Below are 113,894 nucleotides of genomic sequence, written 5' to 3' on the forward strand. Positions count from 1 at the left end.
CGGCCGGGGCAAGGACGGCACGCAGCCGCCACGGGCAGGCGACCGCGGCCTGAAGGACACCGTGCTCACCTTCCCGGGCGAGATCACCCGCGTGAAGGCGACCTTCGACCTGGCCGGCCGCTATGTGTGGCACTGCCACCTGCTCGAACACGAGGACAACGACATGATGCGCCCGTTCCGGGTGGGCTGACGGGCCCGATCACCGTTCGGCACGGCATCAGGCCGTCGGCGCCCGCCTGGACGCGGGCGCCGGCGGGCGCCGAGGCGCACGTGCCACCTGACCACCGCACACACGGCCGTCCGCCACATAGCAGATAACCACCTACCAGGCATTATTCACTCATGTGACTGCCCTACCGATGGCGGACACATCGGGCCTACCGTGGAGTGACGGAAGGTAATCAGACCTGCCCGTAGCGCTGGAGGTCGTCATGCGTCGCCTGCTCACCACCGCCGCCCTGACCACGGGGCTGGTACTCCTCGCCTCGCCCGCCTACGCGTTCGCCCACAACAGGGTCGTCAACCCGTGGGCGCACACCATCCTGGACGTACTCACCCTGGCCGTCGTGCTGTCACCCATCGCGACCGTGTTCACGTGGGGCGCGCAGCACCGCGGCCGGATGCTCGCCCTGATCGCGCTCGTACAGCTGCCGGTCGCGATCATCGCGTTCGTCCCCATCCTGAACCCGGCTCTGCACGCGGCCCTGCTGGTGGCCGCGCTGGCACTGACCGGCACATCACTGTGGCTGGTCCGCCGCCACGCCGCGGCCCCCGCGGTCGAAGCGGCCACGGTCACCGAGTAGCCCGCCGGCTACTCCCCCGCGCTGCTCTCCTTCCCCCGGGCAGCGCCCCGCGGCCCGCCGGCCTTCACGGCCTGCGGGCCGCAGTCGTGTGATCCGTCCACGACCCGTCGGCGGTTCGCACGCGCAGCCCGACGACCCGGGCGGCGTCGCGTACGAATTCGACGTCAGGGCAGCCGTCCACGACCGGACCCCAGCCGTCGTCCTCGGACGACACGGTGTGCGAGCGGCAGTGCTTCTCGTCGACGTAGCCCCAGGCCATCAGCAGGTCCCGGCCTGCCAGCGTGTAGTGGCCGACGCTGGCCAGCCGCCCGTCCGGCAGGCTGCACCGGTAGAAGCGGGCGGCCAGCTCCGGTACGGCGACGCCGTCCAGCTCGGCCTCCTCGGCGGTGCGGTGCAGCCGGTACTGGTCGAGGTCGGGCAGCCGCTGAGCGGCGATCGCCTGCGTGATGGTCATGCCGTGCTCAACGACGCGGCCACGTGGACGCTGCGACCCGGGCGGTGTTTCGGCTGTTCGGAGGGGCTATGCCGGGGCGGGGACCGGCTCGGCTCGCTGCGGCAGGCTCTGGCGGGCGCGCCGACGCAGTACCGCCTTGATCAGTTCCTCCACCACGAGCAGGGTGAGTGCGAGCCCAATGCAGACCAGCCACTGGTTGAGGCTGAGCCCGGTCGTGCCGAAGATGCGCTCCAGCGGTTCGAGCAGGGTGACCGCAAGGATGGCCACCAGGGCGAAGCCGTACCGGCGCAGTTGGGCGATCCCGGGGATCGCGTCCCGGTCGAAGATCGTGCCGACCTGGTCGCGCGACAGCAGCCCGCCGACCAGGTGGAACAGCGACAACGTGGTCAGCAGCATGGTCGCCCCGAGCACCGGTCCGCCATGGGCATCGCCGATCTGGTACGCCGCCAGCGACCCGACGGTCATCACCGCGCCCTGCACGCACAGCCGCACCCAGTTGGCCTTGGACAGCACCGGGGCGCCGACCGGCCGCGGCGCGTGCCGCATCAGGCCCGACCTCGGCTGGTCGAACCCCAGCGCGATCGCGATCGGGACGTCGACGACCATGTTCAGCCACAGGATCTGCAGCGGGTTCAGCGGCTGCCCGGCGGCGATGTTCAGGATGCCCGCGCAGAGGAAGATCGCGATGTAGGCGACCAGGGTCGACATCTGGAACCGCAGGTACTTGAGCAGGTTGTCGTAGAGGCCGCGGCCGTACTCGACGGCCTTGACGATGGTGGCGAAGTTGTCGTCGGTGAGGATCATGACGGCGGCCTCCTTGGAGACCTCCGTGCCGGTGATGCCCATGGCCACGCCGATGTCGGCGGCCTTGAGGGCCGGGGCGTCGTTGACCCCGTCGCCGGTCATCGCCACGATGTTGCCGCTGGTTTTGAGCAGCCGTACCAGCCGCAGCTTGTCCTCCGGCGCGACCCGGGCGATCACCCCGATGTCGGGCAGTTGCGCGAGCAGATCGTCGTCGCTCAGATTGGCGAACTCGGTACCGGTGACGGCGCGGCCTTCGATACCCAGTTCCTTGGCGATCGCGGCGGCGGTCGTCGCGTGGTCGCCTGTGATCATCCGGACTCGGATGCCCGCGGCACGACACTCCGCGATCGCTGCCTTCGCCTCCGCGCGGGGTGGGTCGACGATGCCGACCATCGCCAGCAGCGTCAGGTCCCGGACCTGCTCGATCAGGTTCGCCGACGGGTCGAACCCGGCCGAGTCGAAGTCGCGCTGGGCGACCACCATGACCCGCTCCCCGGCGGCGGCGATGCGGTCGTTGGCGTCGGAGGCCAGCTGCCGGTTGTCGTCGGTGACCGCGACGATCGTGCCGTCGGGCTCGCGGTAGGAGGCAGCGCGGCTGATCAGCACGTCCGGGGCGCCCTTGACGTAGCAGCGGACCACCGGTCTGCCGCCGTCCCCGGTCATCCGGTGGAAGGTGGCCATGAACTTGTAATCGGAGTCGAACGGCACCTCCGCGATCCGCGGGTACGCCGCGCGGGTCTGCGCGATGTCCAGCCCGCCCTTGGCGCCCAGCACGATCAGCGCGCCCTCGGTCGGGTCGCCGATCAGGCTGTCGCCGTCGAGCACCGCGTCGGCGCACAGCACCATCGGCAGCAGGTACGGGTCCAGGTCGAAGCGCTCACCGCCGACGTGTTTGATCTCGCCGTCGGTGCGGTAGCCCTCGCCGGTGACGGCGAACCGGTTGCGGCCGGGGATCGCCAGCTCGCGGGCGGTCATCTTGTTCAGGGTCAGCGTGCCCGTCTTGTCGGAGCAGATCACCGAGGTCGAGCCGAGGGTCTCCACCGCGGGCAGCCGCTTGACGATGGCGTTGCGCTGGGCGATCTCCCGGGTGCCGATGGACAGCAGCGCCGTGACCACGGCGGGCAGGCCGGTCGGGATCGCCGCCACGGCCAGCGCCACACCGGTGATGAACAGGGTGTCGAACGACTCGCCCCGGGCCAGGCCCAGCAGGACGACCAGCACCAGGGCGATGCCCGCGATCGTCGCGATGATCTTCGAGAGGCTGTCCAACTGCTTCTGCAGCGGCGTCTTGTCGGCTTCCGTGCCGGCCAGCAGGTGCGCGATGTGGCCGATCTCGGTGCCCATGCCGGTATCGGTCACGATCATCTCGCCGCGGCCGCGGGTCACCGAGGTGTTCATGTACGCCACGCTCACCCGGTCCCCCAGCGGCACCTCGGTCCCGGGAACCGGGTCGGCGGTCTTGGCGACCGGCAGGCTCTCGCCGGTCAGCGCGGCCTCCTCGATCTCCAGCGTCGCCGCGACCGCGATCCGGCCGTCGGCGGGCACCCGGTTGCCGGCCTCCATCAGCACGATGTCACCGGGGACCAGCTGCTCCGCGTCGATCTCGACGGCCTGACCGTCCCGGCGCACCCGGGCCACGGTCTTGAGCATCTGCGCCAGTGCCCGCACGCTCTCCTCGGCCTTGGCCTCCTGGCGCAGGCCGACGACCGCGTTGAACACGGTGAGGCCGACCAGCACCAGGGTGGTGCCCCACTCGCGGGTGACGAGCTGGTTCACCACCGCGGCGGTCAGCAGCACGATCTGCATGAAGTCGCGGTACTGGCGCACGAACGCCGCCAGCGCCGACTCCTTCTTGCCGGCCGCCAGCCGGTTCGGGCCGTGCTCGGCCAGCCGTTCGGCAGCCTGCGCGGCGGTCAGCCCGCGTTCGGGCCGCACCTCGAACGCCTGGGCGACGTCGGCGGCGCTGCGGCCGTACCACGGCGTGGCGCTGCTCTTACCTACCTCCCTGTCCCCGTCCATGGTCGCTCGCTTCCTGACGACATGCCGCCCAAGCTCAGCGAGCCCGGCTAACCGGGTATGAAGGGCGTAAGCGATGTACCACTGCGGAACACTATATTTCCGGTGGCCATCACACGTGCCCGATATACATAAGACCTACCTGACCAGGACCGGCGGCTACACCCCGTAACCCCCAGTCATGCTCTGGGGATGCGCACACCGGCGGCGCGGAGCTTGCTCTCGACCAGCGCGACCAGCCGGGCCGCGACCGACCCCTGCTCCTGGCCGTGCTGGGCGATCAGCTGGTATCTGGCCGCGGCGTCGGTGCGGGCCTGCAGGGCGGTCACGGTCTTCAGGTGTGCGGGATTGGACAGGTAGTACTCGGCCATGGCGGTGGCGAGCCCGTCGATGCGCGGGTCGTCCGCCGCCCAGTCGGCGGCTTGCGCACCCTGCTTGATCAACTCGACGAACCGGGGGTCCCCGACCGCCTCCTCCACGTCGGCGAGGTAGTCGTCGAATCCGTCGGGGACCAGGGCCTTGGCCAGCACCCAGCCGTCTCGCAGGGCCGCCACCTCGTCGGCGCCGAAGCCGAGGCCGGGCATCCGTTCCAGCAACGCCACGGCACGGTCGGGCAGCAGTGCCCGGTCGCCGTCGGCGAGCCGGCGCAGCAGGTCGCGCCGCGCGATCAGCTCCTCGATCTGCTCGGTGAGGCGTCGCTCGGCATCACCCAGGGCGGTGCCGAACCGCTCGGCGTCGCCGTCGAGCAGCCCGCCGATCTCGGCCAGCGGCACGCCCGCGGCGGCCAGCGAACGGGCCCGCACCAGCCGCAACAGGTCGCCCGACCCGTACCGCCGGTAGCCGGAGCGGTCACGCTCGGGCTCCGCGACCAGGCCGAGTTTGTGATAGTGCCGCACCGTCTTCACCGTGACGCCGACGAACGCCGCCGCCTGCCCGATCGTGACGCCGTTCCTCATCAGCCAAGCCTGCCTCGTGTTCGAGCTCGGCGTGCACGCGGCCGAGCGGACGGACGGGGCCACGCCTGCCTGCGTGGCCCCGGACGTTTACCACGTCAGCCCCGTCCGGCGCCGAACACCTCGTCGACGAGCCGCTGCTGGGCGTTCATGAAGGCTGCCGCGATGGACATCCGGGAGTCGTCCACACAGGTCAGCATCGCGGTCATGGTCTTGCGGCCGTCGGGTGTGCTGTACATCAGCGCCGCGTAGCCAGCGATGCCGCCGTTGTGGGTGATGACGGTGCCGCCGTCGGAGCCCAGGTCGCGCACGAACAGCCCCAGCCCGTAGCCCATACCCGGGATGCCGGTCGGGTGCGGCGTGCACATCTCGGCCAGCAGCGCCGTCGGCAGCAGTCTGCCGCCCAGCAGCGCGGAGATGAACGTCGCCAGGTCCTGCGTGGTGGAGATCATGTCACCGCCGGTGGAGACCCAGGAGGGATTCTGCCGGGTGACGTCGACCGTCCTGGACTCGCCCGCGTCGTCATAGCGGTAGTAGACGTGGGCGTGCGGCTCGGGGATCTCCGGGGAGGTCTCCGGCACCACGGTGCCCGACAGCCCGAGCGGCCCCAGGATCAGCCGCTGCATCTGCTCGGCGAACGGACGCCCGGTGACCTTCTCGACGACCAGCCGGGCCAGCACGTAGTTGGTGTTGGAGTAGCTCCAGCCGGTGCCCGGCGCGAACCGCGCCGGCTTGGACAGTGCCAGCTCCACCAACTCCTGCGGCTGGTACGTGGTGAACCGCAGGTCCACCCACTCGTCACCCGACGGGGTGCCCGGCGCGGGGATGCCCGGCCCGTACGTCCCGTCGGCGAGCAGCTCGCCGGTGTGGCTGAACACTCCGCTGGTGTGCTGCAGCAGCATGCGCAGCGTGATCCGCTCGTCCAGCCCGAGCTCGGGCAGGTAGCCGGCCACCGGAGCGTCCAGGACGATCCTGCCTTCGGCCACCAGGCACAGCACCAGGGCCGCGGTGAAGGTCTTGGTGTTGCTGCCGATCCGCAGGTGCCCGTCGGCCGGTGGTGCGGCGGTCCGGCCCAGCTCGCTGACGCCGGCGCTGCCGACCCACTCGCCGTGCTCGTCGCGTACACGCAGCACCACGCCAAGGAAACCGGTGCCGACGATCTCCTCGATAGCCCGCTGCAGCTGCGGACGGATGCCCCTGGCCTGGCCGGAAAGGGTGGTGGACATGATGGTCGCTCCTTCAAGGCTGTCTCGTCCGGCGGCGTCCTGCCGCCGGGAGGAGCCTGCACCCTGACCTCGGGTCAACCTCACCTATGAGCCGGCTCACAGCTGCCGGCCGGGTCGCCGCGATCCCGCCGCGTGATTGCACTTAGATGACTGTCGATGTCATCCTGTACCCCTCCCCCGTCCACAGACCCCCGGAGGACGCCATGAGACGCCATTTCCGCCTCGCCGTCACGGCCGTCGCACTGCTGGCGGCCACAGCCACCGCCACCCCGGCTGCCGCCGCGCCCGGAGCCGAGACCCGGCCCCTGTCGACCCTCGCGCACACCCCCGGCACCGCCTGGACCGTCGACCCGGCCACCGGGCGGACGACCGTGACCCTCGACGACACGGTGACCGAGCAGCAGGCCACGCGGCTGCGTGACGGCCTGCGCGGCGCGGACGTCGACGTGCGCCGCGAGCCGGGCCGGCTGCGCACCCTGCTGGCCGGCGGCGACGCGATCTACGGCAGCACGGCGCGCTGCTCGCTGGGCGCGAACGCGCGCCGCGGCACCACCTACTACCTGATCACGGCCGGACACTGCACGAACAGCTCCGCCAACTGGTGGACCAACAGCGCCCGCACCATCGCGATCGGCGTGCGAACGGCGAGCAGCTTCCCGACCAACGACTACGGCCTGGTCCGCTACACGAGCACACTGAGCCACCCCAGCGCCGTCAACACCTATCCGGGCCTGCTGCAGCTTTACGGGACCGGTAGCGCGTACGTCGGCCAGGCCGTCTGCCGCAGCGGTGCGACCACCGGCGTACGCTGCGGCACGGTGACCGCCCTGAACGCCACGGTCAACTACGCCGAGGGCACCGTGACCGGCCTGATCAGGACGAACATCTGCGCCGAGCCCGGGGACAGCGGCGGGCCGCTCTACACCTCCGGCGGGATCATCCTGGGCATTCTTTCCGGCGGCACCGGCAACTGCACCACCGGCGGCACGACCTACTACCAGCCCATCGGCGAGATCCTCGCCGCGTACGGCCTGACCATTCCCTGATCCGGCACGAAGCCCCTGCCCCGGCTCGTCCGGCCGGGGCAGGTCCGCTTCGCCGCCGCGCGAAAAGGTGCCAGGATCACATCCAAAGATTGAAGTATCTCACTTGATGCGCCAAGGTGTGCGCATGAGATCTCACCTCGCGCGGATCGCCGCGGCCACCCTCGCCGCCCTCGCGATCACCGTGTCCAGCCAGCTTCTCGGCAGCTCCGCCGCCACCGCGGCCCCCGCACCCGCCGCCGTCCGCGTGCTCTACTACGACGCGAGCCAGGCCGCCGAGTTCGTCAACGTCGTGCACCAGGGCGCGGCCAACTGGAACGCCCGGGTCACCAACGTACGCCTGGAGCGCTGGACCTCGGGCCGCCCGCTCAACATCCGCGTCTACGCCGACAACAACTGGCCGCGCGCCTACGTCAACTCCCTGGGCAACGGCACCATCTACATGGGCCGCCAGGCCACCGCCGAGGGCCACAACCCGACCCGCATCGCCGCGCACGAACTGGGCCACATCCTCGGCCTGCCCGACCGGCGCACCGGCGTCTGCTCCGAGCTGATGTCCGGCAGCAGCGCCGGCACCTCCTGCACCAGCGCCTTCCCCAACGCGCAGGAGATCACCAAGGTCAACAACCTGTTCGCGAGCGGGGCGCTGGTCACCGCCGGTTGGCGCGAAGACCGCGCCTGACAGAGCATCGCCTTCGGTCGCCGTCAGCGGGGGCGACAGAGCTTCGAACGCGCTCTGCCGTCCCCGCGCGCGGTTTCGTTCAAGGAGCCGCGTGCCGGTCGCGAGCTGGCAGGAAGCGGCACAGCAGCGCCGCCACCGCTCCCGTCAGCACACCCACGACCACGCCGGTGACAAGACTCGACCCGACTGCGGCAACCCTGAGCAGGACTTCCTGCACGGCCGGAGCGACGTCGGCGAGGCTGCCGCCCAGGGACGGAGCGGCCCCGTCGAACGCGGCGTCCCACAGCACCTGGTGCCCGACCGCGAGGAACACCCCGTAGAGCGCGCCGATCACCACGACGGTCCGGAACGGGCGCGGCGGCCGCCGCCACACCACCACAGCGATCCAGCAGGCGAGCGGCCCGAACACGAGCAGCGCGTTCACCGGCGTCCCCTCCTGGATCAGCTCCAGGTCGTGCAAAACGACCCGCGGCGCAGCCAGGGCGGCCAACCCCACCAGCGCCGGCCACGGGAGCCCGAGCGGGCGCACCCCGCCGGTCATCGCACACCGCCCGTAGCAGCCGGCGGAGCGGTGCGGGCCCAGCGCAGCAGCGCGGTGAACGCGAGTACCGCGGTCACGGCCCCGCCCGCCACGCGCACCCAGTGCCCGGCGACGAACTCCGCGGCGACCTTGCGCAGCTCGTCGGCGCTGTGCGTGCCGAGCGGGTCGACGAACATGATCTCGTTGCGAGGCCAGAAGAACACGGCGGAGAACACGAACTCGCAGACGAAGAACGTCGCCGCGGCGGCCGCGATCCACCAGCGCAGCCGCGGATTCCTCCAGGTCAGCAGGAGTGCGGCGACACTGCAGACGACCACCCCGGCCCCCAGCGGCGGGAAGTAGTCGCTCGGGCCGCCCGCGATGACGAACTCGCGGGCGCGCTCCAGCGAGGCGGGCGGGTCGACGAAGATGTTCGGGTACAGCATCACCGTCTCGGCGGCGACGCCGCCGAACGACAGCATCGACGTCCAGACCAGCGCGATCAGCGCGACCCAGGTCAGCCGGGTCAGGTTCATAGGGGCTTCTCCTCCGGGGTTCACCGCGCCGGCCCCGGCGCGGCGGTCAAGGTCGCCGACGACGCTAGGCCGCGCGCCGGGCCGCGTCTGCCGCCTACGCGCGCGATCCGGGGTCGCTTCCGGCCGTACGCCGCCTCGCGCCCGGCCCACCTGACCAGCGCATCGGCTCCGGGGGCGACGCGGGCCTGATCGCTTTCCGGCGTACACCCGTGCCCGCAGGTGTCGCCTCCGGGAGACAGCGCCGGGGTCTGCGGCGATCTAGGCTCGGAACGTGCCCGGCCACCGACCGACCCGTATCGACGCGCTCCTGGCCATCGGCACGTTCGCACTGGTCGCGGCTGCCGTGGCCACCCACGGCGGCACGCCCCCGCAACTGGCCGCGGGCTGCCTGGCCGCCGCCGGGTTCGGGGCGCTGCCGCTGCTGGCCCGCCGCCACCCGGTGCCCGTGCTCGCCGCCACGGCGGCCGGGGTCGTCGTCTACTACATGCTCGACCTGGCACCGGTCGGCCTGGCCGTGCACACCGCCGCGGTGCTGTACGTCGCCACCGACGCCGGACGGGTCCGGGCCGCGTCCGTCATGGCCGCCGCGCTGCTGGCCGCGTCGATCGCGGCGCGGCTGGCCGAGGGCGACGACCCGTCGATCGTGCTCGGCGTCGACCTCGGCTCGCAGGGCGCGCTGATGGCGGCCGTGCTCGCGCTCGGCGACGCGGTGCGCAGCAGGCGGGCGCTGCGCGCCGAACTGGCCCGGCAGGCCGCGGCCGCCGCCGACGAGCGCCGTGCCGAGGCGGCCCGGCAGGTGGAGGCCGAGCGGCTGCGCATCGCCCGCGAGGTCCACGACACCCTCGGCCACGCCGTCTCCGTGGTGACCCTGCAGTCGGCGGTGGCGCAGGAGGCGCTGGCCGACGACGCGAAGGACGACGCCCTCACGGCCCTGGCCGCGATCCGCGACGCGAGCGGCAGCGCCATGTCCGAACTGCGCGCCACCCTCGGCACGCTGCGCCGGGACACCGGTCCTCGGCACCCCGACCCGGGCGTCGGCGACCTGCCTGCCCTCGTCGACGGCGTCCGCGGCGGCGGCCTGCCCGTGGAGCTGCACGTCGACGGGGACCTGCGGGCCCTGCCCGCAGTGGTCGGCACGACCGCGTACCGGGTGGTCCAGGAGGCGCTGACCAACGTGCTGCGCCACGCGCGAGCCACGAAAGCCCAGGTCAGCGTCATCGCGAGCCGTACCCTGCTGTCCGTGGACGTCCTCGACGACGGTCGCGGCCCCGACCCGCACGGCCGCCACGACGAGCACGGTTACGGCCTGCGCGGCATGTCCGAACGCGTCACGCTGCTCGGCGGCACCCTCGACGCCGGCCCGGCCGACGCGGGCGGTTTCCGGGTCCACGCCGAGCTGCCACTGCCGGAAGGCCAGCGATGAGCGAACTGCGGGTCGTGCTCGTCGACGACCAGCACCTCATCCGCACCGGGCTGCGGGCCGTGCTGGAACGCGCACCCGACATCACCGTCGTCGGCGAGGCGGGCGACGGTGCCGCGGCGGTGGACGTGGTGCGCGACCGGCATCCCGACGTGGTGCTCATGGACGTGCGGATGCCCGGCCTGGACGGGATCGAGGCCACCCGCCGCATCCTGGCCGATCCGCGCCTGTCCCGGGTCCACGTCGTCATGCTGACCACGTTCGACGACGACGAGTACCTGTTCGAGGCGATCCGGGCGGGGGCGGCCGGGTTCCTGCTCAAAGACACCACGCCCGACGCACTGCGGGACGCGGTGCGCACCGTCGCCGGCGGGGACGCGCTGCTGTCGCCCGCGGTCACCCGCCGGGTGCTGGACGCCGCCGCCCGCACCCCGGCCCAGGACGAGGCCCGGCTGGCCAAGCTCACCGAACGCGAACGCGACGTGCTCGCGCAGGTCGGCACCGGGCGCTCGAACGCCGAGATCGGCGCGGTGCTGCACCTGAGCCCCGACACCGCCCGCACCTACGTCAGCCGCCTGCTCACCAAGCTCGACGCCCGCGACCGGGCGCAGCTCGTCGTCATCGCGTACGAGACCGGCCTGGTCCGCCCCGGCGCGCGCTGAGCCGGTCAGGCCGCGCGAACGGCGTCCACGACCCGGCGCACCTCGTCGGCGTCGGTGGCCTCACGGCCGTCCCGGCGCACGGGCGCGCGCAGGTGCAGCTCCCGCGCCCCGGTCTCGGCGAGCACCTGCCGGACGTTGTGTGAGCGGATGCCGCCCGCGGCGATGACGCGCAGCCGGTCGCCGGCCCGTTCCCGCAGCGCGGCGATGCGCGCGGAGCCCTCGAGTGCGGTGGGTGCCGCGCCGGAGGTAAGGACCGCGTCGGCGCCGAGTTCGATGATCTCGTCGAGCGCCCTGAGCTGGTCGTCGACCTCGTCGAAGGCCTTGTGCACGGTCACCGGCAGCGGCCCGGCCGCTTCGATCAGGCGGCGCAGGACGGGCAGGTCGAGGCCGCCGCCGTCGGTGAGTGCCCCGACGACCACGCCGAGCGCCAGCCCGCGCGGGTTGGGCAGGGCGCGGACGGCGGCGATGTCGGCGAGCATGACCCGCTCCTCGACCTCGCTCACCCGGAAGTCGCCGCCGCGCGGCCGGACCATGACTCGCAGCCCCGCGTGGCGCAGCGTGCGCAGGGCGATCTCGACAGCGCCCAGGCTCGGGGTGGTGCCGCCCTGGCCGAGATCGGCACACAGTTCCAGCCGGTCCGCTCCGGCCGCCTCCGCCACCAGCGCGGTCGGCACGTCGCTCACGCAGATCTCCACCGTGGTCACGCGGAAGAACCTACCGCCGGTGCCGCGAGCGGGCGGAAGGGTGCCCTTGCCATTTCGACTGCTTTCAGCAGCTATGATCAAAAACCATGTTCCATCCCTTGCGTATCGCCATCGGCGGTATCCACATCGAGTCGAGCACGTTCTCCCCGCACCTGAGCACCGCTGCCGACTTCGAGGTCACCCGCGGCGACGCGCTGCTGGCGCGATACGACTGGCTCACGCAGCCGTGGGCGGCCGGCGTCGAGTGGATCCCGCTCGTGCACGCCCGAGCTCTGCCCGGCGGTGCCGTGGAGCCGGCGGCGTACGAGGCCTGGGCTGCCGAGATCGCCGAGCGGCTCGCCGCGGCGGGCCCGCTGGACGGCATGCTGCTCGACTTCCACGGGGCGATGAGCGTCGTCGGCCGCGACGACGCCGAGGGCGACCTGATCACCACCATCCGCTCGGTGCTCGGCCCGCAGCCGTACGTGTCGGCGGCGATGGACCTGCACGGCAACGTCTCCCCGGTGCTGTTCGACGGCTGCGACCTGCTCACCTGCTACCGGACCGCCCCGCACGTCGACGTGTGGGAGACCCGCGAGCGCGCCGCGCACAACCTGGTGCAGGCGCTGCGCAGCGGGCAGCGGCCGCACAAGGCACTGGTGCACGTGCCGATCCTGCTGCCCGGTGAGATGACCAGCACCCGCGAGGAGCCGGCCCGCGGGCTCTACGCGAGGATCCCGGAGATCGAGTCCCGCGACGGCGTCATCGACGCGGCGATCTGGATCGGCTACGCCTGGGCCGACCAGGCCCGCTGCCAGGGCGCGGTCGTGGTCACCGGCACCGACGCCACGGCGGCCGCCGACGCGGCCCGCGAACTCGGCGGACACTTCTGGGCCGCCCGCGACGACTTCGCGTTCGTCGCCCCGACCGGCACCATGGACGAGTGCCTCGACGTCGCGCTGGCCGCCGACCCGGCCCGGCGGCCGTTCTTCATCAGCGACTCCGGCGACAACCCGGGGGCGGGCGGCGCAAACGACGTGACCTTCGCGCTGGAGCGGATGCTGGCCCGGCCGGAGATCCGCGACGGCGCATGCCGGGCCGTGTTCGCGTCGCTGGTGGATCCGCAGGCTGTCGCGCAGGTCGCGGATCGGCCGCTGGGCTCGGCGGTGCGGGTGACGGTCGGCGGGCGCATCGACGCCCGCGAGCCGGGTCCGCTCCTGCTGGACGGGGTCCTGGAGGCGGTCGCCGACGATCCCGACGGCGGGCGGTGCGTCAGCGTGCGCGTGGGCGGGCTCAGTGTCTTCGTCACGTCGCGGCGGATGCAGTACCGGCTGCTGGAGTCGTACGCGCGGCTGGGGGTCGCGGTCGACGCCGTGGACGTGGTCGTCGTGAAGATCGGCTATCTGGAGCCCGAGTTGTTCGACGCGGCAGGTGACTGGCTGCTGGCGCTGACTCCGGGCGGCGTGGACCAGGATCTCGCCCGGCTGCCGTACCGCAACGTGGTCCGGCCGATGTTCCCCCTGGACCGCGACTTCACCGCCGACCTCACCGTCGTGACCCGCTGATCACGTAACTCGGCTCAGCGGGTATTCGCGACTGGCTGGCGGCCCCGGAACGGCCAAGATCGCCGTTTCTGGCCGGAAAGTGAGGCAGGACCTCACATCGTGACCGGAACTGGCGATCTTCACCCAGTCTGCCCACCTACGGCCCGGGGAGAGGGTGGGACGGGAAGGTGGGCGGCGGGTCAGATGCGGTAAGGGCCCATGATGGCGGGCTGATCGGCCCGTCCGGGCGCGATCTGACTTCGGGCGCCTCGAAGGCGGCACCGTGGCCAACCGCGTCACTCCCGGCGGGTTTGCGCGCCGAGAACCGCATCGACCAGGGCCGACGGTGCCGCGAGAGTTGTCAGCTGTTCTCCGGGCAAGTTGAACCGCGTGGCAACGAATTCGGGCTCCTGCCATGAGACCACCGACCCTGGGCCGCCGTCCGCACGCACGAGGATGCGCAGCGGCAGATCGATGGCCAACTCGGGCGTAGCCAGCATGAGCGGTGTACCCGATTTCGGGCTTCCCAGGATCAACACCTGCGTGGCCGGCATATCGAGTCCGGCGTCTCGCGCGGCTCCGGCATGGTCGATGACGGCGAACACGGTCGCGCCGCGCGATTCCGCCTCCCGGCGAATGGACGCGACGGTCTGTTCGACGTCGGCGGCGCTGCGGCGAGAGACCAGGCCTGATGTCATGCTGCTCTCCCCTTCGTCCAGGCCTTCCAGTCCGCAGCCCTCCGCCCTGGCTGACGGCTTGGTCAGACAGTCGGTGAAGGGAGCGTGACGGCATACCGGCATCAGCAGATGGCGTGGCTACCTGACCAAGATCCGCCAGGCTACGAGTAGCCCACCGAGATCTGACCAGATCAAAGACATGGTATCGAGCCCGTGGCACCGGCTCGGTGTCGTCGCCATCATCGCCGTGTCGAGGAAATGCCGCCCACGGCGGGCGTCATGCGTCATTCTCCCGGCCGAGCACCGGCCCCGCCCACATGAACGAATCGCTGCGAATCTTCCATACCAGACGTACGGATGAAATTGTGAGGATCACGCCCACGAGCCACGCCGCCCACAACATCGCCGCGGTGCCGGACATGGACAGGCTCGCGAGGAAAGGCAATGAGCCGAGCAATGCCAGAACGCTGATCCCGGGGAAGGAGATGGACAGCGGATTCAGTACGGGGTAGCGCCGGGGACTTAACCGGCGCGGCTGCAACCAGGTCTCCCAGCCGAGCCCGCCTTGCACCCGCCCACTGAGCTCAGTGCTGATGTACGCGGCAATGCTGTGGCAGGCGTAACTGTGAGCCACGTGGCGTCCCGCGAGCATGTAGGTCACCAGCGGAAGAACCAACAGAACGGCCGCCTTGTCAGCACCTGACAGCGCGAGGCTGAATAACGCTCCTGCCGCAGTCAACTGAATCGACAGCAGCGATTGCTGGTTGTTGTGCCGGGCGATGATCTCCTCCCGTAATGCGGTGAATTCCGCGATGGCCCCGTCTTGTCCGGAGGATTTGTCCTCGGCCATCCTGACCTCCACTGAGGCGATTGACGATGGGCGTGACGTGCCGCCGACCTCGATGGTGCATCGACTACGCAAGCCCCGAGCTACTCGACTCGGCGGCCCGCCATGGGCTCGGGGTCCGGCACCCGAACCACTCGCTTGACCTGTACCCGTAGGTACAGGTTTACGGTCGTGACGTGCGAGTCGGTGAACTGGCGCACCGCACCGGGACCACGGTCCGGGCGCTGCGCTACTACGAAGCGGCGGGGCTGGTCGTGCCCCGGCGGCTGGGCAACGGCTACCGGGAGTACGACCCGATCTCCGTGCGCCTGGTCGAGCAGATCCGGACGCTGACCGCGCTCGGCTTCAGCGTCGAGGAGACCAGGCCGTTCGTCGAGTCGCTGAGCGACGGCGACGGCGCACACCCGGCGGCCCTGGGCACGTACCGGCGGGCGATAGCCGGGCTGGAGCAGCGGATCGAGCGGCTGAGCGGCCAGCGTGACGCGCTGCTGTCGCTGGTCGACGCCGCCGGGCACGGCGTGCCGCAGCTGACCGGCCGGGCCCTCGCGGCAAGCGACGACCCGTCGGGCCTGGTCGGCGCGCCGCTGCCCGAGCTGACGTTCCGGGCCACCGACGGCACCGCGGTCGGTCCGGCCGCGTTCGGCGGTCGCCGGGTCGTGCTGTTCGTGTACACGCTGACCAGCAGGCCGGGCGTCGCGATGCCGGACGGCTGGGACAAGGTGCCCGGCGCTCGCGGCTGCACCGTGCAGGCCTGCGGGTTCCGGGACGTGCACGCCGAGCTGCTGGCCGCAGGCTGCGACCAGGTCTACGGCCTGTCGGCGCAGCCGACCGGATACCAGCGGGAACTGGCCCACCGGCTCCGGCTGCCGTACCCGCTGCTGGCCGATCCGCGGCTGAGCCTGGCCGCGGCGCTGCGGCTGCCCACCTTCGAGGCCGCCGGAGCCGGCTACTACCGGCGGCTGACGCTCATCGTGAACGACGGCGTGGTCGAGCACGTGTTCCATCCGGTGACCGAACCGGCCCTGCACGCCGAGCAGGTGCTGCGCTGGCTCGCCGACCATCCCGACCCGAGGAGTCACATGACCGCCATCGACACCGTGCACGCCAGGGAGATCCTCGACAGCCGCGGCAACCCGACCGTCGAGGTCGACGTGCTGCTCGACGACGGCTCGCTGGGCCGGGCGGCCGTCCCGTCCGGGGCGTCGACCGGCACCGCCGAGGCCGTCGAGCTGCGCGACGGCGACTCCAGCCGCTACCACGGCAAGGGCGTGCGCCGCGCCGTCGCGGCGGTGCTCGGCGAGATCGCCGACGCGGTCGCCGGGCTCGACGGCCGCGATCAGGCAGCCGTGGACCGGACGCTGATCGACCTGGACGGCACCGCCGACAAGTCCCGGCTGGGCGCGAACGCCACCCTCGGCGTCTCCCTGGCCGTCGTGAAGGCCGCAGCGGCGTCGGCCGGGCAGCCGCTGTACCGCTACCTCGGCGGGCCCGACGCGGTAGTGCTGCCGCTGCCGCTGATGAACATCGTCAACGGCGGTGCGCACGCCGACAATCCGCTGGACTTCCAGGAGTTCATGATCGCTCCGATCGGCGCGGCGACGTTCGCCGACGCGGCCCGGATGGGCTCGGAGGTGTTCCACACCCTGCGCGCCGCGCTGCGGGCCGCGGGTCACCACACCGCCGTCGGCGACGAGGGCGGCTTCGCCCCGCCGCTGCACACCGCGGTCGAGGCTCTGGCGTTCATCCGCGCCGCGATCACCGACAGCGGCTACACCCCCGGCGTCGACATCGCGATCGCGCTGGACCCGGCAGCGTCGGAGTTCTACCGCGACGGCGCCTACCACTACCGGGGCGAGGGCCGGGTGCGCACCGTCGCCGAGCACGTCGACCACCTCGCCGAGCTGGTCGAGCAGTTCCCGATCGTGTCGATCGAGGACGGTGTCGCCCAGGACGACTTCGAGGGTTGGAAGCTGCTCACCGAGCGGCTCGGCGGGCGCTGCCAGCTGGTCGGCGACGACGTCTTCTGCACCAACGTCGAACTGCTGCGCGACGGCATCAGCCGGGGCGTCGCGAACTCGGTGCTGGTGAAGGTCAACCAGGTCGGCACGCTGACGGAGATGCTGGCCACGGTCACGGCCGCCCGGCAGGCCGGGTACAGCGTGGTGATGTCGCACCGGTCCGGGGAGACCGAGGACACCACCATCGCCGACCTGGCCGTGGCGACCGGCTGCGGGCAGATCAAGACCGGTTCGCTGTCGCGCAGCGACCGCACCGCCAAGTACAACCAGCTCATCCGGATCGAGGAGGAGCTGGGCGAACGCGCCGTCTACGCCGGTGCCCGCCACCTCGCGGGCCGCCGGGCGGCCTGACCCGGCTGAAAGACGCGCACGGGGGACGCGGGTGGCCGGCGGCCACCCGCGTCGTGCGGCGTCAGAGCGTGCGGGACAACCGGTCGGCCAGTCGGCGGGTGAACCCGGCCGGGTCGTCGAGTTCGCCGCCCTCGGCGAGCACCGCCATCGCGTGCAGCAGGTCGGCGGTCTCGGCGAGCGTGTCGTCGTCACCGCGCTCGCCGTGTGCGGCGCGCAGCTTCTCCACCAGCGGGTGCTGCGGGTTCAGTTCCAGGATGCGCTTGGCTTTCGGCAGGTCCTGGCCCATCGCCCGGTAGAGCTTCTCCAACGCCGGGGACGCGTCGAACGCGTCCGACACCAGGCAGGCCGCCGAGGTGGTCAGGCGGGTGCTCAGCCGCACCTGCTTGACCTTGTCCGCGAGCCGGGTGCCCATCCAGGCCAGCAGCCCGGCGTAGTCCTCGGCGGCGGGGGCCTGGTCGGTCTCGGTCTTCAGGTCGACCTCGCCGCGGCTGGCCGAGGCGAACGTCTTGCCGTCGTAGTCGCCGACCATGTCGACCCACATCGCGTCGACCGGGTCGTGCAGCAGCAGCACCTCGATGCCGTTGGCGGTGAACGCCTCCAGGTGCGGTGAGTTCTCCAGGGTGGCACGCTGCTCGCCGACCAGGTAGAAGATCTCCGTCTGGTCGGGTTTCATCCGCTCGACGTATTCGCGCAGCGTGCTCGGCCGGGCCGGGTCGTGGGTGGAGGCGAGCTGCACCAGGTCGAGGATCGCCGCCTGGTTGTCAGGGTCGTTGACCAGGCCTTCCTTGACGGCCTGGCCGAACTCGCGCCAGAAGCCGGTGTAGCGCTCGGGGTCCTTGGCGAGCATGTCCTTGAGGGTGCCGAGGACCTTCTTGACCAGGCGGCGGCGGATCGTCTGGATCTGCCGGTCCTGCTGCAGGATCTCGCGCGACACGTTGAGCGACAGGTCGGCGGAGTCGACGACGCCCTTGACGAAGCGCAGGTATTCCGGCAGCAGCGCCTCGCAGTCGTCCATGATGAACACGCGCTTGATGTAGAGCTGCACGCCGCGCCGGGCACTGCGCGCGAACAGGTCGTGCGGGGCGTGCGCGGGCAGGAACAGCAGCGCGTCGAACTCCAGGGTGCCCTCGGCGCGCAGGTGGATCGTCTCGACCGGGTCGGTCCAGTCGTGGCTGACGTGCCGGTAGAACTCGGTGTACTCCTCCGGCTTGATGTCGGCGGCGGACCGCGACCACAGGGCCTTCATCGAGTTGAGGGTCTCGGCCGCGTCGGCCTCGGGCTCGCGCATCCGGATCGGCCAGGCGATGAAGTCGGAGTAGCGCTTGACGATCCGCCGCAGCACAGCCGGGTCGGCGTAGTCGTGCAGGTGGTCGTCCTCGTCGGCCGGCTTGAGGTGCAGGGTGACGGACGTGCCCACCGCGGCGTCGGCGACGGTGGAGATCTCGTAGGTGTCGGCGCCGGTGGACTCCCAGCGGGTGCCCTCGGCCTCGCCCGCGCGGCGGGTCACCAGCACGACCCGGTCGGCGACCATGAAACCGGAGTAGAACCCGATGCCGAACTTGCCGATGAGCTCGGCGGTGCCGTCCTGCTTGGCCTGCTGCCAGCGGCTGACGAACTCCGCCGTCCCGGACCGGGCGATCGTGCCGATCAGCTCGATGACCTGGGCGCGGGTCATGCCGATGCCGTTGTCGCGCACCGTCAGGGTGCGCTGCTCGCGGTCGGCGTCGAGTTCGATGCGCAGGTCGCTGGTGTCGGCGTCGAGCTCCTTGTCGACCAGCGACTCCAGACGCAGCTTGTCCAGGGCGTCGGAGGCGTTGGAGACCAGCTCCCGCAGGAACACGTCCTTGTTCGAGTAGATGGAGTGGATCACCAGCTGGAGCAGCTGCTGGGCCTCCGCCTGGAACTCGAACGTCTCGACCTGACCCACCGGCATCCCCCATCCGCGTTGGCACTCTCCCTGCCGGAGCGCCAACGCAGATTTAGCATCAAGGCACCGGGTCGGGCAACTCGGCGAGCCGCCGGTGCGACGCAGCCATAATCGAATCCATGACTGCGGCCTGCGTCTACGACGGGAGTTTGACGGCCGCGCCGCTGAACTCGCAGCTGGCCGGCGTTCTGGCGGGTCTGGTGTTCGCGGGGATGATCGTCTTGATCAGCGTGCAGCCCGAGCCGTCCAGGCTGTCGAGCGGAGTAGAGCCGGGGCGGCGTACCGAGGCGCTGGTCCTGCTGGTCGGCTCCTTTCTGGCGCTGCTGATGGCCGCCTTCCTGTTCGGGGTCGCGTCGGGCGACACGGGGTGTGCTCGCGGGCGGACCGTGGCCCTGGCCGCCGGCGGCCTGCTGGGTCTCGGCGTGCTGAGCATGTTCGGCGGGCTGTGCTGGCTCATCGATCAGTACGATCATGAATCGCGGCGGGCCACCCGGGTCACCTTGTTCGCGACCTACTTCGTCGGCTTCATCGTGATCTTCTACCTGTCCGCAACCGTTCGCGACTACGTCGACGATGTGGGAGCAGAACTCGCGCAGCGGCGGCCGGACTGGCTGCCGACCGTCATCAACCGCTACTACCTGCCGGTTCTCGAAGGCATCACGGTTCTGCTGCTCCTGCGGTCGTTGGTGGGCCAATACATCAGGCGGCCGCGTACGGAGACCTCGGAGCTCACGGTGCTGGTGACCGCCTACGTGTACATCGCCGGAGTGATGATCGCCGGCGTCGTCGCCGTCCAGGCGACCCAGCTCGACCCGACCAGGCCGATCACGACGGGCTACTTCACCTTCGCGACGCTGACCTCGATCGGCGTGCCGGCCCTCGCCCTCGTGACCCAGCTGCTGGCCCTTCCGACGGGGCGCTCCGTATCGGTGGCGCCGATCCGGGCCGGCGACGCCCACGACCACGGCTAGGCACGACCGCGACGGCGCACCGGACCAGCCCGATGTTCACCCGGCCGTCAGCCGGCCGGTGCTCTGGCGTACGACGAGCTCGGCCGGGAACAGCTCGCGGTGGCCGGGCGGGACGTCACCGGACAGCAGCAGCCGCACCGCGGCGGCGGCCATCTCCTCCACGGGCAGGCGCATCGTGGTCAGCGGCGGGTTCGTGCAGATCGCGGCGACGCTGTCGTCGAAGCCGATGACGCTGACGTCCTCGGGCACCCGCCGGCCGGCGGCGGTGAGCGCCTGGACCACGCCCGCGGCCATGAGGTCGCAGGCCACGAACACGGCGTCGAGGTCCGGGTGCTGCTCCAGCAGCCGCTGCGCGGCGTGGTAGCCGCCTTCGCGGGTGAAGGTGGTGTCGGCGCTGATCTCGGCCAGTCCCAGTTGCTGGGCGGCGCGCAGGTGCCCGATGCGCCGGTCGGCGGCGCAGGTGCTGATCAGCGGGCCGTGGATCGCGGCGATCCGGCGGCGGCCGAGGCGGTGCAGGTGCGTGACCGCCGTGTACGCCCCACCGATGTTGTCGGCGACCATCGCCGGGACCATGGCCGCGGTCGGCACCAGTGAGATCACCCGGCGGCACCGGCGGTGGAACCGCGCGGCGAGCGTCGGGGTGATGTCGGACAGCACCGCGCCGAGGGTGACGTTGGCGGCGAGCTCGTCCAGCGCCTCGGCGGCCGACTCGTGGGTGAGCGCGTGCACCCGCAGTTGCGCGCCGACGCCCTCCAGCAGCGGCATCATGCCGGCCAGGACTCGGCCGTAGTACGGGTTCGAGCCCAGCCAGCCACCGGGCAGGCTGCAACTGACGGCGATCACGTCGACCACCCGCGGGCGGCCGGAGGCCAGGGCACGGGCCGCCTCGTTGGGCCGGTAGCCGAGCCGGGCCACCGCCTCCTGCACCCGCACCCGCAGCGGCCCGGACGCGCCGGGCGCATTGTTGATCACACGTGACGCCGTGGCCCGGGACACGCCCGCCACCCTCGCGACGTCATCGATCGTCGGCTTCGACCTGCTCATGTGGCCACCTGCACCCTCCGCCGCGTCACTGCGGTATTGCGACGATACGGGCGAGAGCGCTCTCACGGGAAGCTTCGTTCCGCGCCATCCGTAGAATCCCGACGGTGAACGACGGCCCGCTGGCCGATGTCGACGCCATCGCGTGGCATCGGCTCCACCACGCGTACGGCCCGGCGACGGACGTGCCAGACCAGCTTCGCGCGCTGCGCAGCCGCGACGCGGTCCGGCGGTCCGGCGCGCTGTCGGAGCTGTTCGGCAACGTCTACCACCAGGGCACCAGGTGGCAGGCCAGCCACGCGGTGGTGCCTTTACTGGTCGCGCTGGTCGAGGACCCCGCGACGCCGGACCGGGCCCGCGTGGTCGAACTGCTGCGCAGGGTCGCCGTCGGCGACCGTCGTGACGACGCGCTGCCGTTCGATCCGCGGCAGGCGTTCGCGACGGCGGACACGTTCGACGGCCCTGAGCACGACGAGATCATCCAGCGGTTCCACGCCGAGGAGGAACTGTCGGACGACGAGATCCCGGTGCTGGACGCGGCGGCGGTGCGCTGGGCAGCCGACAGCTACTTCGCGGCCGCGGCCCAGCTGTCCGCGATCACCGGCTGGGTGTCGGATCCCGACGACCAGGTGGCGGCCCAGGCCGCTGCCCTGGCCGCCTGGTTCGAGCCCACCGACGCCCTGGTGTCCGCGCTGATCGCGGTGCCCGAGCACCGGACACGGCCGAGGACGAGCGCGAACCTGGCGCTGGCGCACACGCCCAGTTCGGACGTACGCGTCGACCGCAGGCTGCGCGAGCTGGCCCTGTCGGGCACCGCGACGGTCGCCGTCACCGCCGCCGTCGCCTCGGCCTACCGGGACGGGCAGGCGCTGTCGGAGCAGGCGCTGTCGATCCTGGTCGAGGCGTCCGACCGGGACCACCTCGAAGGAGTTCCGGGCTGGGACCGGGCCCCGCGCGGATTCGTGATGCTCGCGCTGCAGCGCCTCGACCTCGGGTGACCGCCTCGGCGCGACCGCCGCAGGCCTACCTGGCGGCCGCGACGTCGTCCGCGCTCCACCCCACGAACTGGGCGATGTCCTCGTCCGTCGTCTTCAGCAGGTCCACCCAGTCACGCAGCGCCTCGGCGAGGCTGTGCGGGATACCCGGGTTGTCGGGATTCACCGGATGCCGCACGACGTTGTCGATGTGGAGGAACATGCCGTCGGGGTCCAGCTGCTCGAACACCTCGTCGTCAGGGTCGTCGTCGCCACTGGCGATGACCTCGCCGGTGAGCCAGTCGGTGTACATCCAGCTGCTCTGGCCGGTCTGCCCGCCGTCGATGATCCGGTGGCCGACCGCTTCCAACTTGCCGATCTCGTCCGCGAGCCTGCTCTCCGCCTCGCGCTGCGAGACCAGATAGCGACGGACGTACTCCTGCGCCAGGTCCATGAACCCCATCCTCCGTGGAACGGCGTCGACGCTGCCCCGCCGAACACGGGCTACAGACTGCCCGGTCGCCGGCCCTTCGCCAAGGAAACACGCCGTCAGCGGTCAGCCCGCCGCCGACGACGAACTGCCGGGCCAAGGCGTCATCCGTGCGCCTGTTCGGCGTGCAGGATCACGATCCGCTGGTCCTGCCTGCAGCGACGTGCGATGGCGTCGCGCTCCGGCACCGACGCGACGTAGACGGTCAGGTCCGACAGCCGCTCGGCTGCCTCGTCGGTGATCCTGCCCGCGATCGGGCAGACCACGGCGTAGGGCCGCCCGGCGGCGATGAGGGTCACGCCCATCGCGTGCTCGACGTCGCCGGGCAGAGCCCAGGGCCGCTGTCCGGTCGCCGACTCGACTGCTCGGACGGCGACCGGCGTCAGCAGCGTCTGGCGTCGGCGTAACGCGTCCCGGTTGGCGGTGCGCCGCTCCTCTTCCGACTGCCGTCGGCGCGACTCGGTCTCCCTGCGGCGGCGCTCCCGGTCGCGTTCGCCTGCGGCCTGTTCGTCCAATGCCCGGTTCGCCGCCGCGATGGCGTCGGCTTGCCGCAGGTAATACGAGCTGGTCCAGACATGTGCGGGAGGGTGTTCGGGCTCGTGCGCGACGGGTGGCGGCGGTGCGCCGTCACCCGTCCAGGTGATCGCGTCACGGCAGACGAGCGCGACGAACTTGTCCAGCGGCAGCGTGGCCGCCTCCCAGACACCGTGCCCGGGGCAGGCCGGCGGATCGGCCAGATCACGCAAGCGCACGCACGGCTTCGCGGTGTCGCAGCGGGTGGCGGCGAAGCGGGCCACCGGCCCGGCGACGGTCAGGTCGTGCCCGTCCGCTTCGACCACGACGTTCGGCACACCGGCGGAGGCGGGCCGCATGAAGATCCACACGACCTCGACCCGATCGAGTGCGTAACGGGCCGTGCGGTCGGCGGTGTCCGCGTCGTGCTGATGAGCCAGTTGCACCTCCCAGGCGACCGCCCGGTCTCCGGTCGGCGAGGTGGCCAGCACGTCGGCCCGCCAGGCTCCGTCCGGCGCGGCGGCCTCGAGCCGCGCATGCCAGCCCGCCAGGCGAACCGCCGCGGCGACGGCGCTCTTGAGCAGGCGATGCTCGATGGTCTCGCCGTTGAGCGGACACGGTCGCCCGGCGCTGTCGTGGGCGAAGAATCGCAGGCCGAGCCGGGACACCTTCGCGTGGACCGCGCCGGAACAGGCCGGGCAGGTCAGCTCGGCGCGCGGCCTGACCCGGTACACGTCGTGCCAGGACACGCCTCGCCCGAGATCTGCCTGCGTGGCATCCAGTGACCCGCCCAGCCCGAGCGCGACTAACGGCATATCGATGATCATGCCGGTCGGCGGGGGCCGGCGCCACCTCATTCCGCCCAGCGGCAGCCCGCAGGTGAAGATCCTTCATTGTGCGGCACATTTTCCACCGATGACTCCAAATCAGCTCATAACATCGAAGGGTCGGCGACGCAGCTCCGGACAATCGACCGTGCGGCTGCCGCACGACGGAACAGGGGTGAGGGCAGTGGACCGCAGTCAGCGCACCGGGACGGCCGCCGCGCGGGTGGCGACGTCATGACCGCCGTCGACACGGCCGCCGCCGCACCGCCCGCCACCGGTGCGGTCTCGCCGTTCCCGCCGATCGCCGAGTACGCGTTCCTGTCGGACTGCCACACCGGCGCGCTCGTGGCCGCCGACGGCTCGGTCGACTGGCTGTGCGTGCCCAGCTTCGACTCCCCCAGCGTGTTCGGCGCCCTGCTGGACCGGGAGGCGGGCACGTTCCGGTTCGCGCCGTACGGCATCGCCCACCCGACCGCCCGCTACTACCGTCCCGGCACCAACGTGCTGGAGACGACGTGGCGCACCCCGTCGGGCTGGCTGCTGGTGACCGACGCCCTGATCGTCACCGGGCGCACCGGCGCCTGCGAGGTCACCCCGCACACCCGCCCACCGGCCGACTACGACGCGGCCCACCTGCTGGTCCGCACCGCTCGATGCCTCAAGGGCGAGGTCCAGCTGGAGGTGATCTGCGAACCGGTGTTCGACTACGGCCGGACCCCGGCGACCTGGTCGCTGGCCGACGGCGACTGCTCCGCGGCCGTGGCCGACGGCGCCGGACGGTCCCTGCGGATGCACTCGGACCTGGCCCTGGGCATCGAGGGCGGCCGGGTCCGCGGCCAGCACGTCCTGCGCGCGGGCGAGAGCGCGTACTGCCTGCTGTCGTGGGGCGCCCCCGGCAGCATCCCGTCCGACGCCGAGCGCGCCCACGCGATGGTCGAGGAGACCACCGACTACTGGCGCACCTGGCTGGCCGGGGCGCGGGTGCCCGACCACCGCTGGCGGGATCCGCTGCAACGCTCCGCGCTGGTCATCAAGGGCCTGACCTACATGCCCACCGGCGCGACCGTCGCCGCGCTGACCACCTCGCTGCCGGAGACCCCGGGCGGCGAGCGCAACTGGGACTACCGGTACACCTGGATGCGCGACACCACCTTCACCCTCAAGGCGCTGCACTGGCTCAACCTCAACTGGGAAGCCGACGAGTTCATGCAGTTCGTCGCCGACGTCGAACCGACCGAGGACGGCTCACTGCAGATCATGTACGGCATCGACGGCCGTCGCGATCTACCGGAGAGCACCCGGGACGACCTGTCGGGCTACGACGGCGCGCGGCCGGTACGTGTCGGCAACGGCGCCTTCGACCAACGGCAGAACGACGTGTACGGGGCGGTGCTGGCCTCGATCCTGCTGCACACCCGGCACAGCCGCCGGCTGCCCCGGCGGCTGTGGCCGATCGTGCAGTCGCAGGCCGAATGCGCCACGAAAGTGTGGCGGCAGCCGGACCAGGGCATCTGGGAGGCCCGCGGCGAGCCGCAGCACTACGTGTCGTCGAAGCTCATGTGCTGGGTCGCCCTGGACCGGGCGGCGACGCTGGCGGAGATCCGCGGCGACGGCACCCAGGCGGCCGCCTGGCGGGACACGGCCGAGCAGATCCGCGCCGACATCCTCGCCCACGGCGTCAGCGAGCGCGGGGTGCTGCGCCAGCACTACGCCACCGACTCCCTCGACGCGTCCACGCTGCTCGCCGTGCTGTTCGGGTTCCTGCCCATGGACGACGAGCGGTTGCGCAAGACCGTCGACGCGATCGCCGAGGAGCTGACCGACAACGGGTTCGTGCTGCGCTATCGCACCGACGAGACCGACGACGGCATGAGCGGCAAGGAGGGCACGTTCCTGATCTGCTCGTTCTGGCTGGTGTCGGCGCTGGCGGCGGTCGGGCGGACGCAGCATGCCCGCGATCTGATGGAGCGGCTGCTGGCGGTGGCGTCGCCGCTGGGGCTGTACGCGGAGGAGTTCGACACCGCCAACGGCCGGCATCTGGGCAACTTCCCGCAGGCGTTCTCGCACCTGGCGCTGATCGAGGCCGCCGGCCGGATCATCCTGGCCGAACTGATGCAGGAGATCTGACCGGTCAGGAGGCCGGGGCCAGGCCGGTGGAGCGGGCGAACAGGTCGAGGCGCTGGACGAGGTTGGTCTTGAGCGGCGGGCACGGCGGCTTGCCCTCGCCCCACAGTTTCGGGCAGGCGCCGCCGCACACCGGCAGCAGGCGGCAGCTGCCGCAGCCGGTGCGGTCGGCGTCGATGGTGTCGTACCAGTCGTCGAACGCTCCCGCCGGGCGCGGCGCGGCCGGGTCGAGTTCGGTGAGCGTGCCGACGTGCTGCTCGGTGAACCCGGGCACCAACGGCTGCTCGGTGCAGCTGTAGACGCGGCCGTCCGGGGCGACGACCTCGCTGTGCGCGGTGACCGCGGTGCACACCACGGGGCGGGTGGTTGCGGGCAGCAGCCCGCAGTTCAGGCCCGCCTCGACGTAGGCGGTGTACCAGTCGAGCTCGACGCGGGCCTGCTCGGCGCGGTCCAGCGCGACGTCGCTGACGTCGTTGCCCCAGGAGTGGATCGGCGCGGGGTAGAAGCTGACCCGCGAGTGGGCCAGCCCGGCCGCGGCCATGCCCGCCGCGAATTCCCTTGCCAGGCCCGCGTTGTGCACCCCGACGTTGGTGCGGATGCTGAAGGTCAGGCCGGACAGGTCGGGATCGGACAGGGCTCCGGCGACGGCGGCGACGATCCGGGTGTACGACCGCTGCCCGCTCTTGAGCGGACGGGAGGCCTCGTGCTGGTCGGGCGGCCCGTCGATGGTGACCTCGATCTGCGTTACGCGGCAGTCCAGGTGCAGCGCGCGCAGCTTGCGGGCGTCGAGCAGCGCGCCGTTGGTGACCAGTTTCGCCGAGTACGCCACACCGTGGCGCGCCGCGTCGGCGATGAACCGGGCCGACAGCGCCCGCAGCACGGCGTACCCCATCAGGGGCTCGCCGCCGAACCAGCGCACGTGGACGGCGTCGTAGCGGCCGCCGGCCATGGCCCGCTCGGCCCGCTCGACCAGCGCGTCGCGGTGCCGCCCGGGTTCTACTTCCGCGCCGCGCCGATGCTCCTGCCCGCAGTAGTCGCAGCCCATGTTGCAGTACGCGGTCGGCATCACCACGAACTGGCGCTGCCGCGCGTCGCGCACCGCGGCCCGGGACGCGGCGATGACCGCGCCGGCCTCGTCGGTCCCGGCGGGCACCAGCAGACCCAGTTGCGCGAGCCGGTCCAGCGCCGCGGCGTCCAGGCGCTCCTGCGGCGCGTCGCCGCTGAGCACGTCCACGATGGACGATTCGAGCAGCAGGGCTCGGGCGGAGGCGGTGTGGTAGACCGCGCGCACCGGCCGCCCGATGCGGTGCTGGTAGGTGCTGTCGCCGAAGGCGAGGTAGCGGCTGGGGACGAGCGTGACCATGGCGGGGCCTTCCGTCAGCGGTTCGGGACCTGTCGAGGCTGTCGTCGCGGTGCGGGGTGTGGCAGACGGCGACGGGCGGGTGCTGCGGCACCCGCCCGTCTGCGAAGTTCTGTGGCCCGGTCCGGCGTCAGCACACGCCGCAGCCGAAGTTCGGGCCCGGCACCTCCGGCAGGTCGCCGAACGCGAGCACTTCGATGATCGCTGTGCTGTGCTCCTGGGGGACGGCCTGGTCGGTGTCCGGGGAGGCGGCGGCGATGCCGGGCGAGGCGACGACCGCGAGGGCCGCGGCGGCGAGCACGGTCGAGAGGCGGTTCCTGGGCATGGTGATCCCTCCAGCTGAGGTTCCGGCTTGTATTTAAAGATTACGATGCGCTAATCTCGACATTCAAAATAATCTGAGCAACAAAACTCTGTCAAGCGTTGGTGTATAGTCGAACCGTTGGTATGAGTTGAACGGGAGGTTCTGGCCGTGACTGAGTTAGTGCCGCGGCGGGTCATCGATGATGTGGCGACGCTGAAGGCGCTCGCCGATCCGATCCGCATGGCGATATTGGAGCTGGCGATGGCCGAGCCGGCGCGCACGTGGACGGCCAAGGAGTTCGCCGGCATCGTCGGCATCTCCCCCACCAAGATCTACTACCATCTCAACCTGCTGGAGCAGCACGGTCTCGTCCAGATCAGAGACACCCGTGTGGTCAACGGCATCATCGAGAAGCAGTACGGCGCGGGCCAGCTCGACCTGCGGTTCAGCCGGCGCACCGAGAACGACGGCGAGAGCCTGCGCGCCGCCGTGGGCACCCAGTTCGACATCACCCGCGACGAGATCGACCTCGGCCTGGCCGCGTCCACCATGTCCATCGACGCCGACGCCGCCGAGACCGAACGGCTGCTGGTCAGCCGCTCGGTCGCCAGCATCGAGGAGAGCCAGATCGCGGAGTTCCGCGCCGAACTGCTCAACCTGATCCGCAAGTTCGAGAAGAGCGCCGGTTCGGGCCGCCACCCGTTCGGCATGCTGATCGCGCTGCACCCGGCCCGGAGCGAGTAACCGCTCCCCCGTAAGCCCGCCGGCATCCGGCGACCCGCACAGTGCCGTTACCCCGCCCCTGACCGGCGGGGTTTTCGGCGTCTACACCCCGGGGTCGCCCGCGGCCGGGAAGTCCCAGCGCAGCGCGGCATACCGGGCCTGGTACTGCCGCTCCCGGCGGTTCTGCGCGGTGCGGCGCACCACCACCCCCACGAGGTTCTCGGTACGCAGGATCTTGAGGTGGTAGTGCATCAACGTCACCGGAACACCGGTGCGTTCGGCCAGGTCACGCACGGAGAAGCTCTCCTGTGGATGGTCGAACAGGATGGTCAGCACGGCCAGGCGCACCGTGTCGCTGACCGCGCGCAGCTCGCTCACACCGGCGATCCTGCGCAGCCGTGGCGCGGGGTCGGACATGAGGTGTGCCTCCCGTCAAAGGTGCGGCGCGCGCTCGGATGTGCCACACTGTCTGCAAGCGATGCCCCCGGTCCTCCCTGACGGTCGGGGGCTTCATCGCGTCCGGGCTTGTTCTCCGCGGGCCCGGCGGGCCGGACCCGCGGGTCTCAGCCGTCCGGCGAGCGCCGCTGCCGCCCGATCGGCAGCAGGTAGACCGCCACGTTGTCGATGCCGTCGAGCCCGAACACCTCGTGCGCGACGTCGTCGTAGAAGCCGCCGATCATGCCCAGCGACAGCCCGGTCGCCGCGGCGACCAGCGACAGGTTCTGCGCCAGGTGCCCGGCCTCGGCCGTGCCGAACCGCAGCGCGCGCATGCCGTAGCGCGGCCGCAGCCGCCCCAGCTCGACGTAGAGGGCCAGCATCGCCGGCATCGCCGAGATGTCGATCCCCTCGTACGCCGAGGCGTGGTCGGGCTGGAACCACATCGACGTGGCCAGCAGGTCCACGTCGGACGGCGCACCGCCCATCCACCACAGCGTCCGGTCGACCGGGTCGACGTGGTAGCAGCCGGGTTCGACCCCGGCCACGTCGCGGACGACCAGGCGCAACTTGGCCACGTAACGCGCACCCGCGCTCGGATACGGCCGGTGCCCGAACCGGTAGGGCGTGCCGTCGGGCAGCGTGATCTGCTCGTGGTGCGAGATCGCGTGCGCGCTCCACAACAGCGTGCCCAGCTCCTCGGCCTGCAGCGGGCCGGTCAGCGCGCCCCGGGCGGAGCGGCGGGTGCGCAGCACGTCGGCCAGCGGCAGCCGCGGTGCCTCGTGCGAGGGCAGCGGCACCGGCGGGCGCATGGCGCGCATCCGGAACGCGGGCGGGCCCTCCACCTCGCGGGGCGTGTGGTCGCTCGCGCCGCCCAGCAGGAACTTGCTGGCCTCGTGGTAGCGCCGGTCGGGCGCCTGCGCACCGTCGTCGAAGAACGGGGCCAGCCCTTCGGGGGCCAGCGCGGTTCCGGCGACCAGCCAGCACACCGAGCGCTCCTCGTCGGGGGTGATGCCCAGGCGGTTGAACAGCATGTGCAGCTGCGACGCCCATACGCCCAGCCAGCGCCCGGGGGTCGCACCGGGCTCCAGCTCGGCCAGCCGCGCGTTGGCCTCGCGGACCACCCCGGCCCAGGCGGTGACCGGCGAACGCCGGCCGTCGGGGTCGGCGGTGATCGCCGCGGCGGTGCGGGCCCAGCGCTGGTTGAGGGTGGCCGCCTGGGTCGCCAGCACCTTCGACGTGCGCTCCTGCATGAGCGCGGTCGGCAGCATGGCGACCTCGGTGTTGAAGCGCCAGGCTCCGGCGTGGATGCGCAGCCAGCGGGCGGTGCCGAGCCGGTCCAGGCCGAGCGCCATCGCGGTGGCGATGGTGAGTTCGGTGGCCGCGGCCAGCCGCGCCCGCGGGTCGGCGGTGGCGGCGACGACGCGGGTGGCGACCTCGGTGCTGCGGCAGAACACGTCCTCGGCGATCGGCAGCGCGGCGGCGCCGCCGTAGCGGGGCGTCTCGGCGACGTAGGCGATCTCGCACACCTCGCCGTGCTCGTGCCAGCCGGCCTGCGACTGCGCGGCGGGCCCACCCAGCGCCTGGTAGTAGGTGCTGCCGTCGAGCGCCGCCGGAGTGAACGGGGCCTCGGCCAGCAGCCGGCCGAGCTCCTCGCGCAGCCACTCGCCGGTGGACTCGTCCGCCCCGCGCAGGCGCAGCCGCAGGTGCGGGCCGCCCTCCCAGTAGCGGATGTAGAACCAGTCGGCGATGCGGTGCTCGCGGCGCAAGCGGTCCAGCAGCGGCGTGACCGTGCGGCACAGGAAGTCGTCGAGGTCGCCCGAGGGCCAGTAGGCGAAGCAGTGCAGGCTGCGCCACACGCGGGCGTCGCTGTGCCGGTCAAGGGTGGCGGCGGTCATGGCATGCCTCCGTGGATACTCCGGCCTTCAAGCTGAAGAGGAAACGGACCTCCTGCGGAGCAGAGCAGAAGTCGGTTCGCCGCCAGGGCGAATCCGGCATCCGCCGGTGTCGCGGGAGTGAACAGGTGTGCTAATTTATTGCGGCCTGGCCGGCGAAAACCAAGCCGGTCGGGCCTACCGCTGGGCTGGCGGGAAGTCAGGTCTGTGGAGCCTGTGTAAGACCGATGGGCGGTACACCGCTCCTTGCTGGTAACCCAGGTCGGCAATGGGCTGTGAAGCAGAAAGTTCGATCCGCGAGGGCCGAAACCCCCTGCTTCGGCTGGGGGAGATGTCAAGGCAGCACCTCCGGCGAGTTCAGGTCGTAGGCGAAGTCGCGAAGGCGCGACCGGCCGATGAGCAGCAGGTAGAGAAAGTCTTCGGCGATGGGGGCGGCGACGGCCGCCTCCAGGTGCGCCTCGTGCACACTGCGGGCGGGCCGGCAGAACAGCCCGGCGGCGGCCGCGGCCGATCCGACGTGCTGGCCGATCGCGCCCGCCGCTAGCAGCAGCCGCCGATATGCGGCCACGCCGCCCGCGCGGACGGCCGCGGCGACGTCGGCGGTGATCACCCAGCCGACGTTCATGCTCGCGATGTCCAGCTTGTCGCGCGGGTAGCTGAACGCCTCCTGCACCGCATCCATGGTGGCGTCGGCGTCGACGAGGCACGGGGTGCCGCCGTTGAGCGTGTACAGGCCGCTGGCCAGTCCCGTGATGCGGGTGGCGACCGCGCGGTGGCACAGTCCCGCCCACGCGGCCGGGGAACCGGCCGAGTGCCGGTGTGCAGCCTCGGACAGCATCGTGAGGCTGCCTGCAGGCAGTAGGCCAGGATCAGCGCTCAGCCCTCGCGGACCCAGCCCGGAGCTGCGGCGCGCCGTCAGCCGCGAGCGTGCCGCGGCGGTGTCCGCGATTCCGCCGGGACGCAGCGTCACGGTCAGCTCGCCGTCGTCGTCCAGGTCGGGGGTCGCGGTCCAGCCGTGCGCCTGCGCGCTCTCGGCCAAAGCTGCCGCGACGTGCCCGGCTTCCAGCCAGGTCAGCACCTCGGCCAGGGCGGCGTACCCGGCGGGCAGCCGCTCGGGGTGCACGGTCAGGTCCAGCGTCACGGTCGTGCCGGAGCCGACCGGGGCGTCGGCGCGGCCGGCGAGCCGGTCGCGGACGGGGTCGAACAGCCAGCGGCGGTGGCCCTCCACGACGGACACGTCGACCAGCCAGGCGGCGCGCGGCGACGGGTAGGCGCGGTGCTCGTTGAAGGAGTTCCACGGCTCCCAGCGCCGGGGCGTCATGGCCAGCCGCAGGATCGCGGCGGGCAGCGCGTACCGCTCGGGCAGCTCGGCCAGGGCGATCCCGGCTCGGGCCGCCGGGGTGCGCCGGGGCATCGCGCCGGAGCGTACGACCTTGCCGTGCGTCTGGTCCCACACGCGGGACAGGGTGGCGTCCATGGCGGTCCTCACGGGAACGGGTGGGGGTGGCGGGCGAGGTCGTCGTAGCGCAGGGGCGCCGTGGCCCGGCCGAGCCGGAACGGCACCTCCAGCAGCCGGGGCAGGTCCCGGGTGCGGTGGTTGAGGTGGCCGAACGTCATCGGCAGGCTGCCCGGCACGATCACCTTCGCCGAGTGCAGGCCGAGCCGGTCGCGCAGGCGCGGGTCGGTCTGGTCCACGGCGACGACCTCCAGTCCGGCCCGGTCGAGCCGGGCGAGGGTGTCGGCCAGCAGCACGGTCAGGTCGCCGGCCGGCGCGGGTGCGCCCGGCCAGACCTCGCGCCAGTCGTCGCCGCCGTCGGGGTCGTCGTCGCCGAGCAGGAAGTCGTAGCGCTCCCGGGCCTCCGGCAGGGTGTTCAGGGCGACGTGGTCGTCCAGGGTGAGCACGAGCTCCGGGTCGTCGAGCATCGGCAGCAGCCGGGCCCGGTCCAGGTAGTGCGGCTTGGCGCGGACCACGTCGGGGGTGACGATGGCGTCGACGACGGCCTCGGCCGCGGCTGAGCGCATCGCCGCGCGCGGGTCGGGGTGCGCGCCCGCCGCGAACAGCGCCTGCGGCGCGCCGGAGGCCGGGTCGCGGTGCAGCACCAGGGCCAGCACCGTCGGCACGCCGAAGTCGTTGGTCGCGTCGAAGAACATCAGCCGGTAGCCGGCCTGCTCCAGGCGGTCGGTCAGGTGCGGCAGCACCGGGTCGTCGGCGGGCACCGCGACCCGGCGCAGCGGGGTGCGGGCGTACCAGGCCATCAGGAACGCGTCGCGCTCGGCGACCTCGTACAGCCCGTACAGGACCGCTTCGGTGAGGCTGTTGCCCAGCCCGCAGCCGTTGGAGCTCTCGTAGAGGAAACGCGGCCCCGCACTGGCGTGCAGGCCCCAGTAGGCGACGTGCTCGGGCACGGTGGCGAGCCGGTCGCGGGTCAGCGACCAGCCGTGCACCCAGCCGGTACGCAGCTGCGGCGTGTACGGCTTGAGCTTGAACTCGGGGTGGTCGTGGTACGCGGGGTCCTGCAGCCCGAGCCGCGCCGGGTCGATCGTGGTCGCCGGGTCGAGCTCGGCATAGGACGCCGTGATCGCGGTACGCCGCCCGTGCGGGCGCATGCCGGTGTAGCGCTCCGCGGCCTCGAACAGCCCGACGCGTTCGGCGTCGGCGAAGGTGCGGGCCCGGCCGTAGCCGGATTCGCGGATCACGCTGTCGCCCGACAACTCCGCGGTGACCAGCGGCAGCGGCATGTTCTCGGTGCGCCGCAGGTGCGCCACGGGCCCGTGCCGCCAGTCGAACAGTTCGGCGCGCAGCCCTTCGCGGGTGGTGCGCTCGTTGCCGGCGCGGAAAGCATACGGGTCCGAGGTCGGGCTGGGCGTCAGCGTGATCCGCGCGGCCTGGGCCGTGTCGTCGGGCAGCGGCGAGCACACGGCGCAGCCCTGCCGGGCCGGGCGCACCCGGTGCGTCGACACGGTGAGCCGGTCGGCGCGCAGCGCCAGCACGGTCCCCTCGTAGGCGGCCGGGTCGGCCAGCGCCCCGGCGAGCAGCGCGGCCAGCGGGGCGAGCAGGGTCGGCGGCAGCAGCCCGCCGAAGGCAAGGCCGGGCGTGCGCTGCGGCACCGTCGGCCCGAAGACGCTGAGCCGGGCCCCTTCGGCGCAACCCAGGCACACCGGGGCGGCGCGGTGCAGCAGCGGTCCGATCAGCACCAGCCCGCCGTCCAGCCGCACCGGCAGCACCGGCCGCTCCCCCGCGTACGCGGCCTGGCTGAGCTGCTCGGCCTGCGCCCGGGTCCAGTCCTGCAGCACGACGACCGCCGGCCGCTGCGCCGCGTCCGCCGTGGCGGGGCCGCTGTGCGGTGGCGCGCCGCCGGTCGCGCGGACATGGAGGTCACCGAGGACCGGCAGTCCGATGACGACAGTGCCGTCCGGGCGGCCGCCCACGGTCGCGCCGAACTGGTCGGCGTCGAGGACCGGCAGGTCGAGGCCGCGCAGGGCGGTGGCGAGGGTGCTCATGACGCCCACCGCACGACCGTGAAGCCGACCGCCGACAGTTCCCGGCGCAGCTGCGCGGCCTGCTCGGTCATGCCGTCCTCGGCGCTGCTCAGCTCGCCGAGCCGCCACACGGTGGCCCGCGCGATCGGCGCGAGCGCGCGCAGCGCCGCCTGCAACCGGTCCTCGCCCTGGTCGACCCCGGCGGGCCAGTGCCAGCCGGCCGACCACGGGGTGACGTCCTCACCGACAGGCTGTGCGGCGGGCGCGGCGCCCGACAGCGTCACGGGGCCTGCGGGCACGTCCAGGCCCGCCTCGCGCGCCTGGGCGGCGCCGACCGCCGCCAGCGCCGCGAACGCGACCGCGTCGGCGGTCCGCGCCTCGACGGCCCAGGCGACGACCTCGCCGCCGCAGGCGATCTGCGCGTGCACGGCGTCGGGCGCGAGCCGTCGTACGTGGACCCACGCGGGCTGGCCGAAGCGCAGCGTCAGCGCCTTCCACCAGCGGCGGGCCGCCGGGGAGCCGATCCACTCGTCGTCGGCGACCGGGGTCGTGTCGAGCTGCTCGACGGCGGCGTCGGCCAGTCGGCGCAGCGCCGTGCCCTGGGCGTGCCGGTCGTGCACGCCGACCGCGAAGTGCCCGGCGTCGCCGCCGGCCAGCACCGCCTCGGCCTGGCGCAGCACGGCGTCGAGGCGGGCGGCGTCGGTGCTCGCGCCCAAACCGACCACGCCACCGGCGGCGGCCAGGGCGGCCGGGACCTGCGGCAGGTTGCCGGCGACCGGTTCGGTCAGCGGGCCGAGCTCGGCGTCGACGAGCGCCTCGATGCGGCGCAGTGCCTCGTCGACGGTGTCGGCGGGCGGCACGGCGGGCGCGGCGGGCAGGAACGGATGGTACGTCAGCGACAGCGGGTCCAGCCGTGCGACCAGCACGGACGGGTGCTCCAGCCGGGCCGGGGCGGGCTGCTGGTCGTCGTCGTGCAGCTCGGCGGCCTCGATCGCGGGGTCGGCCAGCCCGGCGACCGCGCACACCAACCGGTGTGCGGCGGCGGACCCGACCAGCGCCGTCAGCGCGTGCGGCGCGCCGCTCGGGTCGGCCGCCCCGGCCAGGCGGCGGGTGACCTCGCGGGCCGACCACAGCACGGAGTCGACTTCGGACACCGGCACGACCATGCCGACCTCGCCGCGGCAGCGTGCGGCCACCGCGATCCCGGCGTCGGTGGACAGCACCAGATCGGTGACGCCGTCGGCCGCGGCCGGCAGCGCGCCGGGCAGGACGTCGACGCCGATGCCCGCCAGTGCGCGGGCCGCGGCCTCGGCGACGGGTCCGTCTCCGGTCAGCCGCACCGGGGTGGTACGCAGGCGGCGCCACGCGTCGGCCGGATCGGCCGCCACGGAGCTGAGCCAGGCGCACACGTCGGCGGGCGGGGCCGCCGGGTCGGTGCCGTCGACCCAGCCCGCGGGCAGGTCGACGAGCATGTCGTGTTCGCGCAGCTGCTCCAGCAGCACGGTCACCGCGCGGACCACCTCGGGCCGGCCGGTGGGTGCGACGACCTGGTCGGCGGGCAGGCCTTCGATCAGCCGGGCCGACAGGATCTGCCACAGCTTCCACAGGCCGCTGCCGCCCTTGACGGTGAAGCTCGACGACCAGCCGCGGACGTGCACGCCCTGCGCGGTCGGGGTGGCGTGCACGATCGGGCGCAGCCGGACCAGGGTGCGCGGGGCCTGCGGCGGCAGGTCCGACACCCGTGCGGTGCGCTGCGTGGGCACGCTGCGCGTGGCGAGCGTGGTCATGACGCCACCTCGCTCAGCACCCGCTGCGCAGACGGCTGCTCCTGACCGCTCCGCTGCGCGGCGAGGTAGCGATCCAGCCGCTCCCGCCAGGTGATACCCGTGATCCGCTCCGCGGCCTGGCTGACGAGGTACGCGGCCAGGTAGCGCTCGGCCGGCTCCACGTCGCAGACGCTGAGCAGCTGGTAGAGGATGTTGGTGGCGAAGCGGTACACCACGAACTCGCGGGCGAACGGCACCTTCTCGAAGTCGACCTTGCGCAGCTGCTCGTGGTACGCGCTGAACTCGGTGCGCTGCGTCGGGTCCCACTGACGCAGGGTGCGCTCGTCGCCGACCTGGCGGGCCCGGTCGGTGTACGCCGCGCCCGGCACCAGCGGCAGCTCGCCGCGGTCGAAGGCGGGTTCGGCGGCGGCGCGGGCGGCCACCGTCCAGTCCAGCCACGCCGACTCGACCGGCGACTGCGCGCGGCCGTCGGCGACCCTGGTGACCAGGTCGGTGACGGCGGGAGCGTGCCGGTCCCAGTGCCGGGCGTACGTCTGGCGCAGCGTGCCGTCCGGGTCGTGGAAGAGCAGGAAGTCCTCCAGGTGCGACAGGAACGACTGGTGCCCTGCACCCAGGCCGAGCGGGTAGCGCCCGGCATGCGCGGCCATCGACACCAGCAGCAGCCACACCCGGGCCCCGGCGACGTCGCCGCGCTGGCCCAGGTGCGAAAGCGACGCCGACACCGCGGGCATGCCCAGGCGCAGCAGTTCGTTGCGGCATTCGACCGCGGCGGGCCCGCCCAGCAGCGACTCCAGCGCCGTGGTCTGCGGCAGCACGATGCTGACCGTGTTGTCCGGCCAGATCGGCGTGTACGGCGGCGGGACCAGCTCGACCCGGCCGGCTATCGCGGCCCGGTGCAGCAGTTCGGCGTCGCTGGTCACGGCCTTGGAGCCGTGCGTGACCAGGTGCGTGCGCAGCCGGTCGGCGACCAGCGCGGCCGCGTCGGCCACGGCGGCGGGCTCGCCGCGCAGGCAGACCCGTACATGCGGGCCGTGCAGCCAGTGCCGTTCCAGGTGCGTCGCGACGCCGGTGGTCTCCGCCAGCGCGGGCAGCACCGCGTCGCGCAGCAGCGGCGCCTTGACCGCGTCGTAGTAGTGGCAGATGACGTCCAGGCCATCGTGCGTGGTCATCGTGTGCTTCCCTTCCGGTAGACCTCGGTGACGAGCTCGACGACCCGCCCGTCGGGGTTGCCCGAGCCGGGCACGGGCAACGCCTCCTCGACGCGGACGCCGCGGTCATGCCGCACCAGCAGTTTCGGCAGGTTGCGCAGGTGCAGCGCGTTGCCGAAGTCGACGTACTGCGGCTTGTGCTGGCCCATGTAGCGCTGGAAGTCGTCGGCGCTCTTCATCTCGCCGCCCTCCGGGCCGAGGAACACTTCGGCCGGCAGGCCGTGCCGGGCCAGCCAGGCGGCGGCGGCCTCGGCGGGCACGTCGCCCTCGGCGGCCATCGCCGCCTTGAACGCCTCGACGTCGTCGGCGGGCACCCGCCACGACCGGCGCGCCAGGACGATGTCGCGGTGGCGCAGCCGGGGCCGGACCCGCACGTCGCCGACCTTGCGGCTGGGCGCGAGGTGGTTCAGCGACGCCAGGCCGCTGGACAGGTCGAGATACAGCGGCACGAACCGGTCCGGCAGGATGAACGGCACCAGGAACCCCAGGTAGAGCACGTCGAGCGTGTCGCCGCTGGGCGTGTGGCGCAGGCGCACCTGGTCGGTGGCCGGGTCGTGGCAGATCTCCAGCTGGTCCACCGCGATCGAGCTCCAGGCCGGGTCCTCGGCGATCTCGTCGTCGACGACCAGCGGGTGCAGGTTGGCGTTGAAGCCGCTGACGGGCCGCCACTGGGCCACCCGCGCGCCGGGCCCGAACCCGCGTTGCACCTGGGCGGCGACCTTGGCCCGCGCCTGCGGCGCGATCAGGTCGAGGAACCGGCTGGTGAACCTGCCCCAGCCGCCGTAGATGTGGTTGAGCACCAGCTCGGTGTGCCCGTTCGCGGCGACCGGCTGGACGAAGAAGCTGTACGACGCCGGCCGTGCCCGCACCCAGCCGGGCAGCGCCTCGGCGGCCAGCCGTACGGCCTCGTCGCTGAGGATCCGCTCGGCCGGGTCGCCGGCGTTGTCGGCGTCGATGACCCGGGTGACCGCCGCCCTCGCCTGTCCCAGCTCGATCAGCTCCGGGGACACGAGCTGGGCGAAGCGCGGGTGATCGCTGACCGTGCCGCCCAGCGAGACCAGCCCGCCGGCCTGCCAGATCAGACCCATCTCGTGGGCGAAACCGGCCAGGTCGGTGCACCGCCCGCCCGGCCCGTACAGCTGCACGAACCGGTCCCGGCTCAGCCGCCGGAAGACCAGGTACTGGTCGAACAGCTCCACCACCGGGCCGATCCCGGCCAAGCCCTCGGCGGCGTCGCGGCCGTGTGCGGCACCCAATCGCAGCGTGCTGCGCAGGTTCACGTCCTCGCTGAGGACCGGCGACTCCAGCCACTCCGCCCCGGACGCGGCGAACGCCGCGAGCCAGGTCTCGCGCAGCGACGCCAGCGCCGGGATCCGCTCCTCCACCGGCAGTGCCGGGAACGCGGCGGTGCGCTCGTCGATGTCGCGCAGCAGCGCGGCGAGTTCGGTCTGGCCGTACCCGTCGAGCCAGGCCGCCGTGGTGGCGACCGCGTCGACGTCCTGCGGGTCGGCCGGGTGGATCGGGACCAGCAGCCCGCCGTCGATGATCTGGCCCAGGTAGCGCCGGGCGACCTCGACGGCTCGGGCGCGCTGGCCCGGCAGCCGCTCGGCCAGCGCCTCGACCAGTTCGGCCGGACCCGCCCCGGCCGGGCCCGCCGCGCGGACCAGGCTGAGCACCAGCGCGACCGGGGCGCCGTAGGCGAGGCTGACGTCCTCCTCCCGGGCGGCGACGATGCGGTCGCCGTAGCCGAGCGGGGTGTCCCGCCGGTAGTTGACCTTCCCGTCGACCACCCGGATGCTGGGCGCGAGCCGGTAGGGCACCCGGTCCCGGAGCTGGTTCAGTGCCGCCGCGGCGACCCTGACCAGCAGGGTGCGGTTGGCCCGGGCGACGGCGACCGGTTCGCCGGCCAGCTGCTCGGGCTCGCCGGGGCCGGTCCACTCGCCCCAGGCGACGTAGGTGAACCAGGACAGTGGGCTGGTCTTGGAGTTGACGCGCAGCGCGTACCGCAGCGCGTTGTGCTCGCCCTTGCGGGCCCGTGAGTCGGGATTGGCCCCGGCGGCGGCGGCGCGGTCGATGCCGCGCAGCAGGTCGGCGCCGGTGAGGGTGACCGCCCTGCGCAGCGGGTCCGCCGCGCAGGTGGCCGCCAGCGCGGCCCGCTCGGCGGCCAGCGCCGAGGGGGCCGCGGCGGTCAGCGCCGCGCGGATCGCGGTCACCTCCGCCATCGCGTCCAGCCATTCCCGCAGCAGCGGGACCCGGTCCGGCAGGTCGCCGAGCACGTCGAGGATCGCCGGCCGGGGCAGGCGTCCGTTGTGCACGTCGCGCCGCAGCGGCAGCACGACCTTGCGGTGGAACTCCGCGTCGTGCCCTTCGGCGCTGGCGTAGAGCGCGTCGGCCAGGTCACCGGCCGTCTCGGTCAGCCGGACACGCAGCCGCACGAGCCGGGCCAGGCAGTCGCGGAACTCCGCACCGCCCTCGGGCACGGCGGGGTACGGCAGCGCGGCCAGCCGCACGAGGGCGTACGGTGCCAGCTCGACGGCCTTCCGGTCGTCGGGCCGCCCGGTCCGGGCGGCGGCGTCGGCGATGGCGAGCTCGGTCATCCGTACCGCACCCCCTCGTCGCGCCGGAACGCCATGCGGGCGAGCCACGCGAACAGCAGGGTCCATGCGGCGAGCACGCCGATGGTCCAGGTGGGGGCGGCGATCCGGTCGGCCCGGCCGATGATGGACAGCACCAGGTGCTGGTACTCATGGGTGGGCAGGAAGACCACGACGTCGCGGATCGCCGCCGGCAGCTGCTTGACGGGCACGAACAGCCCGCCGAGGAACGCCAGCAGCATGAACAGGATGTTGGCGACCGTCATCGCGCCCTGCGGCGGGAAGCGGTAGCCGATGGCCATGCCGAGCAGCCCGAACGGGATGGCGCCGAGCAGCACCCCGCCGAGCCAGAGCGGCCATTGCTCCGGCGGCAGCCTGAGGTCGGTGGTGAACACCGCCAGCAGCAGCAGCGGGATCCAGCTGACCAGGTTGAAGCCGAGCACGTAGAGCAGCCGCCCCGCGAAGCGGGACAGCGCCGGCAGCGGCAGCACGCGCAGGCGCTGCTCCCACGGGTTCTCACGGTCGGCGGCGACACCGGCCGAGAGGCTGACGATGGTCACGTTCAGCGTGGTGAACAGCAGGAACGGCGTGATGACGTACTCGCTGCCCAGGCCGATCTTGGCCAGGCTGGTGGCGTTGGTGTAGCCGAACAGCCCGAAGAAGACCAGCGGGAACAGCAGCGCGGGCACCCAGTAGACGGGCATCCGGCTGGTGTCGCGCAGGTGCGCGCGGGCGTGCAGGAGGACGTGGCGCATGTCAGGACACCCTCTCGGCGATGTGCGGAACTGCGGGGCTGACCGGCACGACGGAGTCGCCGTCACCGGCGGTGATCGCCCGGATCGCCTCCTCCAGGCCGACGCGCTCGACGCGGATGCCGCGGAACGGCACCCGGTCCAGCACGAGGGCGCGTACGGTCGCGTCGGGATCCGCGGTGTAGATCTTGGTGCGGTTGCCGAGCTGCTCGATGCGCTCGTTCGGGATGGTGGTGAAGGTGAGCGGCGACGTCCCCGCGGGGACCTCCAGCTCGACCAGGTGCAAGCCGACCTCGACGATGACGTCGTCGAGGGAGCCGTCGCGGGCGACCTGCCCGTCGGCGATGACGACGATGCGGCTGGCCAGGTGCTCGGCCTCGGCCATGTCGTGGGTGGTGAGCAGGACGGCGCGGCCGCCGGCCGACACCTCGGCGATGGCGGCCCACAGCTGGTCGCGGCTGTCGGCGTCGAGGCCGGTGGTGGGCTCGTCGAGGAAGAGCAGCTCCGGGTTGCCGATGAGGGCGGCGCCCAGGGCGACCCGGCGGCGCTGGCCACCGGACAGCGTGCCGTTGCGCTTCTTGAGGAACTTCTCCAGACCCAGTCGCTGCACCACCTCGTCGCGGGTGAGCGGGTTGGGGTAGTGGGCGGCGATCAGGTCGAGGGTCTCGGTGACGGTGAGCCGCCACGGCAAGGCGGTGCGCTGGGGGGTGATGCCGATGCGGGCCTTCACGGCGATGTCGCCCGGGTCTCCCCCGAGCACCTCGACGCGGCCACTGGTGGGGTGGCGCAGGCCGGACAGTAGTTCGATCATGGTGGATTTGCCGGCCCCGTTGGGGCCGAGGACGGCGGTCACTCCGCGCGAGACCGTGAGCGACACGGCGTTGAGGGCGACCACCTTGCCGAACGTCTTGGTGACGTGTTCAAGGCGAGCTATGACTTCCACGGGTTCTCCCGGAGATGAAAGAGGGGGCACGATGACTCGTGCCCCCTCGGATCGGTGCTGCGGGGTTTCAGGCCCCGGTTGGTCCGGAGTGCCGGCAGTCCCTGACGCTGCCGTTCCGGTTCAGGTGCCGGCTCAGGCGGCCTCTTCCGGGCTGTCCCCACAGGAGGAGCAGCACGAGGAGCTGCCGCAGCACGACGACGCGCTGCTGCTGGAGCTGCCCGAGGAGGCACCGGTCTCCGGCAGAGCGGCCGAGTCGCGGATCGAGGTCACGGACAGGTCGTCCAGCTCGAGCTCGTCGACGTTGAAGTCTTCGTTCGACATTTGAATTCACCTCATTTCGATGGTCGGACGGTCGTGGACACCCCGCCGCTGAAGAGGAGGAGGCGGCGGGAAGCTCAGATCACGTGACGTAGCAGCAGGAGCAGGACGCGTTGCCGCTCGTGTTGATCCACGAGGCCCCGGTCTCCGGGAGCGCCATGGAGTCCCGCATCGCCGTGACCGTCAGCGGCCCCAGGTCCAGGTCATCCAGGTCGAACGCGATGTCGTACTCGGGAATCAGGTCCCAGGTGGTCGATGTCTCGGCCATGGTGTTGCACCTCCTTCGGCACTTCACCCGGACCGTGGCGGTCCGGCTAGTCGCTGTAGCTGTGTTTCACGTTCATGTTCTTAACTACGCTTGAGATTATTCAAACGTCCCCGGGAAGTCAAGCGGTCCCGCCGTCGTTTTTGGAGAAGATCGCGCGCACCCCCAGGCCCGGCCCGTCATTTGGCCCCTGACCTGCGAATCACCGTCCGGAGTAGACGGACTGGATCAACCGGGTGCTGATACCGTGCATGGATGATCACGGGGCGTACGGTGCTGGGCGCCTACTTCCACGCGGCCGACGAGAACACGCGACCGATCGACACGCTGCCCGCCGGAGTGCTGACCCACCTCTTCTACGCATTCGCCACCTGCGAGAACGGGCGCTGGCAACTGCCACCGTGGGCGCCCGCGCATCGCGCGGCCCTCGCCGCGCGCCGACGGGACGACCCCGGCCTGCGGATCGTGCTGTCGATCGGCGGCTGGGGCGCTGACGGGTTCTCCGACGCGGCGCTCACGCCGCGGTCCCGGGCCCACTTCGTCGAACAGTGCCTGGAACTGGCCGACGGGTTCGACGGCCTGGACCTGGACTGGGAGTTCCCCGTCTCGGGCGGCCCGGCCGAGGTGACGCACCGGCCCGAGGACCGGCACCACGCCACCCTGCTGGCCCGGCAGCTCCGCGACGGCCTCGGCCCGGCCCGGCTGCTGGTCGCCGCGCTGCCCGCCGGCCGGCTTCAGTCGGCCGGCCCGTACGACCCGGCGGCCAGCTACGAGCTGGCGGCCTTCGCCGAGCAGCTCGACTTCGTCAACCTGATGACCTACGACTTCGGCACGGGCTTCTCCCCCGTCGCCACGTTCAACGCGCCGCTGGCCGAGGTGCCGCAGGAACCGCTCGACGCCGGCCTGCGCCGGTGGAACAACGTCACCGGGGCCGTCGACTACCACGAGCGCCACGGCGTGCCGCGCGACAAGATCGTGCTGGGCGTGCCGTTCTACGGCCGCGGCTTCCATGTCGCCTCCGCCGGCGAGAGCGCCGGGCTGTACCAGCCCCAGACCGGCACCGTCCGGGTCGGCGACTGGCGCGACATCAGCCGTGACCTGCTGCCCGATCCGGCCTGGCAGCGCCACCGCCATCCGGTGGCGCGCTCGCCGTGGCTGTACCACCCCGGCACCGGGACGTTCGCCAGTTACGAGGACGCGGAGTCCATCGAGGAGCGGGCCGCGTTCGCCGAACGGCGCGGCCTGCGAGGAGCGTTCACCTGGCATCTGGGCGCGGACGACGACGAGCACACCCTGCTCACGGCGATGACCCGCCCGTTTCGGCCGGGGGCCTGACGCCGCCCGCGGAGGTGATCGCATGCCACTCGACCTGCCGACACTTGCCATCGCGTCGACGGCGGCGTATCTGCTGGCGTTGCTGTCGGCCGTAGCGGGATTCGGCGGCGGCGTGCTGCTGCTGCCGGTGTTCACCGCCCTGTTCGGGTTGCGGGCGGCGGTGCCCATGCTGACGCTGACCCAGCTGTCCAGCAACACCGCGCGGGTCTGGCTCAACCGGCGCGAACTGCGGTGGGGGCTGGTCGGCTGGTTCGCGCTCGGCGCGGTGCCGCTGGCCGTCGCCGGTGGTCTGCTGCTCGCCCACGCACCACTGGATCCGCTGAAACGGCTGCTCGGCGCGTTCCTGATCGGGGTCGTCAGCTGGAGGAGGTTCCGCCCGCACCCCCGCAAGCCGGCCGACCCGGCCTTCGCGGCCGTCGGCGCGGCGTCCGGGTTCGGGTCGGCGCTGGTCGGGTCGGTCGGGCCGCTGACCGCGCCGTTCTTCCTGGCCTACGGGCTCACCCGGGCCGCCTACATCGGCACCGAAGCCGCCGCCGCGCTGAGCATGCATCTGGCCAAGATCGCCGCATACGGCACCGGCGACCTGCTGACCACCACCGTCCTGGTCTACGGCCTGGTGCTGACGCCCGCCACGCTGGCCGGAGCCTGGACCGGCAAGCGGCTGCTGAACCGCATCAGCGACCGGCTGTTCGTCCACCTCGTCGAGGCCGGGCTGCTCATCTCGGGCCTGCTGTTCCTGCTCGGGTTCTGACCCGTCGACCGAGGTGGCCGCCCACCGGCGTCGGCTGCGGAGTTCGACCCTGATCGCTCTTGAACGTTTCGGATCGGGTTGTGGCGCCGGGTGCTCGATTGCCTTTCCGATGTAACACACACGACATCGACCTGAGGACGGAGCGACCACATTGCGTCACGTCGGACCCCGAACTTCGCATCCCACCATCGGGCATCCCATGACCCGAACCGTGTCGTCCGACGGCTGCCCGCCGCCAACGCCGCAGCGCCGCAGACCGTTGCGGCGGTGGCTGGTCGCCCTCGTGGTGACCGCTCTCGCCGCGGTGGCCGGCCTCGTCGTGACCGCGGCGCCGGCCAGTGCCGCCACCAGCCAGTTCCGCGGCATGAACTGGGCCGTGCTGGGTGACAACTTCAGCACCGGCACACTCGTCGTGCAGGGCCTGAGCCAGTCCGACAGCAACGCGACGGTGCGGGCCAAGGCCAACGCCCTCTACGACGACATGGCCGCCACCATGGGCGTCAACACCGTCCGGCTGCCCATCAACACCCACACCGTGGCCAACACGACCTGGTGGAACGCCTACCGCGGCGCGATCGACGCCGCCACCGCCCGCGGCTTCAAAGTCATCCTCGCCTACTGGGAGGACGGCGCGGCCTCCGGCGGCAGGATCACCAACCTCGCCGCGTGGAACACGATGTGGTCCAGCGTGACCAGCACGTACGGCTCGAACAGCAGCGTCTACTTCGAGCCGATGAACGAGCCGCACGGCTACACCTCGGCGGAGTGGCGCGACGTCGCGGCGAACTGGCTCAGCTACCACTACTCGGCGGCGCCCGGCCGGGTGCTCATCGGCGGCACCGGCTACAGCCAGGACTTGCGCGACGTCTGCAACGACAGCCGCTTCAACGCCACGCTGCTGTCCTTCCACCACTACGCCTTCTTCTACAGCGCGATGACCTACGACGCGTTCCGCAGCCACATCCAGACGCGGCTGGGCAACTGCGCCTCCCGCGCGGTGGCCACAGAATTCGGCGGACCGATGTCCACCGGCCTCAACTACGGCGACGCCGGCAGCACCGACAACTTCGTCCGCCACATCCGTGCGATGGCCCAGGTCATGCGCGACAACCAGATGGGCGGCACCTACTGGCCCGCCCTCGGCGGCAAACCCGGCACCATCGGCTACGACTGGTACTCGATGTTCGCCCTCAGCGGCAGCGGCACCGATCTGAACCTGACCGTCCGCAACGCCTCCGGGGCCAACCGGATCCGGTACGGCTGGGGCGACACCGTGGTCGACCCCACGCCCGCGCCGACGACCTTCTACCGGATCGACGTCCGCCACAGCGGCAAGGCCATGGACGTCCAGTCGCCGAACACCGACAACGGCGCGCGCATCGGCCAGTACACCTACACCGGCGGCGCCTGGCAGCAGTGGCAGTTCTCCGACGCCGGCGGCGGCTACTGGCGCATCGTCAGCCGCCACAGCGGCAAGTGCCTCGACGTGGTGAGCGCCTCGACCGCCGACGGCGCCGAACTCATCCAGTACACCTGCGGCAGCGGCAACAACCAGCAGTTCCAGCTGGTCGCCAACGGCAGCTGGTTCCAGCTGCGGGCGCGCCACAGCGGCAAGTGCGTTGACGTGCCCGCCGCCTCGACCGCGGACGGCGTGGTCCTCAAGCAGTACACGTGCAACACCGGCACCAACCAGCAGTGGTCGCGTACGGCCGTCTGACGGTCCTCGTTCCACCCGGGCGGCTCGCGGACAGCAGCTCCGCGAGCCGCCCGGTTCCGGCTAAGGCTGGGCCACCAGCCGGAACGACTGCGCGCCGGTGCCGTTGCAGGTGTACTGCACCAGTTGCACGCCGTCGGCAGTGGAGGCGGCCGGCACGTCGAGGCACTTGCCGCTGTGCGCGGACACGAAGTGGTAGTAGCCGCCGCCTTCGGCCACGGGGATCCACTGCTGGTTCGCACCGCCGACGTATGACCACAGGTGCACGACGGCGTTGTCCGCGGCGGACACACCGCTCACGTCGAGGACCTGGGCTGCGTTGTTGCGGTTGTTGACACGCACGTTGCCGCCGGCGGTCGGCTGGAACAGATACTGCTGGGCGTTGGAGTTGTTGCAGGTGTATTGCTGGATCGCGGTGCCGTTGGCGGTGCCCGAGGAGCGGGCGTCGACGCATTTGCCGCTGGTCTTGTTGACGATGCCGTACCACGTCGTGGCGGAGATCGGCCCGCCGCTGCCGCCGGGCTCGGGGCAGGTGCCACCGGTGCCGACGGTGTCCACGTGCGTGGTCCCCAGACCCCGGTAGGCGTTGACCCGGTTGCGGGCGACGTCGCCTGAGATCACCTCGTTGCCCGCGAAGTACAGCCAGTCGACCTGCTGGATGTACGTGCTGCGGCCGCCCGTGTGGCCGGTGCCGTCGATGAACCACAGGTTGTAGTTGATCGACATCGGCGTCTCCGGGTAGAACTTGTCCCCGTGGTCGGCGACGAGCGCGCCGTCGATGAAGTATCTGACCCGGCCGCCGCTCACCTGCGCCACCAGCTCGTGCCAGCCGTTGTGGCTGCGCCGCTGGACGGCATGTACGTTGTCGGCGAGCCACGGGTCGGGCTGATAGGTCTCCCAGGTGGTCTCGAAGAACGCCGGACCCGTCTCGCCCCATCCGCCGTTGGCCAGGTACTCGAAGTCCATCTCGCCGTAGCTCGGGTCCATCGGATACGCCAGCGGGGTGATCGTGAAGAACGTCTCCACGACGCGGTCGCCGTCGTTGCCGGAGACGGGCGCGTCGGTGAAGCGGACCCGGCTGGCGTAGGTGCCCTCGAAGAACTTGCGCTGGTGGTAGATCTCGGTCTGCGCCGTTCCGGCGCCGGTGCCGTCCGTCCAGGACGACAGCTGGAGCACCTTCTGCCCGTCGGCGACGGGGAACGTCACGTTGGACGGCAGCCAGGAGGCACCGGGTATGCCCGGTCCTCCTCCGCCCCCGCGCACGGTCCAGTGCCGGGCCGCCAGGGCCGGATCGGCCGACGAGCTGTACTGGAAGTCGTCGAACAGGACGCTGCAGGTGGCGGCGGCCGCGGGCAGCGGCTCGGCGACGCTGACCAGTCCGGCGACGAGCAGCAGGAGCGCCGCACTCGACACAGCGGGTTTTCGGAACACGAGGGCCTCCCAGGGACGGCGAGCATTATGTTCACTCGGACATCGAGACAGTGAAAATTATGACTGCGATGTAGGGCTAGTCAATAGTTTTTAGATGAGCAAACGCTCTCACGCTCGACGCTTGATCACAGGATGGAGTTCGGGAAGCGCTCTCCCACCGGGATCCGGCGTCCGTCTTCTCCGAAAACCGACGGCTTTGCACAGCCGGACTTCTACACCACCTCGGCTTCACGCTGAGCACCCACTTCCCGCCCGCGTTCGCCGACGTCCGGCGCGGCAACCTGCGCCTGCTGCTGTCCGGCCCGCAGAGTTCGGCCGGACGGCCCATGCCCGACGGGCGCACACCGCAACCCGGCGGCTGGAACCGCATCCACCTCGTCGTCGACGACATCGACGCCGAATCCGCGCGGCTGCGCGCCGCCGGCGTGCGCTTCCGCAACGACGTCATCACCGGCCCCGGCGGCCGTCAGACCGTATTCGACGACCCCGCCGGAAACCCTGTCGAGCTGTTCCAACCCGCCCGGACCTGAAGACGCGAAGACGCAGTCGCCACCGCTGCGGCCTCCCGAAACCGGGCCCGACCGGCGCCGCCGTCGCGGCCGCGAACGTGCGCGATCGCCCCGGGCGACGTCACTGCCCGGACTCGGGCCCCGGTGGCACGTCGGCGGCGGCCCGCACGGCGGACTGGTGCACGGCTCGGCGTTCGTCACGGGCGCGCCGGTGCCAGGCATCCCACATGCCATGGGCGACGGCGGCGCGGATCACCCAGTACAGCGCGAACAGGGCCACGAGTCCCAGCAGCAGACCGCTCAATCCATCCGGCATGACGGCAACGGTATTCGCCCCCGTCAACCTCCCGCCACGAATTGACGGCAGGCGAGTCGCAGCGGATCCTCATCGCGCACGAGATGGGGTTGCGAGCTGCTCCCAGTTTCATGGTCGAACGTAGTGAAATATCCTCGCCCTGGCCGAGCAGCTGAGCTGAGCACTTCACCGGTGGTCCAGGGCCTCGGCCTGCCCACCGCGGGGAGCCCGGGGAAGGGGGCAGCGCAGTTCGCCGGAAATGGCTTAGCGTGGGCGTCGTGGGCTATCTGGTGCATCCTTCAGGTCGGCTGAACCTCCCGGAGTCACAGGACGCCGCCGCCGTGGCGGCCGTCAAAGCCGCGTGGCGCGATCGGCGCGGCTGGTACGACCCGCAGTCAGAGCATGCGTACTCGCCGAGCGGCACGCTCGCGGACATCGCGGAGTTCGCCGCGGCCTCGATCACCCGCGATGGGGACTGGATCGAGTTCGAGTACGACGACGGCAACGACCCCAAGTGGTCGGACCAGGCCACGGCCTTCTATGTCGCGATCGCGCCGTTCGTACGCTCCGGTGCCGTCTGTCTGGAGGGCGAGGACGGCGGAACCTGGTCCTACTCCTACGCCGACGGGCAGATCACCCAGCAGGGCTGGAACGGCTGGGACGGAACGATCGAACCGTTCGGCGAGCAAGTCGACTTTCCCGCCGCGTGAACGCCGGCGGATCCAGTGCCCGTGCTCGCCCGGCGGGCGGCCGGCTGGCGTGATCAGGTTAGGATCCTGCCTCCACGTGAGGACCAGGAGAACACCATGACGGAGTCGCCACCGGCCGGGTGGTACCCCGGCGCCGACGACTACCAGCGCTACTGGACCGGCACCCGCTGGTCGGAGCACATGACCCGGGCGGACCGGGTGCTGCCGTCGCCGGACACGTCCGCGCCGGCGACCTCCGGCACACCCCGCTCCGTCCTCGTCCGGACCCTGCTCACCGTCGCGGCGATCGGGACGCTGCTGATCCTCGCCAACCGGGCCGCCGAGTTCGTGCTCGCCGCGCTGTCGTTGCCGACCCGCGGCTACCTGCGCGACTGGGGCGCGCTCGGCCTGCTCGCGCTCACGCTGTTACTGCCCGCGACCCGGGTCGGCTACCGCAAACGGGACTTCCTGCTGCTGATGGTCCCGTTCTATAACTACTTCCTGGCCTGCCGGATCATCTGGCGGATCACCTACCTGCCCTTCGCGGACTGGCTGCCCCGCGACGAGGACGCCGCGAACTGGCGGCAGGTGCCGCATCCCACGCTGCCGGGCGAGCTGCTGTATGCCCGCGTCCGGCGCTGATCGCCACGTAAGTCATCCATCCGCCGCTACGACAGGGCGTCGGACACCTCCGGGCGGTGTGCGGTCCACCAGCGCAGCGTCCGCTCGTTGGCGACGAACTGGTGATCGCAGGACGGATCGCCACGGTCGTAGCGCAGGTCCAGCGGCCAGAAGTCGGTGAACCACTGCCACCACGCCCGACGGACTAGGTCCGCGGCGACCCCTCCCTCGCCCGGCCGGATCGTGCGGTAGCCACGCACGACGGCGGCGATCCGGGCCAGGTCGAGCTGGCCGTCCGCGTCCGCGAAATGCAGCAGGCAGGCACGGATCAGCTCCGCGCCCAGCGGCTGCCGGCGTACGCGGTCCCAGTCCAGCACGGCGACCACGACGCCGTCGCGCCAGACGAGGTTGAACTGGTGGAAGTCGCCATGTGTCCAGCCCTGCTCCGGCTGCTCACCCACGGGCCGGACCTCGGTCGCCAGCAGCTCCCGTCGCCAACGCAGGTGATCGGCGGCGATGCGGTCGACCAGGTCCGGACGCGGCCGGGCGGCGATCGCGGCGAGGTAGTGCTCGATACGCTCGCCGGCGGCCGCACGACTCAGCGGGTCCGGAGGCGTCGCGACGGGAAGGTTCGGGCCGACCGCGGCCAGCGCCGCGTGCACTCGCCCGAGCAGTCGGCCCAGCCGCTCACACGATGCCAAGTCCAGCCGCGCTCCGGGAAGGTGTTCGCCGTCGACCCAGGGCGTCACGGTGAATCCGACGCCGGCCAGCCGGACCACTGTCTCGCCCGCGGCGTCGGCGACCGGTGCGGCCACCGGGATGCCGTGCTCGGCGAGCCGTCGCAGCAACGCGTGCTGTGACCGGACCTGATCGGGCTGCGCGTCGCGCAGCTCTTTGACGGCGTACTCGCGGTCGTCGCCGGTGGTCATGCGCCAGTTGCGGTTCATCATCCCGTGCGCGAGCCGCATCGAGGAACGTGGCGCAGGCAGGCCGAACACCCGGCATAGCTCGGCCAGCGGCGGATCGCTCGTCACGGCGGCACCCTACCGGACCCGAAGGCCGGCACCCGGCCGGCGGCGAAAGCGATCGACGATCGGACAGTGATGCCCGACAATGCAGTCGTGCGCGAGAGTGTGGCCGCAGGGCTCGATCCCGTCGACGCGGCCGGGTTCCTGGTGCTGATCGTGGTCTGCCTGCTGTTCGCCGTCAGCGTGGGCTACGCCTACGTCAAGGTCTGGCTGCGGCGGCTGCGCGGGGTCACCGGCTGGGCCACGGTCGTCCGCCGCAGCGACCGCCACGAGGACGACCTCGTCATCCACCACGCCGAGGTGCGCATCGACGGCGGCCCGACCGTGCATCTGCGGCTCGCCGACCGCCGGGAGGTCCCCGCCGTCGGCGACCGCGTCATGGTCCGGTACGACCGGCGCCATCCGGCCAACATCGACGAGATCCGCCGTACGCCGGGCGCGTATGTCACGGCGGTCGCCGCCGAGGTGATCCTGCTTTTCTTCACCGTCGGCTCGCTCGGCACCGTGGTGTTCCTGATCGTCGCGATGCTCGACCACTGACCGGCCGATCCGCCTGAGCGGGGCACAAAGGTGTCCACTCAAGACCTACAATCGCCGTTCGCGCTGATGCACGAGGATTTAACCATCCCAGAAACCGATTTCGGGGTTCCATGGTTGTCCCAACATCGATAGTGTCGCGGATCGTGGGCGTAGGCGCCCTCCCCTACTCCCGGCAGGCGGCCGGCCTGCCGTGGCGCGCACATCGTTCGTGAAAGGACGACATCCTCGTGTCCGAAACCCCTCTGTGGCTGCAGGGCCGCACCGCCGTCATCGACGCCGCCGACCAGTCGGCCTGGCGTGACGGCAAGACCCCCGACTACCACCTGTCCCACGAAGTCATGCCGGGCCAGCGCAGCACCCAGCACGCGCCCGACTCGCTCGAGGCGATCGTGGAGAGCATCGTCCAGGTCTTCGAGATGGAGGTCTCGTACAAGAAGGACCCGGCGACCTGGGTCTCCATGGTGACCGAGCACTTCCGGACCAACGTCAACGGCGGGGCGTGGGCCAGCGCCCAGGACATCGCCGACATCGGCAGCTACAACATCCTCATCGGCGACAGCCCGTTCTACCGCAGCGGCCAGGAGTCGTTCGACTCCTCGCACCACATCTTCCACAAGGCGTTCCCGGGCGGGTTCTACTGGGAGGTCCTGGAGGTCATCAGCCCGCCGCCGGTCGTCACGTTCAAGTGGCGGCACTGGGGCGCGTTCGAGGGCGAGTACCACGGCCACCAGCCCGACGGCAAGACGATCGAGATGTTCGGGATCAGCGTCGCCAAGGTCAGCGACGACCTGAAGCTGGTCGAGGTCGAGCACTACTACGACCCGAACCAGTTCCTCGGCAAGCTCACCGGTGGCTGCCCGGTCGCGCACTGACGAACCCCACGGCGGGCCATCCGACTTCGGTCGGGTGGCCCGCCGTCGCGTTCCCTCCGACGGCCGTTCCGGCACCGCTCCGGCGTCGTCCGGTGTCGTCCGGACCCTCGGCTGTTCGGCACCATGCGACCAGGGTCGATGCGGGACCCTTCCGGAGTTTGCCGAGCGCGGGCCACCGACCCGCGGTGACCGGGTTCATTGGGTTCCTACTGCAACCGGGTACGGGTCGACTTCTACATGAACGCCGACCCGAGCGACGAATACCACTCGTTCAAGGTCTGGCTCAACGTCAACGGGAGCTGGTACCTCGTGGGATCCGGACGCCTCGACCACAAGGGCAACTACTGCTGCTGGTACCGGAACACCGACAGCGTCTCGGATTCCCTGAGTTTGTCTGAGCTTTTCAAACGTTCCGGGCGTGGCGTGGCGTGTCGTGCCGGGTCCGAAGTCTCCGCTGCGGGGGATGACGGGCGTGGCGCGGACGTGGTGGAAGCCGGTCCGGTGGTGCTGTGGGTTCAGGGGATCTTGTTCAGGACCTGCTGCCGCCGCCCGGGGGTGGTGGTTCTTGGGTTCCTGCCCCGCCGGACGCTGGCCACCCGAGGGTGGGGCGGGGACCGTGCGCCGGTCGGGCACGCGGTGGGAAAGCCTGGAGGTGGACGGTCGTCTCGGTGTCGGGCCGGTCTTGCCGGGCCGGGCGGTGACCGTGCGTTGACTTGCGCGGTGGGGGGCGGGGCGTCGGGCGGTGGCGACGTTGCCCTCGACGACGGTTGTGGTGGTGTGTCTGCCGGTGGTGCGGTCGGTGCGTACGTGGTGCTGGGCCAGCAGCCCGCGGGCGGTGATGCGCATGGCGGCGGCGTGGTCGCGGTCGGTGGACAGGGCGCAGCGGGGGCAGGTCGCCCACTTCCAGCCCGGCTGGTGTGTCCGGTCGGGGCGCTCACGTGGGCGAGTTCGCTGTGTCCGGTGCCGCAGCGGGGAAGCCGCGGGCCGGGACGGTCACGACCGCGAGGCCGGCCTTGGCGGCCAGATGCACGATCGCGTCGATGACGGTGCCGCGGACCTGGCCGGACAGGCGGGCGTTGCCCTTGCGCCTGCCGCGGGCCTGCAGAGTGGCCAGATCCTCGATGTAGACGACCGTCGTGTGCAGCGCGGTGGCCTGGTCGACCGCCCAGCGGGCCGCTGACCAGGCGAGGGTCTTGTTCAGCTGTCGGATGCGGGTGCAGACCCGGTCGTGTTCGGTGCTGGTGCGGACGGCCAGCGCCTGTAGCTTTGCGGTGCGGGAATCGGTCGCGGCCAGCCCGGCCAGCAGCGCCGTGTAGTGCGTGCGTTTGGTGGCGAGGTGTTCGCGGTGGCCGCGTAGACGGTGGAGTTTGGCGGAGATCGCGGTGGCGTCGTAGCGCAGCGCCCGCCCGTCAGTGACGACCCGGCCCTGCTCGCTCAGGCGGCCGACCGTACCGGTGAGCAGCGTGTTGACGCCCCAGTCCAGGCCGAGCGCGACCCGGTGCCCGGTCGGTTTGGCGGCCGTGACGGTGATCCGGTGCGGCAGGTCGACCCTGACCCGGTGCCCGATCATCGTGCGTGACACGCACCACGGTGAACCGGCCCTCCGCAGCCTGCTTGAGCAGCTTGTCCAACCCAGGTCGTCGTTCCCTCAACCCCGACGCCCGGTCCTTGAACACAGCCACGACCGTCGAGGTGGCCGTGCGCCGAAGTTCGTCTTCCTGCGCAGCCAGCGAGGTCTCCTGCCCGCTCGAGCCGGATACCCGGATGTAGAAGGCCTCGACACGCGCCCGCGTGAGTGGCCCCGCCCCGGCCAGCGCGTCCAGATCGGCTTCGTCGAACCGCCGTTCCGGCCGCACCTGCCCGATCCAGCAGAACCGCACCTGACCCTCATCAGCCCAACGGCGAAACGTCACCGGATGAACCCCCAGCCGTTCGGCGGCAACAGCCAGACGCCAGAGAGCTACCGCACGATAGTAGAGAAACGCAGACACGCTTAGCAAACACAATGGACAGTGCTAACCCTGCCCAACATCTGGTACACGGTGTACTCCGAGATCGACGTCTACAACAGCTCGGGCAGCTACCGCCTCAGCTCGACCAGTCCGTCGGCCCGCTACGTGAACTGACGGGCGCGGCCCTGGTGCGGGATTCCCTCCCCGCCAGGGCCGTACGAGGCCACCCGCCGCGAGCGTGTCCGGTGCCGTCCGGCGCGCCGGCCATCCGCACCCTGAGGACCAGCGACGACGCCTCCGGAATCCGGAAACTGTCGGAGTTCGCTGATCCGCGCCACACGAACCGATCTGCTGGGGCATCCGACGACAGGAGCCGCGCATGACCGGATCGCAAGCCCGCGTGGTGGCGCGATGAACGCCCAAGGCTTGATCCTGCTCATCGCACCGCCGGCGATGGGTGCCGCCATCGGCTACCTGTGCGGTGGCCGCCTCGCCGGCCTGCGCGACCTCAGGCTGTCGGCCCTGTGGCTGCTGTGGCTGGCCGCCGCCGTGCAGGCGGCGCAGTACTACGTGACGCCCCTGCGGCACCCCGCCCTGCTGATCCTCGTATTCGGCCTGGTCCTGTGGTGGCTGGCCCTGAACCTCAACGCCTGGCCGCTCGCGATCCGTGTCGCCGGCGTCGCCATCACGGTCGGCGCGCTCGCCAATGGACTGGCCATCGCCCTCAACGGGCGTATGCCGTACGAGCCGACAGCAGCCGAGGCGGTCGGCCTGCGACCGGGACTGACCACGCCCAAGAACGCGCCCGCCGACGACGCGACCCGGCTCGCGTTCCTGGGCGACACGATCCCCGTCCCGCCCCTGAGCAAGGTCGTCAGTCCCGGCGACCTGCTCATCGGTGCCGGGACCGTCGCGCTGACGGCGCTCGCGATGCGCCTCCGCCGCGACCGACCCGATCCGCAAGCCCAGACCGTCAAGGGAGGTGAATCATGACCCTGGCCATCAACTGGAACCGGGCCGCCTACGCGCTGCTCACCCTCGCATCGCTGGCCCTGCTGCTGTACACGATCGGCGCGCCGATGACGGAAGGGAGCTAGGAGCAGTCATGCGAATCCGCATCATCGTGACACTGGTCTCGCTGGCCGCCCTGCTCTACACGGTCGGCGCTCCGGTGACGGAAGGAAGCTAGGACGCGTCATGCGAATCCGCATCATCGTGACACTGGCCGCGCTGGCCACCCTGCTCTACACGGTCGGCGCGCCACACGAACACGGAGGCTGAGCATGCGCATCCGCGTCACGCTGACCCTCGCGTCGCTGGCGACGCTGCTCTACACGATCGGCGCCCCGTTCAACCACGGCGGCTGATCCCGCTCGGTGCGGGCGGCGTCACCGCCGCCCGCACCGTCCTCGTTCTGCCCGGCCGGCCCTTGCCGGGGCGGTGCGTCTCGTGATCGAGTGCCCGGATGGCCGACGACTGGGACGAGCGCTTCGGCTGGGCCTGGGATCTGATCAGCGAGGACCCCGCCCGGCGGGACTCCGCGCACCTGCGGCTCGACGGGCTCCGCATGGCCAGGGCCGCCGCCGTCACCCGGCAGGAGTATGAGGAGGCGAGCCGCCGGCTGCTGCCCGACGGGCTGTGGACCGGGTCCTGGCCGGGCCTGGCCCGGCTGCCGCGCGCCGTGCGCTACCGCCTGCTCTACCTGGACTGGGAGATGCGGTTCCCACACGAGTGGGCCTGGCACGCGAAGTCCTGGAGTACGAAGACGAGCCTGCTGCGGACCTTCCACCAGCACGTGGACGAGCTGTCGGGCTGGATCCGGACGGTGCTGACCGACCTGGTGCTGCTGGCCGTGGCCCGGCCGCACCGGCTCGGCGACGAGCGTTATGCCCGGCTGGCGCGGGTGCTGGCCGACGACCCGCTGCGCGACCGGCTGCGGGAGCTGGGCGAGCACGCCGACGAGGGGGTACGCCTGCGGGCCGGTTACCTGACCTGGGTGGTCGGCACACGCGGTCTGCCCGAGCCCAAACCGAGCCAGTGGCGCGAATACCTGACGCGGCAGGGGCTGACCGAGCGGCCGGCGGAGCGGTCCCTGCTGATCCTGTCCGAGATCGACGCGGGGCGCGTGCCGATCCTGGTGCGCTGTCCTCGGTGCGCCGGCCCGGCCGAGGTCGCGTGCCCCGCGCCCGGTCCGGCCCGGCCGGCGTGGCGGGTGACCTGCTCCCACTGTCCGCACACCGCGACGCGTAGGCCGGAGTTCAAGCAGGGCAACCGCTGGGACGGCAGCGTCGTGTACGACCCGGTGTTCCGCCTGCCGCTGTGGTTGCAGCAGCCCTGCGCCGGCCGGCGGCTGTGGGCGTACGGGACAGGCCATCTGGAAGCGATCGAGCAGCACCTGCGCGCCCGGGTGCGCCTGGCCAACGGCGGCGCCTACCTGCCCGCGTACCAGGTGGAGCTGCCGGACTGGATGATGCCGCTCGAGCGGCGCGACGAGCTGCTGGCCGGCATCGCCGCGCTGCGCGCCACCGTCCCCGCGACGGGCTGACCGGAACACGTCCGCCGGGGCACGGGAACTGTTTCAGACCCCACCGCGGCGCGTCACCCGCCGGGGTGAGTGCTATGTCCCCGTATGGCTGGAGGTGCCAGGATCCGGACAGCACCGTCCACCGTCGAGGGAGTCGTCGATGCGCCCGTCCCGCCTGCTGATCGCCTGCACCGTCGCCCTGATCGCCGCTACGGCCGTGCCCGGCGCCGGGCACGCCACCGGTCCCGACCCGGGCACCGTCTACATCAGCAGCATCACCTACGGCGGCACCGGATGCCCGAACGGCAGCGCGTCCACGTCGCTCAGCGCCGACCGGACCGCCGCCACGATGATCTTCGACGTGTTTGTCGCGTCCACCGGCACCGGCGTCCCGGTCACCGAGCGGCGCAAGTACTGCCAGGTGAACCTCAACCTGCACATCCCGCGGTCACTGGCCTGGCTGGCCACCGTGAAGATCGACCATCGTGGGTACGTGCAGGTCCCGGCCGGCATGACCGGAAGCCGTGGCGACGCGTTCCACTCCCCTGACCTGGTGCTCGGCACACCGGCGCAGTCCAGCTTCGCCGGGCCGGTCGCCAAGGACTACCTGGTCTCCGACACCTACCTGCAGGCCCCGCTGACGAGCACGCTGTGCGTATCGGAGACGGTGCGCCCGGACAACGTCAACACCCAGGTGCGCCTGGACGGGGGCAGTGGCAGCGGCCAGATCACCCTGGACTCGCTCGACTTCCGCGTCACCACCACCCAGCTGCTGCCCTGCCCGCACTGACCTGCCCGGCTCAGGCCAGCGCCAGGACAGCGTGGTCTGTCGCGACGTACAGCACGCCGTCGGCGAGGGTGAGCGGAGGCTGCGGCTCGTCGTACTCGCCGGGAACCGCCGCGGACCAGCTGGTCGGCTCGTCCAAGGTCACATCCCAGCGGGGTACGCCGGTGGCGGCGTCGACCGCATGCAGCCGCCCGCCCTCGGTGGCGAGGTGGAGGGTCTGGTCGGCCAGCAGCGGTGTGTCCACCACCGGGGTCGGGAATCGACGGCTCCACCGCACCCGTCCGGAGCCGGGTTCCAGGGCGTGGATCGCGTCTGCGCTGGTGCAGTAGATCAGACCTGCCCCGAACACCGGAGCCGAGCCGAAGCAGCCACCGATCCCGGCTTCGGCCGGCTCTTTCAGCGCGACCCGCTCCCCACCGGTTGCCGGATCGAATCCGACCAGCGACAGCGCCGCCGTACCGGTGCCGTCGCACCACCGTTCGCGGACCACCCACACCAGGCCCCGCGCATAAACCGGACGGTTCGGCGCGACCTGCAGCTGATCACCTTCGCAGTCGTCGTGTCCACACGTGACGAACTCCTCGTGAAAGCCCCACCGCAGCGCGCCGCTGTCCACATCGAAGGCGTGCAGGCCGCCGTGCGTGCGATTGCCCTCGAACCCCTCGGTCACGAACATCCGGCCGTCGGCCACCGCGGGAAACGTCGCCAGCAGGCCGAACCCGTAGTGGCCGGCGACATCGCCGACCGTGTCCACGCTGCTCCACCGCCTGCCACCGGCGGGCAGCTGGTAGGCGGCGACCGCGGCCAGGTCGTGCAGCACGACGACGGCGTCGCCGAGCAGAACCGCATGATGGCCGCTGATCTCCGGTATCGACCACCGCACCTGCCCGGTGCGCCGGTCGTGCGCGAAGACCTGTTCGCCCGCTTCGGCCAGCACCAGCTCCGCCGACACCGCCGGCAGCGCCGCCACCGAGGACAGGGCCGACGTGCCGTCCCGATGGCGCAGGTCGTGCCGGCTCTGCCAGAGAGTGCCACCGTCGGCGACGCCGATCGCGCACACGTGGCCGTCGGCGTCACCGAGGTAGGCCACCCCGCCGTCGACGGTCGGCAGTGCCGGTCCGTCGCCCGGCGTGGTCAGCCGCCTGCGCACACGCGGCTGATCCACCACACCGGGGCCTCGGCAGACCCCTGTTCGCGCCACATCCCCGGACGGCAGATTCGCCATCGCAGTCCACCACCTGTCCCGGCTCTCGCCGGACCGCATCGGTCCGCACGACCGACGCACAGTACCGAGCACGAGTGCGGCGGTGGGACCGGGACGCACCGTCGGCCTAATCCACCGAATACGTGTTGTACCGCTCATTCATCGACACGTGGGGCAGCGCCGAGCGGCGGGAAATACGATGTACCGAGGATGACAGTTCCGGTCCGCCGATCGCGGCGCTCGCCGCCACCGGCTCGGCCACCGAGACAGCTCGAATATATCGAGCCGGCCGACCGGGAACTGAGGAGTCCGCAGATGTACCGAACACGCCGCCTGACGCTGGTCGCGGCGATGATCGCCGGGGCACTCACGCCCGCGGTCGCCGCGTCCGCGTCGAACGAGCCGGCGCCGTCCTATGCGGCAGCGCCGTGCCCGAAGCCGAACATCCCGGAACTCGGTCCCAGCGCCGACCTCCCGTCGGGGATCACCTGCGGGTATCTGACCGTGCCCGAGGACCGCAGCCGCCCGGACAGCCGGATGATCCGCGTCGCGGTGGCCCACGCCAAGGCGGTCTCGGCGACGCCGAAGCCGGACCCGATCGTCTTCCTGACGCACGGTCCGGGTGGCGTCGCGTTCCTCGACGCGGTGCGCGAGGTCGGCGCGGGCATGAACGCCGACCGGGACGTCTACTTCGTCGCCCAGCGCGGCAACTACCACTCCGACCCGCAGCTCACCTGCCCCGACTACGATCGCTTCGCCGACGGCACCGCGCTGGGCCTGAAGTTCGCGGCCCCGTCCACCGGCGCGCAGAACCTGGCCGCGGTCAAGGCCTGCCGTGACAAGCTCGCGGCCACCGGCGCGCACCTGGCGTCGTACAACACGGTGGAGAACGCGGCGGACATCGCCGACCTGCGCACGGCGCTGGGATCGAGCAGTGGAACGTCTACTCGGTGTCCTACGGCACGAACGTGGCCCAGGTGCTGCTGCGCGACCACCCGGAGGGCATCCGCAGCATGGTGCTCGACTCGGTGTCGCCGATCGACCAGAACCTGCTCACCCACGGGTGGCCGGCCGCGGCGGGCATGTATCAGGCGATCTTCGACGCCTGCGCGAGCCAGCCGAAGTGCGCCGCCGCCTATCCCGATCTGAAGGCCGAGTTCACCGCCGCCGTCAACCGGCTCGACCAGACACCGCTCCAGGTGACCGTGAACGACGCCGCGGGCAGGCCGGTGCAGGTGGTCATCGACGGGTACACCCTCGCCTGGCTGGTGACGGGCCAGAGCTACACGGGCCCGAGCGGGTTCGCGACGATCCCCAGCATGATCCATACGGCGGCCCGGGGAGACGGGCGGGAGGCCGCCGCGGCCCGGCTGGCCCGGGTCGCTCCGCCGGGGCTGGCCGGCTACGGACTGGGTTTCGGGGCGTACTGCCGCGAGATGGCGTCGTGGAGTTCCACCGAGGACGTCGCCGCGGCGGGCAAGGCGGCGCTGCCGGGCTTCCCCGACGACGTCCTTCGGCTGATCATGGTGCCCGGCCGGCTGTTCGCCGAGTGTGCGGCCTGGGATGTCGGCAGCGCCACGGCGGCCGAACGCGCCCCGGTCGTCAGCGACGTGCCGTCGCTGCTCATGGGCGGCGCGATGGACGGGGTAACGCCGGCCGCGTGGACGGAGGTCGTGGCCAAGGGCCTGCGCAATTCCGAGACGATCGCGATCCCGGGGGCCGGCCACGACGTGATCGCGCAGTCGCCGTGTGCACGATCGATGATGGACGCCTTCTTCGACGACCCGACCCGGCCCGTCGACCGGGCCTGCCTCAACGAGATCACCATTCCGCCCTTCAAGACGCCCTGACGCGCGGGAACGACCCCCGGCGGGCCGTTCGCCGTGCCACAGTGGTGCGGTAGCGCCGTACGCAGCGCATACGGCTGCCGGCGGCGGATCCGCGGGTGACGCGTTCAGGAGGCTCGACCATGGCCGACAAACCGCCGCTGCCGCCGTTCGACCATGCTGCGGCGCTGACGAAGGTGCAGGCCGCCGAGGACGCGTGGAACACCCGCGACCCGGAACGCGTCGCGCTGGCGTACACCGAGGACTCCGTGTGGCGCAACCGGGACATGTTCCTCACCGGCCGTCCCGCGATCATCGAATTCCTGCGCGGCAAGTGGGCGCGCGAGCTGGACTACGCGCTGCGCAAGAACCTGTGGGCGTTCGGCGACAACCGGATCGCGGTGCGTTTCCAGTACGAGTCCCATGACGCCGCCGGGCAGTGGTGGCGCAGTTACGGCAACGAGCTGTGGGAGTTCGACGAGCACGGCCTGATGCGCCGCCGGGAGGCCAGCATCAACGACCTGCCGATCACCGCATCGGAGCGGACCATCTTCGGGCCGCGACCGCCCGAGGACCACGGCAAGGAGCAGCCGATCCGGTGACTGTTCGCCCGGCTCGCACGATGGCCGGCGAAACCCGCGAGGGGTGCGCCAGCCATCGTGGTCGTCATACCGTCAGGCAGGGCAGCCCGTTGAGCGTGAAGGCGGCCGGGCTGGGATTGCTCCCGCTCCAGGCGGCCTGGAACCCGAAGGACTGCGAGCCGCCGCCCGCACCGATGGTCGCGTTGTAGCCGAGGTTCGCGACCTGCACGGCGGCACCGGTCTGGGCGTGGGCACCGTTCCACAGGTTGGTGATCTGCTGGCTGCCCGCGTACGTCCAGCGCAGGGTCCAGCCGGTGATCGCCGCCGGGCCCGTGTTGGTGATCCGCACGTCGGCGTTGAACGCACCGGTCCACTGGCTGGTGACGCGGTAGGTCACCGTGCAGGCCGGTGGCGTCGGGACGCCGGTCGTCGTGACCGGCAGCGGCGGCTGGGACACCGGGGACTGGTTGCCTACGGCGTCGACCGCCGCGACGGCGAAGCCGTACGTGGTGGCGGGGCCGAGCCCGGTAACGACGACGGTGCGGGACGTCGTGGTCGCCACGAGGATCAGCTGCCCGCTGCTCTGCGACCGGTAGACCCGGAACAGCGCGAAGTCGCCCCACATCGGGCCCTGCCAGCTCAGGCGCACGGAGTTGTCGGTGATCTCGGAGGCGGTCAGCGAGAAGACCGGCCCCGGCGGTTCCAGGTCCCCCGGCAGGGTGGTCACCTTGAGCGCCCCGGAGGGCGTCGACCGGTTGCCGGCCGCGTCGAAGGCGACGACGTAGAACCGGTTCACCGAGCCGCGCGGCAGGCCGGTGACCGTGGCGGTGGTGCTGGTCGGGCTGGCGACCCGGATGACGTAGTCCGTGTACTGACGCCAGACCTCGTAATGGTCCACGCCGACGTCGTCGCTGGACGGGGTCCAGGTCAGGACCACGCTGGTCTCGGTGAGCTCGGATGCGACCGGTGTCCCGGGCGCGGTGGGGGCGGTGGTGTCGGCGGCCGCCTGTGCGGCGGGCGCCGGCGCCAGCGACATCGCGGCGGCGACGAGGACGGTGAGCACGGCGTGGGACCACCGCGGTCTCAGGTGGGATGCGGGCATGGCAGTCGTCTCCGGCAAGGTGAGAAGTCAGCAGTACGGATCACCCGTGCAACGGCCCGCCCTGTAGGCAGCATAGGCGCAAACGGCCCACCTGTCATCGACTATCATCACTGGTTTCCATCGGTTCCGTTCCGGAATCGGCCCCACCGAACCGGTCGCCCGGACGGTAACCACTGGCATGAGAGCCATCACGACCGCCACCCGTGGCCTGGTCGCCGCCGTCCTGCTCGCCGTCGCCGCCGGATGCGGCCAGGGCACCGCGTCGCCGCCGCCGCTCGACCCGACCGCGGCGGCCCGCCAGCGCGTGATCGACACCGCGAACTTCGACTGCCTGGACGAGCACGGCCCGGTGGTCGCGATCACCGACGCCGCGCAGGAGATGACGGCAGCGATCCAGGTCGGCACGGGCGACACCGCCGTCGTCCTGCTGCACCAGGTGGACGGCACCGCCTGTCAGTGGTACGCGTTCGCGCTGCTCCTGGCGCAGCGCGGCTACCGGGCGATGGCCCCGGACATCACCTCCAGCGACGCCGTCGAGGTCACCCAGGCCGGTATCGCGCAGTTGCGCAAGGAGGGAGCCAAGCGCGTCATCGTCATCGGCGCCTCGCGCGGCGGGACCATCGCCCTGGCGGCGGCCGCCGGCACCACCCCGCCGGTCGACGGTGTGGTCACCCTGTCCGCCCCCACTGTGTACGGCGCCGACGCGCTGACCGCCGTCACCAAACTGGACGTGCCGACCGTGCTCGTCGCGGGCGACCTGGACGGGAACTTCGCCGCCCACGCCAAGGAGCTGTACGGCCTGTCGATCGCCAAGCACAAGAAGCTGATCATCCGGTCCACCGTGAGCCACGGTGTGACCCTGCTCAGCGGCGACATCGAGGACACCGTGCTGGCGTTCCTCGTCGATCCGGTGGCTACCGCCGACGCCCCTGACCCCGCGTAGCGATGCCGCTAGACCGCCATAACGGAAACCGGGCATGAGAAGCCCGCCGCAATGGGCTCGGCAGACAGTCCAGACGGACGGGACAAACGCATGCCGACCATCGCTGAACCCGCTGGACCGTTCAGGCTCCCTCGAATCGTTCGTTGATCCGCACGTGCCGGACGGCCAGCTGGTTCTGCATGGCAAGAGCATTGAGCAGGTCGACGAAACCCGTCTCGTAAAGCATCCGTACGGGCCGGAAACGCCCACGGTACAGAACGCCGTCGGGTCCTTCATCGTCCCTGACGTTGAGCAGCAGCGTGTCAATCGACGGCAGCGGCACGACGTCGATCATGAATTCCATACCGTAGGGGACGCGATAGGCTTCCGGCGTCTCATGACGGACCCGGTCTCGCACCATTGCCGAGAAGGGAATCAGGACCAGTGCACGGTCGGTCAGGTTCCACGACATCCTGTTGACCCCGTATCGCGTATATGCGAGCGCCATCGGCATGGCGGCGACGGCGGGCGACAGGTCCGGCTGCTCCCAGGCATAGGCAAGGATGCCTTCATCGCGCTCCAGTAACCCCTGCCGTCGCAGATCCCTGACCGACGCGGCCATCGCCATCTTGTACAGAAATCCCACCGCGATCGACCTGCCGTCCTTCATGAAATCTGCTGGCCGTCCCGGCCCTCAAACGAGGCGAAAGTTCTGTCGAGCTGGTCGTCTAGATCACGTGGGGCTGGACGCCGAGCACCCGATAGGGGTGGTCACCCGCTCGGTCGCAGTAATAGGCGACTTCCATCGCCAGCCCCAAGGATGCGCGCAACTCGGCCGGCACCGAGTCCGGCATTTGGGTGCGATGAAAAGCGAGTGCGGTATGGATGGCCATGTGCGTCGATCCATCCGGCACCCGCCACTCCTTCTCGACAGCGCTAAGCACTCGCCCGAGATGGGCGTAGAACAGCAACAGGCCTGCGGCTTCCTCGGGTGGCTCGACCAGTTCCGAAACGGCGATCACGGTCAGAGAGGCTATGAACAGATTGAGATCTGGCGCCTCCGGCTCGGCCTCGATCGTCGCGGCGGCGCTCTCACCCGACAACTTCACCAACTCGAGAACCTGTTCGATCCGTTCGCGACCGCCCTTGTTGAGCCATGCGAAATCTGTCATCCGCATGAGGCCAGGCCTCGGCGTCGTCAGCGGAACGAAATCTTTTCGGCGTCCGAACAGGCCCATTCGCCTACCATCTGTAGTGATCCGTCGTGAGGAATGCGCGCCAGCATATGCCCGAATCACGGTGCGGAAAAGATCCAATGGTATGAACTCGCGCCACACCGAACGTACGGGCATGAAGGCGAAGCGGTGGACATGTCGACTAAGACGCGGCCCGCTCAACTCCTGGCCATCCTCCGATGACCAGCTCGCATGATCGAGCACTCGCCTGGATGTGGATACTGACCGACATTCCTGCGCACGGGACAGTCCCCGACCGCCGTAGCGGATCGGACGGCCGGGGGGTAAAACGGGAATCACCACTTTGTCGGGTGAGTCGTACTGTCAGTAGTACTTCAGCGCCGCACCCTGGCCGCGGTGATCCGAGTACTTCGGCGCACGGGTGCCCAGGCCCACGGACGCGTCGTAGGCCTGGCCGTAGTCGACGGTGCCTGTGCCCGAGGCCGTGTAGGCCTTCGCGAACAGGAAGTCGATCCGGCGGTCGCCACCCCAGGTCCAGTGGTTGCCGATGATGCAGTTGAACTTCTTGATCGGAGTGTCGTTGGCGGCGGTGTCACAGGCGCGGTAGGGCGCGTCCTTCCAGCCCAGATTCTGCCCGCCGCAGGTGCCGACACCGACGCTCGTCCCCTCGTACCAGCATTCCCAGTTCGCCGAACCGCCGGCGACCGCGGCGTCCTCGTTGTTCCAGTCCCCGGCCATAATCTGCATGTTGGACGCGCCCCGGGCGGCGATCTTCGAGTTGAGCAGTTTCATGTTTTCCCAGGCGCAGTCGGCGTCCTCGTTGTCCGAGGTCGCCAGGTGCACCGAGGCGACGTTGACGGCCTTGCCGGACACCGCGTCGTCCGTGAGCCGCACGACCAGGTTGAACCACTCGTTGCTGTCGGTGCACGGGTCTCCCTGGTTGACCCGGTGCTTGAGCCGCACCTCCTCCTTCGAGCTGAACGAGAGCCGGTTGGTCCGATAGACGACGGCGGACCCTCCCCGTTTACCGGCTCCGAGCACCTCGTAGCAGTGGTAGTCCTGGCCGGCCGCCCGGGACTCCAGGACCTTCACGAACTCCTGGCAGCTGTCGGCGTTGATGCCGTCCACATTCGTGCCGGCCTCCTGCAGCGTCACGATGTCGGGCAGGTAGTCGACGCCGGGCCGGGAGTCGTCGGTGATGTAGTAGGCGAACTCCTTGTAGTTGGAGACGGAGTCGGTCGTCATGTGCCGGGTGTTGAGGTTCCAGACCTGCAGCCAGCCGGTGACGGACGCCGGCGGGGCGGCGTGCGCCGCGGTCGGCACTACGACGGCGGCCGCCAGGCCCACGCCCAGGGCGAGGGACAACCGCAGGGAGCGTTGAACGATCTTCGTGACGGGCATCGGGCTCCTCGATGTGACGGAATGCCCCGCGACGCGGGTGCGGGGCGCGCAAGGATCTGCGGGACCGACAGTGGCAGCCGAACCTCCGACACGTATTGAACAAATCCGAACTGTCAGGCGAGGAACACCGATGTGATCTCGGTCTGTGAGCGGTCGGTGGGCCGCCAGCTCGCCGCCCGGTGCCGGGTCAGCGCGGCGGGGGTCAGCCCGGTCATGGCCTTGACCTCGCGGATGAGGTGCGCCTGGTCGCTGTAGCGGGCCAGGTGGGCGACGCGGCTGGCGGGCAGTCCCGCGTCCAGGGCGCGCAGCGCCCGCTGCAGGCGGGCGACCCGCTGGGCCGCCTTCGGGGTCATCCCGAAGTGGTCGCGGAACCGCGACTGCAGATGCCGCTCGGACCAGGCCGCGTCGGCCGCGAGGGCGGCGACCGGCACGGACAGGTCCCGCTGGACGCGCTGCCACACCGCGGCGGTCCTGGGGCAGGGCTCCCGCCCGGCGGCGGCGCGGCGCAGCAGGACGGCGTCGAGCAGCCGGAACCGGCCGGCCCAGTCGGGGCAGTCGGCGAGGCGTGCGGTGAGCCGGTCGGCGTCGGCGCCCATGATGTCGGCCAGCGTCAGGATGTGCGATCCGCCGCCGGTCGCGTAGCCGTCGAAAAGCCGGTAGCCGCCCAGCGGCCACAGGCGCACGTCGACGCCTTCGAGGTCGCCGTCGTGCTCGGCGTGCACGACGCCGGTGCTCATGCCGGCGACGAGCTGCCCCAGCCGGGCGGACCGGCCGGCGGCGGCCGACAGCTGCAGCGAACCGCGCCAGGTGACGGTGAGGTTCACGAACGGCACCGGGAACTCCAGCCGGCGTACGGGCTCGGCCAGGCGAAGGTTGAAGCCGCGGTAGCCGTACACGATGCCGCGCAGCCGGGGATGCGGCCGCCCTTCGACGAGCTGCCAGTGGCCGCGCTCTGACATAGTCATACCTGACGATATAAACGGGTCCGGCACGACCTGCCGATCGAGTCGGCGCCTGGGCCGCTCGTCACATCGGAAAGACTGGACGCGATGACGGCCGGTCTTGTAGCTTGCAGCTGACCGTGACACGCCCCAGGAGGTGAGACCCATGAACGCTGTATCGATGTGGGCGCTCCCCCTTCCCGTGACGGTCGGGCGATTGACGTAGGTGTCGCCGGGAGCGCCCCGCCCACGAGGCACTCCCGAAAGGCAACACCTGTGAACTCTCGAATTTCCGGCACGCCGTCGCCGGACTCCCCCGCCGCGCCCCTCGACTTCGACGTGATCATTGCCGGGTGCGGGCCGACCGGTGCGCTGCTGGCCGCCGAACTGCGGCTGCATGACGTGCGGGTACTCGTCCTGGAGAAGGAAACCGAGCCGGTGTCGTTCGCCCGCATCGTCGGGCTGCACATCCGCAGCATCGAGCTGATGGCGATGCGCGGGCTCCTGGAGCGCATCCTCGAACACGGGAGAAGGCGTCCGGCCGGCGCCTACTTCGCCGCCATCGACAAACCCGCGCCCGAGGGCCTGGATTCCGCGCACGCCTACCTGCTGGGCATCCCGCAGCCGGTCATCGTCGACCTGCTCGAACAACACGCGATCGGACGGGGCGCACAGGTCCGGCACGGCACTGCCGTGACCGGCCTCGAACAGGACGACGACGGCGTGACCGTCGAACTGGCCGGCGGGCAGCGGCTGCGGGCGAGCCATCTCGTCGGCTGTGACGGCGGGCGCAGCACGGTGCGCAAACTTCTCGGCGTCGGCTTCCCCGGCGAGCCCTCCCGCAACGACACGCTGATGGGCGAGATGGAAGTCGGTGTGCCGCCGGAGCAGATCGCCGCGAAGATGACCGAGATCGGCCGCACCGACAGGCGATTCGACTTCAGGCCCTTCGGGCAGGGGGTCTATCGCGTCGTGATCCCCGTCGCCGGGGTCGGCGATCGTGCACGACAGCCCACCATCGAGGACTTCCGGCAGCAGCTGCGCGCCGTCGCCGGGACCGACTTCGGCGTGCACTCCCCGCGCTGGCTCTCGCGTTTCGGGGATGCCACCCGGCTGGCCGAACGTTACCGGGTCGGGCGGGTGCTGCTGGCCGGGGACGCTGCACACATCCATCCGCCCATCGGCGGGCAGGGCCTCAACCTGGGCCTGCAGGACGCGTTCAACCTCGGTTGGAAACTGGCCGCGCAGGTCCGCGGCTGGGCACCGGAGCCGCTGCTGGACACCTACCAGGCCGAACGCCATCCGGTCGCCGAGGACGTGCTCGACAACACCCGCGCCCAGCTGGAGCTGCTGTCCGCCGAGCCCGGCCCGCGGGCGGTACGCCGACTCCTCACCGAACTGATGGAATTCGACGAGGTCAACCGCCGGCTGATCGAGAAGATCACCGCGATCGGCATCCGCTACGACTTCGGCCCCGGCCCCGACCTGCTCGGCCGCCGCCTGCGCGACCTCGACCTGAAACAGGGCCGCCTCTACGATCTGCTGCATCACGGCCGCGGCCTGCTCCTGGACCGCACCGAACGCCTGACCGTCGACGGCTGGTCCGACCGGGTCGACCTCCTCGCCGACCCCACCGCGCCGCTGGACGCCCCGTGCGTCCTGCTCCGCCCCGACGGCCACGTCGCCTGGATCGGCGACGACCAGCACGACCTGAACCACCACCTCGCCCGCTGGTTCGGCCACCCCACCACCTGACCACGTAAAGGAAGGGCACCTTCACATCGCCATGTGTTGTGGAAGGTGCCCTTCCTTCGCGTCCTGGTCGAGAGTGGCAGGTCAGGCGACCAGGAATCGGTGCGGCTGGAAGACGCAGATGTTGGCCTCGCCCTGGGCGTTGCCGTCGGTGATCTCGACGAACAGCCCGTAGGTCTCCCCCGGGGTCAATTCGATCGGCAGGTCGACGGAGCCCTTGTTCAGGCCCGCCAGGGGCTCGACACCGCGGGCACGCCGGATGTAGATGTTGTCCCACCACAGCAGCTGCTGGGTGTCGAACTCGCGCAGCGACGCGGCCTGGGCCAGCCGATACACATAGTAGGCGTCCGGGCCGCCGAACTCGGCCAGGGTCGACCAGCTGGTCAGGGTGTACGCCATCCGGTCCCGGTGGGCCAGGTAGCTGTCCACGATCGCGCGCGACGGCGCGCTGCGCTGCTCCCGTGAACGGGTCAGCACCTCGCCGTCCTTGGTCGTCACCTCGATCGTGTACGTGCCCTCGGCCAGGAACCCGGCCGGAACGTTGAGCATGTACCAGTGGTAGTCCAGCGACGGGTCGTAGATCCAACCGTCGCGGTTGGCGTTGGTGAACATCCGGTTCGTGAACGCGACCTCGTAGCCGCCCGGTCCTCGCGCCACGATGCTCTCGATCTGGTCGGGCACCGGCGTCTCGGACGGGTAGAAGGAGACCAGGAACTTGTGCTGCTCCTTGGGCAGCCCCACGCTGTCCTCGAAGTCCCAGTACACGTCGCAGGCCATGATGTCGTAGATCCGCACCGTCATCAGCCGAGTATTCGACGCGGTGGATGCGCCACGCATCGGCGAAACCACCGGCCACCGCACGCCCCTGCATTCGTGGTGCGTCGCGCGGCGGGCAGGGTGGGCCTCAGTCGCCTTCGGCCCACCCTGCGCGTCAGCAGTTGGCGTTGACGGCGGGGATCCAGCCGTCCTGACCGGGCGCCTCGGCGCCGTGTCCGTAGATCCACACGCTGGAGCCGTCGTCGATGGCCTGGCCGTGCCAGCGGAAGCCACGTCCCGCGGACAGGGTGCGCAGCACGAAGCCGTGCGGGTCGGTACGCAGCCACGTGTTCTGGTTGAGGTTGCACACGAAGCCCGGCGCGTCGCTCGCCGAGGCCGGTGCGGCGGCCGCCGTCGCGCCGGCGAGCGCGACCATCGCAGCCGCGCCGGCGTGGAGGAGTTGGCGTTTCACCGATGTCCTTCCTGATGGGAACAGCAGATTACGATCATGGCCAGTATCGTGATCTCGCCCGGCCTCGCAACACGAGGCCGATTTCGAGTTCAAGGTTCTGTAGACACCCCGCGCCGCCGGTAAACCCGCTTGAACCACGGTTCCGGCCGCGGCATCGCGAGCGCCCGTGTTCGACGACCGCGTCGCTCTGCGGGAACCGACCCTGGTGGACCAGCACACCTTCCGCGACCGGCTTCGGCACGGCGCCAGGTCGCCGGGTTGATTCGTCATCGTCGATCTGAAAATATCGACAACCATCGTGCTCAATCGATTGGCGACTGCCCGACACCCCTGGAAGGAAGCCAACATGCGGTTCCCCCACCGCGTTATGCTCATTCTCGCGCTGCTCGCAGCCGCCCTCCCCGTGCCGACCGCCGTGGCGAGCGCGGCAGTGCCCGCGCAAGCCGCACTCGCCCAGATCGAGGAGCGGGTCTACGTCGAGTCCAGCGTGGACTCCAACGGCGACGGCCGGCTCGACCGGATCGCCATCGACATCGCCCGGCCCTCCACCGGCGGGCCATTCCCCGTCGTGTTCGAGCAGAGTCCGTACCGCAACGGCCTGGCCAACGCCGCCAACCACGGCGTCAACGTCAGCGCCCTGCCGCAGGAGAGCCTGTTCCCGCTCGCGCCCGGCGCGTCGCCCACGGCCGGAGCGGGCGTCAACGTCGCCAGGCCGGTGCCGGACCTGCCCGACTGGTACGACGACTACTTCGTGCCCAAGGGGTACGCGGTCGTGCTCGGCCACAGCCTCGGCACCGGCGCCTCGGAAGGCTGCCCGACCAGCGGAGACATGCAGGAGACGCTGGCCACCACCGCGGTCGTGGACTGGCTCAACGGCCGCGCCCGCGGCTTCAGCGCAGCGGGCGCCCAGGTGACGGCGTCCTGGAGCACCGGCAACGTCGGCATGATCGGTATCTCGTACAACGGCACGCTGCCGAACATGGCCGCCGCGACCGGCGTCGCCGGGCTCAAGGCGATCGTGCCGATCTCGGCGATCTCCAGCTGGTACGACTACTACCGGGCCAACGGTCTCGTCGTCGCCCCGGGCGGCTACCAGGGCGAGGACGCCGACGTGCTGGCCCGCGCCGTGGTCGACCGGACCGACTGCACGAGCCGGATCAACCAGATCGAGACCGACCAGGACCGGGTCACCGGGGACTGGACGCAGTTCTGGGCCGACCGCGACTACGTCGGCAAGGCGGACAAGGTCACCGCGGGCGTGTTCGTCATCCACGGCCAGGCCGACTGGAACGTCAAAGGCCGGCACTACGCGCAGTGGTGGGACGCGCTGCGGGCCAACAACGTGCCGAGCAAGATCTGGCTGCACAACGGCGGCCACGGCACGACCTCGCGCTCGGACTACCGGGCGACGGTCGAGCGCTGGTTCGAGTACTTCCTCAAGGGCGTCGACAACGGCGTGCTCACCGGGCCCCGCGCCGAGGTGCAGTTCAAGGACGGCACCTGGCGGCAGTACGCCGACTGGCCCAACCCCGGCGCGACCGAGGCGGTGTTCAAACTCGACGCGACCTCGGCCACCGCGCCCGGCGGCCTGACCCTCGGCACCCCCACCGGCACCACGGCGCAGCAGTTCACCGACAACGGGCGCAGCAGCACCGCGACGACCCTGGTCGCGAACCCGGACAGCGCGAACGGCAACCGGCTGGTCTACCGGACCGGCAACCTGCCGGCCGCGGTCACGCTGACCGGCTCGCCCCGGGTCTCGCTCCGGCTCGCCGTCACCAACCGCAACGACGCCAACGTGACCGCGCTGCTGGTCGACTACGGCGGCACGGGCACCAGCACCACCCCCGTGATCGTCACCCGCGGCTGGATCGACCCGCAGAACCGCAACAGCCGCGCCACCAGTGAGAAGGTCGTGCAGGGCACGGAGTACACGCTGAACTTCGCCATGGAGCCCAAGGACTACGTGTTCGCGGCCGGCCGCCGGATCGGCCTCGTGGTGATCTCCACCGACTACGACTACACCCTGCGCCCGCCGGCCGGTGCCGTGCTGCGGCTCAACCCGGTCGCAAGCACACTGACGATCGCGCAGACCGGCCTGGCCGCCGGCAACGACTTCGCTGTCTCGGTCTCCCCCACGGCGGGCGCGACCAACCCGGGCGGCTCGCTGAGCGCGACGGTCGCCACGACGGTGACCAGCGGTTCCGCGCAGAGTGTGGCACTGTCGGCAAGCGGGCTGCCGGCGGGGGCGACCGCGTCGTTCAACCCGGCGATCGTGACGGCGGGCGGCAGTTCCGCGCTGACCCTGAGCACCACCGCGTCGGTCCCGCCGGGCACCTACCCGATCACGATCACCGGCACGGGACCCGGCACCACCCGCACCGCCGTCTACACGCTCACGGTCAACGGGACCGGCGGCTGCCGGGCGAGCAACCCGAACGACGTGGCGATCCCGGACGCGGGAGCCGCGGTGGAGAGCACGATCACCATCAGCGGCTGCCCCGGGGCAGCCTCGGCGTCGTCGACGGCGGAGGTGCACATCGTCCACCCGTACCGCGGTGACCTCGTGGTCAGCCTGGTCGCACCGGACGGGTCCAGCTACTCGCTGAGCAACCGTTCCGGCGGCAGCGCCGACGACATCCACCAGACCTTCACGGTGAACCTGTCCGGCGAGACCGCCAACGGCACGTGGCGCTTGCGTGTGCAGGACGCGGCGTCCGCCGACGTGGGCCGGATCGACACCTGGACGCTGACCGTCGGGCCGTGAAGCACGCGACCGCGCCGGCCGTCCCAGGGCGGTCGGCGCGGTGCCTTCGGCTCAGCCGCCGGTGGCGGAGAAGTGCATGTAGTCCTTCAGGGAGCGGTAGTCGCCGCCCCACTTCCAGCCGATTTCGGCGAATGCCTGGACCGCCTGCTCGCGCGGCTGCGCCATGCCGGGGCGGGCGTCGGCCCGGTCGAGGTAGGCGGTGGCGAGTTCCGGCAGGACGACCTTGCCCTTGTGGTACGGGTTCTGGAACGGGTTGAGGTCCACCGCGAGCCCGTACGCGTGCTGGGACCAGCCCTTGTGGCCGCGCACCTGGCGGCAGGCGAACACCTCGGTGGTGTTCTGGTCGCCGGTCGACGGGGCGTTCAGCTGCGCGGCGCTGGAGATCCGCATCCGTTCGATCGGGAAGTCCGCGGCGAAGAGCCGCTCGAACACGGTCACCAGGTCGTCGGCCACCCGGGCGTTGGCCAGCAGCTCGCCGGTGTGGGCGCGGCCGTCGAAGCCGCGGAACCCGACCGTGAGGTAGCGCAGGTCGGCAGCGGCGATCGGGCAGTTCTCGGTCCAGCTGGAGCGGGCCAGGACGTCGGCCGGCACCGCCCGGACGGTCGCATGGAAGCGTCCGTCGGCCGGTGGCGGCAGGTAGTCGACGGTGATGATCGACCGGTTCTGCAGCTCGGGCGGGGTCGGCCGGGCTTCGGCGAAGCCTTGCGGCCCGGCCGGGAGCGCTCGGGTTCCCAGCCAGGAGGGTGCGGCGGTGGCGTCGCCGAAACGGATCGGTGCGGGGCTTCGATGCTCGATGCGCACTCTCGGCGCATCGGTCGTTGTCTGTGTCGGCTTGTCCACTTCCGCAGCGGCGGGAACGGCCGAACAGGCCGACAGCGCGCAGCCCAGGAGCACCGCCACGGCCGGCAGGACCGCCGCTCGTCCGGCCAAACGACGCCGAACGCCGGCAGCCGTGCGGGCTGCGGCACGGGCGGTCGAGGAGAAGCTTTCGGGGGCGCGCATTTCGCCAAGGATAACCGCGCCCTGGTCAACAGCATGATCATCGTGTCGCCGGTCATGCCGTCACCAGCCGGCGAGCGAGGTGGACCCGCGCCCGCAACGGCTGAGCCCGCGTGCGGCGACCGCACCACCGGCTGGTCGGTGAGGTGACGGCGCGCCCACCCACAGTAGAGATCGACGAATGTCTTGACAACCAGGGAGCGGTTGCCCGATCCTCGTCCAGAGAGCGCTCCCTCGAAGATCGACAGCGATCGCCCACGCCCGGGGCAGGACACCGTGACGACGACAGCTGGACACCTCGACCGCGCGGTCGCGCGGGCCGCCGTGGCGCGGGCGGTGCTGCTCGGTCGGGCGGCGGCGACCCTTGCCGTCGCGGGCGGCGGTCTACGCCTGCAAGCCCGGCCCGCTCCGCTGCTCACCGTACTGGTGCTCGTCGCGCTGACCACTGCCGTCGCGCTGGTGGCACTGGCCCGCGATCCCCGCGTCGTCGCCCATCCGCTGCCGGTGCTGGCGGCAGACGCCGCGATCGTCCTGGCCGTGCTCGGTATCGGCGGCGGCGACGTCGCCTTCTTCTGCTGCGCAGCGGGTGCCGCCGCGCTGGCCGGGGTGCTCGTCGGGTTCTGGGGGCTGCTGCCTGCCGCGTGCTACGCCGCGCTCGGCTACCTGGTGGCCGGCCACGTGCTCGCCTCGACACCGGACGCGGCGAGCCTGGCCGGGTTCGTGCTGGCCTTCCCCATCGTCGACGTGCTGGCCGCCGTCGGGGCCGCGGTGGCGACCGCCGCGCTGGCCGCCCACGTCGAGCTGTCGGTGCGGCTGGTGGCTTCGGCGCAGCGCAGCGCAGCGGCGGCCGAAAGGTCCCGGCTCGCTCGCGAACTGCACGACTCGGTCGCCAAGACGCTGCGCGGGGTGTCGTTCGCGGCGCTGGCGCTGCCGACGTCGCTGCGGCGGCAGCCCGCGCTGGCCGAGCAGCTGGCGGCGACGGTGTCGGCCGGGGCCACCGCGGCGGTGCGCCAGGCGCAGGAGGTTCTGGAAGGGTTGCGCCTGGACGACCCCGATCACGAGTTCGCCACCACGGTGGACCGGATCTGCCGCAGGTGGGCCGAGCGTGCGGGCGTGCCGGTGCGCTGCTCGGTCGCTGCCGGGGACCTGCCGGTGGAGCTGCGCTACGAACTGGCGCAGATCCTGCACGAATCACTGGAGAACATCGCCCGCCACGCCGCGGCGCGCCTGGTGACGGTGGAGCTGGGGTACGCCGCCGGCGGCGTCAGGCTGCGGGTCGCCGATGACGGGTCCGGGTTCGTCGTGCCGGCCGACTGGCGCGACTGTTTCGGCCTGATCGGGATGGCCGAACGGGCCGCCGCGATCCGCGGCACCCTGCGGGTGGTGTCCACACCGGGTGCGGGCACGGCCGTCGTCGCGGACATCGCGCTCGCGCCGACCGGAGCATCCTCATGATCTCGGTGATGGTCGTCGACGACAATCCGATCGTGCGCGCGGCCCTGTCCGGCTGGCTCGGGCTTCTCCCGGGGATCCAGGTGTCGGGGCAGGCCGCCGACGGGCGCGAAGCCGTCGCGCTGGCCCGCCGGGACCGGCCCACGGTGACCCTGCTCGACCACCGGATGCCGGTCGCGGACGGGCTCGCGGTGCTCGGCGAACTGGTCGCCCACACCTGCGTGCTGGTGCTCACCAGCGATGCGAGCCCGCAGCTCATCGCGGCTATGCTGCGCGGCGGCGCGCGCGGCTACCTGGTCCACGGCGCGTTCGATCCGGCCGAGTTGCACCGCGCGGTGCTGGCCGTGGTGGCCGGGCAGGGCTGGCTGTCGCCGGTGGCGGCGGCTGTCGCCGCGGCGGCGGTTCGCGAACAGGCCGAACGCGAGCGGACCGAACGCGACCTCGCCGAGCGGCGGCGACTCGCCAGGTCCCGGTTCGGGCTGACGCGGCGGGAGCAGGAGGTGCTGGGCCAGGTCGCGCAGGGCCTGTCGAACGCCGCGATCGCCCACCGGCTGATGCTGGCGGAGAAGACGGTGAAGAACCACCTGCAGCACATCTTCGCCAAGCTGGGCGTGGCCAGCCGCACCGAGGCGGTCGTCGTGTGGACCGGGCAGAGGTGAAGCCGTGGTCGCCGTTTCCCGCCGTCTGCTGGGCTGGTCGGCCCTGGGGCTGGCCGTCGCCGCGACGATCGCCGTCGTGCCACCGCTGATCACGCCCGCACCACTGGACGACCGCGGACCTGCGGTCGGCGCGCTGCCCGGCTCGCCGCCGACCCCGCCGCCGTCGCCCGTTCCGCCGTCGCCTGTCGTGCCGTGGCCTGTCGCGTCGTCGGCGGAGCGCACGAACGCGGCAGTGCCGCCGGCCAGGGCGGCACGGCCGACCACGTTCGGGCCGGTCACCGTGCACGCCGCCGACCCGTCCAACATCCGCGTGGGCGCGCGGGTCATCGAGTGCCCCACCTGTGTGGACGGCAGCCGGGTCGGCTACATCGGCGGCCCCAACACCCTCGCGGTACGCATCACCGGCGTGCCGCAGGCCGGTGAGCGGACCGTGACCGTCGTCTACGAGACCGAGCAGCCGCGCACCCTCAAACTCGCCGTCGACGGCGGCCCGGTCAGCGAGCTGACCCTCGCCGGAGCGCGGAGCTGGCTGATCCCGGTGCGGGTGTCGGTGCGCCTGCGGCTTCCGAAGGGCTCCTGCTGGATCAGGTTCTTCAACGACACCGGCTCGGCCCCCGACATCAACACGATCACCGTCAGCTGACGCGGCGGACCTGCTGCCTGGGCGGGCGTCTCGCACGCCGCCCGCCCAGGCAGCCGCTCAGAACTGCCCGGCGCTGTTGCACTTGGCGGACTGGACGATGCAGTTCTTCACCCGGTGCCCCTGCGCGTCGTTGTCCCAGACGTTGACGAAGTCGCCGTGCATGGACGAGGCCATGCCCGAGGCCAGGGTGAACCCGTCGGCGCTGCCGACGGCCGGGTACGCGATGACGAACGAGACCGACGGGATCGCCACCGGGAACGCGCCCGGGCACGTTCCGTCCGCGGTGTACGCCACGTGCGACTTGTGGTCGGGGCTGTCCAGGTGCACGCCGTCCCAGCAGTCGGGGAAGACGAGCTGGAACATCAGCGTGCCGCCCGGCGAGCAGATCGGCCAGTTGCCGTCGGCGCTGCGGCCGATCTCGCCGCCGGTGGTCCCGCCGACGCAGTAGAACTGGTTGACCGCACCGGCGGGGGTGGGGACCTGCCGGCTCGCGCTGCCCGCGATCATCTCGAAGCCGAGCGGGAACGGCACCGTGCGGCTCGGGTCGGCCAGACGCGAGCCGTAGTAGACCACGACTCCCTTCGGCTCCACCGCCACGCCGCGGTGATACAGGGTCGGCACCCAGTACGCGGACAGGTCGGCGGGGGCGGGGGTGCAGGTTGTGGCGGTGTTGGCGCGCAGGGTGTCGAGCGTGGAGTTGGCGTTGGTGCTGCGGTTGCCGAAGAAGCTGTGCATGTGCGACGCGCCCGGCAGGCCCGGGAACACGATGGGATCGTCCTTGAAGGAGTGGCTGTACGTGCAGGTCGCGTTGAACTCGGGGACCCGCACGGCGTTGGGCGGCGCCGGAGCCATGGCCATGGCCCGGAAGGCGGCCAGCTGCGCGTTCCACTTCACCGGGTCGACATCGACCCAGCCGGTGCCGCCGCCGGTGCCGCCGGTGCTGAACGAGAGCCAGTTGAGGTTGACGAAGTCCGCGCCGCTGCCGGTGTTGGCCATGACCGCGTACACCGACTGGACGCCGGCCGGGTGGCTGGTGAGGTTAACCGTCTGGGTGGCCCACGCCTGCCAGCCGCCCGTCGCCGTGATGGTGAACCGGGCCAGCACGGGCCCGGTCGTCGACGCCGTGCGCAGCTCGATCGCGCCCGAGCCGCCGACGGCGGAGGCGACGCGTACGGACACGGCCATCGTGCCCGAAGCACCCAGGTCGATGCCGTCGTAGCGCAGCCAGTCCCCGCGTGCCAGGTAGCCCACTGCGGAGCCGCCGCCGGTGTCGACGGTCGGCTCGACGACGGCGCCGGACTGCGCCGCGTACGCCTCTGCCTGCACCACCAGCTCGGCGGCGGCGCCCGCCGACGGTGTCAGCGCGACCACGGCGACCGTGAGCACCATCGCCGCGCCGCCGGCGGCGAGCGTGACCGCCCGCACCCGCCGCCTGATCCAGTCCCTTGCCATGCCCGACCTCCTGCGTACGTGAAAGAGCGAGTCGTTTCAACGTAGTTACGAAGGTGGATCGATTCCTGAGGCGAAAGCCTCACGGGCCGCCGTCGGCGGGGCCCAGTTTCCGGGACCGCGCGCCCGTCAGACGCGCGCCAGGTCGTCCAGTCGCGACGCCGCCAGCTGGTGCCCCACGCCGACCATCCACAGGATCGTCATCGCGATCACCGTCGGGTTCTTCACGCTGACGAGGATCGCCTGCAGCAGGTCCTTGCGCTCCTCGGGCGCCCAGAGCGAGATCGCGGTCTCCGGCAGCACGTCGAAGACGACGAACGCGATGCCGAGCACCAGCAACTGCAGCAGGAAGTCGCGCATCCGGCCGTCGACGCCCTGGCCGACCCGCTGCCAGCGCTCCCCGACACCGAGGTGGGACCAGCCCGCCTCGACCGCCGCGATGCGCAGGATGAGGTAGACGAGCAGGATCCGCACGCCCGCGGTGAGCACCTCGCTCGCGGGGCCGACCCCGGCCGGCAGCCGGTCCCCATAGTTGATCACCATGAACCGCTGCAGGCTGGGGATCAGCGACAATCCCAGCACCAGCGGCCAGTGCGCCGCGTAGAACCGCAGCGCCCAGCGCGCCGCCTCGACACTCAGACTCCAGGCCGATCCCATGTCAGCCGCTCCCTTCCCCAGATACTTCACGACACTAAACTATTCAGCGCCGTGAAGTAAATACCAGCGGGTTAAGGTGTGCGTCGTGAGTGATCTGGGCTGGGAGCTGAGCACTGCCAGCGTGCTGTTCCACGAGGCCGTCGCCCGTCGACTCGGACTGACCGCCGTCGAGCACAAGGCGCTCGGCATGATCGTGCGCGGCGGCCCACTGCCCGCGGGCGCGCTCGCCCCGCAGCTGTCCGTCGGCGCGAGCGCGGTCACCGGCATCGTCGACCGGCTGGTCCGGGCCGGGTACGTCGAGCGCCGGCCGGATCCCGAGGACCGGCGGCGGGTGCTGATCGCCGCCACCGCCGACCGGCCCGACCTGAGCGCCATCTTCGCGGACCTGACCCGGGAGATGGGCACGGTGGTCGCCCGCTACGACGCCGAGCAGCTGGCGACGATCACCGACTACCTGGAGCAGACCATCGCGGTGCTGCGGAAGCAGACCGCGAAGCTGAGCGACGCGGCCTGACGGTCACCGCAGCGCCGGGTCAGCCGGCGATGGTGTACGGAACGACGATGACGACCTTCTCGTCGGTGACCTCACGCACCTGGACGCCTTCGCTCTGCCCGGACGCCGGCACGGTGACCTGGTTTCCGCCGATGTCGACGGTGACCATGCCGTCCTTCACCTCGACCAGCTCGGCTTTCAGGCCGAACACGCTCGCCGAGGCGTCGACGCCGCGTTGGAAGGTGACGACGCATTCCTGAAGGCTGCAGTCGACGTCCGTGCCTTCACCGTCGCCGCCGCATCCGGCCAGCAGGGCCGTCGACAGCAGCAGCGGCAATCCGATCATCCGAACAATGTTTACCCGAAGGCCAGCAGACATCATCCGACTCTACAAAGGCGGATCAAGCCACGAGCGCGCCGACACGCTGTCCGGTGATCATCTCCGATCGGGCAGCGACGAAGACACCCCGGGTCCTGACACGTGGATGAGTGCAGAACCCGGGGTGGGACGCACCCTACGGGGTGGCGTGCGGGTGGCCGGGCAGCACGGTGAACGGCCCGTTGTCGAGGATGGGGTACTCGGATTCGCCGGCCTCCAGGCATTCGGCGCCCAGGCCCGGGGCGGGCCCGCGACCGGTGCAGACCCGCTCCGCCATGGTCACGAAGAGAGTACTGGTGTGGGTGCCGGGACGAAGCGGATGGAAGGCCCGAGACACCGGGACGACGTAGGGCAACCCTGCGGTTCCCGCAGGCAGCACGACATCAGCGGGAACCGTCCCGGACCGCAGGACCTCCGGGCCGAGCGTGACCGACCACTCGCGGGCTGTCCCGGCGTCGATCACATAGCGGGCGCTCTGGAAGTTGGTGATGAACGCCGCCTGCTCGGTCGCGGTCGCCGTGAGCCAAGGCGGGACGGCCCGGACCCACCTCTCCCCCGCCAGCGCCGTGCGGCAGCCGGGCCCACCGGGCGGGTCGGCGATGTCGTCGGTCGCGGGCGCAGGCGGGCCGACGATCCGCTCCCGCACGTCGTAGCGCTGGTTCAGATCCCGCCACTGCTCGCTGCCCCCGGTGAAGATGGGGCTGATGCAGAAGCGGTCGCGGTGCGGCTTCGCGTGCGCGGCGCCGGCCATGAGGCCCAGGCCTATCCCGAGCGTCGTCAGGATCGCCGCGGCTCTCGCGGAGCGCAGTACAGCAATGGACATGGTTGAACCCCCGTAGTTCGTACGCTGACCTCGTACGTTGTCGGGCCAGGCCCCCTGGCCCGGTGCGAAGCGTATGCGCAGTCATCACCGTGGCTGCCGCCTGACACGCCGATGCCGCGCGGTATTCAGCCGAGCTTCGGGGAACGTATTCCCAGGTGAGAAGCATCCCACCGACACGATCAAGTTCATCAACATCGATGTTGCTCGACAGGTGCTCCCCCTGGCGAACCGGCCTGGTGATGAGTTGTCGCGCCCGCAGCCGTCATACCTACGACGGGACTTCACCAAGCGGAAGGATGACGTGATGGGTGCGGACACACGGCTGGAAGAGCTGGGCGTGAGCGGACTGGGCGAGGTCGACGAGGCGGCGTTCTCCGGGCTGGTGGAGCGGCACCGGCGGGAGTTGCACGTGCACTGCTACCGGATGCTCGCTTCGTTCGAGGACGCCGAGGACACCGTCCAGGAGACGTTCCTGCGGGCCTGGCGTAAGCGGGAGACCTACCAGGGCCGGTCGACGTTGCGGGCCTGGCTGTACCGGATCGCCACCAACGCCTGCCTGGACCTGCTCGCCAGGTGCCGCCCGGAGCCGGCGACCGGCGGCGAGGTGCGGTGGCTGCAGCCCTACCCGGACCGGCTGCTCGACGAACTGCCCGCCGGTGAGGCGGACGACCCGGAGGCCGTCGCCGTCGCCCGCGAGACGATCGAGCTGGCGTACCTGGTCGCAGTGCAGCACCTCGCGCCGCGGCCGCGTGCCGTGCTGATCCTGCGGGACGTGCACGGCTGGCCGGCCAAGGACGTCGCGGAACTGCTCGGGGACTCCGTCAACTCCGTGAACAGCGCACTGCAGCGGGCCCGCGCCGGACTGCGCGAGCACCTGCCCGCGCAGCGGCAGGACTGGACCGGCGGCGAGCCGGACGCCGGAACGCGCGAACTGGTCCGCCGCTACACCGAAGCCGGCGTGGCCACGGACATCGCCGCGATCGCCGCCCTGCTGCGCGACGACGTCCGCTGCTCGATGCCGCCCACGCCGGGTCTGCACATCGGCCGGGACGCGGTCGTCGACGACTGGACGGCGAGCGGATTCGAGGGCATGGAGGGCCTGCGGCCCGTTCTCACGTACCTGAACCGGCAGCCCGCCGTCGCCTTCTACCACTGGCGGGAGCAGGAGGGCGCGTACCTGCCGCTGACGATCGACGTCCTGCGCATCACCGGCGGGACGATCACCGAGATCGTCACGTTCCATAGTGACCGGTTCCCGGGGCTCGGGCTGCCGGAGCGCCTGCCCGCCGACGGCACGGAGTAGTCCCGTGTGGAGTCGGCTCAGCCCCGTACGGGACGACGCTGAGCAGCGCGGCCTGAGCCTGACTGCGACCCCCGGTCGACGCCGGGCTCAAGCCGTGCGTGGTCGTGAGACGGTTCAGCTCGCAGGGCCGTACAGCCGGGCGACGTCGGGCGAGTCGAGCCAGCCGCTGTAGGTCGGCTGCTGCGGCCAACCCTCCGGGGAGTCCTGCCACTCCTCCTGCCGCCCGAAGGGCAGGGTGTCGACCAGCGCGAAGGTGTACGTGAGCTGTTCGGCTCCGCGGCCGGTCGTGTGCCAGGTGCGGTAGACCCGGTCGCCGTCGCGCAGGAACACGTTGAACCCGAACCCGCCGCCGGGTGGGGCGTCAACGTCGGCCCCGAACGGGCTGTCTGCGGTGGAGTACCACGTCATGGTGTTGCCGACCCGTTCGGCGTACGCGAGGGCCGCCTCGATCGGGCCCTGGGTGACGATGACGAACCGCGCGTCGTAGTTGTCGAGGAAGTCCAGCCGGGTGAACGACGAGGTCAGACTGGTGCACCCGCCGCACTGCCACTCGGCGTCCGGGTCCCACATGTGGTTATAGACGATCAGCTGCGACTTGCCGTCGAAGATGTCGACGAGCCGGACCGGACCTTCGGCCCCGACCAGGGTGTAATCGGGCATCGACACCATGGGCAGCCGTCGCCGCTGCGCCGCGATCGCATCGAGTTCCCGGGTGGCCGCCTTCTCGCGGACACGCAGTTCGTCCAGTTCCTTACGCCAGGTCGCCTGGTCGACGACAGGTGGAAAGGCCATGATCACCATCTCCTTCTTCTCGCCCCTCCACCCTAAGACCGGTCCCGGCGCGGAAACTCATCGAACCGCCGCCGACATCACCTCTCGCCGCGGTCACCCGGGACCAGCAACGGGCCGCCGTGGCCGGGCAGGCCCCGGTCGGCCGGGATCGCCTCCTCGACCGCGCCGTCGGTCGCGACGCCGTGTGTGCGGGTCTGCGCGGCCAGGCGCTCGTAGTATGCCGACACCGCCGCGAGCACATCTCGGACGGCGTCCAGCAGTTCGGTTCCCGCCTGCTCGACGACGTCGGCCTCGTGGATCTCGAAGGCCCGGATCGCTCGCAGTACAGCGGACTTCAGGTCGCTGAGCAGCTGGACGTCGGCGTGCTCGTAGATGCGGCACAGTGCGGTGACCCGCCGGTGGTCGTCGCCGGTCAGCAGCAGTTGCTTGACGGCGGTCACGGAGGTCCGCACGAGGGTGACGTCGGGCCGGGCCGCCAGGGCGGCGAGTTCGGCGTCGAGGTGGCGGACGTCCTGCTGCGGGTCGCAGAAGCCGACGGTGTGCTGCCACAGGGTGCGCAGGTCGTCGTGCAGGATCCCGTCCAGGTAGCTGACCAGGAACCGGCGGTGTCCTTCGATGACGTACTGCGCTTTGAAGGCCGTCAGGTCCCGGGGGTCCTCACCCAGGGTGGTGACCGAGGCGGTGAACCCGTAGTCGGCGGTGAGCGCGTTGCGCATGGCGACCAGCATGTACAGGAACCGCACCCAGCCCCGGAACAGTTCCTCCAGCGGCAGCGAGCGCAAGCCGTCCTCGGTGAGCACCACACCCCAGCGCGCGCCGAACTGCAGTCGGCGCAGGTGGCCGATCTGATACATGGAGAGCTGGGAGTCGATCTCGGCGTGCGCGTGGTGCAGCACCTTGCGGTATGCCGCGGTCGCGTCCATGCCGACGTAGTTGCGGACGATGTGCGGCCCGCCGATGTGCAGGTGGATGAACTCGCTGACGTCGATCACCGCGCCGCCGACGGCCATCCAGTAACCCATGTCGGGCGTGTCGTGCTGCGCCAGGTCCGACACCTCGACACGCGGCGTCTGCTGGGCGTGGCCGAGGTAGGTGGTGAAGACGTCCTGGGCGAGACGTCCCTCGGCGACCAGTCGGCGGAGGAACTCCCGGCCGTCGCCGGGCACGATGGCGGTCAGCGCCTGGAGCACCGCGACGGAGAATCGCGAGCTGCCGCAGACGTAGACGGATGCGCCGCGTCCGCCGTCCTCGACGGGCCGCAGCAGGTCCCAGAGGGCGTCGGCGTCGGCGCGGATCACGTCGTCGACGCGCCGCCGCTGCCCGGCTCCGACGACATGTCTCCGGCCGTCGAACCGGATCCCGGCATCGGCGCGGGAGAACGCGACGGACAGGTTCAGCCGACCGGCCGCGGCCGCCGTGTCCAGCTCGGTGTGCTCGACGAACTCGTCCGGCGTCCGGATGCCCAGGTAGAGCCGGTTCTCGCCGGGTCCGGTGCGGGCGGCGACGAACCCCAGGAACGGGGCGATGCCGGAGCCGGCGGCGAACATGACGATGGGCGCCGCCGGATCGGCCGGCAGCCGGAACCTGGGGGTGGCCACGATCTGCAGGGAGAGCCGTTGCCGGCCGTCGAGACTTGCCCGGCGCAGGAAGTGCGATGCCGCGCCTTGGCGTTTGCGCGAGACGGACCACGGTGTGCGGGCCGAGGTGTAGTCGAGTCCGGCGACGACCAGTTTCAGGGTGGTCGCCGGTTGACCGGGCGGCGGAGCCGAGGCGATCGAGTAGAGCCGGAACGGTTCGGGCGCGACGACCGCGCAGAAGGCGTCGCTGTCGCCGGCGTCGGCCTTGCAGAGCCGGGTGACGTCATACCCGCCGGCGTACAGCAGGTTCAGGACGTCCCAGAGTTCCCACTGGTCCTCCATGCGGGCGTCGACGACCCGCTGCCACGCGCCGACGGCCGTGAGTCTCGCCAGCCGTTTGGCGACCTCCCGGCCGATCGGCCGCAGCTGGGCGAAGCGCAGCAGCGTCCGCAGCGGAAGGACGTCGACGTCGCCGTAGCCCTCCCGGCGGGCCACCGCCGCCCGCCAGCGCGGGGTGAGCGGCACCAGTTCGTCGCCGGTGGCCTGCAGCGCGGCGACCGTGCGGCGCACGAGGTCGTCGTCGTGCTCGGCCAGCACGCCGACCCGGTCGCCGGGCAGGTGGTGCACGCCCTGGCCGGTCACGTCGAGGTCCAGGTAGCAGGTCCAGCCACCGGACTCGCCGGTGACGACCCGGCCCCGGCGGGCGGTCCCGAACACCACGGGCGCGCCCACCGGTGGGCGGCGTTCCTCGCGGACGACGGCCAGCTCCCCGTCGACCTTGTCCCAGGTCCGGTCCTTGAACAGCCCGGTGAACCGGGCGCCGGTGGTCACCTGTCGGCCGACTTTGAACGCCACTTCCAGGAAGCCGTAGGCCTTGATGCGGTGCAGTCCCATCCAGCCGCGGTCGCCGACGTAGGCGTCGAGCATCGCGTTGTAGACGCCGCGCAGGGCGCTGCTGCGGGTGTCCTCCACGTACTGGCGCACCGACACCTCGCGCAGCGCCGCCACGAGTTCCCGCCAGTGCCGGGGGAAGTATCCGGCCAGGTAGGTGCTCTGCTGCCCGACCAGGGAGCCGTAGTCCCGGCGTTCGAGGAACGCGTCGAGCGCGTGGATCTGCGGTTGGGCGGTGCCGCTCGGGCTGGGCGCGCCGTCGAAGATCGGCACGCCCGCGGTGCCGACCGTCTTGGCCCACAGCACCTGGTCGAGGGGATGCCGGCCACGGGGGTTGGGGTCGATCTGGGGGTAGATGGCCTGGGTGACGTGCTGCAACTGGTCGAGGATCACCAGCAGCGCGCCTTCCAGCGCGGCCGGGTCGTCGGCGACCACGGCCTCCTGGGCGTCGAGCATCGCGCCCAGCACGGGCGTGAGCCCCATCGCGAACTCGGTGGTGACCAGGTAGAACACCCGCTCGGCGGCGTTGTTCCAGGTCGGCACGAGCAGGTCCATGTTGTCCAGCGCCCGGGGACCGGACGGGTCGCGCAGCCGCCAGTTGTAGAAGAACAGGTCGATGTACGACACGGCCGGGGTCTGCTTGCCCAGCCGTCGCGAGACGGTGGTCCACGGCCGCAGCAGCGAGTCGGGCAGCGCGGCGGGCGGGTCGATCGCCATGTACTGGTAGGCGTGGGCGAACACGCCGAGCAGGGTCGAGGCGCGCAGCAGGTAGCGGTCGGGCAGTGCCTCGGGTCTGGCGTCGAGGACCGGCATCGCGTCGAACGCCCGGCGCAGCGTGAGCCGGCGGAACAGCTCGGGCAGCCGGTCGGTCATCTCGTCCCAGGCGCGGTGCGAGTCCGGGAAGGCCAGCAGCGGCGGTTGTGCGGGCAGGAAGCCGTGCGCAAGCGACAGGAACCCGTCGAGTTCGTGGCCGACCTGCCGGTTGTGCGCCTCAGCGGCCCGCACCACCCGCCGCGCGGCGACGTCGGGCGGGGTGTCGGGCCGGAAGACGGTCAGGTGCGACTCGTCGACCGACACCGTCGCGTTCGGATCGACGAACTTCCAGGCCACGTCGAACCGGCCGATCCGGATCCGGTCCCCGGGAACGAGCGCCTGGCGGCGGGTCAGCCGCTGGTCGTTGACGTAGGTGCCGTTGGTGCTGCCGAGATCGGTGAGCACCAGGTAGTCGCCGATCATCTCCAGTTGTGCGTGGCGCCGGGACACGCTGCTGTCGTCGAGCTTCACCGCGGCCGCGCCGGCGTCACGGCCGAACGTGACCGGCAGCGCGCGCACCTGCTCGCTGGTGGCCTGGGTGTGCCGATCGGTCAGGACCAGCCGGATCTCAGGAATGGTAGATCACCGCTCGGCACAGGTCGGCGCGCGACAGCGTGCCGACGAGTTTGCCGCCGTCGACGACGGGGAGCCGCCGGATGCCGCGGTCGATCATGATGATCGCCGCGCGGGCGAGTTCGTCGCCGGGGCTGACGGTCGCCGTGTCGCGGACGACGAGGGGGTCGATGGGGCGGTCGGCGAGGGAGCGGCCCCGCTCCAGGAAGATCCGGAACGCGTCCGCGAGCGTGCCGCCGCCGGCGGTGACGTCGTCGAAGCCCGGCAGCATGGCGCGCACCAGGTCCTCTTCCGACAGTGAGCCGACGAACCGGCCTTCGTGGTCCAGCACCATCAGCTGCCCGACCTCGGACACGCTGACCACCTCGGCCGCGCGCCGGATGGTGGCGCCGAGCCGTATGTATGCCGGGAAGGCCGTCATCACGTCGCTGACCCGCACGCCACCTCCCAGGTCCGAACTGCGGTCGTCTCGCCACGCGAATCCGTCACGAGCTGGTGCTGAACGCGAATGGGGCCGATCCGGCGTACGGTTTGGAGGGCCGTCTCCGGCCGAGTTTAGCCAGACCTGTCACCGGCGATGATCCGATGATCGGCGGACGCCGCGATCCGTCGGGCCGACGTCGGTGTCGCGACGTCCCATCGAAAGCGGGTGAGCGTGAGGCGACCGACACTGTTCCTGACGGTGGGTCTGCCCTGCACAGGAAAGACCACCACGGCCCGGCGCATCGAGATCGAGCTGGACGCGCTTCGTCTGACGAAGGACGAATGGGTGAAGGCCCTCTACGGTGACGACAATCCGACTTCGGCCGGGGACGTGATCGAAGGGCGGCTCATCCGGATCGGGCTGCGCGCCCTGGAACTCGGCAACAACGTCGTGATCGACTTCGGCCTCTGGAGCCGGGACGAGCGCTCCGCGCTGCGCCGGGCAGCAGCGGACCGGGGCGCGGCGGTCGAGTTGCTCTACTGCGAACTGACCCCTGCCGAGCAGCGGAAACGAGTCGATCAGCGCCAAGCCGAAGAGCCGCACACGACCTGGCCCATGTCCGACGAGGAACTGACCGAGTGGGCTGCCTTCATGCAGATCCCGACCCCAGGCGAACTCGACGGCAGCGAACCCGTCGACGACCCGCCGGCCGGATTCGCGACGTGGGACGAGTGGCGCGAACACCGCTGGCCGCCATCGGTCTCCTGACCGCACGTCAGGCGAGTCAGGCGTCCACCCCGACGAGGCGCAGCACCGCGGCGGCCACCGCCCGCTGCAGTTCCTCCGGCGGTGCGACGGGCAGGTCGCGGCGTATCCCGATGACGCTCTCCACCAGCCCGAACACGAGATCGCCGAGGAACGCGTCCGCGCCTGCCGGCGCGGCGGCGGCCGTGAGCACGCGATACGTCTCGCGCAGTCGCTCCCGCTCGGCGCGGAAGCGGTTGAAGGGCTCGGTCGCGACCTCGGGCAGGCCGTAGAGGATGCCGACGTTCCAGCGGGCGGTGAGCAGGACTCCCACGTCGTAGGTCGCCAGCGCGTGCAGGGCCGCGGCCGGTGCGGCGCCCTGCCGTTCCAGGTCGGCGGCGTAGTCCAGCGAGGGACGGACGGTCGCTTCGAGCAGTTCGGCGAGGATCTGCTCCTTGTTGTCGAAGTGGTAGTAGAGCGAGGCCTGCCGGATGCCGACCGCCTCGGCGATGAGCCTGGTGGACGTCGCCGCGTAGCCGCGCTGGGCGAACAGTTCCGCGGCGGCGTCGAGGATCTCCTCGCGCGCGGTGGCCGCGGGCAGGCGGCGCGCTCCTGACCTGGGACGGCCGACGGCGGCGGGCTGCGGTTTCACGCCCTGCATCGTCGCATCCCGGCCGCACCGGGCCGCTCACTGCTCCGCCATGTCCGCGGTGAGGTTGCGGCAACGCAGGTTTTACCGCAGAGGACTCAGCCCGATACGGCTCCGCATAAATCTGTCGGCCGACAGGTATTGGCGGTCGGCGGGTTCAGGATCCGCCGCCGAAAACGAGGAGGCGGTCATGTCCCCCACCCCAGCTCCGCCCGCACCGCCCCCGGTCGCCGTGACCGGACCCGGCACCGACGCCGCGGACCTGCGCGGCTTCGGCTACGAGCCGGAGCTGCGCCGCAGCATCGGCAGCTACGCGTCGTTCGCCGCCGGGTTCTCCTTCGTCTCGATCCTCACCACGGTGTTCCAGCTGTTCGCCTTCGGCTTCTCGTTCGGCGGGCCGGCCTTCTTCTGGACCTGGCCGCTGGTGTTCGCCGGGCAGTTCATGGTCGCGCTGACCTTCGCCGAGCTGGCCGCCCGGTATCCGATCTCCGGTTGCATCTACCAGTGGTCGCGCCGGCTGTCGAACTCGGCGGTCGGCTGGTTCGCCGGCTGGGTGATGATCATCGCGCAGACCGTCACCGTCGCGGCGGCGGCCATCGCCCTGCAGGTGGTGCTCCCGTCGATCTGGTCGGGGTTCCAGCTCGTCGGCGACGACCCGTCGCTGACCTCGCCCACCGGGGCGACCAACGCCGTCATCCTCGGCTCGATCCTGATCGGCCTGACCACGCTGGTGAACGTCATCGGCGTACGCCTCATGGCGATCATCAACAGCACCGGCGTGACGCTGGAGATCATCGGCGTGGTCGCGGTGGTGGTGCTGCTGCTGGTCAACGCCGAGCGCGGGCCGGGCGTCGTCCTCGACACCGGCGGCACCGGTTCGGGCTTCGGCTACGTCGGGGCGTTCCTGGTGTCGGCGCTGATGGCCGCCTACGTCGTGGTCGGCTTCGACAGCGCCGGCGAGCTCAGCGAGGAGACCCGCGACCCGCGCCACACCGCGCCGCGCACCATCCTGCGGGCGCTGGCCGCCTCCGGCATCGGCGGCGGCTTGATGCTGCTGGTGGCGCTGATGGCGGCGCCTAGCCTGACCGACGGGCGGCTGGCCACCGAGGGCCTGCCGTACGTGCTGATGAGCAGGCTGGGCGAGACCGGCGGGCGCATCCTGCTGATCGACGTCGCGATCGCGGTCGTGGTCTGCACCCTGGCGATCCAGACCGCGGGCAGCCGCATGGTGTTCTCCATGGCCCGCGACGGTGTGCTGCCGTTCTCCGCCGCGCTGCGCAAGGTGTCGCCGCGCACCGGCGCGCCGGCCCTGCCCGCGATCGTCGTCGGCGTCGGCGCCGCCGCGGTGCTGTTCGTCAACATCGGACAGGCGGCGCTGTTCACCGCCCTCACCAGCGTCTGCATCGTCATGCTCTACATGGCGTACGCGCTGGTGACGGTGCCGCTGCTGGTGCGCCGGCTCAAGGGCTGGCCGCGTGGCGAGGACGCCGCCGCCACCGAGCGTGGCGGGCGGCTGTTCTCGCTGGGCAGGTGGGGTCTGGCGGTCAACGTGCTGGCCGTCGTCTACGGCATCGGCATGATCCTCAACCTGGGCTGGCCCCGCCAGGAGGTCTACGACCCGACCGGCGAGCACTGGTACCTGCACTACTTCTCACTGCTGTTCGTCGGCGGCTCGCTGCTGGTCGGCGCGCTGGTGTACCGGCGCTTCCGCGCCCGGACCAGTTCGCCGCAACTGCTGCTCCCGCTGGCCGTCGTGGCCGAGGGAGAGGCCGCGTGACGGGCTCGACCGCCACCACCGCCGGGGCGCGGGCACACGCCCGCGCCCAGGGCGGCACCGTCACGGCCTGCATGCCGACCGTGCCCGCCCGCGGGCTGGCCGAGCCGCCCGCGGGCGTCGACGCCGCCGACCTGGTCTGGGCCGAGACCGTGCCCGGCGGGGGCTACGCGCACCGGCGGCTGGCCGCCGGGACGGCGCTGCGGCTGACCGACCTCGACGGCGACGCCTGCGTGTCGGTGCTGCTGTTCAGCGCTGACGAGCCCTGGGAGCGGCTCAACGTCGCCGACACCGTCAAGGTGCTGTGGCAGGCCTACGTCGGCGAAGGCCACCTGCTGCTGTCCGACCAGGGGCGGGTGCTCGCCTCGGTCACCGCCGGGGCCCGCGACCGCGCCGACACCTTCTGCGGCACGTCCACCCTGCTGCGCAACACCGAGCGCTACGGCGACGGCAGCGCGCACGGCCCCTCCCCCGCCGGGCGGGAGCTGTTCACGCTGGCCGCGGCCAAGCACGGGCTCAGCCGCCGGGACCTGCCGCCGAGCATCTCGTTCTTCCAGGGCGTACGCGTCGACGCCGACGGCACGTTCCGCTGGCTCGGTTCGGCCGGGCCCGGCGCGAGCGTCGAACTGCGCACCGAGATGCCGGTCGTCGCGCTGCTGGCCAACGTGCCGCACCCGATCGACCCCCGTCCGGCGTACACGTGCACCCCGGTGCAGGTGCGGGCCTGGCGGGACCGGCGGACCGCGCCCGGTGATCCGCTGTGGACGCGTACGCCCGAGGGCGAGCGCGCGTTCGCCAACACCGCCGACCACCTCACCGCCCGGGGGCTCTCGTGACCGCGTCCACTACCGTGCCCGCCCTGGTGCCGGGCACCGTCGTGCTCGACGAGACGGTCCCCGCCAGGGCCCCGTGGTCGGCGGTCGTCCGCCGCGGGCAGGTGCTGACCATTGTCGACCTGCATGGCAACCAGGCCGTCGACTGCCTGATCTACCGCGCCGACGACACCGCCGAGCGGTACTCCGCACCCGACACGCTGGCCGCCCAGGGCGGCATCTTCCTGACCGCGGGAAGCGTGCTGCGCTCGTCGGAGGGCCGCGCGCTGATGACCGTCGTGGCCGACGAGGTCGGCCGGCACGACACCGTCGGCGGGGCGTGCAGCCGCGAGTCCAACACCCTGCGCTACGGCCACCACACCGCGCACCAGCACGCCTGCGTCGAGAACTTCCTCGCCGAGGGAGCGCGGTGGGGCCTGGGCAAACGCGACCTGGTCAGCAACATCAACTGGTACATGAACGTGCCCGTCGACCCGGACGGCAGCCTCGGCATCGTCGACGGCATCTCCGCCCCCGGCCTGCGCGTCGCCCTGCGCGCCGAACTCGACGTGCTGGTGCTGGTGTCGAACTGCCCCCAGGTCAACAACCCGTGCAACGGCTTCGACCCGACCCCGGTGCGTTTGGTCGTCACCGCGCCCTGAGCCGCCGTCCCCGCTGAGAGGCCCGCCATGTTCGACACCCTGCTCGTCGCCAACCGCGGCGAGATCGCCTGCCGAGTCATCCGCACCGCCGCGCGGCTCGGGCTCAAGACCGTCGCCGTCTTCTCCGATCCCGACCGGTCCGCCCCGCACGTGCGGATGGCCGACGCCGCCGTGCACCTGGGCCCGGCCCCCGCCCGCGACAGCTACCTGCGGGTGGACCGGGTCCTGGCGGCGGCGCTGGCCACCGGCGCGGGCGCCGTGCATCCCGGGTACGGGTTCCTGTCCGAGGACGCCGGGTTCGCCGCCGCCGTCGAAGCGGCCGGGCTGGTGTTCGTCGGCCCCACCCCGCAGCAGCTCACCGCGTTCGGGGCCAAGCACACCGCCCGGGACCTGGCCCGCGCCGCCGGGGTGCCGATGATCGAGGGCACGGGACTGCTGTCCGGCCTGGACGAGGCGCTGGCCGCCGCTGACGGCGTCGGCTACCCGGTGATGGTCAAGGCGACCGGTGGCGGCGGCGGCATCGGCATGCGGGCCTGTCATACGCCGCAGGAGCTGGCTTCGGCGTACGACCAGGTGGAGCGCCTGGCCGTGGCCAGCTTCGGCAGCGGCGGGGTGTTCCTGGAGCGGTATGTGCCGCGCGCCCGGCACGTCGAGGTGCAGGTGTTCGGCGACGGCCGGGGCAGCGTGGTCGTGCTCGGCGACCGCGACTGCAGCCTGCAGCGCCGCAACCAGAAGGTGATCGAGGAGGCACCCGCGCCGGGGCTGCCGGACGCGGTCAGGCAGCGGCTGCACGCCTCCGCTTCTGCGCTGTGCGCGTCGGTGGACTACCGCTCAGCGGGCACGGTGGAGTTCGTGTACGACGCCGAACGCGAGCAGGCGTCGTTCCTGGAGGTCAACGCCCGGTTGCAGGTCGAGCACCCGGTGACCGAGCAGGTCTTCGGCGTGGATCTGGTCGAGTGGATGCTGCGGCTGGCGCAGGGCGACCACAGCGTCGTGGAAACCCCGCTCCGCCCGGCCGGGGCGGCCGTCGAGGCGCGTGTGTACGCCGAGGACCCGACGCAGGACCACCGGCCCAGTGCCGGGCTGGTCACCCGGGCCGAGTTCCCCGCGTCGGCCCGCATCGACGGGTGGGTCGAGGCCGGCACCGAGGTCAGCACCTTCTACGACCCGATGCTGGCCAAGGTCATCGTCACCGGCACGGATCGCGACGAGGCGTTCGCGGCGCTGCGGGCGGCGCTGGCAGGCACCCGCGTCGACGGCGTCGAGACGAACCTGGGGCTGCTGCGGGCCGCCGCGGCCGACGCCGGCGTCCTCGCCGCCGCGCACAGCACCGCCACGCTGGCCGACGTGGCCGACGGCGAGCCCAGGATCGTCGTCGAACGACCTGGCACGCTCACCGCCGTGCAGGACTGGCCCGGCCGGACCGGGCTGTGGGAGGTCGGGGTGCCGCCGTCCGGACCCATGGACGACCTGTCGTTCCGGCTGGGCAACCGGGCGCTGGGCAACGCCGAGGGCGCGCCGGGGCTGGAGTGCACGGTGGACGGACCGGCGCTGCGCTTCACCGCCGCCACCACCGTCTGCGTCACCGGCGCGACGGTGCCGGTGACCGTCGACGGCACGCCGGTGCCTTGCTGGGAGCCGGTCGAGGTGCCCGCGGGTGCGGTCCTGGACGTGGGCCGCGCGACCGCCGGGCTGCGGGCGTACGTCCTGGTCGCGGGCGGGTTCGCGGTGCCCCGGTATCTGGGCAGCGCGGCGACGTTCACCCTCGGCCAGTTCGGCGGACACGGCGGGCGGGCGCTGCGGGTCGGCGACGTGCTGCGGGCCGCCACACCGACCGGGCCGATCGCGGGGCCGGTCCCGCTCCAGGACCGGCCCGTGATCGGCACCGAGTGGCGGCTCGCCGTCACCGAGGGCCCGCACGCCGCGCCGGAGTTCTTCCTGCGCGAGGACATCGAGGCGTTCTACGCCGCGAGCTGGCAGGTGCACTTCAACTCCGCCCGCACCGGGGTGCGCCTGGTCGGGCCGAAACCGCGCTGGGCCCGCGCCGACGGCGGCGAGGCGGGGCTGCACCCGTCGAACATCCATGACACGCCGTACTCCGTCGGTGCGGTGGACTTCACCGGCGACGTGCCGATCCTGCTCGGCCCGGACGGCCCGAGCCTGGGCGGATTCGTCTGCCCGGCCACCGTGGTCACCGCCGAACGCTGGAAGCTGGGCCAGCTCAGCCCCGGCGACACGGTCCGGTTCACACCGGTCGGCGACGACACCGCCGCCGCGCTGCGGGCCGACCGGTCCGGGCCGGTGCTGCTGCTGCCGCCGGGCACCGGTGACGACGGCGTGCTGGCCCGCCGGGACCCGACCGACGCCGGACCCGCCGTCACCTACCGGCGCAGCGGCGACGACAACCTGCTCGTCGAGTACGGCCCGATGACCCTCGACCTGGGCCTGCGGCTGCGCGCCCACGCGCTCATGGAGCGGCTGCGCGCCGAGCGGCTGCCCGGCGTCGTCGACCTGACCCCCGGCATCCGGTCGCTGCAGGTCCACGTCGACCCGGACGTGCTGCCCGTACGGCGGCTGCTCGACCTGGCCCGCAGCGTGGAGGACGAGCTGCCCGCGACCTCCGCGCTGCAGGTGCCCAGCAGGGTCGTGCACCTGCCGCTGTCCTGGGACGACCCGGCCACCCGGGAGGCGATCGCCCGCTACATGGCCGGGGTGCGCGACGACGCGCCCTGGTGCCCGTGGAACATCGAGTTCATCCGCCGGGTCAACGGGCTCGACAGCGTCGACGACGTGTACCGCACCGTCTACGACGCCAGCTACCTGGTGCTCGGCCTCGGCGACGTGTACCTCGGCGCGCCGGTCGCCACACCGCTGGACCCCCGGCACCGGCTGGTCACCACGAAGTACAACCCGGCCCGCACCTGGACCCCGGAGAACGCCGTCGGCATCGGCGGGGCCTACCTGTGCATCTACGGCATGGAAGGGCCCGGCGGCTACCAGTTCGTCGGCCGCACCGTGCAGGTGTGGTCGCGGTGGCGGCAGTCCGGCGGCTTCGAACCCGGCTCGCCGTGGCTGCTGCGCCACTTCGACCGGATCTCCTGGTATCCGGTCGGTGCCGACGAACTGCTCGACCTGCGTGCCGACGTCGCCGCCGGACGCCACGACCTGCGTATCGACGACGGCGTGTTCCGGCTGGCCGACCACGAGACGTTCCTGGCCGGCAACGCGGCGTCCATCGCGGACTTCCGGTCCCGGCAGGCGACGGCGTTCACCGCCGAACGCGATGCCTGGGCCGCGGCCGGCGAGTTCGACCCCCGGCCCGAGCCCGAGGCCCCGGCCGCCGCGGCGGACGTCGCGGTGCCCGTCGGCGGCGCGCTGGTCGAGGCGCCGATGCTGTCCAGCGTATGGCGGGTCGACGTGCGCCCCGGCGACCGCGTCCGGGCCGGGCAGCCGTTGCTGGCGCTGGAGGCCATGAAGCTCGAAACGGTGATCGTCGCCCCGCAGGACGGCCAGGTCACCGACATCCTCGTCACCCCCGGGTCCCAGGTGGCCCCGGGCAGCCCGCTGGTCGTACTCACCGGGAGGACCCGATGACCCCGCAGGACCGCGTACGCGACGCGTACGCCCGGCTCGCCCGCGGCGAGCGCCCCGAAGCGTGGATCGCGCTGCGTGCCGAGGAGGACGTCCTGGCCGACGCGGCCGCGCTGGAGCAGCGGCTGGCGGCGGGTGAACGGTTACCGCTGGCAGGGTCGCTGCTGGCGGTCAAGGACAACATCGACGTCGCCGGGCTGCCCACCACCGCGGGTTGCCCGGAGTACGCGTACCTGCCCGAGCGCAGCGCCCCGGCCGTGCGGCGGCTGGTCGACGCGGGCGCGCTCGTGCTCGGCAAGACCAATCTGGACCAGTTCGCCACCGGCCTGGTCGGCACCCGCAGCCCGTACGGCGCGGTCCGCGACGTCCGCGATCCGGCGCGCGTGTCCGGCGGGTCCAGTTCCGGCTCGGCCGTGGTGGTGGCGCTGGGCATCGCGGACCTGGCGCTGGGCACCGACACCGCCGGGTCGGGGCGGGTACCCGCCGCGTACCAGGGCGTCGTCGGGGTGAAACCGACCCGGGGCCTGGTCCCGACCGACGGCGTGGTGCCGGCCTGCCGCAGCTTCGACTGCGTCACCGTCTTCGCCCGCACGCTCACCGCCGCCCGGCAGGCGATGTCGATCATGTCGGAGCCTGCGGGGCGGCCCTGGCCCGCGGACGCGCCGCTGGCCGCGCCGCCCGCGCCCGTCGTCGCGGTGCCCGACCGCGACGAACTGGTCGCCATGTCCGCGCCGTGGCTGGACGCCTTCGAGCAGGCCGCCCAGGCGCTGGTCAAGGCGGGGGCGCGGCTGCGGCCGATCCGGCTGGCGCCGTTCCTGGCCGCCGCGAGGCTGCTCTACGGCGGCGGTTTCGTCGCCGAGCGGTACGCCGCCGTCGGCGCCTTCCTCGATGGGCGTCCCGCCACTGCCGATCCGACGGTCGCCGGGATCATCACCGCTGCCCGGGACGTGCCCGCGCACGTGCTGGTCGCCGACACCGAGCGCCTGGAGCGGCTGCGCGAGCAGGCGATGGCCGCATGGGGCGACGCCGACGCGCTGCTGCTGCCGACCGCCCCGGTCCATCCCACGATCGCGCAGGTCGCCGCCGACCCGGTGGGCGTCAACGCGCTGGTGGGCACGTACACCAACTTCTGCAACCTGTTCGACCTCGCGGCGGTCGCCGTGCCCGCCGGGGAGGTCGAGGGCGGGCATTTCGGCGTACAGGTGATCGCCCGTGGTTTCGCCGACGCCGTCGCCGCGGACGTCGCGGCACTGATCCTGGACGAGCCCGCGCCCGCCCCGCCGACGGGTGGGCTGCCGCTGCTGGTCATCGGCGCGCACCTGACCGGCCAGCCGCTCAACGAGCAGCTCACTTCGGCCGGCGGCCGGTGCGTCGCCCGGGTCCGCACGGCGCCGGAGTATCGCCTGTACGCGCTGCCGACGCAGCCGCCGAAGCCGGGCCTGGTGCGCGTGGGCTCCGGCGGGGGCAGCATCGACGGTGAGATATGGCTGCTGCCGCCTGCCGCGCTCGGCCGGTTGCTGGCCGCGCTGCCCGAGCCGATGACGCTCGGCAAGGTCCGCCTGGCCGACGGCAGCCTCGTGACCGGTTTTCTCTGCGAATCGGCGGCTACCGAGGACGCCCCCGACATCACCGAGCACGGCGGCTGGAGGTCCTATCTGGCGTCTTGACCCGTGGCGAGGCCTCGTGGCCCGCTCGTGTCGTATAGTCGGACCGCGCGTATCTGCGCGGTCGAGGTCGAGAGGCGCTGCGACGGACTGGCGGTCTTCGGGCCGCAGCCCGCCACGCTCGGCCCCGGCTTCTCCCCAAGGGCGCCTCCGAACGCGGAGGTGCCCTTCTTGCTGTGCTCGACCGGCTCTTGCCTTGGGCTCACGCACCTCACCTCCGCTCGGGACCGACCGTCGATCCTTTCCTGAGGGAGGAACCATGAACGCGAAACTGCAGCACCGCAACGGCATCGACTCCGCCGTCGCGGACCTGTCGCTGGCCGAGGCGGGCCGCCACCAGATCCGGCTGGCCGAGCACGAGATGCCCGGCCTGATGGCCGTCCGCCGCGAGTTCGCGGCCGCCCAGCCGCTGCGCGGGGCCCGCGTCGCGGGCTCGCTGCACATGACGATCCAGACCGCGGTCCTCATCGAGACACTGGCGGCGCTAGGTGCCGACGTGCGCTGGGTGTCCTGCAACATCTTCTCCACCCAGGACGACGCCGCCGCCGCGGTGGTCGTCGGCCCGACCGGCACCGTCGCACAGCCGTCCGGCATCCCGGTCTTCGCCTGGAAGGGCGAGTCGCTGGAGGACTACTGGTGGTGCACCATGCGGCTGTTCGACTTCGGCGACGGCCAGGGACCGAACATGATCGTCGACGACGGCGGTGACGTCACCATGCTCGTGCACCTGGGCGCCGAGTTCGAAGCCGCGGGCGCGGTCCCGCCGCCCGCCGCCGACGACCACCCCGAGTATCGGCTGATGCTGCAGACACTGCGGGCGAGCATGGACGCCGACAGCAAGCGCTTCACCCGGATCGCGGCACAGCTGCGCGGGGTCAGCGAGGAGACCACCATCGGCGTCACCCGCCTGTCCAAGCTCGCCAGGGAAGGCCGCCTGCTGTTCCCGGCGATCAACGTCAACGACTCGGTCACCAAGTCCAAGTTCGACAACAAGTACGGCATCAGGCACTCCCTGGCCGACGGCCTGAACCGCGCCACCGACGTCATGATCGGCGGCAAGCTGGCCGTCGTCTGCGGTTACGGAGACGTCGGCAAGGGCGCGGTCGAGGCGCTGCGCGGTCAGGGCGCCCGGGTGGTCGTCACCGAGATCGACCCGATCTGCGCGCTGCAGGCTGCGATGGAGGGCCTGCAGGTGGTCCGGCTCGACGACGTCGTCGCGACGGGCGACATCTTCATCACCACCACCGGGGGCACGGACATCATCACGGTCGAACAGCTGGCCAGGATGAAACACAACGCGATCGTCGGCAACGTCGGGCACTTCGACGACGAGATCGACATGGCCGGGCTGGGCCGGGTGCCCGGCATCGTCAAGGTCGAGATCAAGCCCCAGGTGCACGAGTGGCGTTTCCCCGACGGCCATTCGATCATCGTGCTGTCCGAGGGCCGCCTGTTCAACCTCGGCAACGCCACGGGCCACCCGAGCTTCGTGATGTCGAATTCCTTCACCAATCAGGTCATCGCGCAGATCGAGCTGTTCACCCGGCCCGAGATGTACGAGCGGCGCGTTCACATGCTGCCCAAGCACCTCGACGAGAAGGTCGCCCGGCTGCACCTCGACGCACTAGGGGCGCAGCTGACCACCCTGACCAAGAAACAGGCCGACTACCTGGGCATCGACGCCGAGGGTCCGTACAAGCCGGACCACTACCGGTACTGAGCGAACGGCTGGGGCCGGCCGGTCGGCAAGGCCTGGCCCCGGCCGTTACGAAACCCATGCGAGCACCACGTCGACTATCTGTCGCGACTCGACGCGGTATGCCTCACCCAGGCGGCGAGCCGCTGCGCGGTCTGAGCCGGCGTCTCCGTTCCGGTGTGCACGACGGTCGGAATGGTGCGGCGCAGGTACGCGGCGAAGAGCAGGTGCTCGTCGACCGCGTGCTCCCGCCATGACGGCCTGGCCTGAAGCCGGGTGCGGCGCTGCTCGTCCGTGCAGTCCAGGACGGCGAAGTGAACCGGTCCGATCCAGCGCCGCGACGGCAGGTCCGCCAACTGCTCAGGCATCAGCGGCCCGAGCAGGACAGTGCTGCGGCCTCCCTGCGCGATCCCGTGCGCGACGCTCAGCCATGCATCGCGGAACGCGTCCCAGTCGACCGATCCGGCGGTCTTCATCGGGTCGATCAGCCAATCCACGTCGAATACGACGCACTCCGGCAGCGCAGCGGCCAGCGGGGTGAAGATCGCAGACTTTCCCGAACCGGATGCTCCGGTGACGACATACAGCGGCTCGCGGCGTGCGGGTTCGGTCCAGCCGCAGCACGCGCAGACCGCGGCATCCGTGGCCGGTTCGAGAACGACCGCGGGTTCACAACGCTGGCAGAAGTGCATTCCGTGACTCTCCTTCGACCGCGTGACCCGGCGTGAACGCTGGCCCGGACGCATTCTCCGGCACGATGGGCGAGTCTGCGGGCCGGTGCGCCGCAGGCAAGGCCGCACTCAGGTCCCGGCCGCCGGGCGGTGGGGGTGATGTCACACGCCGCGGCCGGGAGGGGTGTCACCCTCCCGGCCGCGGCGGGCTCGGGTCACAGCAGGCTGGCCCCGTAGTAGGTCAGCGAGCCGACGTACGGGCTGAACAGCGGCCGTTTGACCGGTGCGTAGAAGACCCGGTAGGAGCCGGTCTTCCACACCCCGAGCGACACGCAGGGCGTGTCCAGGTAACCCGCGGTGATCGTGCCGCGGGCCACCGCCGCGATCTCGATCTTCAGGGGCCACGTGATGAAGATGCCGTGCGAGTAGACCGGGCCGCCGCTGTCGCCGGGGGCGGCGATGCAGTTGCCCGCGGTCGGGGTGCCCGGCACCTTCGCCGCGTACGTCATCGGGGCCATGCCGAGCACGCTGGTGTTGACGGCGTACACCTTGGCGTTGCAGTGCTCGCCGCTGAACGAGCCGCCGGTGCAGATCCAGTTGCCGACGTAGTCGGCGGTGGAGCCGCCGACCCGGATGCTCGACGAGCTGTTCCAGGCTCCGGTGTAGATACGGCCGGCGAAGGTGCGGTTGGCGGGCCGGTTGAGCATTTGCGTGTCGCGGGCGTTGACGTCGGCGACGATGGTGGTGTTGGGCTGGGTCGCGGTGCCGATCCGGGCGGTGTTGCCGTTGTTGCCGCAGTGCCCGGCGGTCAGCATGCGGGGTGACCCGGCCCAGTTGACGCTGAATCCGGTGGAGCAGGAACCGCCCGTGCTGAGGTTGTTCCAGCGAGCCCCGCCCCAGTACGGGGAGATGTCAGCCTGACGGTTGAACAGCAGGTCGGGCCGGCGTTCGACGGTGACCGTCAGCGGCAGGCGCGCCTCGGCCAGGACCGCCTCGCGGTCGGCTTCGGTGCTCACGGTGACGGTCAGGCCGGAGCCGTCGACCTGCGGTGCGGCGGTGGCGACGCGGCTGTCGACGCCGAGCCGGTCGACCTCGGCGGCGAGCTCGACCTCGCTGTAGCGGGCGGGCAGGAAGCGGACCGGGACGCCGGTGCGGGCGGCGCGTTCACGGGCGTCGGCGGGGACCTCGCCCTTCCAGTACACGTGCAGCTCGCCGTTCTCGGGCGCGGCGATCGTGCCGGCGTAACCGGGTGAGTCCACCGACAGGATGTCGTCGGCGGCGGTGTTGAGGCGGGTCTGCGCCTCGCTCAGGTCCTCCCAGGTCCGGAAGCCGCCGGGCACGGCTTCGGCGGGGGCGACGCCGGGGGTGTCGGTCTTGGGCTCCTCGGCGGCCGAGGCGCCCGTGGCGGGCAGGAGCACGGCCATGACCAGGAGCGCCGTGACGCTCCATCCGATCCTGGCACGGCGGGACGGTGTGTCAGTCATGGCAGCCATCGTGGGAGCGGGCCGGCGCCTGCCCAGGCGATCCTGAACATCGTTGAACATCGTTGTATCGCACGTACGATGGACATACTCAGCTTCGTCTATCAAGGAGACTGATGGCCGACGGGGGCACCCTGCAGGACCTTGCCCAGCTGCTGCGCCAGCTCAAACGGCGCGACGCCCGGCGGCGCGGCGGCACCGAGCTGACCTACCGCGCACTGGCCGCCCGGACCGGCTGGTCCACCGGGATCATCGCGCACTACTTCACCGGCAAGACCCTGCCGCCCACCGACCGCTTCGACATCCTGGTGCGGCTGCTGGGCGCGTCCCCGGCCGAGCAGGGCAGGCTGGCGACCATGCGCGACCGCGTCGACGAGGACCGGCGGCAGCCGGCCGGCCCGAGCACGCAGACCGTCCGCCTGCTCGGCCCCGTCGAGGTGACCGGCCCGCGCGGGCGGGCCACCCTGGTCGGCGCGCGCCAGCGCACCCTGCTCGGCCTGCTCGGCCTGCAGGCGGGCAACCTGGTCTCGCAGGCCCGGCTCACCGAAGCGCTGTGGGGCGAGCAGCCGCCCCGCACCGCGACCCCGTCGCTGTACTCCCACATCGCCCGCGTACGCCAGGCCCTCGACGACTGCGGCCTGCCCGGTATCCTGGTCACCCGCGACTCCGGATACCTGCTGGACCTGCGGCCCGCCGACGTCGACGTCGCCCGGTTCCACGACGACGCCGCCCGGGGCAGCCGGGCCCTGGCCCGCGGCGCGGCCGCCGAGGCGGTCACCCACCTGCTCGACGGGCTCGGGCTCTGGCGCGGTGAGGCTTTCGAGGACGCCGAACCCGCCGGCTGGGCCGCCGAGCAGGTGCGGCGGCTGGCCGAGGCGCGGATGCGCTGCCTGGACGACCTCTGGGACGCCCGCCTGCGCCTGGGTGAACACGTCGCCGCGGTCGACGAGATCGAGCGGCTGCTGGCCGCCGACCCGGGCCGCGAGCGCCTGGTCGGGCTGCTCATGCTCGCCCTGTGCCGGTCGGGCCGGCACACCGACGCCGTCAAGGCATACCACCGGCTGCGCAGCCACCTGGCCGAGCAACTCGACGTCGAACCCGGCCCGGAACTGCGGCGGCTGTACGTGGCCGTGCAGCGCCGCGACCCCGCCGCCGGTTTGGACAGCCCGTCGGACGCCCGCCGGCCGGCCCAGCTGCCCGCCGTGGTCGGACACTTCACCGGCCGCGAGTCGGAGGAGGCCGCGCTCGACGCCCTGCTGTCGCAGCCCGGCCCGCTCGCGGTGATCTCTGGCCCCGGCGGCATGGGCAAGACCGCGCTGGCGGTGCACTGGGCGCGCCGGGTCGCCGACCGCTACCCCGACGGCCAGCTCTTCCTCGACCTGCGCGGCCACGATCCGGCTGCCGCGATGCCTGCCCAGGAGGCCCTGGGCCACCTGCTGCGGGCGCTGGGCACCGGCGCGACGGCGCACGATCCCGGCCCGTACCGTTCGGCCCTGCACCAGCGCCGCGTGCTGATCCTGCTCGACAACGCCGGTTCCGCCGAGCAGGTCTCGCCGCTGGTGCCGCCGGACTCCGGCAGCCTGCTGGTCGTCACCAGCCGCCACCAGCTCCCGGCGCTCGCCGTCGAGCACGAGGTCGCCGCCGTCAGCCTCGACGCCCTCCCCCACCCCGACGCCGCGCTGCTGCTGCGCCGGGTGCTGGGCCACGACCGGGTCGACCGCGAACCCGAGCACGCCGCCCGGCTGGTGGACCTGTGCGGCAGGCATCCGCTGGCACTGCGCATCGCCGCCGCGAAACTCACCGCCCGCCCCCTGCGCAGGCTCGCCGAACTGGTCGCCGAGCTGTCCGAAGGCGACCGCCTCGACGTGCTGGCGGTGCCCGGCCACCCCGGCGGCGTACGGGCCGTGTTCGCCGCGACCTACCGGACGCTGAGCCCGCAGGCCGCGGCGCTGTTCCGGCGGCTGGGCAACCACCCCGGCCCGACGTTCACCACGCACCTGGCCACCGCCGTGGCCGGGCGGCCCGCCACCGCGGCCCTCGACGAACTCGCCGCCGCTCACCTGGTCACCGAGGTCGCCGACGGGCGGTACCGCTTCCATGACCTGATCGGCCTGTACGCACTCGAAAACGCCGACCCGGACGAGGCCGCCGACACCCGTACCGCCCTGTTCACCTGGTATCTGGCCCTGGCCGAGACCGCCAACCAGCTGCTGGAACCGGCTCGCGACCGGGTGAAACTGTCCTGGCAGGACCCGCCGCCCCACCTGCCGCCGCTGCCCGACACCGCCCACGTGCTGGACCTGCTCGACGACGAGCGCCCCAGCCTGCTGCCGATCGCGCGGCTGGCCGCCACCCACGGCGACACCCGGGTCACCTGGCAGCTGACGTACCTGCTGGCCAGCTACTACACCCACCGGGGCCACTGGGGCGACTACACGGAGATCTGCCGCGAAGGCCTGTCCGCCGCGCTGCACCAGCAGGACCCGGTCGGCGAGCGGCTGATGCGCAGCGGCCTGGGCGTCGCCCTCAACGTCACCCACCGCCACGAGGAGGCCCTGGAGCAGCTCACCTGCGCCCTGGAGCTGATGCGCGAGGGCGGCGACCAGCGCGGGCAGGGCATGGCCCTGAACAACATCGCTCACGCCCACTCCCAGCTGGGCGCGCTGCCCGCCGCCCGGGCCGCGTTCGAGCAGGCCTTGGGCCTGCACACCGCCGACAACCACCTGCCCGGTGTCGCCCTGGCCCTGAACAACCTCGCCGACGCCCACACCCGGCTCGGCGACTTCCCGACGGCCTTCGACGCGCTGCACCGCGCACTGCGCCTCGCGCGCGACATCGGCAACGCCCACCTGGAAGGCGCCGCGCTGCAGAACCTCGGCGAGACGCTGCTCGCATCCGGCGACGAGGACGGGGCCCTGCACCACTTCGGACTGGCCCTGGCGCTGCGGCGGCGCATCGGCGAGAAGCGCCGCGAAGCCGAGACCGCCAACGCCATCGGCCTGCTGCAGCTGTCCCGCGGCGACCATGCGAGCGCCCTGAGCCTTTTCGGCCGGGCGCTCGCACTGTCCCGCGAGGTCGACGACCAGCGGCTGCAGTCGGCGACGCTGGCGAACATGGCACTGCTCGGCTAATGCCAGACGGTCACCCGCGCCGTGCCCGAGACGACCAGGCCGGCGGAGTACGACGAGAGGACCGCGTCGAAGTGCTTGCCGTTCTGGGTGAACGCGTGCGGCAGCAGCTCGACGGGGACCGTGCCGCCGGTCGCCCCGGCCGGGATGGTGACGGTACGGTCCACGGCAACGTAGTCCAGCCCGGCGTGCAGGTCGCCGTCGGAGGTCCGGATGTGCACCGTCTGCTCGACGGCGGCGGCGGTGTTGATGCTGAACGCGATCTGGATGATGTTGCCGGATTCGACGGTGCACGGCGACGCGGTCGGTCCGGGGTCCGGGTCCGGTTTGGCCGACGGTGACGGCAGCACCGTGGGCGCCGGCCCGGTGCCGCGCGGCTCCAGCAGGCACAGCCGGTGGTCGATGGTGGCCGCCTGGAGCTGGGCGTCGTCATCGAAGATCCGGCCCCGGCCGACCGGGCTCACCACCCGTACGTTCTGGCTGGGGCTGCCCAGGGTGACGGCGAAGTCCTCCAGCAGCGCCTCGGCCTGGCCGTCACCGGCGATCACCGCCCGCACCTGCCTGCTGCCGGTGTCCCCTGCCGGCCACTGCAGCACGCCGCTCGCGAGCTGGTAGTCGCCGGGTCGGCGGGCCGTTCCGTCGGTGACCGTATAGGACACCGAGCCCGCCGCGGCGCAGGAGTCCGTGTACACGGTGAAGGTCAGCGTGCCGCCGGCCTCGGCCACGGTGACCTGCGGGTCGATGGCGACCGAACGCCGGCAGTCGGCGGCCGCCCCCGGGTGGACCCCGACGGCGGCGGTGGCGACCGCGGCCGCCAGAGCCGTCACGGTCGCGGCGAGCGCGGGCAGGATCTTCGATTTCATCGTCATCGCCGCATCATCGGGCACCGAGCTTGTGGCGAGCTTGTGGGACACGTGCCAACATTCATCTATGTAATTTGATCGATTACGTTGGTTGCACGCCGTCCGGTTCCGGCCGAACCCGCCAGGGGCGGCAGAGGCAGCCCAGTCCTATTAGGGTCGGCGGCATGACCTCAGCCGATGCCGCAAGCGCCTTCGACTCGCTGCGCCTCGACGCCGTGCCCGACCAGGAGGCACTGCGCCGGGTCTACGAACTTCCCAGCGCCGCTGCAGTACGCAAGCAGATGACTGAACTCACCGAACAGACCCGGCAGTTGATCGCGTGCTCATCGCTGGTCCTGGTCGCCAGCGTCGACGCCGACGGCAACTGCGACGTATCCCCGCGCGGCGGCCCCGCCGGGTTCGTGTCCGTCCTGGACGAGCGCACGGTGGCGATACCGGACGCCACCGGCAACAAGCGCCTGGACACGCTGCAGAACGTCATCACCACCGGCCGGGCCGGGCTGCTGTTCGTCATCCCGGGGCGCACCACCACCCTCCGGATGAACGGCCGGGCCTGCGTGTCCACCCGCCCCGAGCTGCTGTCGCAGCTGACCGCAGTCGGCAAGCCACCCGCCAGCGCGCTCGTGCTGGGCATCGAGGAGGTCTACCCGCACTGCCCCAAGTCGCTGCTGCGCGGCGGCGTCTGGAATCCCGAGCAGTGGCTGCCCGCGGACGCCCAGCCGACCTCGGCCGAGGTGACGCTCGCCCAGCTGCGGATGCCGGAGCTGACGATCGCCGACATCGAGCAGGTGGAAAGGGACGCGCTGAAATACCGATACGAGTAACAGGCCGCACCCCGACGGTGCCCCCGCCGACAGCCGACCGTCCCGAGCCACGCGGCAGTGGCGTGGCTCACGGCGGAGGATGTCACGTCGGACCGGGCACGCCTGTCTACAGGGTCACACGCGACAGACATCCCGTCTGCCGCCGACAGCGGCGCCATGCCGCACGACCCTAGGAGACCGCGCATGAAACTCAGCGTCCACACCTTCGTCAGCCTCGACGGAGTGATGCAGGGGCCGGGCGGAGTCCAGGAGGATCCGTCGCACGGCTTCGCCCGCGGCGGCTGGCTGGTCCCGCACAGCGGCGAAGGCCAGCTCGAACCGGTCGCCGGGTGGTTCGGCAAAGCCGAGGCGATGCTGCTGGGACGGACCACCTTCCAGATGATGCGTACCTACTGGTCGCAGGTGACCGACCCGGACAACATCGTGGCCACGGCCCTCAACCACTGGCAGAAGTACGTCGTCAGCGACACGCTCACCGATGACGACGCGGCCTGGGGCAAGACCACCGTGCTGCGCGGCGACGACGTCGTCGAGCAGGTGCGCCGGCTCAAGGAGCAGCCGGGCGGCGAGCTGCAGGTGCACGGCAGCTGGCAGCTCGTGCGCACCCTGCACGACGCCGGCCTGGTCGACGTCTACCGGCTCATCCAGTTCCCGGTGGTCGTCGGCGACGGTAAGCGCCTGTTCGCCGACGGTGCGGTCCCGGCCACCTACCGGATCACCGAGTCCCAGGTCGTGAGCGGCGGTGCCGGGGCGGTCGCGTTGACGCTGGAGCAGACCGCCTTCGCGACGACCGGGACCGGCGAGTTCGTGGTCCGCGACGGCCGGGAGAGCACCCGGTAACGGCTCGACCTGCTGACAGACGGCGGGGCGGGCCCCAGATGAGGTCCCGCCCCGCCGTCCACGGTGACGCGGTGCGTCAGTTCGTCAGTCCGCCGAGTTTGTCGGGGTTGACCTGGAACCGCAGATTGCACAGCAGGCCGCTGTCGTCGATGTCGAAGGTGAGCGCGCCGATCGGCGCTCCGCCCATCAGGCACAGGATGGAGAGTTCCCCGTTGACCGTTGCCGTGGCGACGGTCGCCGTCGCCATCTCGGGCTTGGCCATGACGCCCAGCAGCCAGCGGGCGACGCTGACGGCACCGTGCAGCGGGCGGATCGCGGCGGTGACCTTGCCGCCGCCGTCGGACCACGCGGTGACCTCGGGCGCGAGCAGCTCCATGACCGCGTTCAGGTCGCCCCCGGCGCAGGCGCTCATGAAACGGGCGGTGACCTGCTCGCGCCGGGCCTTGTCGGTGTCGAACCGGGTGTGCCGGGCCTGGACGTGCTCGCGGGCCCGGCGGGCGATCTGCCGGATCGTGGGTTCGGGGCGCTCCAGGAATCCGGCGATCTCGCCGTGGGAGAAGCCGAACGCCTCTCGCAGCACGAACACCGCCCGCTCCACGGGGGTGAGGGTCTCCAGGACGACGAGCAGGGCGAAGGAGACGTCCTCGGCCGTCTCGCCTGCGTCGGCGACGTCGGGTGCGGTGAGCAGCGGCTCGGGCAGCCAGGGGCCGACGTAGGACACGCGGGTGGCCTGGGCCGAGGTGAGTCGGTTCAGGGCCAGGTTGGTCACGGTCCGGACGAGGTACGCCTTGGGGTGGCGTACCTCGGTCCGGTCTTCCTTGTGCCAGGCCAGCCAGGCGTCCTGGACGATGTCCTCGGCGTCGGCGACCGACCCGAGCATCCGGTAGGCCGTGGCGAACAGCAGCCGCCGGTGCTCGGTGAAGGGGTCCTGCTCCGTCCCGTCCATGATCGCCATCGGGTCATCGTGCCAGCCGTGCCGGGCGGCACCAACTTCCGGTGCGCCGAGAGGGTGCCGCATGTCAGGCGCGCATGGCGACCAGGCCCGCGGCGCAGTCGCGGTGGCGCGGGATCCAGCCCAGCTCCGCCCGCGCCTTGGCATTGGACACCCGCATGCTGGTGGTGAACATCTTGTGGGCGTACGACATCGGGCGGGTGAGCCAGGCCGGGACGGTCATGGGCGTGGGGGTCCCGAACGCGGCGGCGACCGCGTGCACGTGCGCGCCGAAGCCCATCGGGGTGTCGTCGACGATGTTGTACGCCTGCCCGGGCCGCCCGCCCTCGACGGCCAGCGCCACCGCCCGTGCGGCGTCGGTCAGCTCGACCCACGGCAGCACCCGGCCGCGGTCGGCCACGGCCGGCAGCTTGCGCTTGTTCAACAGCTCCACCAGCGCCTCGGTGCCGCCGGGTCCGTAGAACAGGCCGAACCGCAGCGCGATGCCCTCGACGCCGTCCGCGCCGGTGATCAGTTTCTCCTTGGTGCGCATCGCGTCGACGTGCCGTTGCGAGTGCCGGTCCTGGCCGGCCGGCCCGAACGCGTCGTCCTCGGTGACGATCCGCTCGCCCATGTCCCGGTATCCGTATCCGAACACCATCGACTCGGCGATCATCCGCCGCGCGCCGGTGATCCGAGCCGCCTCGACCAGGTTGGCGGTTCCGGTGGTCCGCAGGGCGTCTGTCGCTGCCATGTCCGCGTGCTTCATCGGCGCGTGCCGCAGCGCGGTCGCGGCGTGCACGACCGTGTCGATCCTCAGGCCGTCCACGGCGCGCAGCAGCTCCGAGCGGTCCATCAGGTCCGCCACGACGCTGTTGCCCGGCCCCCGGCCCAGGCCCAGCACGCGGTATCCCGCGGCGGTCAGCTCCGCGGCGATGTGCCGGCCGAAGGCTCCGCTCGCCCCTGCCAACAGAACGTTCTTGGTGTCAGTCATGTCCAGGTGACAGGCCGGCTCCCCGGAAAGTGACAGCTCCCCGAGTGACCTGGGACACGAACACTCGCAGGGCGTCAGTCGCGTTGCAGGAGGCGGCGGCCGCATTCGAGCAGGGTCTGCCGCCGGGTGCGGTCGTCCAGGTCCGCCATCGCCGGGTCGCGGCTGGCGCCGACCAGGCCGCTGATGAACATGGCCAGGCCGATCCGGGTCTGCGGGTCCGGGTCGGGCCCGAGCATCAGGGCGCTGGTCTCGTCCCACCACTGGCGCATGGATTCCTGCTGGCCGAGCAGCCGGGTGAGGTACGGATCCTGCATCAGCACCACGAAGCCGGAGTGCTCGTGCAGCGCGATCTCGATCAGCCCGCCGAGGATCTCGTCGACTCGGGCAGCCCGGGTGCGGTGCGCCTCGGCGCGGCGCGTCACGGCGGGCAGGGCGTCCAGCAAGGGCTCGAGCACCTCGAGGACGATCTCGTCCTTGGTCTTGTAGTGGTAGTAGAGCCCGGCCTTGGTCACCCCGGCCTCGTCGGCGATGCCCTGCAGCGAGGTCGCCTGGATGCCGTCGCGGGCGAACAGGCGAAGCGCGACGGCCAGGAGCTGGTCGCGCCCGCCGCGGCGGCGCTGCGGCACGGCACTCATCGCGGTCGGCCTCCTCGCCAGTCGTCGAAAGGCCGCCACCTAGGGCCGTGAGCTGCGAGTGTGCGTCGCCGAGGCCGGGACGGCCACCAGAATGTGGGGTATGCCTCTCGGGTAACCAAATGTTAGCCGCTCGGCTTAGTCGACTTCTATCGTTCCTGGTCAACCGGTCGGCACACCCCCGCTGCCGCCCCCGGACACGGCAAGGAACTGATCATGGCGACGCTGCTCCACCGACTGGGACGGTTCTCCTTCCGGCGCCGCGGGCTGGTCACCGCCCTGTGGCTGGTGCTGCTGGCCGCCCTGGGCACCGGGGCGGCGACCCTGTCCGGGCCGACCAGCAACGCGTTCTCCATCCCCGGCACCGAGTCCTCCGAGGCTCTCACCGTGCTGCGCGAGAAGATGGGGGTCGGCGCGGACGACGCGGCCGCCCAGGTGGTGTTCACCGCCCCGGCCCAGGCGACGCTGACCGGCCCGGCCCAGCAGGCCGCGATCGCCGAAGCGGTGCGGGCGCTGCGTGCCGCGCCGCACGTGGCGCAGGTCAGCGACCCGTTCCAGAGCCGGACGGTGTCGCCCGACCAGCGCACCGCGTTCGCCTCGGTCTCTTACGCGGTGCCAGCGGGCGATCTGACCGACGCCGACCGGCAGGCCCTGTACGCCGCCGGACGCACGGCCGAGCAGGCCGACCTCGGGGTCGAGTTCGGCGGCACGGCCACCCAGCAGCAGTCCGCGGGCGGCGCAGCCGAGGCGATCGGCATCGCCGTGGCCGCGTTCATCCTGCTCATCACCTTCGGTTCGCTGGTCGCGGCCGGCCTGCCGCTGCTGACCGCAGTGCTGGGCGTCGGCTTCGGCATGGCAGGTATCCAGGTCGCCACCGGCTTCTTCGACCTGTCGTCGTCGACCTCGGCCCTGGCGACCATGCTGGGCCTGGCCGTGGCCATCGACTATGCGCTGTTCGTCGTCTCGCGGTTCCGCAACGAGCTGGCCGACGGCCACGAACCCGAGCAGGCCGCCGGGCGGGCCGTGGGCACCGCCGGGTCGGCGGTCGTGTTCGCCGGCCTCACCGTGATCATCGCGCTGGTCGCCCTAGCGGTCACCGGCATCCCGTTCCTCACCGCGATGGGCGTGGCCGCCGCCGGCACCGTGGCGGTCGCGGTCGCGATCACCCTCAGCCTGGTGCCCGCGCTGCTCGGCTTCGCCGGAACCAGGATCCTCACCAGGGACAACCGCCGGGGCATCGGCCGGCACCGCTCCCCCGGCACGATGCCGATGGGCGGGCACTGGGCGCGCGGTGTGCTGCGCCGCCGCATCCCGGCGCTGCTGCTGTCCCTGGGCGTGGCCGGTGTCATGGCCATTCCGGCCCTCGACCTGAACCTCGCCCTGCCCGACGACAGCACCGCCGCCGCCGACTCCACCCAGCGCCGCGCCTACGACCAGCTCAGCGAAGGCTTCGGCGCCGGCTTCAACGGCCCCCTGCTGCTGGTCGTCGAGGACAACCTCGGCGACGTCGGCACCGCCGCCGAGCAGTCCCAGCAGATCGTCTCCCGGCTGCAAGACGTGGTCATGGTCACCCCACCGACGATCAACGCCGCTCGCGACACGGCCATGCTGACCGTGATCCCGCGCGGCGGACCCGGCACCCAGCAGACCAAGGACCTGGTGGCCGCGATCCGTGACCACGCCGGCGAGGTGACCGCGTCGACCGGAGGGGACCTGGCCGTCACCGGCACCGCCGCGCTCAACATCGACGTGTCCGACAAGCTGACCGCAGCCCTGGGCCCGTACCTGGCGATCGTCGTCGGGTTGGCGTTCGTGCTGCTCATGCTGGTGTTCCGCAGCGTGCTGGTGCCGTTGAAGGCCACCCTCGGCTTCCTGATCAGCGTCGCTGCGGCGTTCGGCGCCCTGGTCGCGGTCTTCCAGTGGGGATGGCTCGCCGATCTGTTCGGGGTCGAGTCCACCGGCCCGATCGTCAGCGTCATGCCGATCTTCCTCATCGGCGTGCTGTTCGGCCTCGCCATGGACTACGAGGTCTTCCTCGTCACCCGTGCCCGTGAGGAGTACGTCCACGGCGCCACCCCGGACGAGGCGATCGTCACTGGCACCCGCCACGGCGCCCGCGTCGTCACCGCCGCCGCCCTCATCATGATCTCGGTGTTCGCCGGTTTCATCCTCACCGACGACACCATCGTCAAGTCCCTCGGCTTCGCGCTGGCCGTCGGCGTGGCCGTCGACGCGTTCCTGGTCCGCATGACCATCGTGCCCGCCGTCATGTCACTGCTGGGCAAGGCCGCCTGGTGGCTGCCCGCCTGGCTCGACCGGCTCCTGCCCAACATCGACGTCGAAGGCGAGCAGCTCGCCCACCGGCTGGCCGCCGAGCAGGCACCCACCGAGCAGACGGCCGTCGTACAGGCGCCTGCCGAACCGAGGTCGGCTGCGCAGTCCCCCGTCGCCGCCGTCGAGGAGCCGGCTTCGAGCTGCGAGTGCGACTGCGGATGCGGTTCCTGCGCCGGGGCTCGCCGAGCCCCGGCAACTGGTCGCCGCGAGGTGAACGACGAGCGTGGGCCCCGGAGGATTCTCCGGGGCCCACGTCGTCATGTCATCCACCAGGTGTCGGATCGGTCCGCAGCCGGTATGGATGCGCTAGCGGAGCGTCACCTCATCGGCGACCCTGGTACAGCTGCGTCACCTGGTCGGCGGTGAGTTCGTAGCCGTAGAGCCGGAAGTCGTCGATCAACCCGTCGAACCGCGAATCCCCCCAGCTCGTGCCGCCGATGAAGTTGGCCGTGGTGGTGCCGCCCACGCCGACGTCACCGATGCCGATGGTGAAATCGGTGCGGGTGGCCCGCAGGACGCCGTCGAAGTAGATCTTCCCGGTCGAGCCGTTCATCGTGAACACCACGTGCGTCCACGCGTTGAGCGGCAGGTCGTTGCCCGCGCCGAGCAGCAGCCGTTCCTGCGTGGCCACTCCGGCCGCCTTGAACGTCGCCCCGAATCCGGTGGTCGTGCCGTTCGTGGACGACTGGAGCAGGAAGAACGTGTCCGTGCTGCTGCCGATCTGGACCAGTGGGACCCAGCTCGGCAGCGTGTCCGGACGCGCCCAGAAGGACACGGTGAACTGCTCGTCCAGTCCGGACGCGATGTTGTCGGCCATCTTGACGTGGTTGTTTGTGCTCGCGGCACCGCCCGGCAGCGACACCGCGCTGCCGTACTTTCCGGCTGCGCTCCAGCCGGTCGTACCCAGGAAGGAGGCTGCGCCGATCGACGACTTCGCGCCGGTGTTCGCGGCGGTGGTCCCCGTGTTCTCGTCGAAGGTGTACCGGACGGCGACCCCTTCGTTGTACACCTTGGCGATGTCCGCCGCGGTCAGGGTGGACGTGTACAGGCGCACGTCGTCGATGAGACCGTCGAACGCGGCGTCCCCGTAGCCGTTGCGGCCCAGCCAGTTGTTGGCCGTCGGGCCGACCTCGGTCATGCCGACGGTGAGGTCGGTACGGGTCGCGATCACCACGCCGTTGAGGTACAGCGTGCCGATCGAGCCCTGCCGGGTGAAGGCCACGTGGTTCCACTGGTTGACGGCCACGTCCTGCGCCGGGGTGGCGAAGACCCGCTCCTCCGGGCCGGTCTTGCCCTTGAAGGTGACGGCGAGTCCGGTGCTGCCACTGGCCTGGGTCTGCATCTGGATCTGGTAGTAGCTCCCGGCGGAGCCGAGTCCGTCACCGATGTGGAACAGGCCGGTCCAGTTGGACTTCGTGTCGGGGCGGACCCACAGGCTGGTGGAGAAGTTCGCCGCGCCCTGCAGCAGGTTGTCCGGCAAGTCCACCGCGTTCGCGGTGCTGCCGCCGGGCAGGTTGACGGCCTTGCCGAGGACACCGTTGACGGACCAGCTGGTGGTGCCGGTCAGGACGGCGGACCCGATCGAGCCGACGGAGCCGGTGTTGGTGGCGGTGGTGCCGGTTCCCTCCTCGAACTCGTACCGCACCGGGATGCCCGTGGCGGGCGGCGGGGCGTTGTCGCCGACGATGACCAGGTCGTCGATCATCAGGCTGGCGCCACCGGTCCCTGCCAGCGTGAGCACCTGGGAGGCGGTCGCGGCGGTGAAGGTGCCGGAGTAGGTGGCGTAGGCGGCTGTCGACGGCTGGGCTGTCGTGGCGGTGAGCGTGGTGCTCAGGCTGCCGATCGACAGGCTGGCCGTCGCGGCGGCGGTCCCGGAGGACCGGGCGTCGCGGGCGTAGCGCAGCGATATCCGGTAGGTGGCTCCGGGGGTGAGGTCGCTGACGGTGCGCCGGATGTTGCCCGCGGTGCCCAGGGACAGCTGGTAGCCGGTGAAGCCGAGGCCGCCCTGGCCGGTGGCGTTGCCGCGCACCAGCTGGACCTGGCTCTGGACGGTCCACGGCACCATCCGGCTGTTGCCGGCGGCGACGTCGACGGTCGCGGGCGGGTTGTTGGTGCGCCACTCGGCGGGCAGGCGCGGGTACTCGAACTGGTCGACGACCCGCGGGTTGAGCTGCGTCATGATGACCGCGGGGTCGATCTTGATGATCTTCGCGACCGATGGGGTGCCGGCGGCGTCGAAGACGAACAGCATGTATGCGCCGGGCGGCGCGTAGTTGCCGTTGAGCGGCGACGTGATGGTGACCGTGCCGCCGGACTGGCTGAACGCCAGGTTCTGGAAGTTCTGGTCGTTGTTGAACCCGTGCGTCACCGAACCGTTGCGGACCAGCGCGACCTTGGAGACGGTGCCCGTCGCGGTGATCTGGAACGAGCCGTTGTAGCCGATCTTCGCCGGCGCGGTGTTGATGATCGGGCGCGGAGCGGCGTTGTTGCCGTCGAACAGGTACGACGGGGAGTAGTACTCCACATCGGTGTAGTTGCGCGGGCCGGGCGCGCCGCCGCCGCCGATCATGACCCGGCCGTCGGGCAGGAGCAGGGCGGTGGAGTGGTAGAGCCGGGCGTGCTCGGCCGGGATGACGACCTCGGTCCAGGCGCCGGTGTCCGGGTTCCAGATCTCGGGGTTGGTGACGTAGCCGCCGTTGCCGTTGTTCTCCCGGCCGCCGCCGGTGACCAGCACGCGGCCGTCGGGCAGCAGCGTCGAGGTCGCCCAGTGGCGCTGGTACTTCATCGGCTGGGTCGCCGTGACGACCGGGTTGGCGGTGCCGCCGGTGATGTCGACGACGAAGCCCGCGCGGGCGCCGTCGGGGCCGCCGCCGTTGCCCCACCAGCCGCCGCCGACCTGCAGGATCTTGCCAGGGCGGAACATCGTGGCGGTGGACGTGGCACCGACCGGGTTGCCGTTGGCGCCCTGGTTGGAGATGTTGGTGGGCAGGGTGCCGCGCAGCGTCAGCTGACCGGTCCCGCTGTTGCCGTACGGGTTGAGCTCGTACATCTGCGTGCCGGTGATGTTGAACAGGGTCCCGGTGGTCGGGGAGACGAACGCGCGCGGGTACCACCAGCGGTTCTCGTCGGCGCCGGCGTGGTCGGAACCGCCGTCACCGTACGCGGCCGAGTTCGTGGCCCCGGTGAGCTTCTTCCAGCCCGAGCCCTGCTCCGGGGTGTAGATCTCCGGGGTGAGCACGCCGCGCCCGCCCGGTCCACCGGTGAGGCTGCCACCCTGCACGACGACGTCGCCGTTGGGCATGGTGGTGCCGGTCGGGTACCAGCGGGGGTAGTTCATGGGCGCTTCGTTCTGCAGCCCGTTGTTGGTGGTGTAGCTGGTGACGCCGATCGCGCCGTCGTTCGGGGCGTTGCCGCCCATGCCGTCGTCGCCGCCGACCGTCATCGTGGAGTGGTCGTGCGGGGACTGCACCTGCATGGCGCAGAACAGGTCGGTGTACGTCGTGTTCGGCAGGATGCCGTTACGCACGTTCGCCAGGGTC

General features: G+C 71.6%; 99 protein-coding genes and 3 pseudogenes (2 of these 102 cut by a window edge). 46 read left to right on the forward strand and 56 right to left on the reverse strand.

Going from position 1 to position 113,894, the window contains the following annotated elements; all coding sequences use genetic code 11:
• A protein-coding gene (locus AB0B66_RS11605; protein WP_360526799.1) for a multicopper oxidase domain-containing protein crosses the window boundary here: on the forward strand, positions 1-190 show its 3' portion. The gene continues 1,715 nt to the left of window position 1, outside the view; only the last 190 of its 1,905 coding nucleotides appear in the window; its start codon lies beyond the left edge, outside the window; the stop codon is at positions 188-190.
• 241 nt (positions 191-431) lie between these two features.
• Positions 432-803: a hypothetical protein gene (locus AB0B66_RS11610; protein ID WP_360526802.1), complete on the forward strand. Its 372-nt coding sequence runs from the start codon at positions 432-434 to the stop codon at positions 801-803.
• A 64-nt stretch (positions 804-867) separates the two neighbouring features.
• Here AB0B66_RS11610 and AB0B66_RS11615 read toward each other — a convergent pair whose 3' ends face one another.
• From AB0B66_RS11615 to AB0B66_RS11630, 4 genes are all read right to left on the reverse strand, one after another.
• Positions 868-1,257, reverse strand: a complete 390-nt coding sequence (locus AB0B66_RS11615; protein WP_360526805.1) for a hypothetical protein — start codon at positions 1,255-1,257, stop codon at positions 868-870.
• A 66-nt stretch (positions 1,258-1,323) separates the two neighbouring features.
• A complete protein-coding gene (locus AB0B66_RS11620; RefSeq protein WP_360526808.1) occupies positions 1,324-4,080 on the reverse strand; it encodes a cation-transporting P-type ATPase in 2,757 nt (918 codons plus the stop codon).
• Between the two features lie 176 nt (positions 4,081-4,256).
• Positions 4,257-5,033, reverse strand: a complete 777-nt coding sequence (locus tag AB0B66_RS11625) for a MerR family transcriptional regulator (RefSeq protein WP_360526811.1) — start codon at positions 5,031-5,033, stop codon at positions 4,257-4,259.
• A 95-nt stretch (positions 5,034-5,128) separates the two neighbouring features.
• On the reverse strand, positions 5,129-6,256 hold the full coding sequence (locus AB0B66_RS11630) for a serine hydrolase domain-containing protein (protein WP_360526814.1): 1,128 nt from the start codon (positions 6,254-6,256) through the stop codon (positions 5,129-5,131).
• Between the two features lie 203 nt (positions 6,257-6,459).
• Here AB0B66_RS11630 and AB0B66_RS11635 point away from each other — a divergent pair, with 203 nt between their 5' ends.
• Both AB0B66_RS11635 and AB0B66_RS11640 read left to right on the forward strand, forming a co-directional pair.
• Entirely contained in the window at positions 6,460-7,302 is an 843-nt protein-coding gene (locus AB0B66_RS11635; RefSeq protein ID WP_360526817.1) for a S1 family peptidase, read from the forward strand.
• Positions 7,303-7,426: 124 nt separating this feature from the next.
• Positions 7,427-7,981 (forward strand): snapalysin family zinc-dependent metalloprotease, encoded by a 555-nt coding sequence (locus tag AB0B66_RS11640; RefSeq protein ID WP_360526820.1) that lies wholly within the window; start codon positions 7,427-7,429, stop codon positions 7,979-7,981.
• Between the two features lie 79 nt (positions 7,982-8,060).
• Here the strand turns inward: AB0B66_RS11640 and AB0B66_RS11645 are convergent, their stop codons facing one another.
• Together AB0B66_RS11645 and AB0B66_RS11650 are read right to left on the reverse strand one after the other, a co-directional pair.
• On the reverse strand, positions 8,061-8,522 hold the full coding sequence (locus AB0B66_RS11645; RefSeq protein ID WP_360526823.1) for a hypothetical protein: 462 nt from the start codon (positions 8,520-8,522) through the stop codon (positions 8,061-8,063).
• On the reverse strand, positions 8,519-9,037 hold the full coding sequence (locus AB0B66_RS11650) for a DUF1772 domain-containing protein (RefSeq protein WP_360526826.1): 519 nt from the start codon (positions 9,035-9,037) through the stop codon (positions 8,519-8,521). The genes AB0B66_RS11645 and AB0B66_RS11650 overlap by 4 nt, the downstream gene beginning before the upstream one ends.
• Before the next feature lie 271 nt (positions 9,038-9,308).
• On the opposite strand from AB0B66_RS11650, the gene AB0B66_RS11655 reads away from it, so the two are divergent.
• A complete protein-coding gene (locus AB0B66_RS11655) occupies positions 9,309-10,460 on the forward strand; it encodes a sensor histidine kinase (protein ID WP_360526828.1) in 1,152 nt (383 codons plus the stop codon).
• Positions 10,457-11,119 carry a response regulator transcription factor gene (locus AB0B66_RS11660; protein WP_360526831.1) on the forward strand — a complete coding sequence of 221 codons (663 nt, stop codon included), beginning with the start codon at positions 10,457-10,459 and terminating at the stop codon, positions 11,117-11,119. The genes AB0B66_RS11655 and AB0B66_RS11660 overlap by 4 nt, the downstream gene beginning before the upstream one ends.
• 5 nt (positions 11,120-11,124) lie before the next feature.
• Here AB0B66_RS11660 and AB0B66_RS11665 read toward each other — a convergent pair whose 3' ends face one another.
• Entirely contained in the window at positions 11,125-11,823 is a 699-nt protein-coding gene (locus tag AB0B66_RS11665; RefSeq protein WP_360526834.1) for a copper homeostasis protein CutC, read from the reverse strand.
• An 86-nt stretch (positions 11,824-11,909) separates the two neighbouring features.
• Here AB0B66_RS11665 and AB0B66_RS11670 point away from each other — a divergent pair, with 86 nt between their 5' ends.
• Positions 11,910-13,367, forward strand: coding sequence for a M81 family metallopeptidase (locus AB0B66_RS11670; RefSeq protein WP_360526837.1), 1,458 nt, complete (start codon positions 11,910-11,912; stop codon positions 13,365-13,367).
• A 275-nt stretch (positions 13,368-13,642) separates the two neighbouring features.
• Here AB0B66_RS11670 and AB0B66_RS11675 read toward each other — a convergent pair whose 3' ends face one another.
• Entirely contained in the window at positions 13,643-14,044 is a 402-nt protein-coding gene (locus tag AB0B66_RS11675) for a DUF302 domain-containing protein (RefSeq protein ID WP_360526840.1), read from the reverse strand.
• Between the two features lie 256 nt (positions 14,045-14,300).
• Complete coding sequence (locus tag AB0B66_RS11680; RefSeq protein ID WP_360526843.1) at positions 14,301-14,873, reverse strand: hypothetical protein; 573 nt, start codon at positions 14,871-14,873, stop codon at positions 14,301-14,303.
• A gap of 173 nt (positions 14,874-15,046) precedes the next feature.
• Between AB0B66_RS11680 and AB0B66_RS11685 the strand changes: the two are divergent.
• Both AB0B66_RS11685 and eno read left to right on the forward strand, forming a co-directional pair.
• Positions 15,047-15,877: pseudogene (locus AB0B66_RS11685) on the forward strand (MerR family transcriptional regulator); the annotation flags it as partial.
• Between the two features lie 72 nt (positions 15,878-15,949).
• Positions 15,950-17,239 carry a phosphopyruvate hydratase gene (gene eno, locus AB0B66_RS11690; protein WP_360527232.1) on the forward strand — a complete coding sequence of 430 codons (1,290 nt, stop codon included), beginning with the start codon at positions 15,950-15,952 and terminating at the stop codon, positions 17,237-17,239.
• A gap of 61 nt (positions 17,240-17,300) precedes the next feature.
• Here the strand turns inward: eno and htpG are convergent, their stop codons facing one another.
• Entirely contained in the window at positions 17,301-19,172 is a 1,872-nt protein-coding gene (gene htpG, locus AB0B66_RS11695; RefSeq protein WP_360526846.1) for a molecular chaperone HtpG, read from the reverse strand.
• A gap of 113 nt (positions 19,173-19,285) precedes the next feature.
• On the opposite strand from htpG, the gene AB0B66_RS11700 reads away from it, so the two are divergent.
• Positions 19,286-20,137, forward strand: coding sequence for a hypothetical protein (locus AB0B66_RS11700; protein ID WP_360526849.1), 852 nt, complete (start codon positions 19,286-19,288; stop codon positions 20,135-20,137).
• 36 nt (positions 20,138-20,173) lie between these two features.
• Here the strand turns inward: AB0B66_RS11700 and AB0B66_RS11705 are convergent, their stop codons facing one another.
• Complete coding sequence (locus tag AB0B66_RS11705; protein ID WP_360526852.1) at positions 20,174-21,181, reverse strand: LacI family DNA-binding transcriptional regulator; 1,008 nt, start codon at positions 21,179-21,181, stop codon at positions 20,174-20,176.
• Positions 21,182-21,285: 104 nt separating this feature from the next.
• Here AB0B66_RS11705 and AB0B66_RS11710 point away from each other — a divergent pair, with 104 nt between their 5' ends.
• Positions 21,286-22,176, forward strand: coding sequence for a hypothetical protein (locus AB0B66_RS11710; RefSeq protein WP_360526854.1), 891 nt, complete (start codon positions 21,286-21,288; stop codon positions 22,174-22,176).
• 25 nt (positions 22,177-22,201) lie between these two features.
• Here AB0B66_RS11710 and AB0B66_RS11715 read toward each other — a convergent pair whose 3' ends face one another.
• Both AB0B66_RS11715 and AB0B66_RS11720 read right to left on the reverse strand, forming a co-directional pair.
• On the reverse strand, positions 22,202-22,606 hold the full coding sequence (locus tag AB0B66_RS11715; protein ID WP_360526857.1) for a hypothetical protein: 405 nt from the start codon (positions 22,604-22,606) through the stop codon (positions 22,202-22,204).
• Between the two features lie 140 nt (positions 22,607-22,746).
• Positions 22,747-23,970, reverse strand: a complete 1,224-nt coding sequence (locus tag AB0B66_RS11720) for a hypothetical protein (protein WP_360526860.1) — start codon at positions 23,968-23,970, stop codon at positions 22,747-22,749.
• Positions 23,971-24,216: 246 nt separating this feature from the next.
• On the opposite strand from AB0B66_RS11720, the gene AB0B66_RS11725 reads away from it, so the two are divergent.
• Positions 24,217-26,109 carry a glycoside hydrolase family 15 protein gene (locus tag AB0B66_RS11725; RefSeq protein ID WP_360526863.1) on the forward strand — a complete coding sequence of 631 codons (1,893 nt, stop codon included), beginning with the start codon at positions 24,217-24,219 and terminating at the stop codon, positions 26,107-26,109.
• 4 nt (positions 26,110-26,113) lie between these two features.
• Here the strand turns inward: AB0B66_RS11725 and AB0B66_RS11730 are convergent, their stop codons facing one another.
• Both AB0B66_RS11730 and AB0B66_RS11735 read right to left on the reverse strand, forming a co-directional pair.
• Positions 26,114-27,469: a radical SAM protein gene (locus AB0B66_RS11730; protein WP_360526866.1), complete on the reverse strand. Its 1,356-nt coding sequence runs from the start codon at positions 27,467-27,469 to the stop codon at positions 26,114-26,116.
• A gap of 127 nt (positions 27,470-27,596) precedes the next feature.
• Positions 27,597-27,791, reverse strand: coding sequence for a hypothetical protein (locus tag AB0B66_RS11735; protein ID WP_360526869.1), 195 nt, complete (start codon positions 27,789-27,791; stop codon positions 27,597-27,599).
• A gap of 147 nt (positions 27,792-27,938) precedes the next feature.
• On the opposite strand from AB0B66_RS11735, the gene AB0B66_RS11740 reads away from it, so the two are divergent.
• Positions 27,939-28,514, forward strand: a complete 576-nt coding sequence (locus AB0B66_RS11740) for a winged helix-turn-helix domain-containing protein (RefSeq protein WP_360526872.1) — start codon at positions 27,939-27,941, stop codon at positions 28,512-28,514.
• An 81-nt stretch (positions 28,515-28,595) separates the two neighbouring features.
• Here AB0B66_RS11740 and AB0B66_RS11745 read toward each other — a convergent pair whose 3' ends face one another.
• From AB0B66_RS11745 to AB0B66_RS11795, 11 genes are all read right to left on the reverse strand, one after another.
• Positions 28,596-28,910 (reverse strand): winged helix-turn-helix domain-containing protein, encoded by a 315-nt coding sequence (locus tag AB0B66_RS11745; RefSeq protein WP_360526875.1) that lies wholly within the window; start codon positions 28,908-28,910, stop codon positions 28,596-28,598.
• A gap of 146 nt (positions 28,911-29,056) precedes the next feature.
• Positions 29,057-30,826 carry a thiopeptide-type bacteriocin biosynthesis protein gene (locus tag AB0B66_RS11750; protein WP_360526878.1) on the reverse strand — a complete coding sequence of 590 codons (1,770 nt, stop codon included), beginning with the start codon at positions 30,824-30,826 and terminating at the stop codon, positions 29,057-29,059.
• Between the two features lie 331 nt (positions 30,827-31,157).
• Entirely contained in the window at positions 31,158-32,300 is a 1,143-nt protein-coding gene (locus AB0B66_RS11755; RefSeq protein ID WP_360526881.1) for a hypothetical protein, read from the reverse strand.
• Between the two features lie 8 nt (positions 32,301-32,308).
• Positions 32,309-34,324, reverse strand: a complete 2,016-nt coding sequence (locus tag AB0B66_RS11760) for a TOMM precursor leader peptide-binding protein (RefSeq protein ID WP_360526884.1) — start codon at positions 34,322-34,324, stop codon at positions 32,309-32,311.
• The gene (locus AB0B66_RS11765) at positions 34,321-36,090 is read right to left on the reverse strand and encodes a hypothetical protein (protein ID WP_360526887.1); all 1,770 of its coding nucleotides are present in this window, start codon (positions 36,088-36,090) and stop codon (positions 34,321-34,323) included. The genes AB0B66_RS11760 and AB0B66_RS11765 overlap by 4 nt, the downstream gene beginning before the upstream one ends.
• On the reverse strand, positions 36,087-37,259 hold the full coding sequence (locus tag AB0B66_RS11770; RefSeq protein ID WP_360526890.1) for a lantibiotic dehydratase C-terminal domain-containing protein: 1,173 nt from the start codon (positions 37,257-37,259) through the stop codon (positions 36,087-36,089). Before AB0B66_RS11770 ends, AB0B66_RS11765 begins: the two co-directional genes overlap by 4 nt.
• A complete protein-coding gene (locus AB0B66_RS11775; RefSeq protein WP_360526893.1) occupies positions 37,256-39,895 on the reverse strand; it encodes a lantibiotic dehydratase in 2,640 nt (879 codons plus the stop codon). The genes AB0B66_RS11770 and AB0B66_RS11775 overlap by 4 nt, the downstream gene beginning before the upstream one ends.
• Positions 39,892-40,647: an ABC transporter permease gene (locus AB0B66_RS11780; protein WP_360526896.1), complete on the reverse strand. Its 756-nt coding sequence runs from the start codon at positions 40,645-40,647 to the stop codon at positions 39,892-39,894. Before AB0B66_RS11780 ends, AB0B66_RS11775 begins: the two co-directional genes overlap by 4 nt.
• A gap of 1 nt (position 40,648) precedes the next feature.
• A complete protein-coding gene (locus tag AB0B66_RS11785) occupies positions 40,649-41,587 on the reverse strand; it encodes an ABC transporter ATP-binding protein (RefSeq protein WP_360526899.1) in 939 nt (312 codons plus the stop codon).
• A gap of 132 nt (positions 41,588-41,719) precedes the next feature.
• Positions 41,720-41,908, reverse strand: coding sequence for a thiazolylpeptide-type bacteriocin (locus AB0B66_RS11790; RefSeq protein WP_203699307.1), 189 nt, complete (start codon positions 41,906-41,908; stop codon positions 41,720-41,722).
• Between the two features lie 79 nt (positions 41,909-41,987).
• On the reverse strand, positions 41,988-42,173 hold the full coding sequence (locus AB0B66_RS11795) for a thiazolylpeptide-type bacteriocin (protein ID WP_203699306.1): 186 nt from the start codon (positions 42,171-42,173) through the stop codon (positions 41,988-41,990).
• Positions 42,174-42,425: 252 nt separating this feature from the next.
• Here AB0B66_RS11795 and AB0B66_RS11800 point away from each other — a divergent pair, with 252 nt between their 5' ends.
• The 3 genes from AB0B66_RS11800 to AB0B66_RS11810 all read left to right on the forward strand — a co-directional run bounded on the left by AB0B66_RS11800 (position 42,426) and on the right by AB0B66_RS11810 (position 45,973).
• Positions 42,426-43,505: a glycosyl hydrolase family 18 protein gene (locus AB0B66_RS11800; protein ID WP_360526903.1), complete on the forward strand. Its 1,080-nt coding sequence runs from the start codon at positions 42,426-42,428 to the stop codon at positions 43,503-43,505.
• 22 nt (positions 43,506-43,527) lie between these two features.
• Complete coding sequence (locus AB0B66_RS11805) at positions 43,528-44,256, forward strand: sulfite exporter TauE/SafE family protein (RefSeq protein WP_360526906.1); 729 nt, start codon at positions 43,528-43,530, stop codon at positions 44,254-44,256.
• Positions 44,257-44,455: 199 nt separating this feature from the next.
• Positions 44,456-45,973, forward strand: coding sequence for an RICIN domain-containing protein (locus tag AB0B66_RS11810; protein WP_360526909.1), 1,518 nt, complete (start codon positions 44,456-44,458; stop codon positions 45,971-45,973).
• Positions 45,974-46,033: 60 nt separating this feature from the next.
• Here AB0B66_RS11810 and AB0B66_RS11815 read toward each other — a convergent pair whose 3' ends face one another.
• A complete protein-coding gene (locus tag AB0B66_RS11815; protein ID WP_360526912.1) occupies positions 46,034-47,401 on the reverse strand; it encodes an RICIN domain-containing protein in 1,368 nt (455 codons plus the stop codon).
• Between the two features lie 230 nt (positions 47,402-47,631).
• Between AB0B66_RS11815 and AB0B66_RS11820 the strand changes: the two are divergent.
• Positions 47,632-47,931, forward strand: a pseudogene (locus AB0B66_RS11820) (VOC family protein); the annotation flags it as partial.
• Between the two features lie 100 nt (positions 47,932-48,031).
• Here AB0B66_RS11820 and AB0B66_RS11825 read toward each other — a convergent pair.
• Positions 48,032-48,226 (reverse strand): hypothetical protein, encoded by a 195-nt coding sequence (locus AB0B66_RS11825; RefSeq protein WP_360526915.1) that lies wholly within the window; start codon positions 48,224-48,226, stop codon positions 48,032-48,034.
• Between the two features lie 257 nt (positions 48,227-48,483).
• On the opposite strand from AB0B66_RS11825, the gene AB0B66_RS11830 reads away from it, so the two are divergent.
• Both AB0B66_RS11830 and AB0B66_RS11835 read left to right on the forward strand, forming a co-directional pair.
• Positions 48,484-48,915: a hypothetical protein gene (locus AB0B66_RS11830; protein WP_360526918.1), complete on the forward strand. Its 432-nt coding sequence runs from the start codon at positions 48,484-48,486 to the stop codon at positions 48,913-48,915.
• Between the two features lie 96 nt (positions 48,916-49,011).
• Entirely contained in the window at positions 49,012-49,536 is a 525-nt protein-coding gene (locus tag AB0B66_RS11835; protein WP_360526921.1) for a DUF2510 domain-containing protein, read from the forward strand.
• Positions 49,537-49,562: 26 nt separating this feature from the next.
• Here the strand turns inward: AB0B66_RS11835 and AB0B66_RS11840 are convergent, their stop codons facing one another.
• Positions 49,563-50,549 (reverse strand): phosphotransferase, encoded by a 987-nt coding sequence (locus tag AB0B66_RS11840; protein WP_360526924.1) that lies wholly within the window; start codon positions 50,547-50,549, stop codon positions 49,563-49,565.
• Between the two features lie 87 nt (positions 50,550-50,636).
• Here AB0B66_RS11840 and AB0B66_RS11845 point away from each other — a divergent pair, with 87 nt between their 5' ends.
• Together AB0B66_RS11845 and AB0B66_RS11850 are read left to right on the forward strand one after the other, a co-directional pair.
• Entirely contained in the window at positions 50,637-51,083 is a 447-nt protein-coding gene (locus tag AB0B66_RS11845; protein ID WP_360526927.1) for a DUF3592 domain-containing protein, read from the forward strand.
• Positions 51,084-51,310: 227 nt separating this feature from the next.
• Complete coding sequence (locus tag AB0B66_RS11850) at positions 51,311-51,955, forward strand: SnoaL-like polyketide cyclase (protein ID WP_360526930.1); 645 nt, start codon at positions 51,311-51,313, stop codon at positions 51,953-51,955.
• A 934-nt stretch (positions 51,956-52,889) separates the two neighbouring features.
• Here the strand turns inward: AB0B66_RS11850 and AB0B66_RS11855 are convergent.
• Positions 52,890-53,537, reverse strand: a complete 648-nt coding sequence (locus tag AB0B66_RS11855; protein WP_360526933.1) for a hypothetical protein — start codon at positions 53,535-53,537, stop codon at positions 52,890-52,892.
• Positions 53,538-53,577: 40 nt separating this feature from the next.
• Positions 53,578-53,946, reverse strand: a pseudogene (locus tag AB0B66_RS11860) (recombinase family protein); the annotation flags it as partial.
• Between the two features lie 372 nt (positions 53,947-54,318).
• On the opposite strand from AB0B66_RS11860, the gene AB0B66_RS11865 reads away from it, so the two are divergent.
• The 3 genes from AB0B66_RS11865 to AB0B66_RS11875 all read left to right on the forward strand — a co-directional run bounded on the left by AB0B66_RS11865 (position 54,319) and on the right by AB0B66_RS11875 (position 57,221).
• The gene (locus AB0B66_RS11865) at positions 54,319-54,900 is read left to right on the forward strand and encodes a DUF5317 family protein (protein WP_360526936.1); all 582 of its coding nucleotides are present in this window, start codon (positions 54,319-54,321) and stop codon (positions 54,898-54,900) included.
• 472 nt (positions 54,901-55,372) lie between these two features.
• Positions 55,373-56,452 (forward strand): hypothetical protein, encoded by a 1,080-nt coding sequence (locus AB0B66_RS11870; protein WP_360526939.1) that lies wholly within the window; start codon positions 55,373-55,375, stop codon positions 56,450-56,452.
• A 139-nt stretch (positions 56,453-56,591) separates the two neighbouring features.
• The gene (locus AB0B66_RS11875; protein WP_360526942.1) at positions 56,592-57,221 is read left to right on the forward strand and encodes a DUF4360 domain-containing protein; all 630 of its coding nucleotides are present in this window, start codon (positions 56,592-56,594) and stop codon (positions 57,219-57,221) included.
• A 10-nt stretch (positions 57,222-57,231) separates the two neighbouring features.
• Here AB0B66_RS11875 and AB0B66_RS11880 read toward each other — a convergent pair whose 3' ends face one another.
• Together AB0B66_RS11880 and AB0B66_RS11885 are read right to left on the reverse strand one after the other, a co-directional pair.
• Positions 57,232-58,383: a PQQ-binding-like beta-propeller repeat protein gene (locus AB0B66_RS11880; protein ID WP_360526945.1), complete on the reverse strand. Its 1,152-nt coding sequence runs from the start codon at positions 58,381-58,383 to the stop codon at positions 57,232-57,234.
• Positions 58,384-58,549: 166 nt separating this feature from the next.
• A complete protein-coding gene (locus tag AB0B66_RS11885; protein WP_360526948.1) occupies positions 58,550-58,684 on the reverse strand; it encodes a hypothetical protein in 135 nt (44 codons plus the stop codon).
• Positions 58,685-58,737: 53 nt separating this feature from the next.
• Here AB0B66_RS11885 and AB0B66_RS11890 point away from each other — a divergent pair, with 53 nt between their 5' ends.
• The 3 genes from AB0B66_RS11890 to AB0B66_RS11900 all read left to right on the forward strand — a co-directional run bounded on the left by AB0B66_RS11890 (position 58,738) and on the right by AB0B66_RS11900 (position 60,850).
• Complete coding sequence (locus tag AB0B66_RS11890; RefSeq protein WP_360526951.1) at positions 58,738-59,571, forward strand: hypothetical protein; 834 nt, start codon at positions 58,738-58,740, stop codon at positions 59,569-59,571.
• Positions 59,572-59,945: 374 nt separating this feature from the next.
• Positions 59,946-60,272, forward strand: coding sequence for an alpha/beta hydrolase (locus AB0B66_RS11895; RefSeq protein ID WP_360527235.1), 327 nt, complete (start codon positions 59,946-59,948; stop codon positions 60,270-60,272).
• 119 nt (positions 60,273-60,391) lie between these two features.
• Complete coding sequence (locus AB0B66_RS11900; RefSeq protein ID WP_360526954.1) at positions 60,392-60,850, forward strand: nuclear transport factor 2 family protein; 459 nt, start codon at positions 60,392-60,394, stop codon at positions 60,848-60,850.
• Positions 60,851-60,914: 64 nt separating this feature from the next.
• Here the strand turns inward: AB0B66_RS11900 and AB0B66_RS11905 are convergent, their stop codons facing one another.
• A complete protein-coding gene (locus AB0B66_RS11905; RefSeq protein ID WP_360526957.1) occupies positions 60,915-61,892 on the reverse strand; it encodes a cellulose binding domain-containing protein in 978 nt (325 codons plus the stop codon).
• Positions 61,893-62,109: 217 nt separating this feature from the next.
• Between AB0B66_RS11905 and AB0B66_RS11910 the strand changes: the two genes are divergently transcribed.
• A complete protein-coding gene (locus tag AB0B66_RS11910; protein ID WP_360526960.1) occupies positions 62,110-62,874 on the forward strand; it encodes a hypothetical protein in 765 nt (254 codons plus the stop codon).
• Positions 62,875-62,995: 121 nt separating this feature from the next.
• Here AB0B66_RS11910 and AB0B66_RS11915 read toward each other — a convergent pair whose 3' ends face one another.
• The 4 genes from AB0B66_RS11915 to AB0B66_RS11930 all read right to left on the reverse strand — a co-directional run bounded on the left by AB0B66_RS11915 (position 62,996) and on the right by AB0B66_RS11930 (position 66,415).
• Positions 62,996-63,523: a hypothetical protein gene (locus AB0B66_RS11915; protein WP_360526963.1), complete on the reverse strand. Its 528-nt coding sequence runs from the start codon at positions 63,521-63,523 to the stop codon at positions 62,996-62,998.
• Between the two features lie 58 nt (positions 63,524-63,581).
• Positions 63,582-64,091, reverse strand: coding sequence for a hypothetical protein (locus tag AB0B66_RS11920; RefSeq protein ID WP_360526966.1), 510 nt, complete (start codon positions 64,089-64,091; stop codon positions 63,582-63,584).
• A gap of 321 nt (positions 64,092-64,412) precedes the next feature.
• The gene (locus AB0B66_RS11925; protein ID WP_360526969.1) at positions 64,413-65,450 is read right to left on the reverse strand and encodes an endonuclease/exonuclease/phosphatase family protein; all 1,038 of its coding nucleotides are present in this window, start codon (positions 65,448-65,450) and stop codon (positions 64,413-64,415) included.
• A gap of 113 nt (positions 65,451-65,563) precedes the next feature.
• A complete protein-coding gene (locus AB0B66_RS11930; protein ID WP_360526972.1) occupies positions 65,564-66,415 on the reverse strand; it encodes a helix-turn-helix transcriptional regulator in 852 nt (283 codons plus the stop codon).
• 252 nt (positions 66,416-66,667) lie between these two features.
• On the opposite strand from AB0B66_RS11930, the gene rox reads away from it, so the two are divergent.
• On the forward strand, positions 66,668-68,146 hold the full coding sequence (gene rox, locus AB0B66_RS11935; protein WP_360526975.1) for a rifampin monooxygenase: 1,479 nt from the start codon (positions 66,668-66,670) through the stop codon (positions 68,144-68,146).
• A gap of 81 nt (positions 68,147-68,227) precedes the next feature.
• Here the strand turns inward: rox and AB0B66_RS11940 are convergent, their stop codons facing one another.
• Positions 68,228-68,944, reverse strand: coding sequence for a hypothetical protein (locus AB0B66_RS11940; protein ID WP_360526978.1), 717 nt, complete (start codon positions 68,942-68,944; stop codon positions 68,228-68,230).
• Positions 68,945-69,074: 130 nt separating this feature from the next.
• On the reverse strand, positions 69,075-69,371 hold the full coding sequence (locus AB0B66_RS11945) for a hypothetical protein (RefSeq protein WP_360526981.1): 297 nt from the start codon (positions 69,369-69,371) through the stop codon (positions 69,075-69,077).
• Between the two features lie 346 nt (positions 69,372-69,717).
• On the opposite strand from AB0B66_RS11945, the gene AB0B66_RS11950 reads away from it, so the two are divergent.
• The gene (locus AB0B66_RS11950) at positions 69,718-72,138 is read left to right on the forward strand and encodes a CocE/NonD family hydrolase (protein ID WP_360526984.1); all 2,421 of its coding nucleotides are present in this window, start codon (positions 69,718-69,720) and stop codon (positions 72,136-72,138) included.
• 51 nt (positions 72,139-72,189) lie between these two features.
• Here the strand turns inward: AB0B66_RS11950 and AB0B66_RS11955 are convergent, their stop codons facing one another.
• Positions 72,190-72,939 carry a M15 family metallopeptidase gene (locus tag AB0B66_RS11955; RefSeq protein ID WP_360526987.1) on the reverse strand — a complete coding sequence of 250 codons (750 nt, stop codon included), beginning with the start codon at positions 72,937-72,939 and terminating at the stop codon, positions 72,190-72,192.
• Between the two features lie 474 nt (positions 72,940-73,413).
• Between AB0B66_RS11955 and AB0B66_RS11960 the strand changes: the two genes are divergently transcribed.
• The 3 genes from AB0B66_RS11960 to AB0B66_RS11970 are packed head-to-tail and all read left to right on the forward strand — an operon-like array spanning position 73,414 to position 75,891.
• Positions 73,414-74,592, forward strand: a complete 1,179-nt coding sequence (locus tag AB0B66_RS11960) for a histidine kinase (RefSeq protein WP_360526990.1) — start codon at positions 73,414-73,416, stop codon at positions 74,590-74,592.
• A complete protein-coding gene (locus AB0B66_RS11965) occupies positions 74,589-75,248 on the forward strand; it encodes a response regulator transcription factor (protein ID WP_360526993.1) in 660 nt (219 codons plus the stop codon). Before AB0B66_RS11960 ends, AB0B66_RS11965 begins: the two co-directional genes overlap by 4 nt.
• A 4-nt stretch (positions 75,249-75,252) precedes the next feature.
• Entirely contained in the window at positions 75,253-75,891 is a 639-nt protein-coding gene (locus AB0B66_RS11970) for a hypothetical protein (RefSeq protein WP_360526996.1), read from the forward strand.
• 57 nt (positions 75,892-75,948) lie between these two features.
• Here the strand turns inward: AB0B66_RS11970 and AB0B66_RS11975 are convergent, their stop codons facing one another.
• Both AB0B66_RS11975 and AB0B66_RS11980 read right to left on the reverse strand, forming a co-directional pair.
• The gene (locus AB0B66_RS11975; protein WP_360526999.1) at positions 75,949-77,343 is read right to left on the reverse strand and encodes a DUF1996 domain-containing protein; all 1,395 of its coding nucleotides are present in this window, start codon (positions 77,341-77,343) and stop codon (positions 75,949-75,951) included.
• Between the two features lie 126 nt (positions 77,344-77,469).
• Entirely contained in the window at positions 77,470-77,997 is a 528-nt protein-coding gene (locus tag AB0B66_RS11980) for a hypothetical protein (RefSeq protein ID WP_360527002.1), read from the reverse strand.
• Positions 77,998-78,082: 85 nt separating this feature from the next.
• On the opposite strand from AB0B66_RS11980, the gene AB0B66_RS11985 reads away from it, so the two are divergent.
• Positions 78,083-78,511: a MarR family transcriptional regulator gene (locus AB0B66_RS11985; RefSeq protein ID WP_360527004.1), complete on the forward strand. Its 429-nt coding sequence runs from the start codon at positions 78,083-78,085 to the stop codon at positions 78,509-78,511.
• Between the two features lie 19 nt (positions 78,512-78,530).
• On the opposite strand, the gene AB0B66_RS11990 is transcribed toward AB0B66_RS11985, so the two are convergent.
• Positions 78,531-78,836, reverse strand: a complete 306-nt coding sequence (locus tag AB0B66_RS11990) for a hypothetical protein (RefSeq protein ID WP_360527007.1) — start codon at positions 78,834-78,836, stop codon at positions 78,531-78,533.
• Between the two features lie 169 nt (positions 78,837-79,005).
• On the reverse strand, positions 79,006-79,692 hold the full coding sequence (locus tag AB0B66_RS11995) for a hypothetical protein (protein ID WP_360527009.1): 687 nt from the start codon (positions 79,690-79,692) through the stop codon (positions 79,006-79,008).
• Between the two features lie 304 nt (positions 79,693-79,996).
• On the opposite strand from AB0B66_RS11995, the gene AB0B66_RS12000 reads away from it, so the two are divergent.
• Positions 79,997-80,995 (forward strand): RNA polymerase subunit sigma-70, encoded by a 999-nt coding sequence (locus tag AB0B66_RS12000; RefSeq protein ID WP_360527012.1) that lies wholly within the window; start codon positions 79,997-79,999, stop codon positions 80,993-80,995.
• A gap of 114 nt (positions 80,996-81,109) precedes the next feature.
• Here the strand turns inward: AB0B66_RS12000 and AB0B66_RS12005 are convergent, their stop codons facing one another.
• From AB0B66_RS12005 to AB0B66_RS12015, 3 genes are all read right to left on the reverse strand, one after another.
• Positions 81,110-81,787 (reverse strand): DUF899 family protein, encoded by a 678-nt coding sequence (locus tag AB0B66_RS12005; RefSeq protein ID WP_360527015.1) that lies wholly within the window; start codon positions 81,785-81,787, stop codon positions 81,110-81,112.
• Positions 81,788-81,864: 77 nt separating this feature from the next.
• Entirely contained in the window at positions 81,865-85,587 is a 3,723-nt protein-coding gene (locus AB0B66_RS12010) for an FHA domain-containing protein (protein WP_360527018.1), read from the reverse strand.
• 49 nt (positions 85,588-85,636) lie between these two features.
• The gene (locus AB0B66_RS12015) at positions 85,637-86,080 is read right to left on the reverse strand and encodes a CBS domain-containing protein (RefSeq protein WP_360527021.1); all 444 of its coding nucleotides are present in this window, start codon (positions 86,078-86,080) and stop codon (positions 85,637-85,639) included.
• 216 nt (positions 86,081-86,296) lie between these two features.
• Here AB0B66_RS12015 and AB0B66_RS12020 point away from each other — a divergent pair, with 216 nt between their 5' ends.
• The gene (locus tag AB0B66_RS12020; RefSeq protein ID WP_360527024.1) at positions 86,297-86,833 is read left to right on the forward strand and encodes an ATP-binding protein; all 537 of its coding nucleotides are present in this window, start codon (positions 86,297-86,299) and stop codon (positions 86,831-86,833) included.
• Between the two features lie 16 nt (positions 86,834-86,849).
• Here AB0B66_RS12020 and AB0B66_RS12025 read toward each other — a convergent pair whose 3' ends face one another.
• Positions 86,850-87,461, reverse strand: coding sequence for a helix-turn-helix domain-containing protein (locus AB0B66_RS12025; RefSeq protein ID WP_360527027.1), 612 nt, complete (start codon positions 87,459-87,461; stop codon positions 86,850-86,852).
• Positions 87,462-87,648: 187 nt separating this feature from the next.
• On the opposite strand from AB0B66_RS12025, the gene AB0B66_RS12030 reads away from it, so the two are divergent.
• The 6 genes from AB0B66_RS12030 (at position 87,649) to ahcY (ending at position 97,681) form a co-directional block, all read left to right on the forward strand.
• Complete coding sequence (locus tag AB0B66_RS12030; RefSeq protein WP_360527030.1) at positions 87,649-89,235, forward strand: amino acid permease; 1,587 nt, start codon at positions 87,649-87,651, stop codon at positions 89,233-89,235.
• The gene (locus AB0B66_RS12035) at positions 89,232-90,068 is read left to right on the forward strand and encodes an urea amidolyase associated protein UAAP1 (protein ID WP_360527033.1); all 837 of its coding nucleotides are present in this window, start codon (positions 89,232-89,234) and stop codon (positions 90,066-90,068) included. The genes AB0B66_RS12030 and AB0B66_RS12035 overlap by 4 nt, the downstream gene beginning before the upstream one ends.
• Positions 90,065-90,706: an urea amidolyase associated protein UAAP2 gene (locus AB0B66_RS12040; RefSeq protein WP_360527036.1), complete on the forward strand. Its 642-nt coding sequence runs from the start codon at positions 90,065-90,067 to the stop codon at positions 90,704-90,706. Before AB0B66_RS12035 ends, AB0B66_RS12040 begins: the two co-directional genes overlap by 4 nt.
• Before the next feature lie 27 nt (positions 90,707-90,733).
• Positions 90,734-94,300: an urea carboxylase gene (uca, locus tag AB0B66_RS12045; protein ID WP_360527039.1), complete on the forward strand. Its 3,567-nt coding sequence runs from the start codon at positions 90,734-90,736 to the stop codon at positions 94,298-94,300.
• The gene (gene atzF, locus AB0B66_RS12050; RefSeq protein ID WP_360527042.1) at positions 94,297-95,964 is read left to right on the forward strand and encodes an allophanate hydrolase; all 1,668 of its coding nucleotides are present in this window, start codon (positions 94,297-94,299) and stop codon (positions 95,962-95,964) included. The genes uca and atzF overlap by 4 nt, the downstream gene beginning before the upstream one ends.
• A 256-nt stretch (positions 95,965-96,220) precedes the next feature.
• The gene (gene ahcY, locus AB0B66_RS12055; protein WP_360527045.1) at positions 96,221-97,681 is read left to right on the forward strand and encodes an adenosylhomocysteinase; all 1,461 of its coding nucleotides are present in this window, start codon (positions 96,221-96,223) and stop codon (positions 97,679-97,681) included.
• Positions 97,682-97,755: 74 nt separating this feature from the next.
• Here the strand turns inward: ahcY and AB0B66_RS12060 are convergent, their stop codons facing one another.
• Positions 97,756-98,403, reverse strand: a complete 648-nt coding sequence (locus tag AB0B66_RS12060) for a hypothetical protein (protein WP_360527047.1) — start codon at positions 98,401-98,403, stop codon at positions 97,756-97,758.
• 140 nt (positions 98,404-98,543) lie between these two features.
• Positions 98,544-99,812 carry a S1 family peptidase gene (locus tag AB0B66_RS12065; RefSeq protein WP_360527050.1) on the reverse strand — a complete coding sequence of 423 codons (1,269 nt, stop codon included), beginning with the start codon at positions 99,810-99,812 and terminating at the stop codon, positions 98,544-98,546.
• Positions 99,813-99,925: 113 nt separating this feature from the next.
• Between AB0B66_RS12065 and AB0B66_RS12070 the strand changes: the two genes are divergently transcribed.
• Positions 99,926-102,940, forward strand: a complete 3,015-nt coding sequence (locus tag AB0B66_RS12070; RefSeq protein WP_360527053.1) for a BTAD domain-containing putative transcriptional regulator — start codon at positions 99,926-99,928, stop codon at positions 102,938-102,940.
• On the opposite strand, the gene AB0B66_RS12075 is transcribed toward AB0B66_RS12070, so the two are convergent.
• Positions 102,937-103,806: a Calx-beta domain-containing protein gene (locus AB0B66_RS12075; RefSeq protein WP_360527056.1), complete on the reverse strand. Its 870-nt coding sequence runs from the start codon at positions 103,804-103,806 to the stop codon at positions 102,937-102,939. The two genes, AB0B66_RS12070 and AB0B66_RS12075, sit on opposite strands and share 4 nt — an antisense overlap.
• A 158-nt stretch (positions 103,807-103,964) precedes the next feature.
• Here AB0B66_RS12075 and AB0B66_RS12080 point away from each other — a divergent pair, with 158 nt between their 5' ends.
• Together AB0B66_RS12080 and AB0B66_RS12085 are read left to right on the forward strand one after the other, a co-directional pair.
• Complete coding sequence (locus tag AB0B66_RS12080) at positions 103,965-104,624, forward strand: MSMEG_1061 family FMN-dependent PPOX-type flavoprotein (RefSeq protein ID WP_360527059.1); 660 nt, start codon at positions 103,965-103,967, stop codon at positions 104,622-104,624.
• 183 nt (positions 104,625-104,807) lie between these two features.
• Positions 104,808-105,464 carry a dihydrofolate reductase family protein gene (locus AB0B66_RS12085; RefSeq protein ID WP_360527062.1) on the forward strand — a complete coding sequence of 219 codons (657 nt, stop codon included), beginning with the start codon at positions 104,808-104,810 and terminating at the stop codon, positions 105,462-105,464.
• Between the two features lie 76 nt (positions 105,465-105,540).
• Here AB0B66_RS12085 and sigJ read toward each other — a convergent pair whose 3' ends face one another.
• The 3 genes from sigJ to AB0B66_RS12100 all read right to left on the reverse strand — a co-directional run bounded on the left by sigJ (position 105,541) and on the right by AB0B66_RS12100 (position 108,024).
• A complete protein-coding gene (gene sigJ / locus AB0B66_RS12090) occupies positions 105,541-106,419 on the reverse strand; it encodes an RNA polymerase sigma factor SigJ (protein ID WP_360527065.1) in 879 nt (292 codons plus the stop codon).
• Between the two features lie 64 nt (positions 106,420-106,483).
• Positions 106,484-107,389: an NAD(P)-dependent oxidoreductase gene (locus AB0B66_RS12095; RefSeq protein ID WP_360527068.1), complete on the reverse strand. Its 906-nt coding sequence runs from the start codon at positions 107,387-107,389 to the stop codon at positions 106,484-106,486.
• Between the two features lie 74 nt (positions 107,390-107,463).
• Entirely contained in the window at positions 107,464-108,024 is a 561-nt protein-coding gene (locus AB0B66_RS12100; RefSeq protein ID WP_360527071.1) for a helix-turn-helix domain-containing protein, read from the reverse strand.
• Between the two features lie 213 nt (positions 108,025-108,237).
• Between AB0B66_RS12100 and AB0B66_RS12105 the strand changes: the two genes are divergently transcribed.
• Positions 108,238-110,721: an MMPL family transporter gene (locus AB0B66_RS12105; protein WP_360527074.1), complete on the forward strand. Its 2,484-nt coding sequence runs from the start codon at positions 108,238-108,240 to the stop codon at positions 110,719-110,721.
• On the opposite strand, the gene AB0B66_RS12110 is transcribed toward AB0B66_RS12105, so the two are convergent.
• On the reverse strand, positions 110,678-113,894 hold the 3' portion of the coding sequence (locus tag AB0B66_RS12110; protein WP_360527077.1) for a LamG-like jellyroll fold domain-containing protein. 1,085 nt of this gene lie beyond the right edge of the window; the window shows 3,217 of its 4,302 coding nt (coding positions 1,086-4,302); its start codon lies beyond the right edge, outside the window; the stop codon is at positions 110,678-110,680. The two genes, AB0B66_RS12105 and AB0B66_RS12110, sit on opposite strands and share 44 nt — an antisense overlap.

It is taken from the genome of Catellatospora sp. NPDC049111 (assembly GCF_040648615.1).
GTDB lineage: Bacteria > Actinomycetota > Actinomycetes > Mycobacteriales > Micromonosporaceae > Catellatospora > Catellatospora aurea.

Bases quoted from the DNA above. Each gene is read 5' to 3' on its own strand.
- AB0B66_RS11610 (WP_360526802.1), top strand. From the start codon at position 432: ATGCGTCGCCTGCTCACCACCGCCGCCCTGACCACGGGGCTGGTACTC.
- AB0B66_RS11615 (WP_360526805.1), bottom strand. From the start codon at position 1,257: ATGACCATCACGCAGGCGATCGCCGCTCAGCGGCTGCCCGACCTCGAC.
- AB0B66_RS11620 (WP_360526808.1), bottom strand. From the start codon at position 4,080: ATGGACGGGGACAGGGAGGTAGGTAAGAGCAGCGCCACGCCGTGGTAC.
- AB0B66_RS11625 (WP_360526811.1), bottom strand. From the start codon at position 5,033: ATGAGGAACGGCGTCACGATCGGGCAGGCGGCGGCGTTCGTCGGCGTC.
- AB0B66_RS11630 (WP_360526814.1), bottom strand. From the start codon at position 6,256: ATGTCCACCACCCTTTCCGGCCAGGCCAGGGGCATCCGTCCGCAGCTG.
- AB0B66_RS11635 (WP_360526817.1), top strand. From the start codon at position 6,460: ATGAGACGCCATTTCCGCCTCGCCGTCACGGCCGTCGCACTGCTGGCG.
- AB0B66_RS11640 (WP_360526820.1), top strand. From the start codon at position 7,427: ATGAGATCTCACCTCGCGCGGATCGCCGCGGCCACCCTCGCCGCCCTC.
- AB0B66_RS11645 (WP_360526823.1), bottom strand. From the start codon at position 8,522: ATGACCGGCGGGGTGCGCCCGCTCGGGCTCCCGTGGCCGGCGCTGGTG.
- AB0B66_RS11650 (WP_360526826.1), bottom strand. From the start codon at position 9,037: ATGAACCTGACCCGGCTGACCTGGGTCGCGCTGATCGCGCTGGTCTGG.
- AB0B66_RS11660 (WP_360526831.1), top strand. From the start codon at position 10,457: ATGAGCGAACTGCGGGTCGTGCTCGTCGACGACCAGCACCTCATCCGC.
- AB0B66_RS11670 (WP_360526837.1), top strand. From the start codon at position 11,910: ATGTTCCATCCCTTGCGTATCGCCATCGGCGGTATCCACATCGAGTCG.
- AB0B66_RS11675 (WP_360526840.1), bottom strand. From the start codon at position 14,044: ATGACATCAGGCCTGGTCTCTCGCCGCAGCGCCGCCGACGTCGAACAG.
- AB0B66_RS11680 (WP_360526843.1), bottom strand. From the start codon at position 14,873: ATGGCCGAGGACAAATCCTCCGGACAAGACGGGGCCATCGCGGAATTC.
- eno (WP_360527232.1), top strand. From the start codon at position 15,950: ATGACCGCCATCGACACCGTGCACGCCAGGGAGATCCTCGACAGCCGC.
- htpG (WP_360526846.1), bottom strand. From the start codon at position 19,172: ATGCCGGTGGGTCAGGTCGAGACGTTCGAGTTCCAGGCGGAGGCCCAG.
- AB0B66_RS11700 (WP_360526849.1), top strand. From the start codon at position 19,286: ATGACTGCGGCCTGCGTCTACGACGGGAGTTTGACGGCCGCGCCGCTG.
- AB0B66_RS11705 (WP_360526852.1), bottom strand. From the start codon at position 21,181: ATGAGCAGGTCGAAGCCGACGATCGATGACGTCGCGAGGGTGGCGGGC.
- AB0B66_RS11715 (WP_360526857.1), bottom strand. From the start codon at position 22,606: ATGGACCTGGCGCAGGAGTACGTCCGTCGCTATCTGGTCTCGCAGCGC.
- AB0B66_RS11720 (WP_360526860.1), bottom strand. From the start codon at position 23,970: ATGCCGTTAGTCGCGCTCGGGCTGGGCGGGTCACTGGATGCCACGCAG.
- AB0B66_RS11725 (WP_360526863.1), top strand. From the start codon at position 24,217: ATGACCGCCGTCGACACGGCCGCCGCCGCACCGCCCGCCACCGGTGCG.
- AB0B66_RS11730 (WP_360526866.1), bottom strand. From the start codon at position 27,469: ATGGTCACGCTCGTCCCCAGCCGCTACCTCGCCTTCGGCGACAGCACC.
- AB0B66_RS11735 (WP_360526869.1), bottom strand. From the start codon at position 27,791: ATGCCCAGGAACCGCCTCTCGACCGTGCTCGCCGCCGCGGCCCTCGCG.
- AB0B66_RS11745 (WP_360526875.1), bottom strand. From the start codon at position 28,910: ATGTCCGACCCCGCGCCACGGCTGCGCAGGATCGCCGGTGTGAGCGAG.
- AB0B66_RS11750 (WP_360526878.1), bottom strand. From the start codon at position 30,826: ATGACCGCCGCCACCCTTGACCGGCACAGCGACGCCCGCGTGTGGCGC.
- AB0B66_RS11755 (WP_360526881.1), bottom strand. From the start codon at position 32,300: ATGGACGCCACCCTGTCCCGCGTGTGGGACCAGACGCACGGCAAGGTC.
- AB0B66_RS11760 (WP_360526884.1), bottom strand. From the start codon at position 34,324: ATGAGCACCCTCGCCACCGCCCTGCGCGGCCTCGACCTGCCGGTCCTC.
- AB0B66_RS11765 (WP_360526887.1), bottom strand. From the start codon at position 36,090: ATGACCACGCTCGCCACGCGCAGCGTGCCCACGCAGCGCACCGCACGG.
- AB0B66_RS11770 (WP_360526890.1), bottom strand. From the start codon at position 37,259: ATGACCACGCACGATGGCCTGGACGTCATCTGCCACTACTACGACGCG.
- AB0B66_RS11775 (WP_360526893.1), bottom strand. From the start codon at position 39,895: ATGACCGAGCTCGCCATCGCCGACGCCGCCGCCCGGACCGGGCGGCCC.
- AB0B66_RS11780 (WP_360526896.1), bottom strand. From the start codon at position 40,647: ATGCGCCACGTCCTCCTGCACGCCCGCGCGCACCTGCGCGACACCAGC.
- AB0B66_RS11790 (WP_203699307.1), bottom strand. From the start codon at position 41,908: ATGTCGAACGAAGACTTCAACGTCGACGAGCTCGAGCTGGACGACCTG.
- AB0B66_RS11795 (WP_203699306.1), bottom strand. From the start codon at position 42,173: ATGGCCGAGACATCGACCACCTGGGACCTGATTCCCGAGTACGACATC.
- AB0B66_RS11800 (WP_360526903.1), top strand. From the start codon at position 42,426: ATGATCACGGGGCGTACGGTGCTGGGCGCCTACTTCCACGCGGCCGAC.
- AB0B66_RS11805 (WP_360526906.1), top strand. From the start codon at position 43,528: ATGCCACTCGACCTGCCGACACTTGCCATCGCGTCGACGGCGGCGTAT.
- AB0B66_RS11810 (WP_360526909.1), top strand. From the start codon at position 44,456: ATGACCCGAACCGTGTCGTCCGACGGCTGCCCGCCGCCAACGCCGCAG.
- AB0B66_RS11825 (WP_360526915.1), bottom strand. From the start codon at position 48,226: ATGCCGGATGGATTGAGCGGTCTGCTGCTGGGACTCGTGGCCCTGTTC.
- AB0B66_RS11835 (WP_360526921.1), top strand. From the start codon at position 49,012: ATGACGGAGTCGCCACCGGCCGGGTGGTACCCCGGCGCCGACGACTAC.
- AB0B66_RS11865 (WP_360526936.1), top strand. From the start codon at position 54,319: ATGAACGCCCAAGGCTTGATCCTGCTCATCGCACCGCCGGCGATGGGT.
- AB0B66_RS11870 (WP_360526939.1), top strand. From the start codon at position 55,373: ATGGCCGACGACTGGGACGAGCGCTTCGGCTGGGCCTGGGATCTGATC.
- AB0B66_RS11875 (WP_360526942.1), top strand. From the start codon at position 56,592: ATGCGCCCGTCCCGCCTGCTGATCGCCTGCACCGTCGCCCTGATCGCC.
- AB0B66_RS11890 (WP_360526951.1), top strand. From the start codon at position 58,738: ATGTACCGAACACGCCGCCTGACGCTGGTCGCGGCGATGATCGCCGGG.
- AB0B66_RS11895 (WP_360527235.1), top strand. From the start codon at position 59,946: ATGGTGCCCGGCCGGCTGTTCGCCGAGTGTGCGGCCTGGGATGTCGGC.
- AB0B66_RS11900 (WP_360526954.1), top strand. From the start codon at position 60,392: ATGGCCGACAAACCGCCGCTGCCGCCGTTCGACCATGCTGCGGCGCTG.
- AB0B66_RS11910 (WP_360526960.1), top strand. From the start codon at position 62,110: ATGAGAGCCATCACGACCGCCACCCGTGGCCTGGTCGCCGCCGTCCTG.
- AB0B66_RS11915 (WP_360526963.1), bottom strand. From the start codon at position 63,523: ATGAAGGACGGCAGGTCGATCGCGGTGGGATTTCTGTACAAGATGGCG.
- AB0B66_RS11920 (WP_360526966.1), bottom strand. From the start codon at position 64,091: ATGGGCCTGTTCGGACGCCGAAAAGATTTCGTTCCGCTGACGACGCCG.
- AB0B66_RS11925 (WP_360526969.1), bottom strand. From the start codon at position 65,450: ATGCCCGTCACGAAGATCGTTCAACGCTCCCTGCGGTTGTCCCTCGCC.
- AB0B66_RS11930 (WP_360526972.1), bottom strand. From the start codon at position 66,415: ATGACTATGTCAGAGCGCGGCCACTGGCAGCTCGTCGAAGGGCGGCCG.
- AB0B66_RS11940 (WP_360526978.1), bottom strand. From the start codon at position 68,944: ATGACGGTGCGGATCTACGACATCATGGCCTGCGACGTGTACTGGGAC.
- AB0B66_RS11950 (WP_360526984.1), top strand. From the start codon at position 69,718: ATGCGGTTCCCCCACCGCGTTATGCTCATTCTCGCGCTGCTCGCAGCC.
- AB0B66_RS11965 (WP_360526993.1), top strand. From the start codon at position 74,589: ATGATCTCGGTGATGGTCGTCGACGACAATCCGATCGTGCGCGCGGCC.
- AB0B66_RS11975 (WP_360526999.1), bottom strand. From the start codon at position 77,343: ATGGCAAGGGACTGGATCAGGCGGCGGGTGCGGGCGGTCACGCTCGCC.
- AB0B66_RS11980 (WP_360527002.1), bottom strand. From the start codon at position 77,997: ATGGGATCGGCCTGGAGTCTGAGTGTCGAGGCGGCGCGCTGGGCGCTG.
- AB0B66_RS11990 (WP_360527007.1), bottom strand. From the start codon at position 78,836: ATGATCGGATTGCCGCTGCTGCTGTCGACGGCCCTGCTGGCCGGATGC.
- AB0B66_RS11995 (WP_360527009.1), bottom strand. From the start codon at position 79,692: ATGTCCATTGCTGTACTGCGCTCCGCGAGAGCCGCGGCGATCCTGACG.
- AB0B66_RS12000 (WP_360527012.1), top strand. From the start codon at position 79,997: ATGGGTGCGGACACACGGCTGGAAGAGCTGGGCGTGAGCGGACTGGGC.
- AB0B66_RS12005 (WP_360527015.1), bottom strand. From the start codon at position 81,787: ATGGCCTTTCCACCTGTCGTCGACCAGGCGACCTGGCGTAAGGAACTG.
- AB0B66_RS12030 (WP_360527030.1), top strand. From the start codon at position 87,649: ATGTCCCCCACCCCAGCTCCGCCCGCACCGCCCCCGGTCGCCGTGACC.
- uca (WP_360527039.1), top strand. From the start codon at position 90,734: ATGTTCGACACCCTGCTCGTCGCCAACCGCGGCGAGATCGCCTGCCGA.
- atzF (WP_360527042.1), top strand. From the start codon at position 94,297: ATGACCCCGCAGGACCGCGTACGCGACGCGTACGCCCGGCTCGCCCGC.
- ahcY (WP_360527045.1), top strand. From the start codon at position 96,221: ATGAACGCGAAACTGCAGCACCGCAACGGCATCGACTCCGCCGTCGCG.
- AB0B66_RS12060 (WP_360527047.1), bottom strand. From the start codon at position 98,403: ATGCGTCCGGGCCAGCGTTCACGCCGGGTCACGCGGTCGAAGGAGAGT.
- AB0B66_RS12065 (WP_360527050.1), bottom strand. From the start codon at position 99,812: ATGACTGACACACCGTCCCGCCGTGCCAGGATCGGATGGAGCGTCACG.
- AB0B66_RS12070 (WP_360527053.1), top strand. From the start codon at position 99,926: ATGGCCGACGGGGGCACCCTGCAGGACCTTGCCCAGCTGCTGCGCCAG.
- AB0B66_RS12075 (WP_360527056.1), bottom strand. From the start codon at position 103,806: ATGACGATGAAATCGAAGATCCTGCCCGCGCTCGCCGCGACCGTGACG.
- AB0B66_RS12080 (WP_360527059.1), top strand. From the start codon at position 103,965: ATGACCTCAGCCGATGCCGCAAGCGCCTTCGACTCGCTGCGCCTCGAC.
- AB0B66_RS12085 (WP_360527062.1), top strand. From the start codon at position 104,808: ATGAAACTCAGCGTCCACACCTTCGTCAGCCTCGACGGAGTGATGCAG.
- sigJ (WP_360527065.1), bottom strand. From the start codon at position 106,419: ATGGCGATCATGGACGGGACGGAGCAGGACCCCTTCACCGAGCACCGG.
- AB0B66_RS12095 (WP_360527068.1), bottom strand. From the start codon at position 107,389: ATGACTGACACCAAGAACGTTCTGTTGGCAGGGGCGAGCGGAGCCTTC.
- AB0B66_RS12100 (WP_360527071.1), bottom strand. From the start codon at position 108,024: ATGAGTGCCGTGCCGCAGCGCCGCCGCGGCGGGCGCGACCAGCTCCTG.
- AB0B66_RS12105 (WP_360527074.1), top strand. From the start codon at position 108,238: ATGGCGACGCTGCTCCACCGACTGGGACGGTTCTCCTTCCGGCGCCGC.